At 65.7% G+C, this 110,980-nt stretch carries 110 protein-coding genes and 1 tRNA gene (2 of these 111 running past the window's edge); 56 read left to right on the top strand and 55 right to left on the bottom strand.

What is annotated here, in order from left to right; all coding sequences use genetic code 11:
- Positions 1-288 carry the final stretch of a DarT ssDNA thymidine ADP-ribosyltransferase family protein gene (locus AC1C2M_RS12820; protein WP_495436887.1) on the top strand. It extends 528 nt beyond the left edge of the window, so 288 of the gene's 816 nt are visible here — the last part of the coding sequence; its start codon lies beyond the left edge, outside the window; its stop codon occupies positions 286-288.
- A 57-nt stretch (positions 289-345) separates the two neighbouring features.
- Here the strand turns inward: AC1C2M_RS12820 and AC1C2M_RS12825 are convergent, their stop codons facing one another.
- From AC1C2M_RS12825 to AC1C2M_RS12855, 7 genes are all read right to left on the bottom strand, one after another.
- Complete coding sequence (locus AC1C2M_RS12825) at positions 346-3,213, bottom strand: helix-turn-helix transcriptional regulator (RefSeq protein ID WP_495436889.1); 2,868 nt, start codon at positions 3,211-3,213, stop codon at positions 346-348.
- Between the two features lie 537 nt (positions 3,214-3,750).
- The gene (locus tag AC1C2M_RS12830) at positions 3,751-4,941 is read right to left on the bottom strand and encodes a MarP family serine protease (RefSeq protein ID WP_495436891.1); all 1,191 of its coding nucleotides are present in this window, start codon (positions 4,939-4,941) and stop codon (positions 3,751-3,753) included.
- A gap of 153 nt (positions 4,942-5,094) precedes the next feature.
- Complete coding sequence (locus AC1C2M_RS12835; protein ID WP_495436893.1) at positions 5,095-5,520, bottom strand: hypothetical protein; 426 nt, start codon at positions 5,518-5,520, stop codon at positions 5,095-5,097.
- 81 nt (positions 5,521-5,601) lie between these two features.
- A complete protein-coding gene (locus AC1C2M_RS12840) occupies positions 5,602-6,126 on the bottom strand; it encodes a metallophosphoesterase family protein (protein ID WP_495436895.1) in 525 nt (174 codons plus the stop codon).
- A gap of 177 nt (positions 6,127-6,303) precedes the next feature.
- Positions 6,304-6,495, bottom strand: a complete 192-nt coding sequence (locus AC1C2M_RS12845; protein ID WP_495436897.1) for a hypothetical protein — start codon at positions 6,493-6,495, stop codon at positions 6,304-6,306.
- Between the two features lie 21 nt (positions 6,496-6,516).
- The gene (locus AC1C2M_RS12850; RefSeq protein ID WP_495436899.1) at positions 6,517-7,362 is read right to left on the bottom strand and encodes a PRC-barrel domain-containing protein; all 846 of its coding nucleotides are present in this window, start codon (positions 7,360-7,362) and stop codon (positions 6,517-6,519) included.
- A 15-nt stretch (positions 7,363-7,377) separates the two neighbouring features.
- Positions 7,378-8,034: a hypothetical protein gene (locus AC1C2M_RS12855; protein WP_483406445.1), complete on the bottom strand. Its 657-nt coding sequence runs from the start codon at positions 8,032-8,034 to the stop codon at positions 7,378-7,380.
- Between the two features lie 132 nt (positions 8,035-8,166).
- On the opposite strand from AC1C2M_RS12855, the gene AC1C2M_RS12860 reads away from it, so the two are divergent.
- The 5 genes from AC1C2M_RS12860 (at position 8,167) to AC1C2M_RS12880 (ending at position 12,540) form a co-directional block, all read left to right on the top strand.
- Positions 8,167-8,916 (top strand): hypothetical protein, encoded by a 750-nt coding sequence (locus AC1C2M_RS12860; RefSeq protein WP_495436901.1) that lies wholly within the window; start codon positions 8,167-8,169, stop codon positions 8,914-8,916.
- A gap of 181 nt (positions 8,917-9,097) precedes the next feature.
- Positions 9,098-9,853: an SDR family NAD(P)-dependent oxidoreductase gene (locus AC1C2M_RS12865; RefSeq protein WP_483406717.1), complete on the top strand. Its 756-nt coding sequence runs from the start codon at positions 9,098-9,100 to the stop codon at positions 9,851-9,853.
- A 48-nt stretch (positions 9,854-9,901) separates the two neighbouring features.
- Positions 9,902-11,194 (top strand): M18 family aminopeptidase, encoded by a 1,293-nt coding sequence (locus AC1C2M_RS12870; RefSeq protein ID WP_495436902.1) that lies wholly within the window; start codon positions 9,902-9,904, stop codon positions 11,192-11,194.
- Between the two features lie 336 nt (positions 11,195-11,530).
- Complete coding sequence (locus AC1C2M_RS12875; RefSeq protein WP_495436904.1) at positions 11,531-12,223, top strand: SRPBCC family protein; 693 nt, start codon at positions 11,531-11,533, stop codon at positions 12,221-12,223.
- Positions 12,223-12,540, top strand: a complete 318-nt coding sequence (locus AC1C2M_RS12880) for an ArsR/SmtB family transcription factor (RefSeq protein WP_495436905.1) — start codon at positions 12,223-12,225, stop codon at positions 12,538-12,540. Before AC1C2M_RS12875 ends, AC1C2M_RS12880 begins: the two co-directional genes overlap by 1 nt.
- Before the next feature lie 98 nt (positions 12,541-12,638).
- On the opposite strand, the gene AC1C2M_RS12885 is transcribed toward AC1C2M_RS12880, so the two are convergent.
- From AC1C2M_RS12885 to AC1C2M_RS12895, 3 genes are all read right to left on the bottom strand, one after another.
- Positions 12,639-12,959 (bottom strand): TFIIB-type zinc ribbon-containing protein, encoded by a 321-nt coding sequence (locus AC1C2M_RS12885; protein ID WP_495433293.1) that lies wholly within the window; start codon positions 12,957-12,959, stop codon positions 12,639-12,641.
- A 62-nt stretch (positions 12,960-13,021) separates the two neighbouring features.
- Positions 13,022-13,510, bottom strand: a complete 489-nt coding sequence (locus AC1C2M_RS12890) for a glutathione peroxidase (RefSeq protein WP_495436907.1) — start codon at positions 13,508-13,510, stop codon at positions 13,022-13,024.
- 109 nt (positions 13,511-13,619) lie between these two features.
- Positions 13,620-15,269 carry an ABC1 kinase family protein gene (locus AC1C2M_RS12895; protein WP_495436909.1) on the bottom strand — a complete coding sequence of 550 codons (1,650 nt, stop codon included), beginning with the start codon at positions 15,267-15,269 and terminating at the stop codon, positions 13,620-13,622.
- A gap of 204 nt (positions 15,270-15,473) precedes the next feature.
- Between AC1C2M_RS12895 and AC1C2M_RS12900 the strand changes: the two genes are divergently transcribed.
- The 4 genes from AC1C2M_RS12900 (at position 15,474) to AC1C2M_RS12915 (ending at position 19,237) form a co-directional block, all read left to right on the top strand.
- Positions 15,474-15,764 (top strand): DUF4287 domain-containing protein, encoded by a 291-nt coding sequence (locus AC1C2M_RS12900; RefSeq protein WP_495436911.1) that lies wholly within the window; start codon positions 15,474-15,476, stop codon positions 15,762-15,764.
- Between the two features lie 319 nt (positions 15,765-16,083).
- On the top strand, positions 16,084-17,235 hold the full coding sequence (locus AC1C2M_RS12905; RefSeq protein WP_495437556.1) for a Gfo/Idh/MocA family protein: 1,152 nt from the start codon (positions 16,084-16,086) through the stop codon (positions 17,233-17,235).
- 47 nt (positions 17,236-17,282) lie between these two features.
- A complete protein-coding gene (locus AC1C2M_RS12910; protein ID WP_483406430.1) occupies positions 17,283-18,287 on the top strand; it encodes a sugar phosphate isomerase/epimerase family protein in 1,005 nt (334 codons plus the stop codon).
- A gap of 53 nt (positions 18,288-18,340) precedes the next feature.
- On the top strand, positions 18,341-19,237 hold the full coding sequence (locus AC1C2M_RS12915; protein WP_495436912.1) for a 3-methyladenine DNA glycosylase: 897 nt from the start codon (positions 18,341-18,343) through the stop codon (positions 19,235-19,237).
- Positions 19,238-19,612: 375 nt separating this feature from the next.
- On the opposite strand, the gene AC1C2M_RS12920 is transcribed toward AC1C2M_RS12915, so the two are convergent.
- A complete protein-coding gene (locus AC1C2M_RS12920) occupies positions 19,613-20,410 on the bottom strand; it encodes a TspO-related membrane protein (RefSeq protein ID WP_495436914.1) in 798 nt (265 codons plus the stop codon).
- 181 nt (positions 20,411-20,591) lie between these two features.
- Positions 20,592-21,017: a DapH/DapD/GlmU-related protein gene (locus AC1C2M_RS12925; RefSeq protein ID WP_483406427.1), complete on the bottom strand. Its 426-nt coding sequence runs from the start codon at positions 21,015-21,017 to the stop codon at positions 20,592-20,594.
- 253 nt (positions 21,018-21,270) lie between these two features.
- Between AC1C2M_RS12925 and AC1C2M_RS12930 the strand changes: the two genes are divergently transcribed.
- A complete protein-coding gene (locus AC1C2M_RS12930; RefSeq protein ID WP_495436916.1) occupies positions 21,271-22,467 on the top strand; it encodes an MFS transporter in 1,197 nt (398 codons plus the stop codon).
- 65 nt (positions 22,468-22,532) lie between these two features.
- On the opposite strand, the gene AC1C2M_RS12935 is transcribed toward AC1C2M_RS12930, so the two are convergent.
- The 4 genes from AC1C2M_RS12935 to AC1C2M_RS12950 form a co-directional block, all read right to left on the bottom strand.
- Positions 22,533-23,531: an SDR family oxidoreductase gene (locus AC1C2M_RS12935; RefSeq protein WP_495436918.1), complete on the bottom strand. Its 999-nt coding sequence runs from the start codon at positions 23,529-23,531 to the stop codon at positions 22,533-22,535.
- Between the two features lie 130 nt (positions 23,532-23,661).
- A complete protein-coding gene (locus AC1C2M_RS12940; protein WP_495436920.1) occupies positions 23,662-24,699 on the bottom strand; it encodes a PHP domain-containing protein in 1,038 nt (345 codons plus the stop codon).
- Positions 24,700-24,708: 9 nt separating this feature from the next.
- A complete protein-coding gene (locus AC1C2M_RS12945) occupies positions 24,709-25,056 on the bottom strand; it encodes a hypothetical protein (RefSeq protein ID WP_495436922.1) in 348 nt (115 codons plus the stop codon).
- A gap of 115 nt (positions 25,057-25,171) precedes the next feature.
- Entirely contained in the window at positions 25,172-25,651 is a 480-nt protein-coding gene (locus tag AC1C2M_RS12950) for a nucleoside deaminase (RefSeq protein ID WP_495436924.1), read from the bottom strand.
- A gap of 119 nt (positions 25,652-25,770) precedes the next feature.
- Here AC1C2M_RS12950 and AC1C2M_RS12955 point away from each other — a divergent pair, with 119 nt between their 5' ends.
- Both AC1C2M_RS12955 and AC1C2M_RS12960 read left to right on the top strand, forming a co-directional pair.
- The gene (locus AC1C2M_RS12955) at positions 25,771-26,190 is read left to right on the top strand and encodes an ArsR/SmtB family transcription factor (protein WP_495436926.1); all 420 of its coding nucleotides are present in this window, start codon (positions 25,771-25,773) and stop codon (positions 26,188-26,190) included.
- Positions 26,187-26,669 carry an SRPBCC family protein gene (locus AC1C2M_RS12960; RefSeq protein ID WP_495436928.1) on the top strand — a complete coding sequence of 161 codons (483 nt, stop codon included), beginning with the start codon at positions 26,187-26,189 and terminating at the stop codon, positions 26,667-26,669. The genes AC1C2M_RS12955 and AC1C2M_RS12960 overlap by 4 nt, the downstream gene beginning before the upstream one ends.
- Before the next feature lie 26 nt (positions 26,670-26,695).
- On the opposite strand, the gene AC1C2M_RS12965 is transcribed toward AC1C2M_RS12960, so the two are convergent.
- Positions 26,696-26,944, bottom strand: a complete 249-nt coding sequence (locus tag AC1C2M_RS12965; RefSeq protein WP_108963473.1) for a hypothetical protein — start codon at positions 26,942-26,944, stop codon at positions 26,696-26,698.
- Between the two features lie 230 nt (positions 26,945-27,174).
- On the opposite strand from AC1C2M_RS12965, the gene AC1C2M_RS12970 reads away from it, so the two are divergent.
- A complete protein-coding gene (locus tag AC1C2M_RS12970) occupies positions 27,175-27,948 on the top strand; it encodes a VOC family protein (protein ID WP_483406419.1) in 774 nt (257 codons plus the stop codon).
- Between the two features lie 191 nt (positions 27,949-28,139).
- Here the strand turns inward: AC1C2M_RS12970 and AC1C2M_RS12975 are convergent, their stop codons facing one another.
- The 3 genes from AC1C2M_RS12975 to AC1C2M_RS12985 form a co-directional block, all read right to left on the bottom strand.
- Entirely contained in the window at positions 28,140-29,084 is a 945-nt protein-coding gene (locus AC1C2M_RS12975) for an LLM class flavin-dependent oxidoreductase (RefSeq protein ID WP_495436930.1), read from the bottom strand.
- Between the two features lie 94 nt (positions 29,085-29,178).
- Complete coding sequence (locus AC1C2M_RS12980) at positions 29,179-30,969, bottom strand: hypothetical protein (RefSeq protein WP_495436932.1); 1,791 nt, start codon at positions 30,967-30,969, stop codon at positions 29,179-29,181.
- 739 nt (positions 30,970-31,708) lie between these two features.
- On the bottom strand, positions 31,709-32,713 hold the full coding sequence (locus AC1C2M_RS12985; RefSeq protein ID WP_495436934.1) for a diacylglycerol/lipid kinase family protein: 1,005 nt from the start codon (positions 32,711-32,713) through the stop codon (positions 31,709-31,711).
- A 446-nt stretch (positions 32,714-33,159) separates the two neighbouring features.
- On the opposite strand from AC1C2M_RS12985, the gene AC1C2M_RS12990 reads away from it, so the two are divergent.
- On the top strand, positions 33,160-33,609 hold the full coding sequence (locus AC1C2M_RS12990) for a hypothetical protein (protein ID WP_495436935.1): 450 nt from the start codon (positions 33,160-33,162) through the stop codon (positions 33,607-33,609).
- Positions 33,610-34,049: 440 nt separating this feature from the next.
- Here the strand turns inward: AC1C2M_RS12990 and AC1C2M_RS12995 are convergent, their stop codons facing one another.
- The 6 genes from AC1C2M_RS12995 to AC1C2M_RS13020 form a co-directional block, all read right to left on the bottom strand.
- Positions 34,050-35,651 carry a M20/M25/M40 family metallo-hydrolase gene (locus AC1C2M_RS12995; protein WP_495436936.1) on the bottom strand — a complete coding sequence of 534 codons (1,602 nt, stop codon included), beginning with the start codon at positions 35,649-35,651 and terminating at the stop codon, positions 34,050-34,052.
- Positions 35,652-35,916: 265 nt separating this feature from the next.
- Positions 35,917-37,353 carry a M14 family zinc carboxypeptidase gene (locus tag AC1C2M_RS13000; RefSeq protein WP_495436938.1) on the bottom strand — a complete coding sequence of 479 codons (1,437 nt, stop codon included), beginning with the start codon at positions 37,351-37,353 and terminating at the stop codon, positions 35,917-35,919.
- 120 nt (positions 37,354-37,473) lie between these two features.
- The gene (locus AC1C2M_RS13005; RefSeq protein WP_495436939.1) at positions 37,474-38,955 is read right to left on the bottom strand and encodes an amidohydrolase; all 1,482 of its coding nucleotides are present in this window, start codon (positions 38,953-38,955) and stop codon (positions 37,474-37,476) included.
- A complete protein-coding gene (locus AC1C2M_RS13010; RefSeq protein ID WP_495436940.1) occupies positions 38,952-39,722 on the bottom strand; it encodes an FMN-binding negative transcriptional regulator in 771 nt (256 codons plus the stop codon). Before AC1C2M_RS13010 ends, AC1C2M_RS13005 begins: the two co-directional genes overlap by 4 nt.
- 298 nt (positions 39,723-40,020) lie before the next feature.
- Complete coding sequence (locus AC1C2M_RS13015) at positions 40,021-40,905, bottom strand: PIG-L deacetylase family protein (protein ID WP_495436941.1); 885 nt, start codon at positions 40,903-40,905, stop codon at positions 40,021-40,023.
- Positions 40,902-42,095, bottom strand: a complete 1,194-nt coding sequence (locus AC1C2M_RS13020; RefSeq protein WP_495436943.1) for a glycosyltransferase — start codon at positions 42,093-42,095, stop codon at positions 40,902-40,904. The genes AC1C2M_RS13015 and AC1C2M_RS13020 overlap by 4 nt, the downstream gene beginning before the upstream one ends.
- A gap of 240 nt (positions 42,096-42,335) precedes the next feature.
- Between AC1C2M_RS13020 and AC1C2M_RS13025 the strand changes: the two genes are divergently transcribed.
- From AC1C2M_RS13025 to AC1C2M_RS13080, 12 genes are all read left to right on the top strand, one after another.
- Entirely contained in the window at positions 42,336-42,629 is a 294-nt protein-coding gene (locus tag AC1C2M_RS13025) for a DUF1905 domain-containing protein (RefSeq protein WP_495436945.1), read from the top strand.
- A gap of 45 nt (positions 42,630-42,674) precedes the next feature.
- Complete coding sequence (locus AC1C2M_RS13030) at positions 42,675-43,010, top strand: DUF2283 domain-containing protein (protein WP_495436946.1); 336 nt, start codon at positions 42,675-42,677, stop codon at positions 43,008-43,010.
- 121 nt (positions 43,011-43,131) lie between these two features.
- Positions 43,132-44,109, top strand: a complete 978-nt coding sequence (locus AC1C2M_RS13035) for an NAD(P)/FAD-dependent oxidoreductase (protein ID WP_495436947.1) — start codon at positions 43,132-43,134, stop codon at positions 44,107-44,109.
- A gap of 421 nt (positions 44,110-44,530) precedes the next feature.
- Positions 44,531-45,853 carry an ABC transporter substrate-binding protein gene (locus tag AC1C2M_RS13040; protein WP_495436949.1) on the top strand — a complete coding sequence of 441 codons (1,323 nt, stop codon included), beginning with the start codon at positions 44,531-44,533 and terminating at the stop codon, positions 45,851-45,853.
- An 81-nt stretch (positions 45,854-45,934) separates the two neighbouring features.
- A complete protein-coding gene (locus AC1C2M_RS13045) occupies positions 45,935-46,867 on the top strand; it encodes a carbohydrate ABC transporter permease (protein WP_495436951.1) in 933 nt (310 codons plus the stop codon).
- Entirely contained in the window at positions 46,864-47,697 is an 834-nt protein-coding gene (locus tag AC1C2M_RS13050; RefSeq protein ID WP_108963458.1) for a carbohydrate ABC transporter permease, read from the top strand. The genes AC1C2M_RS13045 and AC1C2M_RS13050 overlap by 4 nt, the downstream gene beginning before the upstream one ends.
- Positions 47,698-47,725: 28 nt before the next feature.
- Entirely contained in the window at positions 47,726-48,736 is a 1,011-nt protein-coding gene (locus AC1C2M_RS13055; protein WP_483406398.1) for an aldo/keto reductase family protein, read from the top strand.
- Between the two features lie 10 nt (positions 48,737-48,746).
- Positions 48,747-49,571: an aldo/keto reductase gene (locus AC1C2M_RS13060; protein WP_495436952.1), complete on the top strand. Its 825-nt coding sequence runs from the start codon at positions 48,747-48,749 to the stop codon at positions 49,569-49,571.
- A 59-nt stretch (positions 49,572-49,630) separates the two neighbouring features.
- Positions 49,631-50,212: a TetR family transcriptional regulator gene (locus AC1C2M_RS13065; protein ID WP_483406396.1), complete on the top strand. Its 582-nt coding sequence runs from the start codon at positions 49,631-49,633 to the stop codon at positions 50,210-50,212.
- Between the two features lie 161 nt (positions 50,213-50,373).
- A complete protein-coding gene (locus tag AC1C2M_RS13070) occupies positions 50,374-51,585 on the top strand; it encodes a serine hydrolase domain-containing protein (RefSeq protein ID WP_495436954.1) in 1,212 nt (403 codons plus the stop codon).
- On the top strand, positions 51,582-53,858 hold the full coding sequence (locus tag AC1C2M_RS13075; protein WP_495436956.1) for an alpha-L-rhamnosidase: 2,277 nt from the start codon (positions 51,582-51,584) through the stop codon (positions 53,856-53,858). The genes AC1C2M_RS13070 and AC1C2M_RS13075 overlap by 4 nt, the downstream gene beginning before the upstream one ends.
- 20 nt (positions 53,859-53,878) lie before the next feature.
- Positions 53,879-56,110 carry a glycoside hydrolase family 3 C-terminal domain-containing protein gene (locus tag AC1C2M_RS13080; protein ID WP_495436957.1) on the top strand — a complete coding sequence of 744 codons (2,232 nt, stop codon included), beginning with the start codon at positions 53,879-53,881 and terminating at the stop codon, positions 56,108-56,110.
- A gap of 43 nt (positions 56,111-56,153) precedes the next feature.
- Here the strand turns inward: AC1C2M_RS13080 and AC1C2M_RS13085 are convergent, their stop codons facing one another.
- On the bottom strand, positions 56,154-56,678 hold the full coding sequence (locus AC1C2M_RS13085; RefSeq protein ID WP_495436958.1) for a VOC family protein: 525 nt from the start codon (positions 56,676-56,678) through the stop codon (positions 56,154-56,156).
- On the opposite strand from AC1C2M_RS13085, the gene AC1C2M_RS13090 reads away from it, so the two are divergent.
- Complete coding sequence (locus AC1C2M_RS13090; protein ID WP_495436959.1) at positions 56,677-57,546, top strand: helix-turn-helix transcriptional regulator; 870 nt, start codon at positions 56,677-56,679, stop codon at positions 57,544-57,546. The two genes, AC1C2M_RS13085 and AC1C2M_RS13090, sit on opposite strands and share 2 nt — an antisense overlap.
- A gap of 181 nt (positions 57,547-57,727) precedes the next feature.
- Here AC1C2M_RS13090 and AC1C2M_RS13095 read toward each other — a convergent pair whose 3' ends face one another.
- Together AC1C2M_RS13095 and AC1C2M_RS13100 are read right to left on the bottom strand one after the other, a co-directional pair.
- Positions 57,728-58,513: an SDR family oxidoreductase gene (locus AC1C2M_RS13095; RefSeq protein ID WP_483406390.1), complete on the bottom strand. Its 786-nt coding sequence runs from the start codon at positions 58,511-58,513 to the stop codon at positions 57,728-57,730.
- The gene (locus AC1C2M_RS13100) at positions 58,510-59,031 is read right to left on the bottom strand and encodes a MarR family winged helix-turn-helix transcriptional regulator (protein WP_495436961.1); all 522 of its coding nucleotides are present in this window, start codon (positions 59,029-59,031) and stop codon (positions 58,510-58,512) included. Before AC1C2M_RS13100 ends, AC1C2M_RS13095 begins: the two co-directional genes overlap by 4 nt.
- A gap of 125 nt (positions 59,032-59,156) precedes the next feature.
- Here AC1C2M_RS13100 and AC1C2M_RS13105 point away from each other — a divergent pair, with 125 nt between their 5' ends.
- Together AC1C2M_RS13105 and AC1C2M_RS13110 are read left to right on the top strand one after the other, a co-directional pair.
- Positions 59,157-59,447, top strand: a complete 291-nt coding sequence (locus AC1C2M_RS13105) for a hypothetical protein (protein ID WP_495436963.1) — start codon at positions 59,157-59,159, stop codon at positions 59,445-59,447.
- A 148-nt stretch (positions 59,448-59,595) separates the two neighbouring features.
- Positions 59,596-59,748, top strand: coding sequence for a hypothetical protein (locus AC1C2M_RS13110; protein ID WP_495436964.1), 153 nt, complete (start codon positions 59,596-59,598; stop codon positions 59,746-59,748).
- 1,147 nt (positions 59,749-60,895) lie between these two features.
- On the opposite strand, the gene AC1C2M_RS13115 is transcribed toward AC1C2M_RS13110, so the two are convergent.
- On the bottom strand, positions 60,896-61,927 hold the full coding sequence (locus tag AC1C2M_RS13115) for an LLM class flavin-dependent oxidoreductase (protein WP_495436966.1): 1,032 nt from the start codon (positions 61,925-61,927) through the stop codon (positions 60,896-60,898).
- 151 nt (positions 61,928-62,078) lie between these two features.
- Between AC1C2M_RS13115 and AC1C2M_RS13120 the strand changes: the two genes are divergently transcribed.
- Positions 62,079-62,339: a hypothetical protein gene (locus AC1C2M_RS13120; protein WP_495436968.1), complete on the top strand. Its 261-nt coding sequence runs from the start codon at positions 62,079-62,081 to the stop codon at positions 62,337-62,339.
- A gap of 334 nt (positions 62,340-62,673) precedes the next feature.
- On the opposite strand, the gene AC1C2M_RS13125 is transcribed toward AC1C2M_RS13120, so the two are convergent.
- The gene (locus AC1C2M_RS13125) at positions 62,674-63,231 is read right to left on the bottom strand and encodes a hypothetical protein (protein ID WP_495436969.1); all 558 of its coding nucleotides are present in this window, start codon (positions 63,229-63,231) and stop codon (positions 62,674-62,676) included.
- A gap of 80 nt (positions 63,232-63,311) precedes the next feature.
- On the opposite strand from AC1C2M_RS13125, the gene AC1C2M_RS13130 reads away from it, so the two are divergent.
- Positions 63,312-64,316 carry a glycosyltransferase family 2 protein gene (locus AC1C2M_RS13130; protein WP_495436971.1) on the top strand — a complete coding sequence of 335 codons (1,005 nt, stop codon included), beginning with the start codon at positions 63,312-63,314 and terminating at the stop codon, positions 64,314-64,316.
- 89 nt (positions 64,317-64,405) lie between these two features.
- On the opposite strand, the gene AC1C2M_RS13135 is transcribed toward AC1C2M_RS13130, so the two are convergent.
- Genes AC1C2M_RS13135 through AC1C2M_RS13150 form a run of 4 tightly spaced genes read right to left on the bottom strand, consistent with a single transcriptional unit; the run spans position 64,406 to position 68,640 of the window.
- Positions 64,406-65,617 carry a mandelate racemase/muconate lactonizing enzyme family protein gene (locus tag AC1C2M_RS13135; protein ID WP_495436973.1) on the bottom strand — a complete coding sequence of 404 codons (1,212 nt, stop codon included), beginning with the start codon at positions 65,615-65,617 and terminating at the stop codon, positions 64,406-64,408.
- A gap of 8 nt (positions 65,618-65,625) precedes the next feature.
- On the bottom strand, positions 65,626-66,456 hold the full coding sequence (locus AC1C2M_RS13140; protein WP_483406382.1) for a carbohydrate ABC transporter permease: 831 nt from the start codon (positions 66,454-66,456) through the stop codon (positions 65,626-65,628).
- Complete coding sequence (locus AC1C2M_RS13145; protein WP_483406381.1) at positions 66,456-67,388, bottom strand: carbohydrate ABC transporter permease; 933 nt, start codon at positions 67,386-67,388, stop codon at positions 66,456-66,458. Before AC1C2M_RS13145 ends, AC1C2M_RS13140 begins: the two co-directional genes overlap by 1 nt.
- Positions 67,378-68,640: an ABC transporter substrate-binding protein gene (locus AC1C2M_RS13150; protein ID WP_495436975.1), complete on the bottom strand. Its 1,263-nt coding sequence runs from the start codon at positions 68,638-68,640 to the stop codon at positions 67,378-67,380. The genes AC1C2M_RS13145 and AC1C2M_RS13150 overlap by 11 nt, the downstream gene beginning before the upstream one ends.
- Before the next feature lie 126 nt (positions 68,641-68,766).
- On the opposite strand from AC1C2M_RS13150, the gene AC1C2M_RS13155 reads away from it, so the two are divergent.
- Complete coding sequence (locus AC1C2M_RS13155; RefSeq protein ID WP_495436977.1) at positions 68,767-69,486, top strand: FadR/GntR family transcriptional regulator; 720 nt, start codon at positions 68,767-68,769, stop codon at positions 69,484-69,486.
- 24 nt (positions 69,487-69,510) lie between these two features.
- On the opposite strand, the gene AC1C2M_RS13160 is transcribed toward AC1C2M_RS13155, so the two are convergent.
- Positions 69,511-71,016 (bottom strand): aldehyde dehydrogenase (NADP(+)), encoded by a 1,506-nt coding sequence (locus AC1C2M_RS13160; RefSeq protein WP_495436979.1) that lies wholly within the window; start codon positions 71,014-71,016, stop codon positions 69,511-69,513.
- On the bottom strand, positions 71,013-72,080 hold the full coding sequence (locus AC1C2M_RS13165) for a fumarylacetoacetate hydrolase family protein (protein WP_495436981.1): 1,068 nt from the start codon (positions 72,078-72,080) through the stop codon (positions 71,013-71,015). Before AC1C2M_RS13165 ends, AC1C2M_RS13160 begins: the two co-directional genes overlap by 4 nt.
- A gap of 262 nt (positions 72,081-72,342) precedes the next feature.
- Between AC1C2M_RS13165 and AC1C2M_RS13170 the strand changes: the two genes are divergently transcribed.
- Entirely contained in the window at positions 72,343-72,711 is a 369-nt protein-coding gene (locus AC1C2M_RS13170) for an NIPSNAP family protein (protein ID WP_495436982.1), read from the top strand.
- A 48-nt stretch (positions 72,712-72,759) separates the two neighbouring features.
- On the opposite strand, the gene AC1C2M_RS13175 is transcribed toward AC1C2M_RS13170, so the two are convergent.
- A complete protein-coding gene (locus AC1C2M_RS13175) occupies positions 72,760-75,465 on the bottom strand; it encodes a cation-translocating P-type ATPase (protein WP_495436984.1) in 2,706 nt (901 codons plus the stop codon).
- 136 nt (positions 75,466-75,601) lie between these two features.
- Positions 75,602-77,281: a beta-N-acetylhexosaminidase family protein gene (locus AC1C2M_RS13180; RefSeq protein WP_495436986.1), complete on the bottom strand. Its 1,680-nt coding sequence runs from the start codon at positions 77,279-77,281 to the stop codon at positions 75,602-75,604.
- Between the two features lie 79 nt (positions 77,282-77,360).
- Between AC1C2M_RS13180 and AC1C2M_RS13185 the strand changes: the two genes are divergently transcribed.
- The 11 genes from AC1C2M_RS13185 (at position 77,361) to AC1C2M_RS13235 (ending at position 87,176) form a co-directional block, all read left to right on the top strand.
- Positions 77,361-77,930, top strand: coding sequence for a helix-turn-helix domain-containing protein (locus tag AC1C2M_RS13185; RefSeq protein ID WP_495433340.1), 570 nt, complete (start codon positions 77,361-77,363; stop codon positions 77,928-77,930).
- 143 nt (positions 77,931-78,073) lie between these two features.
- Complete coding sequence (locus AC1C2M_RS13190) at positions 78,074-78,862, top strand: ATP-binding cassette domain-containing protein (RefSeq protein ID WP_495433341.1); 789 nt, start codon at positions 78,074-78,076, stop codon at positions 78,860-78,862.
- On the top strand, positions 78,859-79,920 hold the full coding sequence (locus tag AC1C2M_RS13195; RefSeq protein ID WP_495433342.1) for an ABC transporter permease: 1,062 nt from the start codon (positions 78,859-78,861) through the stop codon (positions 79,918-79,920). The genes AC1C2M_RS13190 and AC1C2M_RS13195 overlap by 4 nt, the downstream gene beginning before the upstream one ends.
- Positions 79,921-79,993: 73 nt before the next feature.
- Entirely contained in the window at positions 79,994-81,007 is a 1,014-nt protein-coding gene (locus AC1C2M_RS13200; RefSeq protein WP_495433343.1) for an ABC transporter substrate-binding protein, read from the top strand.
- Between the two features lie 39 nt (positions 81,008-81,046).
- Positions 81,047-82,060, top strand: coding sequence for a Gfo/Idh/MocA family protein (locus AC1C2M_RS13205; RefSeq protein WP_495433344.1), 1,014 nt, complete (start codon positions 81,047-81,049; stop codon positions 82,058-82,060).
- On the top strand, positions 82,057-82,881 hold the full coding sequence (locus AC1C2M_RS13210) for an amidohydrolase family protein (RefSeq protein ID WP_495433346.1): 825 nt from the start codon (positions 82,057-82,059) through the stop codon (positions 82,879-82,881). Before AC1C2M_RS13205 ends, AC1C2M_RS13210 begins: the two co-directional genes overlap by 4 nt.
- 2 nt (positions 82,882-82,883) lie before the next feature.
- Entirely contained in the window at positions 82,884-83,198 is a 315-nt protein-coding gene (locus tag AC1C2M_RS13215; protein ID WP_495433347.1) for an L-rhamnose mutarotase, read from the top strand.
- A gap of 71 nt (positions 83,199-83,269) precedes the next feature.
- Positions 83,270-84,430: an aminotransferase class V-fold PLP-dependent enzyme gene (locus tag AC1C2M_RS13220; RefSeq protein WP_495433348.1), complete on the top strand. Its 1,161-nt coding sequence runs from the start codon at positions 83,270-83,272 to the stop codon at positions 84,428-84,430.
- Position 84,431: 1 nt separating this feature from the next.
- Positions 84,432-85,682 (top strand): M20 family metallopeptidase, encoded by a 1,251-nt coding sequence (locus tag AC1C2M_RS13225; RefSeq protein WP_495433349.1) that lies wholly within the window; start codon positions 84,432-84,434, stop codon positions 85,680-85,682.
- 23 nt (positions 85,683-85,705) lie between these two features.
- A complete protein-coding gene (locus AC1C2M_RS13230) occupies positions 85,706-86,086 on the top strand; it encodes a RidA family protein (protein WP_495433350.1) in 381 nt (126 codons plus the stop codon).
- A 112-nt stretch (positions 86,087-86,198) separates the two neighbouring features.
- Positions 86,199-87,176, top strand: a complete 978-nt coding sequence (locus AC1C2M_RS13235) for an NAD(P)H-quinone oxidoreductase (protein ID WP_495437558.1) — start codon at positions 86,199-86,201, stop codon at positions 87,174-87,176.
- A gap of 340 nt (positions 87,177-87,516) precedes the next feature.
- Here AC1C2M_RS13235 and AC1C2M_RS13240 read toward each other — a convergent pair whose 3' ends face one another.
- Complete coding sequence (locus AC1C2M_RS13240; RefSeq protein WP_495436988.1) at positions 87,517-88,086, bottom strand: TetR/AcrR family transcriptional regulator; 570 nt, start codon at positions 88,084-88,086, stop codon at positions 87,517-87,519.
- Complete coding sequence (locus AC1C2M_RS13245) at positions 88,079-88,897, bottom strand: alpha/beta fold hydrolase (RefSeq protein ID WP_495436989.1); 819 nt, start codon at positions 88,895-88,897, stop codon at positions 88,079-88,081. Before AC1C2M_RS13245 ends, AC1C2M_RS13240 begins: the two co-directional genes overlap by 8 nt.
- A 122-nt stretch (positions 88,898-89,019) precedes the next feature.
- Here AC1C2M_RS13245 and AC1C2M_RS13250 point away from each other — a divergent pair, with 122 nt between their 5' ends.
- From AC1C2M_RS13250 to AC1C2M_RS13260, 3 genes are all read left to right on the top strand, one after another.
- A complete protein-coding gene (locus tag AC1C2M_RS13250; protein WP_495436991.1) occupies positions 89,020-89,721 on the top strand; it encodes an SDR family NAD(P)-dependent oxidoreductase in 702 nt (233 codons plus the stop codon).
- A gap of 159 nt (positions 89,722-89,880) precedes the next feature.
- A complete protein-coding gene (locus AC1C2M_RS13255; RefSeq protein WP_495436992.1) occupies positions 89,881-90,378 on the top strand; it encodes an alpha/beta fold hydrolase in 498 nt (165 codons plus the stop codon).
- A 438-nt stretch (positions 90,379-90,816) separates the two neighbouring features.
- Positions 90,817-91,713 (top strand): DMT family transporter, encoded by an 897-nt coding sequence (locus AC1C2M_RS13260; protein ID WP_495436994.1) that lies wholly within the window; start codon positions 90,817-90,819, stop codon positions 91,711-91,713.
- Positions 91,714-91,871: 158 nt separating this feature from the next.
- Here the strand turns inward: AC1C2M_RS13260 and AC1C2M_RS13265 are convergent, their stop codons facing one another.
- From AC1C2M_RS13265 to AC1C2M_RS13300, 8 genes are all read right to left on the bottom strand, one after another.
- The gene (locus AC1C2M_RS13265) at positions 91,872-92,795 is read right to left on the bottom strand and encodes a DUF4190 domain-containing protein (RefSeq protein WP_495436996.1); all 924 of its coding nucleotides are present in this window, start codon (positions 92,793-92,795) and stop codon (positions 91,872-91,874) included.
- Between the two features lie 114 nt (positions 92,796-92,909).
- Positions 92,910-93,653, bottom strand: a complete 744-nt coding sequence (locus AC1C2M_RS13270) for an SDR family NAD(P)-dependent oxidoreductase (protein WP_495433358.1) — start codon at positions 93,651-93,653, stop codon at positions 92,910-92,912.
- Positions 93,654-93,662: 9 nt separating this feature from the next.
- Positions 93,663-94,514: a fumarylacetoacetate hydrolase family protein gene (locus AC1C2M_RS13275; protein WP_495436998.1), complete on the bottom strand. Its 852-nt coding sequence runs from the start codon at positions 94,512-94,514 to the stop codon at positions 93,663-93,665.
- 49 nt (positions 94,515-94,563) lie between these two features.
- The gene (locus AC1C2M_RS13280; protein ID WP_495436999.1) at positions 94,564-95,592 is read right to left on the bottom strand and encodes a bile acid:sodium symporter family protein; all 1,029 of its coding nucleotides are present in this window, start codon (positions 95,590-95,592) and stop codon (positions 94,564-94,566) included.
- Positions 95,593-95,762: 170 nt separating this feature from the next.
- Positions 95,763-96,434: a FadR/GntR family transcriptional regulator gene (locus AC1C2M_RS13285; RefSeq protein WP_483406365.1), complete on the bottom strand. Its 672-nt coding sequence runs from the start codon at positions 96,432-96,434 to the stop codon at positions 95,763-95,765.
- A gap of 77 nt (positions 96,435-96,511) precedes the next feature.
- Positions 96,512-97,162 (bottom strand): DUF4190 domain-containing protein, encoded by a 651-nt coding sequence (locus AC1C2M_RS13290; protein WP_495437001.1) that lies wholly within the window; start codon positions 97,160-97,162, stop codon positions 96,512-96,514.
- Between the two features lie 44 nt (positions 97,163-97,206).
- A complete protein-coding gene (locus AC1C2M_RS13295; RefSeq protein ID WP_495437003.1) occupies positions 97,207-97,728 on the bottom strand; it encodes a hypothetical protein in 522 nt (173 codons plus the stop codon).
- Positions 97,729-97,796: 68 nt separating this feature from the next.
- Positions 97,797-98,372, bottom strand: a complete 576-nt coding sequence (locus AC1C2M_RS13300) for an LURP-one-related family protein (RefSeq protein ID WP_495433364.1) — start codon at positions 98,370-98,372, stop codon at positions 97,797-97,799.
- Positions 98,373-98,578: 206 nt separating this feature from the next.
- Here AC1C2M_RS13300 and AC1C2M_RS13305 point away from each other — a divergent pair, with 206 nt between their 5' ends.
- On the top strand, positions 98,579-99,007 hold the full coding sequence (locus AC1C2M_RS13305) for an organic hydroperoxide resistance protein (protein ID WP_495437004.1): 429 nt from the start codon (positions 98,579-98,581) through the stop codon (positions 99,005-99,007).
- Between the two features lie 33 nt (positions 99,008-99,040).
- Entirely contained in the window at positions 99,041-100,273 is a 1,233-nt protein-coding gene (locus tag AC1C2M_RS13310) for an MFS transporter (RefSeq protein ID WP_495437006.1), read from the top strand.
- Between the two features lie 45 nt (positions 100,274-100,318).
- On the opposite strand, the gene AC1C2M_RS13315 is transcribed toward AC1C2M_RS13310, so the two are convergent.
- The 3 genes from AC1C2M_RS13315 to AC1C2M_RS13325 form a co-directional block, all read right to left on the bottom strand.
- On the bottom strand, positions 100,319-100,684 hold the full coding sequence (locus AC1C2M_RS13315; RefSeq protein ID WP_495437007.1) for a hypothetical protein: 366 nt from the start codon (positions 100,682-100,684) through the stop codon (positions 100,319-100,321).
- A gap of 6 nt (positions 100,685-100,690) precedes the next feature.
- Positions 100,691-101,479, bottom strand: a complete 789-nt coding sequence (locus AC1C2M_RS13320) for a GNAT family N-acetyltransferase (protein ID WP_495437008.1) — start codon at positions 101,477-101,479, stop codon at positions 100,691-100,693.
- A gap of 93 nt (positions 101,480-101,572) precedes the next feature.
- Entirely contained in the window at positions 101,573-102,478 is a 906-nt protein-coding gene (locus tag AC1C2M_RS13325) for a DUF4190 domain-containing protein (RefSeq protein ID WP_495437009.1), read from the bottom strand.
- A 129-nt stretch (positions 102,479-102,607) separates the two neighbouring features.
- On the opposite strand from AC1C2M_RS13325, the gene AC1C2M_RS13330 reads away from it, so the two are divergent.
- On the top strand, positions 102,608-102,886 hold the full coding sequence (locus AC1C2M_RS13330; protein WP_495437011.1) for a hypothetical protein: 279 nt from the start codon (positions 102,608-102,610) through the stop codon (positions 102,884-102,886).
- Between the two features lie 24 nt (positions 102,887-102,910).
- On the opposite strand, the gene bla is transcribed toward AC1C2M_RS13330, so the two are convergent.
- The 3 genes from bla to AC1C2M_RS13345 form a co-directional block, all read right to left on the bottom strand.
- Positions 102,911-103,831: a class A beta-lactamase gene (gene bla / locus AC1C2M_RS13335; RefSeq protein ID WP_495437560.1), complete on the bottom strand. Its 921-nt coding sequence runs from the start codon at positions 103,829-103,831 to the stop codon at positions 102,911-102,913.
- A gap of 108 nt (positions 103,832-103,939) precedes the next feature.
- Positions 103,940-104,014: transfer RNA gene (locus AC1C2M_RS13340), tRNA-Met, on the bottom strand.
- Positions 104,015-104,088: 74 nt separating this feature from the next.
- Entirely contained in the window at positions 104,089-104,958 is an 870-nt protein-coding gene (locus AC1C2M_RS13345; protein ID WP_495437013.1) for a helix-turn-helix domain-containing protein, read from the bottom strand.
- 91 nt (positions 104,959-105,049) lie between these two features.
- On the opposite strand from AC1C2M_RS13345, the gene melA reads away from it, so the two are divergent.
- From melA to AC1C2M_RS13370, 5 genes are all read left to right on the top strand, one after another.
- On the top strand, positions 105,050-106,432 hold the full coding sequence (gene melA, locus AC1C2M_RS13350) for an alpha-galactosidase (protein ID WP_495437015.1): 1,383 nt from the start codon (positions 105,050-105,052) through the stop codon (positions 106,430-106,432).
- A 79-nt stretch (positions 106,433-106,511) separates the two neighbouring features.
- Positions 106,512-107,459, top strand: coding sequence for a carbohydrate ABC transporter permease (locus AC1C2M_RS13355; RefSeq protein WP_495437016.1), 948 nt, complete (start codon positions 106,512-106,514; stop codon positions 107,457-107,459).
- Between the two features lie 11 nt (positions 107,460-107,470).
- Positions 107,471-108,439 carry a carbohydrate ABC transporter permease gene (locus AC1C2M_RS13360; protein ID WP_495437018.1) on the top strand — a complete coding sequence of 323 codons (969 nt, stop codon included), beginning with the start codon at positions 107,471-107,473 and terminating at the stop codon, positions 108,437-108,439.
- Between the two features lie 11 nt (positions 108,440-108,450).
- Entirely contained in the window at positions 108,451-109,833 is a 1,383-nt protein-coding gene (locus tag AC1C2M_RS13365) for an ABC transporter substrate-binding protein (RefSeq protein ID WP_495437020.1), read from the top strand.
- A gap of 91 nt (positions 109,834-109,924) precedes the next feature.
- Positions 109,925-110,980, top strand: the 5' portion of a protein-coding gene (locus tag AC1C2M_RS13370; RefSeq protein WP_495437021.1) for a Gfo/Idh/MocA family protein. 192 nt of this gene lie beyond the right edge of the window; 1,056 of the gene's 1,248 nt are visible here — the first part of the coding sequence; its start codon is at positions 109,925-109,927; its stop codon lies off the right edge, out of view.

The raw sequence follows: 110,980 nt of genomic DNA on the forward strand, positions 1-110,980 counted from the left end.
AACATCGTCGTCACTGACGGCGACGCCGCCGGCGCCGTCACCCGCCTGGAATCGACCAAGGACAGCGCCGAACGGATGCTGCGCAAGCTGCGGACAGAGGAAGAGTCCGGAGCGATCCTCGAGGCAGAAGTCCTCGTCGAAACCAGTGTTCCGTTCGATGCCATTTCCGTCATCGGTGTCGCCACGGTGTCCGTGCGCGAAGCCGTCAAGGGCATGCTCGAGTCCACCGACTATAAGGCCAAGGTCGCTGCGCACCCGCCGTGGTTCGAGTCGGCAGGCGCCCTCTAGGCCTCCAGGCAGCTAAGCCTCGCGACCCGCAAAGCTCGCGACCCGCACCGGGGCGGATCACTCCCTGGTGCGGGTGGCCAGCCGCGCCAGGTCGATGCGGTTGAGGGTCCCGGTCTTGCGCAGCAGGTTCGAGATGTGTGAGCTCACCGTCTTCTCGCTGATGATGAGCGCTCTCGCGATCTCGGCGTAGGTTCGCCCAGCGACGACGTGATCGAGAATCTCCCTCTCCCGCCTGGTCAGGCCGGAGAGCGGTGATCCGGCATCCGCGACCGCCGACGACTCCTCGACGGCGGCCGTCGGAATCCGCGCTGTGTCCGCCAGCGACTGCAGCAGCGAGTGCAGTGGCCGCGCGCCGAGCCGTTGACTGAGCTGAAGCCCCCGTCGAATAACGGATGCTGCTCGCTCACGATGGTGGACTCCCCGCGTCAGCAGGGCCTCACCGGCACGCCATAAACAGTAGGTCTCCTCCCACGGCAAAAGGGCATCCCGGAACTGATCGGCGACAGCGAGCCATTGAATGCCAATATCGGAATGTGCTCGCGCCCTCGCGATTTCTACGGCATATAGTGCGCCGAGTGCCGTGCACTGCAGGTCATAGAGGGGTGTCGGTCCGCCGACGTCGCGAATGATTCCTGGGAATTCCTCGACGAGCGCGGCGACCCGATCCAGTAGTTCGTCGGTGCCCTGGGCCGTGTCCCTTCGCACGTCGATTTCATTGGCGAGGCCACGCGCGGCGAGCGGTACCAACCACTCACACATTGTCGGAGGGAGCCCGATCGACCGCGCTCCCGCGATGGCGACCGCAAATGCAGCGAGATTATCGCCGTGAGCAAGGGCAACCTCCGCCCTGACCGCGTCGAACGCAAACGCCAGAAACCGGTGCGTCTGGAGAAACAGTTCGTCTGCGCGACTCATATGCGACACTGCTTCCGCGGTGTTTCCCTGCCACGCGGCCAGGCGGGCGGCCGTCAGCCTCGCGCTGGCATCCGTGACCGGTCCTGGATCAGAGCCCAGGACGTGCCGCAGCCGGTCGAGGCTCGCAGTCCAGTCACCGAACGCAAGCCTGGATGAGGATTCTGCCGCAGCGAGGAACGCAACGTAGGTGTGTGGCGCGCCCAGCCGCGCGAGTTGTTCCCGTCGGGAGCCCACCTGATCCGCGAACCGGGGCGCCGTCCAGATCTCGACGGCGTTCGCCTCCCAGAGGGCCGCGTGGGCGTACGCCCACCAGTCCCCCGCGTCGATGGCTGCCTCGAGTCCTCGCGTCGCGTGAACGAATGCGTCGTCGTTGCGCTGGTCGACCAGGGCCGCCATGGACATCGCTGTCCGTGCATACGACGTGGCGCGCGGGTGCCCGAGCTGTATCGCTCGCTGCAGCGCGTCTGCGGCCTTCGCGCCAGCGCCGGCGACGCCCGCCCACAGCTCGGCGTGCGCGAGTTCGGCGAGAGCGAGCGCGTACTGCCAACTCGACCTGTCGACGCTCGCCAGGTCGACGGCGGCTTGCGCTTCAGTGACCGGCAGGAAGCCGCGCCCGGTGGAGAACCGCAGGTGCATGCGGCGGACCATCAACTCAGCGATGTCCAGTGGAGCGAGTCCCGGTTCATCGAGCAGTTGCTCGATGGCCGCGAGTTCCGCCTCATGTGCCCCGGCAGCTTCGGCCGCGCCTCGGAGACGCTCGAGGAGGTCACGGGCGGTGCCAGGGGCATCCGGAACCAGCGGACGAAGTGCTACCGCCCGCGTCAGCAGCCGCATCATCTCCGGACGGCCACCAGCCCCGCCAGCCTCGGTCGCCGCACTGAGCATCCAGTCGAAGGCCTCGGCGAGGTGCCCGGCACGGTCGTGATGATCGGCAACCGCGACGAGGGTTTCGATCGGGCGCGGGCCGTTCGCGAGCTGACGCTCGTAGTAGTCGGCGAAGAGGGCGTGCCATCGGCGGCGGGAATCGGGGGTCAGGGAGCGCTCCAGGACCTCCGCGATGAGTGGGTGATGAAACCAGTAGGTGCCGTTCGGCGCCGCGTCGATGGTGTGTGTGTCCACGGCCTCTGCGAGGAGGCTCTGCACTTCAGCGACCCCGGAGACGGCTTGAAGTGCGTCCGCGGTGATCGGACCCCCGTGAACGGCGAGTACCTGCGCCAAGCCGCGCGCATCGGCGGAGAGACGACGCCAGGACTGCAGCACGGCCGAGCGGAGATCGTCCGGAAAGTCGGCACTGATGTGACGGGCATCGACGGGCAGCCCCGCAACGACGAGACGGGTGAGGTAGGCGTTGCCTCGCGTGTGTTCGAAGACCTCCTCGACCAACGACTGGTGAGGCGTCGCGCCCAGGAGCTCCGCCACCTGCTCCCCCGTCGAGACGCGGTCGAGCGGCGGAAGCCTGAGTTCGGTGATCCGGGGCAGCCGCCGTACGTCAGCCAGCCAGCGCTGGAGCCTGAAGTTCGAGTCGTCATCACGAACGGTGCCGAGGATGAGGAGTTGCCGATCGGGGCTTCCGGCGATGAGGTACATGAGGACGTCGAGGGTGCTCTGATCCGCCCACTGCAGATCGTCGACGGTGAGGACGACGGGACGGATCGCACACAGCTCGCTGAGCCACGCGTCGACGAGTTCCGGTACGTTCGGTGTGGCTTCGCTCAATCGCGGCGGCGGGGGCCCGGCTCCGGGATCCAGATCGCGCACGGCGGAGCGCAGGGCGAGGAAGGGGACGCTGAGGGATGTGAGCGGCAGGCAGGTGCCGTAGAGTTCCGTGGCCGCTCCCCCGAGCCCTGTCACCGATCGCACGAGCGCCGTCTTACCCACACCGGGATCACTCGAAATCAGGAGCGTCGCCGCGTGACCAGCCGCTGCGTCGGCGAAAAGCGCGCCGAGGAGGGTCAGTTCCGCGTCGCGACCGACGAGAACGGAGTCTGGCACGCCCTCTCGAGGCTCCATCGCTTCATTTTCGCACCGATCCGGGCGGTAACCGAGTGCGGCTCTGACATTTTCTCACCCAAACCCGTCGAGTTGCACGCGTCGGGGTGAGACCCGCGATCTCAGGGGTTATGGCCGCCTTCTGAGGGTTCTCCACCGATGCGGCTCGGTCGGCCACCGAGGATGCTCGACTCAGGTCAGGTGGTCGAACCATCACGAGGAGAACTGATGTCCAGACAAAGTCGTTCGGCATACGGAAGTTTCACACGGCGGCGTTTTTCTGCGCTCGCCGGCGCAGCGGCAGCTGGAGGGCTCCTCGTCGGGATCGGCTCTGCGGCCCTGTCCGTGGGAGCCGCTGCGCAACCGGGGCCGCTACCGTCATCGCCCGTGGTTTCTGTGTCGCTCACGGCTGCGTGCCCGCTCGAGAGAATTGGCACTCAGTTCGTCAAGTGCGACAACCTCACCGGCGCGGGGGTGCGTGCCCCCTCGTACATTCCGGGTGTCCAGCGCCTCGGCCTGGGCGATCACCGGTAGGTGCCCGATAACGGCTGCGGTGCGCTAGCGCGTGCAGGCCCCGGAACCGACCGCGGTCGTGAGTGACGGTGCCTGCGCGATCACCGGAAGCGCCTCTTCCATCGTGAGGGCATAACCGACGTTCGCCGTGGCGTCCGACTTTGCAAAAATGACCCCGGCCACAGAGCCGTCAGTCGACAGCAATGGGCCGCCCGAATTGCCCTGCTGCACGTTGGCCGCGAGCGTGTACACCTGCCGCGGTGTGGGGTTTGACCCATAAATATCGGGGACCAGGGTGGTGCCCTGCGCGAGAACGCTGGCGGATCCGGCGGTGAACGGGCCGCCGAACGGATACCCCATCACCGCAGCCTCTGCGCCGGCCGGGAGCGTCGGCGACATCGCCAGTGGAGGCGCGTCGAGGCCTGAGACGTCGATCACCGCGAGGTCATCGACCGGGTCGAAGTAGACGATGCGACCCGAGCGGGGCAGTTCGTTGGGTGCCTCAACGACGAGTTCCGTCACGCCAGCGAGTACGTGTGCGTTGGTCACGACCCGATCGTCGGCGACGACAAAGCCGCTGCCGACCCGCCCGGTGCCGCACGACGGCGCGTTTCCGGTGATTCGAACGACGGATGCCGCCGCGGTCGTCAGTGCAGGAGAGTCCAGTGTGACCGCCGGCAGGTCTGGTGCGGTTGACGGCACACCGACGGCCTCGAGCACGCGCGGAAGGCCGTCGTTCATGACCGTGGTGCGCAGCTGAGCCAGGAAGGACTCGACCGGTTTCGGCATGAGCGAGTCGAGCGTCCTCAGCACTGTCGACGATGCCAGCGACTGGCTGAGGATCGGGGCGCCGAGCGTCTGCGCGCTGAACGCAAGCAGCGAGATGACGATGAGCGCCACCGAGGTGTTCGCCAGTGCGCCAGCGAGCTTTTCGATGAGGCGCAGTGGAGTCTTGTGCAGTGGCTGCCCGATGACGTTTCCGAGCGCGATCCCCACCGTGTATCCGAGGCTGATGAGCAGGACCGCAGCGAAGACGGATGCGAGAACACGCCACTCAGGGAGCCAGGTGGCGATGAGTGGGAGGAGGAAAAACGCCGCGACTCCCCCGGCGACCATGCCGGCGATTCCGCCGAGGATGCGGAAAAATCCGCGGCTGTAACCCTGGATCAATGCTCCGAGGAGAACAATGACGAGAACGACGTCGAGCGCTATCGAGCCGAATGAAATGACGTCCAATGGCCCTCCAGCCTTCCCGACTCATTGTAGGTGCGGCATCCGTGAGGACGCCGGGCCGACGCTGGGCCTGACGAAGCATCGCCTGACGCAGTTCGACCCGCCCCCGGTGCGGGAGCGGGTCGAACGAGTACTGCGCGAGTGAGTGTGGCGTCTCTAGCGCTCAGATCCGGTCTCGTCGACGGCGGGTGATTCGCTCGATGCCAACGCGTCGCTGTCGAGAGCATCGGTGACCTGGGAAACCGTGGTGTCTTCGTTGTCCGTGCCCGGTTCGACCTCACCGTGGGTGTTGCTGAACAGGTGCTGGTCGTTTTCGGAGTCATCCTCGCCGCCCGCGACGTCAGAGGTCGAGGTCTCGACGTCTGCTTCGTCAACGTCGAGGAACGCTGCGTCCTGCTCGACCGGCTCTCCGGCGACCGCGTCGTTGGTTACCGTCTGCTTGGCGAGTGCTTCTTCATCTTTGGGGTCGCCAACTCCCCACACGCCACCTTCCGAGGTCACGCCCTCGGTTGCCTGGCTCCCGCCACTGATCTCGGTGTCCTCGTCGCCATGGCCATTGGTGCCCTGGGTTGCGTCGCTCATGATTCTCCAATCGGTCGTCGGGACCTTCCACGCTAGGTCGCTTGTCAGGAGCGACTCAAGGGGTTGCGAATTGCGCCCGAGTTACCCCTGGCCTGGCTGGGCGTCCCGCGCGACGGGAACGAGCTCCACGTTTCTGAGAACTCCGCCATCGGCGACGGCAGTGAGGTAGGTGCAGACCGGCTGGCGACGCCTGTCGGTGGGTGAACCCGGGTTGATCAGTCGGAGTCCGTTTGGACTCGTGGTGTCCCACGGGATGTGGCTGTGTCCGAACACCAGCACGTCGACATCAGGAAACTCCAGATCAGCCCGCTTTTCCCGGCCACTGGCCTGCCCGGTCTCGTGAATCATGGCAAAACGGATGCCGTCGATTTCCGTCCGTGCGACGAGGGGGAGCCGCCGTCGAAGGCCCGCACCGTCGTTGTTGCCGTACACCCCGACCAAACGGTTCGCGCGTTCCTCAAGCTGGTCGAGGAGTGGTTCGGTGATCCAGTCGCCGGCGTGGAACACAACATCCGCATTATCGACCGCGGCCCAGACCTGAGCGGGAAGCTCCTTCGCTCTCGCGGGGACGTGGGTGTCCGCGAGGAACAGGAGGTTTGTGGGCATAGGCCGATTCTGCCATCTTCGCCGCTCCTGCCTTGATACCGGGTGAACCAAAGCCGGGCACGCCAAAGGGCCGCCACCGATCCCGTGGGAATCAGCGCGGCCCTTCAGTGAGTTTGCCGTTCAGGCGGTTGTCGTTCAGCTGGCGTGTTCGGCTAGCGGGTTCAGCGGTTGCTCGCGTCAGCCCTGGCCTGAAACATGGGCCATGAAGTAGTCCAGGTGCTCTGCTTCTACGGCTTCCTCGTCGAGGGCTCGCTTGCGATCACGAGCGAGCGCCTCGGCATCCGTCGTTGCTTGTTCTGTGACACCCTCAGAGGGCTTCTGGTCGGAGTTCTGGTCAAGGGTAGAGTCGTCATATTCTTCTTGATTCATAACATTCCGTTTCCGTTATATCTACCGGGAGCTATCGCGCTGAGCCGCGTGTCGTGGCCCGCTCCGGCGAGTGTCCCCGTCTGCGGCGGCGTCTGCTCCGGGTACTCCGGTGTCGCGCGGCTGACCGCCGTCTGAACTGACGGCATCCGCTCGAAGGTCGGCCCGAACCGGCGTCGTGCCCTGCAGCGGGGTCTGATGCTGCACCGGTTCCTGGTTCGGCGACTCGTGGTTCTGCACGGGAGCCTGGTTCTGGACAGGCTCGCTCTCGCTGTTCTGAACCGGCTCGCGGCCCTGATCCCTGTCCTGAACCCGCTCTCGGTCCTGCACCGGCTCGCGGTTCTGCACCGGTTCGTGGTCTCGAACCGGTTCGTACGTAGTTTCCCGCACGGGTTCATGCGTCGTGCCGTTCGACGAGTCGTGGCTCGCGCCGGTATCGTCACGTCGCTCAGCGCCGACGGCTTCTTCCTCCCGCTTGCGCTGGGCGGCCTGCTCCATCAGCTCGGTTCGCTCGGGGTATTCTTCCGGCGGTCGTGCGGTTCCACCGTCGCTGTCGACATCGCTGAGTCCGAAGTATCGATTGAGCGCTTCCTCGTTGTGCGGGCTCAACCCCTCATCGGCGTTCAGGCGAGGTGCTTCGAGCACGGTCTCCTTGTCGAGTTCCGTCCTGAGTACTTCGCCATCCCAGGTGGCGTTTGCCAGCGGCACGAATGACTCATGACGGCCGAGAAAGCCGGTTTTGATCGTGACCCAGTTGGGGCTGCCCGTTTCCGGGTCGACGAAGACCTGTGCGATGTTGCCGATCTTTTCGTTGTCGGCACCGAACAGGGGAGCGCCCTGGATGCCACCGACGTCTCGTGAATCAAGCATGTGATCTCCCTAGGGTTAGCGGCCGAGTCCGGCCCGGTCGACGCGACGGTGGAAACGCATACCGGCAAGTCCGCCGAGGACAGCACCGGCGAGGGAAACAGCGAGCGCGAGAAGCGCCGTGATGATTCCGCTGGCGGTCAGTTCTTCCGGGCTGGTCGGGATCCGCGGGAATGCGTCGAGGTTGGCGAGAATGTTGAACTCGTTCCCGGCAACGGCGCCGAGAATGGCGACGACAATGGCGATGATGAGCGCCCAGAGCCACACGGCGATTCCCTGCTTCGCGCCCTCGAACCGTGCCATCCGGCCGGCAACGTAGCCACCGCAGTAGTACGCGATGAACAGGATGACGAGCGCGATTATCGCGGAGACGAGAACGCCCCCGAGTTGTGCGCTCATGGCGTCGTCCGCGACGTCGTCGACCCCGCCTGCAATGGCAAGGGCGATCGCTGCGACCAGCGCCGTCAGGATCACGGTGAGTCCGGTCGCGGTCAGCCAACCGAAAAATGCCGAGCCGAATTTCATTCCGCCGAAGCGTTCCTTCTCGCGAGCGACGACGTCTTCGCGGTACGACTTCTGTGACTCAGCGGGTACAGCGGCGAGCGGCTCTGACGAGCTGTTGTCGTTATGCGCCGCGGCTCGCGCCGTTCTGTCCCTGTCTTCTGGAGTGCTCATTGTGCTGTTCCTCTCCTAGCCTGTCCGTCAAGTCAAGGCCTTAGCCAAGTCCGGATGCAAGGGGTTGCGGTTTCGGCACCGGTGCCTCAACCCTTGGTGTCCGAGCGGTGGTGCAGGCCGTAGATTAGGACTGTGACACGGCGACATGGCCCACTTGTGCCCCTGGTGATTGGCCTCGCCGCGCTCGTCGGCTTCGGCTGGATCTGGATCGCCACCGAGTCATCCGACGCCCCAGCCTCAACGGTTCGCTGGTTCATCTCTGAGTCGTCGCTCGCCCTCGCGATTCTGGTGCCGGCCGTGTGCCTCTTCTTCGTCATCCGTGCCATCCATAGCCGGCGCCTCGAGGCGCGCGAAGCGGCGCGACCGCCAGCGACCGGCGCCCAACAGGCCGGTGACCTGCTGTGGTCGCTCTCGAAAGGACTGCTGCCGCAAACCACAAAGGCTGCAGATATACAGACGGATGCCACCGAGCCGGTTTTCATCGCCAGGCCGGCAGTCATCGCGAGCCACCGCCAGCTCACACCGGCGACGCGGACGCTCCTGACGACAGCGAGGGCGCTGGTGCTCTCCCGAGATTCCGACGGTGTTCCGGGGGAGAGGGCCGCGCTCCGGGCGTGGGAGGCTCCGCGAGAGGTGAGCGTTGCGGCAACGGACAGGCGGTTCCTGCTCCGGGACTCGACCGGTCTCGTCGACGTGCAGTACGCGAGCATCACCGCGGTTCACCTCGTCCAGGGTGCGGTCCTGCTGCGCCTGGCGGACCGCCCGCCGATGCTCGTGATCTGTGAGCAGGCCGAATCGATCGCCGTGCTCGCCGTGTGGGGGAGTGCCGGCGAAGCTGCCCTCAAGCGGCATCCGGATTTCGTGGCGCTGCGGAAGTCCTGACCCCGCAGCACCGCACACCCCGCATTACCAGCCACCCGCAGCACCATCCACCCCGGCTCCACCTCGGCTCCGCCCGGCTCGGGCCGGGACCAATGACCGGTGACAAATCCGGGGTCGTGTGGTGGTCTGAACCCTCCATAGAACGGGCTCGCCGTTCGGGTGCCCAGCGGGGTGGAGAAACATCGTGGCCGAGAAATTCACAGGCAAAATTGCCGTCATCACCGGTGGCGGATCCGGAATCGGAAGGGCGATCGCGATGGCACTCGCCGACGAGGGCGCGAGCGTCGTTGTCAACGATCTCCGTCACGAGGTCGCCCAGTCGGTCGTTGAGGAAATCACCCACGCGGGCGGAACGGCGGTGGCCATTGCCGGTGACGTGTCGCATCCCGACGACGTCAGAGCAGCGGTGGAAAAAGCCGTCGATACCTACGGCGCCCTTCACCTGGCCGTCAACAACGCCGGCATCTGGGGACCGACCGAGCCAGTCGCCGAGATCGACATAGCGGCATACCGCAGCCTGATGCGGATCAACCTCGACTCCGTCTTCTACGGCATGCACTTCCAGGTGCCGGCGATGATCGCGGCCGGCGGGGGAGCCATCGTCAATACGTCGTCGATCCTCGGACTGGTGGGCGATCCCCACGCGATCCCGGATGCCGCGGCGAAACTCGGTGTCGTCGGAATGACCAGGGCGGCCGCGCTGGGCTGTGCCGCCCAGGGCATCCGGATCAACTCGATCCATCCCGGCTATATCGACACTCCTCTCCTGGAGGGAATGACGCCCGCCGTGCGCACAGCCCTCGTGGCCAGGCATCCGCTCGGGCGACTGGGTCTCGCCGCGGAAGTCGCCGCCGTCACCCTCTTCCTGCTCTCCGATGACGCCTCGTTCGTCACGGGATCCCAGTACGTGGTCGATGGTGGATTCACCGCGCAGTAGGGCCGCCAGTGGCGGCCCGCCCCGTACGCCCCGTGATTGGATGGGACCATGACTGACGCGCACGCCCATACCGATTCCGTCGCCACCTATATCGAGGACTTCGGTCGGTTCATCGCCGCGAGCCCGTCGTCGTACCACGCGGCCGCCGAGACGGCCCGACGGCTCGAGGTCGCGGGTTTCTCGCGACTGAACGAATCGGAAGAATGGCCGACCGGAGCGGGAAATCGGTACGTCATCCGCGATGGTGCTGTGATCGCGTGGCGCCAGCCGGCGGCATCCGTTGCGACGACACCCTTCCGGATTCTCGGGGCGCACACCGACTCGCCAGGTTTCAAGCTCAAACCGAAGCCAACGATCGGCGCACACGGCTGGCTTCAGGCCGGCGTCGAGATCTACGGCGGGCCGCTGCTCAACTCGTGGCTCGATCGCGAGCTTGAGCTTGCCGGGCGCATCGTCACCCGCGAGGGCCGTGAATACCTGGTGCGAACCGGGCCGTTCCTGCGGATCCCGCAGCTCGCCATCCACCTCGACCGCGACGCCAACTCCGGGCTCACCCTCGACCGCCAGCGGCACACCACCCCCGTCTTCGGCGTCGGCGACGTCAGCACAGCGGATGTCATCGGTTACCTCGCGCACATCGTGGGAGTGGAGAGCTGGGATGTCGCCGGTTACGACATCCTCACCGCCGACACGCAGGAGCCACGCCGGTTCGGCCTCAACGATTCGCTGTTCGCGTCCGGTCGCATGGACAACCTCTCGTCGGTGTACGCCGGACTCGTCGCGCTGCTCGGTGCCCCTGCGGAGGCGGAGCACATCAGCGTTCTCGCGGCGTTCGACCACGAGGAGCTCGGTTCCGAGACGCGGTCCGGGGCGGCTGGACCGTTTCTCGACGACGTTCTATCGCGGATCGGGGCGGGCCTCGGGGCATCCGTTTCTGACAGGCTGCGTGCCTACGCGGAGTCATGGTGCCTCTCTGCCGACGCCGGCCACTCGGTGCACCCGAACTACGCCGAGAAGCACGACCCGGTCAACCACCCGGTCGCGGGCTCGGGGCCGCTGCTCAAGATCAACGCCAACCAGCGATACGCGACGGATGCCGCCGGTGCGGCGCTGTGGACGCGCGCGTGTGCCGCAGCCCGGGTGCCGCACCAGGAGTTCGTGTCGAACAACACTGTGCCGTGCGGATCGACGATCGGGCCGCTGACGGCGACCCGGCTCGGGATTCGGGTCGTGGACGTTGGCGTGCCGCTGCTGTCGATGCACTCGGCCCGCGAACTCGCCCATGTGGACGACCTCTTCGGGCTGTCGGCCGCCGCTGGCGCGTTCTTCGCGGGGGCGTAGGGCGGCACCTGGGCCTCGGCGGTTTCCGCCTCGGGCCCGGCCCCGGGAGTTTCGGGAGGAAAATCGCGGGGTCTGTCGCGAATGGGCGGCCGGCCCCGGCACGTTTCCGCCCGAAGTTGCGGCGCACCCTCTGCGGGGTGGCACCGCTCGTCGGCTGTCTCCGCCTCGGCGCCCGGCCCGGCCCCGGTGTTTCGGGAGGAGAATCGTGGGGTCTGTCGCGAATGGGCGGCCGGGGCCTGTGTATTTCCGCCCGAAGTTGCGGCATACCCCTGCGGCTACCCTCGGCGGGGTGACTCGCCCTTGTATATATAAGTCCCGCTTGATATGTTGGGCCGCATGGACATCAACTCTTCGGAACTCACAGAGACGACGGCCGCCCAGATCGGCGCCGTCACACGACGCTTGAGCCGCCGCGAGGTCGACGGTGAGAGTGGACGGGTCGTGACCATCTCACAGACCTACCCGACGAGCCTGGCCGACCTGTGGAACGCCGTCACGACGGGCGACCGCATCAACCGCTGGCTCATGCCGATCACGGGGGACCTGAAAGTCGGCGGCCACTACCAGCTCGAGGGCAATGCGGGCGGCGAGGTTCTCGAGTGCGCCGAGCCGCACACCCTCGAAGTGACCTGGGAGTACGGCGGCGACGTGAGCTGGGTCACCGCCCGGCTGACCGGCGACGAGACCTCCGCGACCCTCGAGGTCGAGCACACCGCCCTCGTCGACGACGCCGACTGGAAGCAGTTCGGGCCCGGCGCCGTCGGCATCGGCTGGGACTCGATGCTCCTCGGCCTGGCCCTCCACCTCACGAGTGGCGCGAGCATGGACCCCGCCGAGGCCATGGCGTGGATGGAATCGCCCGATGGCATCCGCTTTATGACGCGAAGCAATGACGCCTGGCGTGAGGCGAACATCGCTGCGGGGGAGAAGAAAGCGGATGCCGATGCCGCGGCGGCACGCTGCCTCGCTGCCTACACCGGGGTCGGCCCGGATCCCGCGGAGGGCGTCGCGGGGGACGTCACCGGGTAGTGCACGCCTTCGATATCCTCGGCGACCCGGTGAGGCGGCGACTGCTCGAGCTGCTGGCCGAGAGTGAACGCCCGGCGGGCGAACTCGTCGACATCATCAGCGCCGAGTTCGGCATCAGCCAGCCCGCCGTGTCGCAACACCTCAAGGTGCTGCGGGAGAACGGCTTCACCACCGTGCGAGCCGACGGTCGGCGGCGCATTTACGCCGTCGACGCCGAGCCGCTCCAGGCCGTCGACGAGTGGCTCGCGCACTTCCGCGGCTTCTGGACCCAGCACCTCGACGCCCTGGGCACCGAGATCGCCCGCGGAAAGCGCTGACCAGTACTCATGACGCAAACGGATGCCGTCCTCAGGTCGTGAGGGCGGCATCCGTTGTCAGGCGGTCACGTCAAGCGGCGTGACAACCGCGAGTTTTTCTAGCCGAACAGGTCGGCGATCCAGCTTTCCTTCCTGGACTTCCGGTAGCCGTTGCGGTCGTCGTCGTAGCGGCGGTCACGGTCACGATCGTTGTCGCGCTCACCGAAGAACGGCACCTGCTGGCGCTGCTCCTGGTACTGCGGGCGGGGCGCTGCGGCCGGCGCCGGCGCGCTCTTCGTCATCTCGGCTTCGGCGCGATCGATGATCTTGTCGAGCTCGCCCCGGTCGAGCCACACGCCGCGGCACTCGGGGCAGTAGTCGATCTCGACGCCGCTTCGCTCGCTCATGACGAGGGTTGTTGAGTCAGTTGGGCACTTCATGATGTCCTCCAAGACGAACGTTTCCTTCATCATATGGAGGGCGATGCGGCCCAACCTGAGCGTCAGGCGGCTGGGGCGAGTGCGCCCTCGATGACCGAGACGATCTCGGGGGAGTCGGGCGCTGTCGTCGGCCGGAACCGGTACACGGTGTCATCGGGCGTGATGACGAATTTCTCAAAGTTCCACTTGACCTTGCCAGCCTTGCCATTGGCATCCGGCGTCTTGGTCAGCTCTTTGTACAGCGGAGCGGCGTCCTTGCCGTTGACCCTGATCTTCTGCATGATCGGGAAGGTCACGCCGTGGTTGATGCGGCAGGCCTCCTCGATGGCCTCGCCCTCGCCCGGCTCCTGGAAGAACTGGTTGCTCGGAAAGCCGAGAACGACGAAGCCGCGATCGCGATACTTCTCGTACATGGCCTCGAGAACGTCGTACTGCGGCGCGAGGCCACACTTCGACGCAACGTTGACGACAACAACCACCTTGTCCTTGTGCTCAGCCAGGGTGGTGGTGCCGCCGGAGATCGTGGTCAGGGGGATATCGCGGATGCTCATGGCCAGAGAGTATGCCCGGATGCTTGGGGTTGGCTGCGAATCGTGCAGTTCCTGCATCTTTGTGCGGGATCGCGGCACTGCGGCGGTGCGCCGGGGGAGCGGATGGCCACTAGCGCAGTTTGCGGCGGTGCCGTGCCGACACGGCCAGGTAGGCGCTGAGCGCGCCGAGGGATCCGATCCCGACGCGCATGAGCGGTTCGCTCCAGGCGCGCCAGCGGGAATCGCCCGAGACGGTGAACTCGCCGATGCCCCGAATCAGCGCTGAGGCGATCATCGCGACGACGAGCCGGTTGCCGATCTTCTCGACCCGGCCCATGATCGGGTCGAGTCCCTCAGCGCGCACCTGGATCTCGATGCCGTCCGGCCCGATCGAATCCGACAGCATCCGGAGCTTCTCCGGCAGTTCCACGCCGAGCGCCGCGAGCTGACGGCCGATCTCCGAGGCTCGACTCACCAGCGCTCGTGGCGAGAACCGCTCGGCGGCAAAGCGCGTCGCATAGGGCTGCAGGGCGACGCTGAGCCGGAAGGTGGGATCGAGGCGCACGCCGATGCCCTCGATCATCGAGAGCATCCGCAGCAGCAGAACGAGCTGGGGGTCGAGTTGCAGCCGGTGGCGGCGCAGCACGCCCAGGAGTTCGGCGACCATGGCACCGATTTCGAGCTCGGCGAGTTGCTTGCCCGAGTAGAGGGTCATGAAGTGGGCAAAGTCCCGGCGCAGGTGCGGGCGGTTCACGTGGGCCGATGTCGACGTGACGGTGAGGACCGCCGAGGCGATGTGGTCGGGATCGCCCTGGAGGAGCGCTGAGAACAGGGAGACGAGGTGGTCGCGCATCTTCTCGTCGATGGAGCCGACCATGCCGAAGTCGATCAGCCCGATCCGGCCGTCCGTCTCGATGAAGAGGTTACCCGGGTGGGGATCCGCGTGGAAGAAACCGTCGACGAACACCATCTGGCAGACGGCGTCGACGGCGAGGGTAATGACCTCAGAGCGGTCAACGCCGGCCTCGTCGAGCGCGGGCAGGTCGTCGACCCGAACTCCCGTGATTCGCTCGAGCGTCAGCACCCTCGATGTCGTGGTCTCCCAGAAGACCCGGGGGATGTGAATCCTGCTGTCCCGGAAATTCTCGGCGAACCGTTCGGCGTTCCTGGCCTCGGTCAGATAGTCGAGCTCGGCACGGATCGTCACGGAGAACTGGTCAATGAGTCCGACCAGGTCGTAATCGGCGGCGAGTTCCCAGCGCGCCTCGGCCTGGCTGGCCAGGTTGGTCAAAACCTCGAGGTCCTCGTGAACCTGGGCCACGGCTCCAGGGCGCCGCACTTTGACGACGACGCGTGTGCCGTCTTTCAGCACTGCGGCGTGAGCCTGGCCGATAGACGCGCTGGCCAGGGGTTCTTCGGTGAACTCCGCGAACAGTTCCGAGGTCGGGGCACCGAGCTCGGACTCGATCACGTTCATCACGACGGCACTCGCCACGGGGGGCGCGCTCGACTGCAGCTTGGACAGCTCGGCGATGTAGTCCGGCGGCAGGAGGTCGGCGCGGGTCGACAGCAGCTGGCCCACCTTGATGAAGGTCGGCCCGAGTTCCTCGAGAGCCATGCGCAGGCGCTCGGCGCTTGGGTTGCGCTTCTCGGCCCTCGCCGAATCCGCATTGCTGATCCACCGCCCGAGTCCGAGCCCACCGGCAAGGGCGCCGAAGCCGTTTCGGCTCAGCACCTTGGCGATCTCCGCGTATCGATCCAGTCGGCTCGATGGCGTCATGATTGGCTCCTCGGGTCCGGGCGGTGATGGGTCATTCAGGACCTTCCGACGGTCACAGTGGGCCTATGCAGCGCGGGGCGGTGTGGCTAGGATCCCTGTCATCGGCGGCGAACCCCGCACTCCCGCACTTTTTGCTGAGGCAACCGTATCGGTCGAGTCGGCGCGGGAACAGGGCCGAGTTGTCGCGTCACCGAAGGGAACCGGATGTCATTTCAGGCTTACCTCGATGCGATCGAGGAGAAGACCGGGCTCACGCCGCGTCAGCTCGTCGAGATCGCGCGGGAGAGAGGGTTCGACGGCGAGTCCGCGAAGGCAGGCGAGGTGCTCGAGTGGCTGAAGGGCGACTACGGCCTCGGTCGCGGGCATGGAATGGCACTCGTGCACGTGATTAAAAAGGGCCCGCAGATCGACGCGAAATTTGTCGGGACAGCGGGTGCCCACAGCGACGAGTCCGACACGCTGTGGCTCGATGGCAAGGCGACGAAGCCCGCGTGACCCGCGAGAGCATCAGTTCCGGTCGAGAACACCCGGCGCAACGGATGTTTTCGACCGCAACGGATGCTTTCGGCCTCCGCGATCTTGATTGGGACGTCGCGCAGGTCGCCCCGGCCCCGGGCTTCCGGCCCAGAACTCGCGTCCGTGAGGACTGGGGATATGTCGTGCAGCGCAACGAAACCCGTTTCACGTCGGTGGATTCTGTTATCGTGGCAGCGTCGACGAGGACCGCCCCGGCCAGCACAGCCCCGTCGATCCTCGATCGGAATACTCAGACGGAGACACTGTGACCACTGCCAAGCGACCACTTCGAATCGCCATGATCGGATACGGCTTCATGGGAGCCGCCCACTCACAGGGCTGGAGGGTCGCACCGCGGTTCTTCGACCTGCCGGCCGAGCCGGAGATGACGTTACTCGTTGGTCGCAACGCGGAAGCGACGAAGGCCGCCGCGGAGAAGTTCGGCTGGGCCGAAACGGCGACGGACTGGCGGGATGCTGTCGCGCGCGACGATATCGACGTGATCGACATCGTCACCCCTGGCGACTCGCACGTCGACATTGCGATCGCGGCGCTCGAGGCGGGCAAGCACGTCCTCTGCGAGAAGCCTCTCGCGAACACCGTCGAGGAGGCCAGGGCCATGGCCGACGCCGCTGAGAAAGCCGCAGCCAAGGGTGTCTACGCCATGGTGGGCTTCACCTACCGACGCGTTCCCGCAGCGACGTTCGCCCGCGACCTCGTGGCATCCGGTGCGATCGGCGACGTCCGTCAGGTTCGCGCGAACTACCTGCAGGACTGGCTGGTTGACCCCGAGGTTCCGCTCGCGTGGCGCCTGCAGAAGCACCTCGCCGGTTCCGGCGCCCTCGGCGACATCGGAGCTCACGCCATCGACCTGGCTCAGTTCATCACCGGGCAAAAGCTCACAAGCGTGAGCGGCATGCTCGAGACGTTCGTCAAGCAGCGGCCCATTCTCGCCGAGGCGTCCGGGTTGTCCGGAACGGCATCCGATGAACTCGGTGATGTCACCGTGGACGACCTCGCGCTGTTCACCGGCAAGTTCGATGGGGGAGCCGTCGGCTCGTTCGAGGCGACACGGATGTCGACCGGGCGGAAGAACGCCTTCAGGATCGAGGTCTCCGGATCGAAGGGTGCAATCTCGTTCGACCTCGAGAGCCTCAACGAACTCGGCTTCTATGACGCAACAGCGCCCGCCGACCGCCAGGGCTTCACGAGGATTCTCGTCACGGAACCGCAGCACCCCTACATGGAAGCGTGGTGGCCCACCGGCCACATGCTCGGTTACGAGCACGGTTTCAGCCACCAGGCCCGCGACTTCGTGGTGAGCGTCGTTGAGGGCAGCCAGCCGACACCGTCGTTCGCCGACGGGCTCCAGGTGCAGCAGGTGCTCGAGGCTGTCGAGCAGAGCGCCGAGTCCGGAAGCTCGTGGGTCGCGACGTCCGGCAACGACTGAGCCCCGAGCATCCGTTCTCTCGATCGCATTGACCAAGGAGTAAATTCATGACCCGTCCTGTCACGTTGTTCACCGGCCAGTGGGCCGACCTGCCGTTTGAAGAGGTCGTGCGCCTCGCCTCAGAGTGGGGTTATGACGGGCTCGAGATCGCCTGTTGGGGCGACCACCTCGACCCGTCGCGCTGGGATGACGAGGAGTATGTCGCTGGCAAGCTCGCGCTGCTGGAGAAGCACAACCTCAAGGTCTGGACGATCTCGAACCACCTCAAGGGGCAGGTCGTGTGCGACGACCCCATCGACCAGCGGCACCGCGACATCGTTTCGGATGCCGTCTGGGGCGACGGTGACCCCGAGGGCGTGCGGCAGCGTGCTGCCGAGGAGCTCAAGAACACCGCGAGGCTCGCGGCGAAGCTCGGCGTGAAGACGGTAACGGGCTTCACGGGCTCGGCGATCTGGAAGTACGTCGCGATGTTCCCGCCGGCGTCGGAGGAGATGATCGAGGCCGGGTATAAGGACTTCGCCGACCGCTGGAACCCGATTCTCGACGTGTTCGACGAGGTCGGCGTGCGGTTCGCGCACGAAGTGCACCCGTCGGAGATCGCGTACGACTACTGGACGACGGTGCGGGCGCTGGATGCCATCGGTCACCGTGAAGCGTTCGGCCTCAACTGGGACCCGTCGCACATGGTCTGGCAGGACATCGACCCCGTCGCGTTCCTCTGGGACTTCCAGGACCGGATCTACCACGTGCACTGCAAAGACACGAAGAAGCGCCTCGGCAACGGTCGCAACGGGCGGCTCTCGTCGCACCTGCCGTGGGCGGATCCGCGCCGTGGCTGGGACTTCATCTCGGTCGGACACGGCGATGTGCCTTGGGAAGACGCCTTCCGCATGATGAACGCGATCGGCTACGACGGCCCGCTCTCGGTTGAGTGGGAAGACGCGGGGATGGATCGCCTGGTCGGCGCTCCCGAGGCGCTCGAGTTCGTGCGGAAGTTCGCCTTCCCCGCGCCGGACGCCGCTTTCGACGCCGCGTTCAGCACGGGTAACTAGGTTCCTGCTCCGGCAGCGGCGTGGTGAGGGGTCGGGCGAGTTACCCTCGGAGGGTGCCCGATACTCTCACCGCCCCCGCCGCGCTGCTCGGACGCGCCGAGTGGCAGGCGCGCGAGCTGGCGCACGTCGAGCGTGCTGATGCTCTCACCGCCGACTGGCGGGCGCGGGTGCAACGTGGCGAGAAGCATCCGATCGACGACTTCCTCTTCACCTACTACCCGGTGAAACCCGCCCACCTGCGGCGGTGGCACCCGGGCGCTGGCGTGACGCTCGCCGAGGCGGGGGAGTTCGAGCGAGCCGGCTGGCGCTGGTATCGAACGGATGCCGCCGGCGCGGTCGACGTCGACGCGGCGGCTTTTCTAGCGGCGAAGTCCGCCACTGTCGACTTCATCGAACGGCTTCTCTCCCGAACCGCGGCCAGGGTGAGCCAGTTCGGCTGCTTCGGACTGCACGAGTGGGCGATGGTCTACCGGCAGGGGGCGCACAGGCGCGACGTGCCGCTGCGGCTCGGGCAGAACGGCACCGACGAGGTCGTCGAATCGCATCGCATCGGGTGTTCGCACTTCGACGCGTTCCGCTTCTTCACACCGGATGCCGTGCCGCTCAACCGCCTCAGCCCGACCCGCGACAATCAGCCGGAGCTCGAACAGCCCGGCTGCCTGCACGCCGGCATGGACGTCTACAAGTGGGCGGCCAAGCTCGGGCCACTCGTGCCCGGCGACGTGCTGCTCGACGCGTTCGACCTGGCCCGCGACATCCGCTGGCTCGATATGCGCGCGTCGCCGTACGACGTGTCGCCGTGGGCCGGGGATCCGGTTGCGATCGAGACGCCCGAGGGCAAGGCCGAGTACGTGCGCGAGCAGCGGGCGTTCGCTGACCGCTCGAACGCGCTGAGGCACCGGGTGGTCGCGGCGATCCGGGTAGCTCGGGCTGTCGCCCTGCCCGTGTAGCCGTGTGCCGGGGGCTGGGTTGCTCGGGCGGTGCGGCGGCGCAGTTTCGGGAGGAAAATCGTGGGGTCCGCGCTCGTATTGGCGATGCGCCGCGCGAATTACCGCCCGAAACCGTGGTGGCGGGCGGAACGGGCCGATGAACGGCAGGTGACGGGCGGAAGGGACCGGCGAACCGCGGGTGATCAGGTGACCGGGGACCGGGTGGCTCGCCGGGTTGGCGGCGGAGTTTCGGGAGGACGATCGTGGGGTCCGCGGTCGTATTGGCGATGCGCCGGGCAAGTCACCGCCCGAAACCGCGGTGACGGACGGAACGGACCGAGCGCCGCGGGTGACTTCGCTGCGGATGCCGCGGCAGATGGCGCGGTCAGGCAGCCGTCAGCGAGTTCGCTCGGGCAGCGGCCGCGGCGCACGCACCCGCGCGACGACGGTGACCACAACGAGTACCACAACCACAACAATCGCGGCGATGCCCGTCGGCTGCGAGATAAAGTCGCCAGCGAGGCGCCCGACGGCCACCCAGGCGATTCCCCAGCCGAGCGCTGCGGTCGGCGCGAGGCGGCCCTTGCTGCACAGGGCAAGCGCGCTACCGATGATCCCGGCGACGACAATGAGAATGACCCCCCACACATCGGGGGAGAGGCCGAACCCGTCGAATCCGGCGGCGGCGAGCACCGCCGCCGTGTTGGCGACCGTCGCGATGGTCACCCAGCCGAGGTACAGCCCGACGGTGCCGTCGGTCACAATGGCATCGACGATATTGGCCGGTCGACTCGCGAGGGTGATACGGAACGCCACAATCAGCACGATCAGCAGCAGCACAATCACCGGAACGCTCGCCCAGAGCACGTCGAACTGCACGCTGAGGATCCACGCCGCGTTGAGGATGAGCGACAACGCGATCGGATAACCGAGGCGGCGATGACGTTCCGCGGTTTTCTGCGCGGGGAGCAGTTGCCAGATCGCGTACGCCAGGAGCCCGGCGTAGATCACCGACCAGATGCCGAAAGCCGGTCCGTCGGGTGCGACCGGTGTCGCATCCGCCGACAGTGCGCCGCCAGACGCTTCGGCGATAGGCGTACCGCCAGCGGCTCCCGATCCGATGAAGCCCCCGATCAGCGCAATGATCGCGCTGACGAGAACGATGATCTGTCGAAGTCGGTCATTGTGCTTCATGGCTTTCCCCCCGGTCGCGGCGCCCGCGTGCGTCGGGCGCATTTCCGACGATAACAACGAAGCATCCGGAGCGAATCAAACTTTTGGAGGTGCGTGACTTTCTCCTGATGGCACGAAAAAACGGATGCCGGCTCGCGGCATCCGTTTCGGGAATGGGTGGTGGGGGTCTGGGGGGGGGGGGCTACGCGGCGCGCGTGATGTGGTCGGGCACACGCGTTGCGCCACGACCGCTGGGGACGACGGCGTTTGCTGCAATTGTGCTGTCTCGGGTGATGTGCGCCCCGGCGCCGATCTTCGCGTTGGCTCCGATGCGGCAGTGGCTGCCGACCTCGGCGCCCACTCCGATCATCGCACCAGCGCCGACGTGCACGTTGGCGCCAACAAAGACACCGGGTGACAGTACCGCGTCACGGTCGATCCAGCTGCCCGCACCGATCCAGCAGCGACCGGCGATTTGGGCACCGGGCTCGACGTACGCGGTTGCATCAAGGAATGTGGTCGGGTCTACTTTGGCCGTTGATGCGACGAACCCGCGACCGTTGCTGTGGCGACGGTACTTCGCGATTTCGCCCTCTCGGGACTCAATCTCTTCAAATACTTTGCTCATGATCTCCTTCGGCGCGCTTGCCCGCAGAATGAGGCGGACTTTGTGCGCTACCTCAAACAACACGCGGTAGCACCTGTGGATTCCTCCTACTCAGCGACCTGCCAGTTTCGGGATTCACGGCCCTGCCGCAGCCGCTCTCGCCGCGGCATCCCGGCGTTCCCTGAACTTCGTCCTCAGGATTGAGCGCTAAAATCGTCCTTTGGCTCGTCATCTCCAGTGGTGCGTAGTCCCTGGACATGAAAGTGATTTACCTGTGATCGACACCAACTCAAAATTGTGGACGCCCCGATTCCTTCTCGCGGTGCTCGTGAACTTCTTCGTCTCGATGGTGTTCTACCTGTTGATGACGACGATGGCGCTGTACGCCGTCGAGCGCTTCTCCGCATCAGACACCGCGTCGGGGCTCGCATCGAGCACCTTCATCATCGGTGCACTCATCGCCCGGATCTTCGCCGGTAAGTTCCTCGACTTCGTCGGTCGGCGACGGATGCTGGTTATCGCGCTGGTCGTCTACGTGATCGCCGGCATCCTGTACATTCCCGCTGACAGCCTCGTTTTGCTGCTGATCATCCGGACCATTCACGGTATGGCTTTCGGCGCGGCGAGCACCGCGGTCTCGGCGTCGGTCATGGGCTTGATCCCCGCTCATCGACGCAGTGAGGGCACCGGCTACTTCGGCATTTCGATGACACTCGCGACCGCCATCGGCCCGTTCCTCGCCGTGGTTCTGGTCGAGTACGCCACCTACGAAGCGCTGTTCGCCGTCTGCGCCGCGTGTGCGGCTATCGGACTCGTGCTTGCCCTGTTCCTCAAGCTGCCGGAGCAACCGCCGACGCCGGAACACGCCGCAACGCGGTGGAGCATGCGCCCGCGCGACCTCTTCGAGCCTGCCGCGATGTCGATCGGTGCTGTCATGTTCGTGGCCGCCGTCGGTTACTCGGGCATCATCGCGTTCCTCAACTCCTTTGCCCGGGCAGAGAACATGGTCGCCGCCGCCAGCGCCTTCTTCCTGATCTACGCGGCCGTCGTCCTGATTTCGAGGCTCTTCATGGGCCGGATCCAGGACCGCTACGGAGACAACGCCGTCGTCTATCCAACCCTGCTGTCGTTTGCCATCGGACTCGCGCTGCTGGCCTATTCGCCCAACGGCGTGGTCCTCGCGTTCTCCGCGGTGTTCATCGGTTTCGGGTTCGGCGCCCTCATGCCGTGCGCCCAGGCGATTGCGGTGACGATGTCTCCGCGACACCGCATCGGTGTGACGACCTCGACCTTCTTCCTCATGCTCGACGCCGGTATCGGGTTCGGTCCGCTCGTGCTCGGTTCACTGCTCCCGTTGACGGGCTTCCACGGCATGTACGGCCTTCTCGCCGTGATTGTGCTGCTCGCGGGCGTGCTCTACCACTTCCTGCACGGGTACCGGAAGTTCCGTCCGATGCCGATCGCGGTCTGATCCGTCGATCGCTGGTTCGCGCGGCGCCTGAGCTCGCGCCGCGCGTTCGCGCGGTATAGCGCGGCTCAGTCGCCGCGTTCCTCCGCCCGGCTCTCGACGAAGCGACGAGCGAGCCACACACCGAGGGCCGCTGCGAGCAGAGTGCCGATCGTCTTCCGCCGGTCTTCGCGCTCGCTCCCGCCCCAACCGCCGGTGATTGCGGCATCCGTTGCCGGTGGCGGTGAGTAGAGGGTTCCCCGCGTCGGCCGGGCATCTTTGGTGCGGGACAGGTGCGTCTTGTCGGTCTGCAGGGCCATCTGTGTCTCGACAGCCGCGGGCGTCTTGCGGTGTTGAGCGACCATCGCCTTGGCGATCGCGCCACCGACGACGAGCTCGCGACGCGGTTTCTTCGATACCTTGACGATCGCCCTGGCCACGAGATCGGGGCTGTACACAGGGGGCATGGCCACCACTTCACGGCCCGTGTAGTTCGCGGCGTGGCGGAAGAACGGGGTATCCATGGTCGCGGGCATGATCGTCGACACCGAGATGCCTTTGTGCTTCGATAGCGCGAGCTCGGACCTGAGGCTCACCCCGAGGGCCCGCACCGCAGCCTTCGACATGCCGTATGGCGCTGTGTACGGCTGCGGGACTTCGCCCACGATCGACGCCACGTTGATCAGGGAGCCGCTTCCCTGCTTCGCCATCACGGCCAGGGCTGCCCTGGCGCCGTAGACGCAGCCCAGGATGTCCACGTCGAGCACGCGACGGAAGTCGTCGAGCGGCATCTCGAGGAACGGTGCGAAGGCAGAAACCCCCGCGTTGTTGACCCACACGTCGATCCCGCCGCATCGGGCGACCGCGGTTCGGGCCAGAAGCTCGACCTGTCCGGCATCCGTGACATCCGTGGGCACCGCGAGTGCCTCACCTCCGGCGTCCCGGCACTCGCCAGCCAGGGCGGCAAGTGCCTCCGCGCTGCGGCTCGCGAGCACGACTGTTGCACCCCGGGCGGCGAAGCGCAGGGCTGTCGCCCGGCCGATGCCGCTCGACGCGCCTGTGATCACGACTACGGTCTTTGACGACATCTGCGTTCTCCTTCACATCCGGCACCGGACTGGTTCGACTTGTGCTGGCTCAACGGTGCGCTTCCGGCGCTTTGCGGTCAACGGGTGGCCAAAACACCGTCGGTGGGTTAAAAGCTCCCGGTCCGTGGGTTTAGGCGCCACTCCACTCGAGCAGCCGGTCGAGCGGCCAGGTCGTGACGATCCGCTCAGCCGGAACACCCACCGCGTCGGCGCGCGCCGCTCCGAGATCGAGCAGCCCGAGCTGGCCGGGAGCGTGAGCGTCGCTGTCGATGCTGAACAGGCACCCGGCGTCCAGCGCGAGCTGGATCAGGTCATCCGGCGGATCCCGTCGCTCCGGGCGCGAGTTGATCTCTACGGCGACGTCGTTCTCGGCGCACGCAGCGAACACAGCCGCGGCGTCGAACGTCGACTGTGGGCGCGTTCCCCTCCCGCCCTGCACAAGCCTGCCGGTGCAATGCCCGAGCACGTTGACGTGCGGGTGACGGATGGCGGCGAGCATCCGCTTCGTCATCTCGCCCGACGGCATCCGCAATTTGGAATGCACGCTCGCCACGACGACGTCCAGCCGGTCGAGCACTTCGTCTGACTGGTCGATGGCTCCGTCTTCGAGGATGTCTACTTCGATGCCGGACAGCATCCGGAAGTCCTTGAAGCCCTCATTGAGCGCGTCGAGCTCGGTCAGTTGTTCCTCGAGTCGCTCGGTGCTCAGCCCGTTGGCCACCCGCAGCGACGGCGAGTGGTCCGACGCCACGAGGTAATCGTGGCCGAGCCGCTGGGCGGTGCGCGCCATGGATGCGAGGTCGGTCGTGCCATCCGACCACAGGGTGTGGCTGTGCAGGTCGCCCTTGAGCTTCGCGCGCAATTCGGTGCCGTCCTCGGTCACCGGGCCGCCGATCCGCTCGCGAAGGTCGGCCAGGTAGTCGGGAACCTGGCCCGAAACCGCCTGCTCGATCACGGTCCAGGTGGTCGAACCGATGCCCTTGCGGCGCTTGAGGCTTCCGTCGGCCACCCCGGCCGCAACTTTGTCATCACCGAGCGGTTCGATCGTCGCGAGGGCCGTGCGGAATGCCTTCGTCTTGTATGGCGACGCGAGGTCGCGCTCGAGGAGGAAGGCGATCTCGTCGAGCGCCTCGGCCGGAGTGAGAGCGGGAGTCGTGGCGGATGTCATGGCGCGCGATCAGTCCTCGTCGATTTTCTTCAGGAGCGTGCCGAGGGCATCCCGGATGTCGTCATAGTCATACTGGCCGGCGCGGCTCTCGCCCGAGATCACCGCACAGCGGTGGACCTTCTTAAAGTCGCCGATCGGGAACTTGTAGTGCCCCTTGGTGTCGTCGGGGTGTTCGTCGTCGACGCCGAGGTGCCACTTCGAGTACTCCGCCCAGCTCTCCTTCTTGATGAACTTGTTCTCGTCGTCGGCTGTCGGCGCATGCTCGCTCCAGTCGTCTCGCTCATCGCGGACCACTGTGCCCTTCGTGACGAGGCTCTTCGCGTGACGAAATGCTTTGTCGTTGAGTTTCACAGCCATCTCGGCTCCTTCCCGCGGGGCATCCCCGGTTCGTTGGCGGTCTGTCGGCCGCGCAGCACGGCTCATCAAGCAAACGCGACAGCGTCGACGTGGCACAACCCCCTTGTCGTGGCGGTCAGTATTCCGTTCTGTCGGCCTTGGTTGCCCAGGCTTCGAACGGTGCGAGTGGCCGCTCGGCCGCGCCGGGCATGACGGCGATCGCGGGCGCTACCTTGTCGAAGTGGTCGTCGAACCGCTTGTCGGCGAAGCCCGCCCGTTCGGCGTCAAACCGATCGGCGGCAAAGACCACAGCGTCCACGTGGGCCCAGAGAGATGCCGCGACGCAGAGCGGGCACGGTTCGCAGCTCGCGTAGAGCGTCGCCCCGGTGAGGTCGAAGGTGCCGAGATCGGCGCATGCACGCCTGATGGCCATCACCTCGGCGTGGGCCGTTGGATCGTTCAGGGCCGTCACCTGGTTCGTGCCTGTGTACACGCCGCCGTCCGCCGTCACGACGACCGCACCGAACGGCCCACCACCCGCCGTCACGTTCTCGACGGCGAGTGCGACGGCCTCGTTGAGGTAAGCGGATGCTGCACGGTCACCGGATTCGAACATAATCCAGAGGTACCACAGTGAGAGTTCCTGCGGAGGATTCCGGGCGTGACTCTTGACGGGCGGAGAGGGCAGTCCTACCTTGTTAACAACCATCCGGTTGATAAAGGAAAAGGTTGACGATGCTTTCAGTCCCCGCCGTTGATCCGGACGCCGCCGTGGACGCTGACGCGCGGCTCGACCGGGCCTTCATGGCGCTCGCCGACCCGGTGCGCCGGGCGATCATCGCGCGATTAAGCCGGGGACCGGCATCCGTCAACGAACTCGCCGAGCCATTCGCGATCACCAAGCAGGCGGTATCGAAGCACATCGCCGTCCTCGAACAGGCCGGACTGGTCAGTCGCTCGCGCGACGCGCAACGCCGCCCCGCCGCGCTGGTCCCCGAGGCGCTCGAAGAACTCACCGCCTGGATCGACGCCTACCGACTCACCGCCGAATCACGCTTCCGCCGGCTCGACGGGGTCCTCGCCGGCACACACATCACCCACCCACAGAAAGAGAAAGAGAAAGAGAAAGAGGAAGAAGGAGAGGAAGAGAGATGACGAATCCAACCACGATCACCGTCCCGGACGGAGTGCCGTTCATCGAGATCGTCCGCGAATTCGATGCGCCCCTCGAGGCCGTCTACCGGGCACACACCGAACCCGAGCTCGTCCTGCAGTGGCTCGGCCCGCGCGGCTATGTCATGGACATCGAGCGCTGGGACATCACGACCGGTGGCGGCTACCGCTATGCACACCGCGTCGACGGCGAGGAGTACTGGTTCAACGGTGTCGTGCACTCCGCGTTACCGGAGAAGGGCATCGTGCAGACCTTCGAGTTTGAGGGGTTTCCCGGCGCGATCAGCCTCGAGTTCCTCAGCCTCGAGGACCTGGGCAACGGTCGCACCCGCGTAACCGGGCACAGCGTGTACCCGAGTCTGGAGAACCGTGACGGCATGGTGCAGTCCGGCATGGAGAAGGGCGTCAATGAGGGCTACGAGCAGCTCGATGAGTTGCTCGCGACGCCGGTCTCCGCGTAAGGAATGCCGCCCGCCAGTGTCTCGCTTCAGTAGCCGTCTCTCCGCCGGGGTGAGCGAGGCGCTGGCGGTGGCGGCACTTCCTTCGCCGCGATGACCCGGTCGAACCGGACGGTCTCCATGCCGCGCTTGCCCGCGATGACGCAGGCGGTGTCGTCTCCGCGCATGAACCAGCCGAGGGCATCCGTCGCCTGACCGTCATCGAGTGAATATCGAATGACCACCCGGGTGCCCTCCGTGGTGCCGCGGAGGAACTCGACCGCCTCGTCGTTCAGCATGCGGATGTGGGGCTCAAGGGAAGCATTCCTCCAGCTTGCCACGTGCCGTTTGGGCCGATGCGCGATTTTCGGGAGGAGAACCGAGGGGTCCGTCGTCCATAGGTGGATGGGCACCCGGATTGACCGCCCGAAACATCGGGACCGAGCGTGTGAGCACCGCCGATCCGCCCTAGCCGCACCGAATCTGCCGGAGTACCCTGACCGACAACACACGGACGAAGGGACTTCGCATGCCTGACATCACGGTGAACACGCCGGGGGCGCCCTGCTGGCTCGAACTCACCACCTCGGACCCCACCCGCTCGCAGGAGTTCTACGGTGAACTCTTCGGCTGGGACGCCGAGATCGGCGATGACGTGCTCTACGGCGGGTACGTGAGTTTCAACTTGAGCGGCAGGCGCGTCGCCGGCGCCATGAAAAAGCAGGAGGACGCCCACTACCCGGATTCCTGGTCGGTGTACCTCCTGACAACGGATGCCTCGGCAACAGCCGCGGCCGTCGCCGAGGCCGGCGGGGAGAATATGTTCGAGCCGATGGACGTTCCGCACATGGGCGTGATGGGTTTCGCGACGGATGCCACCGGCGCGACGGTCGGCTACTGGAAACCCGGTGAGCACACGGGGTTCCAGGTCGAGCGGGAGCACGGAGCGCCCGTGTGGTGCGAGTTGCTCGCGTCAGACTTCGAGAAGGCCGTCACGTTCTACGAGAAGGCGTTCGGCTGGACCCTCAGGGACGAGGGCGACAGTGACGACTTCCGCTACAAGACCTTCGAGCGTGACGGCCAGGCGTTCGCGGGGATTTACGACGCGAAGGGCGACCTCGCCGAGGGAGAGCCGGCTTCATGGGCGGTGTACTTCGGCGCCGACGACGTCGACGCCACGGTGGCGAAGGCGCTCGAGCTCGGTGCCACCCCGAAGGATGCCGCGACGGACACCCCGTACGGCCGCATCGCCTCGGTCACTGACCCGACCGGTGCGGCACTGCGGCTCATGTCGTTCTCGTAGCGGCGCATCGCTTGGGTTTGCGTTCGGATGCCCCAAAACCGCGGTTTGCGGATGCTATTCCGCGCATTTGCGGCGCGCGAACGGCCCGCGTGAGGGCGAGTTTCCATTCCAGTCGCGCGATTACGTCGAATGCGGGCCCATTCGACGTAATCGCGCGACTGGAACGGCGCGCGGGAGCGGATGCCTGGACCTCACCGCCCGATCAGCGGGAACACGTCGTCGGCAAAGCGGCGGTAGCTGGCGATCGGATCGTCGGCGCCCGCGACGAGGATGATGCGGTCGGCACCGGCCTCAACCCAGGCGGCGACAGTGCGCTCCGCGTCGGCCGGCGTGCCACCGATGGCGAGCGACTGCAGGATGTCGTCGGTGAGCTCGCCACTGCCGTCGGCGCCGAGACCCGCTATCTCGGTCAGGCGGCCGAACACGCCGAAGTCGATGAGCCGCTGTACCCGCGAACGCACCTCAGCGATGGCCTGGTCGCGATCGTCGCCGATGCTCGTCATCGCGAGGAGGAGGGTTTCTCCGTGACCGCCTGCCGCCGCCATCTGTTCGCGTGCCCAGCGGACGGCATCCGGCGCGGCAAGTTCAGGGAGCAGGAGCCCGTCGGAACTGCGCGCGGTGACCCGGAGCCCGATCGGGCCCGTCGTGCCGAGGAAGACCTTCGGTGGTTCGGCGGGCGGGAAGCCGAGTGTGACGTTCTCGAGGTGGACGTGGGTGCCGTCAACGGTGACGGTCTCACCGGCGAGGAGGCGGCGCAGCGCCACAGTTGTCTCCTCGAGCGCCGCGAGCGGCTTGGGCACGCTCGCGCCGATCTCTTCCATCCAGGACGGGATGCCGTGGCCAAGCGCGATGATCACCCGGCCGGGTGCGAGACGCGCGAGCGCGCCGATCTCCATGGCAGCGGTCGCGACGTTGCGGGTGACGGCGGGGAGCAGCCCGATGCCGACCGAGATGCGTGAGGTGACCGCGAGGGCCGTCGCGGCCATGGTGATCCCGCCGGCCCAGGGCAGGTCCTCGCTGAACCAGAGTTCGTCGAACCCGGCATCCTCCGCCCACTGGGCGAACTCAGGCAGGCGCTCCGGCGCCCAGTCGGGTTCGAACCGCACTCCGATACGTGGCGTCGTCGTTGTCGTCATGACTCGAGCGTATGGCAGCGGGTCGGGTCGAGGGCGGCAGTGTGCGGCGCGGTGTTGCGGATTGCGGCGCCGGTTGCCGGCCGATCACAGGTACCTACTGGTAGGTGATGAGCTCCGGGGTCGGGTGCACCTGTGACATGGTCTGCTCGGGAGTGAGCATGGGAGCGTCTTCGTCGTAGAAGTTCTTCCAGCCCCACGCGACGCCAGCGGGGGCATCCCTCTTGACGTTCGCCCAGGTCGCCTGCTTGTCGGGCTGGCCGCCCTGGCCGTCGACGTGGAGGAGCATCCCGATCTCGGGTCGGCTCAGGTCGAGCGTCTCCCGGTCGGTCAGCATGCTCGGGCGGAACTGGTGCACCACGAGCATCTTCTGGGGCAGGCCCTTCTCGTTGGTGAGGTCGGCGAGCCAGTGCGTGACGGAGTTCACCTCTGCCGCTGACACCGAGCCGATGTCGTGGAGGTGACGCTGGTCGGGGGCGAGGCGCCACTCCGGGTCGAGCGCGAGCCCGACGTTGGGCAGTTCGAGCAGTGACTGGTACTGCTTCGCCTGGGTGAGGAAGTCCGTCCTGCCCGGCTGCAGGTCGATCACGACGTAGATGCCCGCGTTGGCGGCGGCGTCGATCCACGGCCTCAGTGACTCCGGCGAGAGCTCGTTCGAGAAGTTGCCGTCATCACCGGGGCCTCCGGCGGCAACCGACGCGATGATCTCGAACATGGGCACAACAGTCTTCGGCGTGAACGCCTGGAATGGCGCCGCAACCTGCCTGGCGCGCTCGACCGAGCCAGCGGCATCCTGCTCACCCAGAACGCCGAGGACCGAGGTGGTCGGTGTTCCGTAGATGGCGACGAACTGGTGGTTCTCGAAGAGGAGCTGGCCTCCGCCGGGAAGCTGGGTGCCGCTGCGTGCGGTGCGCACCTTCCAGTCGAGTGCCGGTTCTGCGCCGAATGCGGCACCGATCGCGAGGGTTTTCTCGGTCTTCGAGGCGTGAAGGGCGTCGATGACGGATGCGTTCGCCTGCGGATTCGCGGAACCCCCGGTGAGCAGGTGCACCGGGATGCCGGCGGAGCGGGCGGTCGCGATGGACGCGAGCTGGGCGGCGCCGTCGATGGCGATGGCGGCCGTGTCGTCGATGGGGGCAGGGCGCTCAAGGTCGGGGATGTCGGCGCTCGGAGTGCTGGTGCCGCCGGTGTTGGTTGTTTTGGTCGTCGTGGTTGCTTCGGTCGCTTCGAGGGCCGCGATCTCGGCGGCGAACGTCGCGGGGTCTGCGGAGGCGGGTTCGGCGAGCGTGTGGCCGATGGTTGCGCTCGCGGCCTTGATGGTCGCCTCGACCTGGACGACGGTGAGCGACTCGTCGAGGGATGCTCCGTCCGTGTCGCCGACCACGACCGCGGTGGTCGTGTCGAGTCGGGTGAGTTCGTCGTCGAGCGGGCTTGGGGCGGCAGTGGAGCCGGCCGGGGGGTCGGCCGGGGTGGCGGCGGGGGGCGTTGCCGGGGAGCCGGCCGGGGGCTCAGTCGTAGGTGTGGCTGGGGAGTCTGCCGGGGGCGTCGTTTCGGTTTCGTCATCGCCAGCGACCGGCACGGCCGCCGGGACGTCGATGAGGAGCGGCACGCCGAGCGCGACTGCTGCCCGAGCGGCAACGTTCTGTGCCTCAGCGGCTCCGGCCGACGCGACGACCACGAGTGGTGCGGTCTCGAACAGTGCGCGGCTGGTGGCAATCGACGCCGCACTTTCGTCGGTGTCCGCGAGAACCGTGAGCGCGGCATCCGGACTCGTCGTTACCGTCGCGGTCCCCGACTTTTCGGACGCCCCCGACGGCGTGCACGCGGTGAGAGCGAGGACTCCGACGACGAGCGCCGCCGCGGTGCGGAAGCGGCTCGGGCGGGTCATTCCTCCACGGTATGTCACGCGGGCGGAGGTCACCAATCCGCTCGCGGGTGTCGGCGGAGCTGGTGCCCTGGGGTCGCCGGGTGGCTGCCTCGTCGAGCGCTGCACTTCCATGCTTGCGCTGCAGTTACTTCTGCAGCTTGAGCATGGATCTGTAGCGCTCGGTGGCACGCTCCGTCGAGCGGATGCCGCGGGTCGGCAGAGCGCGCTGGCCTCTGTTCGAGGCGCGCCGGGTCTGGCAGGTGCGAGGGGTGGCGCGCCTGGCATGTGGGGGCGGGCAGCCGCGCCGTCGAGCGCTGCACTTGCATGCTTGCGCTGCAGTTGCTTCTGCAGCTTGAACATGGATCTGTAGCGCTCGACGGCGGAGCTGGTGCCCTGGGGTCGCCGGGTGGCTGCCTCGTCGAGCGCTGCACTTCCATGCTTGCGCTGCAGTTACTTCTGCAGCTTGAGCATGGATCTGTAGCGCTCGGTGGCACGCTCCGTCGAGCGGATGCCGCGGGTCGGCAGAGCGCGCTGGCCTCTGTTCGAGGCGCGCCGGGTCTGGCAGGTGCGAGGGGTGGCGCGCCTGGCATGTGGGGGCGGGCAGCCGCGCCGTCGAGCGCTGCACTTGCATGCTTGCGCTGCAGTTACTTCTGCAGCTTGAACATGGATCTGTAGCGCTCGGTGGGCGAGCTGCCTAGAGCGGGTGCCGCGGGTCGGTAGACCTAGGCGAGTATCACCGCGCGCTGGGCGTGGCCAGCGGTCAGGAGTCGGCGGGAACCCGCACCAGCAGTCCGCCCGGCTCGACCCAGGTCTTCAGCGCTGTTGCCTCGCCGAATTCGTCGCCGTCGAGCTCGATCGGCTCCGCCCGGCTCAGTCTCACGGTGAGCTTCTCGCCGCGGAAATAGTTGAGCGCCTTGACGTCGGGCGACACGAGCTTCTCACCGAGCTTGGTGCGCCGGAGCACCCCGTTCTCCCAGATCACCTTGACGAAAATCTGCACCCAGCCGACGAAACCCTCTGGCCGCAGCACGATGATGTCGAGCTCACCGTCATCCACGGCGGCATCGGGCAGCAGCACGACGTTCGCCATCAGCGAGCCGCAGTTACCGATGATGATGGTGTGGGCGCGCACGGCCCGTGGCTTCTCTCTGCCGACCTGGTACCGCATCCGCAGGTAGTTCTTGTCGGTCAGGGCCTTGCCGATCGCACCGACGTACGCGAGCCAGCCGACCTTGGCCTTGAGCTCCTCATCGGTGTTCGCGAGCATCTTCGCATCGAGGCCGAGACCCGCCATCACGAGGTAGGCGTGGTGGTCGATGGCGCCGCCGGAGCGTTCGATGTCGATCTTCGCGAGGTCGATCGGGCGGTTCTTGCCGCTGAACGCCGAGTGCAGCGAGTGATCGAGGTCGTCGAGCGTGAGGTTCAGGTTGCGCGCGAGCAGGTTGCCCGTGCCGGACGGCAGCAGTGCGATCGGCACCTTCGCGCCGGACATGGCTTCGGCAACCGCGCGCACAGTTCCGTCGCCGCCGGCCGCGATGATCATGCCGGCACCGTCGTTGAGAGCCTGCGTCGTGACCTCGCCACCCGGATCCTCGACGGAAGTCTCGTAGTAGCGGGTCTCGGCCCACCCCGCTTCCGCCGCCTCGCGGCCCGCGGCCTCCTTGATCGCGTCGATGTCGACCTTGATCGGGTTGTAGACGACAGCGGCGAATTGCTGCCCTGAGGTGTCTGAAGTGTCTGCGCTGCCTGCGGTTTCTGTGCTCACGATCTCACCGTGGCTGGTTCAACCCCGGTTGCGCAAGTCCCCCGGTCAAGAAGGGACGGATGCCGCCGCGTCTGCTATGGGACGGCGCTCGGATGTCGCATCGGGGCGGTGCGGATGTGCCGTGGCGGCTGGGGCGGATGTCGTATTCGGCGGGTCGGATGCCGCGTGGGCGGAGTGGATGAGTGGGGATGGGGCGGATGCCGGGTGGGGATGGGGCGGATGCCGGGTGGGGCCGGGCGGGGGAGGGGGCGGATGCCGCGTGGGCGGGGGCTGCGGTTGCTGGGTGGGGAAGGGGCTGGGGCTGTGGCGGTGTCGCCGGCGCGCTCACCCCAGGTTCCGCGTGCAGCGTCGCGTCGGGCTGCTCACCCCAGGTTCATCCTCCCGGTGGACCCCGGATCAACCCCGGGACCGATCCGCGGTGCGCGCGCAGCCGCTGGACTGGAGTCATGCTCACACACCGCTCTCTCCTCACCGTCGCGGCCGCCACCCTCGTCGCCCTCACGCTCAGTGGGTGTTCCGTGAAGGACGTGCTCAGCAATTCCCGCGAGGCGCTCTTCGCGACCTATGACGCCGCCGTCGAGCACTGGACCTCCGGCGATATGCCCGGGTGGATTCCGACGGATGCCACTGACATCCGTTCGCTCGAAACAAAAGATGGGCGACTGTCGGTGATCCGCGTCACGACGTCGAGCCCGCCCGAGGGGGACTGCGTCGAGCGGGCACGGGAGGGCGCTCCCGTCCTGACCGCGACGTGGACGGCCGCTGCGGAGCGTCCCGCAGTGGTTACCGTGTGTGACGAGTACGAGATCATGCCCGTCGAGGGCGGCTGGCTGGGCTGGTTCGAGGGGGAGGAACCGCCGAGCCGGCTCGCGCCGTCCTCGGAAGCGGGGATGTAGCCCGCGAAGCAGCGAGCGCCATTCATCCGTCGTGAATGTCGGGTTTGCGGTGGGCTTGTCGGCATATGGGTCGGATGAACGGATGGAGCAGGGGTCGGCAGGGCGTCATCCGTCGTGGATGTCGGGTTTGCGGTGGGTTTGTCGGCGTTTGGTTCGGATGAACGGATGGAGCGGGGGTCGGCAGGGCGTCATCCGTCGTGGATGCCGGGTTTGCGGTGGGTTTGTCGGCGTTTGGTTCGGATGAACGGATGGAGTGGGGGTCGGCCGGGCGTCATCCGTTGCGAATGTCGGGTTTGCGGTGGGTTTGTCGGCATGTGGTTCGGATGAACGGATGCCGTGGGACCGGCATGCATGCGGCATCCGCCCCGCCCAAATCCACCCACACAAAACCGGGGCCCGCCGCACTAATGCGACGGGCCCCGGCTCAGCGAGAGGTGCAGCTAGCGGTTTCCGCGCGGACCCTTGTAGTCCCAACGGTCGGTGTAGTGGTGTCCCTTGCCGTGACCCTTACCGCCGTGCTTCTTGGTCTTGGTCTCAGCGAAGGTCGCCGTGGCGTGCGCGAGAGCGTCCGCCATTTGCTCCAGCACAACGGGATCGATGTTGTTGATGTCGTCGCACGCCGCGTGGTAGCACGGGTCGTACGGCTCACCGGCAGCGCCGCCGAAGATGGCCGCCTGCTCAGCAGTCTTGATGTTCTCGGCCCCGGTGAACAGTCCGCCGGCAGGAATGTTGTTCGCGATGAACGGGCCGTAGTCGCTGCGCCCGTCGAACGCGGTAGGCGCCGTCGCGAGTCCCTGGGAGGCAAAGTACTCGTTGAACGTGTCCTCGATGACGTCAGAGCCAGGAGGAGGGCCGGGCTCGACCGCGAACGTGTCCCCATCGCCGTCGTAGACGAAGCGCACCGCATTGGTCGATCCGAGCATGTCGAAGTTGAGGTTGAGTGCGTGCTGCTGGATCTCAGCATCGGTCAGCTGCGCGACGTAGTGCTCTGAGCCGAGCAGTCCGTCTTCCTCCCCGCTCCAGAACGCGAAACGCACCTTGTTCTTCGGTGTGAGGTTCTTCTTCGACATCTGCAGTGCTGTCTCGAGGATCGCCGCGGTTCCCGACCCGTTGTCATTGATGCCCGGGCCTTCGAGAACGCTGTCGAGGTGTCCGCCGACGACGACGGTCTCGTTGGCGTTACCCCTGCTGTCGGCGAGGAGGTTGAACGTGTTGATGGTCTCCTCGTGCGCGTCAAACGCGAGTCGCACTTCGGCGCCAGCGGTCGTCGCGAGCTGCTCACCGAGCGCGAACGTTGTCGTCGCGACCGGCAGTGAGAAGATCGTGTCGCCCAGCGTTCCCGCGAAGAGACCGGTACGGTCGTCACTCCCCGTGACGGTGCCCTGATTAAAGATGATCACTCCGACCGCTCCCGCCGCGAGGGCGTTGTCGGCCTTGACCCGGAACTCGCAGGTTCCGCGCTGCACGAGGGCGATGTTGCCCGCGGTGAATCCTGCGAAATCGGATGCCTCACATCCGCTTGTCGAGGCACGGTCACCGACGAGGTTCACGTCGACAGCCTGCACCGGAGCGGTGACATCACCCTCTGAGGCATTGCTGGCCTCGAGGAAGTCGACCTGGTAGCCGTAGGTCAGGGGGTTGGGTGAGACCTGCTCGAGGGCAGCGGTGTCGACCACGCTCTTGACGTAGCTGAACGGTTGCCGCCAGGTGGTGTAGCCGGCCTTCTTGAGCTTGGCCTCCATGTAGTCCGCCGAGGCGACGTGGCCGGGTGTGCCCGCGGCGCGGTTGCCGCCGTTGGCATCGGCGATGTCCTGCAGCGCCTGGAGGTGCTTCGTGATGCCGTCGGCTGTAACAGCCTTCCTCAGTATTTCGGAGGCCGACTTCGCCGCCGGGTTGCCGTGACCGTGACCGTGGCCGCCACCGCCGTGCCCGGGCCCTTTGCCCCCGCCGGCGTATGCGGGCCCCGCGAAGCTGACGGCGACGAGAGCGCCGGTCGCGAGGGCCGCCGTGAACACGGATCCCACCTTGCGTTTCTGAAACATGTATTGCCCCTTCATTGGAGAGTGACAGTTACACCGGGACTCGTGACCCCGGCACAGTGTTCCAGAGACTAGACCCCTGAACGGGGGCAGGGGAAGAGTGAGCTGAGCATCCCTCTCGTCCGGTCCCCTGCCTGGGGGACCGCGGAATCATGCGGAAGTAGGGCGGTTTCAACCCGGACCCGGGGCATGCGCGATGGCGTCATGGCACCCGCGCGACTGCGCTCCGTTCAGCGCGTTCGTCCGGTTGCGATTGTGCCTGCGGCGCTCAAACCTGCGGTGCGGCGGTCTCGTGTGGGAGCGACAGCGTTCCGGCGAAGTGGGCCGCCCCGGCGAGAATAGCCCCGTACTGGACACCGACGAGCGAGGAGATCGGGATGACTTCCGCGTTGTCTGCATCTGCGGCCTCCCGCTGCCATCCGGTATAGAGCGACAGCATCCGTTCGGTGATTCGGCGGAGTTCCGCCGGTGCGGTGCCGGCGTTCACCTCCGCTTCGAACGCGCGCAGCAGCATCCCACCGAAACGCAGCCGGAACATGTGGACGAGGTCTTCGCAGCCGAACCGCTCGGCGACCGTCGCCGGTCGCTGGGCCTCCGGCTGTCGCGACCTCGCGATGTTGGACTCGCCGGTGGCCTTCATCATCGGCACGAAGGCGCGCGAGCCACGGAGGAAGGGCGTGTCGATCGTGAGCATGGGCTCGGCCTCCGCGAGCAGCTCGATGAGCGCGGTGCCGAAATCGACGAACTGTTCTCCGGTGCGGGCGAGCAGTGCCGAGTAGGTCTCGTCGGTGGGCTCGGTGTTGTCGGCATCCGGGTGTTTCCAGTACGGAAGCTCGGCGATCAGCGACAGGGTGCCGTACCTGAGGGCGTAGTCGCTCGATGCGTTGCCGCCAGAGCCGGGCGGGAAGGGATCGCCACCGAGGGATTCGACCCAGTCGTAGACCTCCTCGAGGCTGCCGGTGATGAAGACCGCCGGGGCCAGTTCTTTGAGGTGGCCGCCCTCGGGCTCACCCTTGTCGAGGGGAAGGCCGAGGCTCTCGGGCACCGCGGCGAGCACGTCGTACAGCTCGGGAACATCGCGCGTGAGGTAGTAGTAGACGCCGCCCATTTCCGCGTTGTGCAGGGCGACATAGAGGTCGGGTTTCGTGAGGTCGATTGCCCGGGCGAGAGCCTGGGTCTCGGGCAGCATGGCGTCGAAGTACGCCTTCTTGTAGCTGAACGGGAAGGTCCACTCGACCTGCTCGTTCGGGGCTGGACGGTAGAACGCGCGTGCGTAACTGCCGCGGTCGCCGGGGTTGGCGAACCACCCCTCGTTGAGACGGGCGCCGTCGGGGTCGATGCAGGGAACGATGTTCCAGCGCGCGCCGAGTCCGATGCGGAGGTCGTCGTCGGTGGCGAGCTGCTCGAGCAGGTGCAGAGCGGTCCACGCCCCCACCGGTTCGTTCGGATGCACACCGCCAACGACGAGGTGCGACAGGGGCCCATCGCCGATCGAGTACATCTCGAGGGCGTCGCCGAGCCGGCTGGTGCCGATTCGTTGCACAGAGATCAGCTGCGGGTGTTCGCCGCGGAGCTTCTCGAATCGAGCGGTGAGCTCGTCCATGGGAGGAAAGGTGGTGTACTCGGGGACCCAGCCGGCCCGCCGAAGGATGTTCTCCGGCGAGCCGACCTGGTTCTCGCGACCGAGGGTCGCAGATGTTTCCACTGTTCTTGGTGTTCCTTTGGTGCTGGTGCTGGTGCTGGTGCTGGTGCTGGTGCAGCGCGCAGCGCGCAGCGTTTCTAACGATACGGCTCCCCAGCGTCGTGAACCTGCGAGCGTGTGCGCCTACAGGGCGTTGTGGGTCCAGCGTCCGCCGAGGAGGGTGCCGGCGACCCTCTGGCTGCGCAGCTGCTCGGGCGGCGACGTGAACGGATCGGCCTCGACGATCGCGAGGTCCGCGATCGCGCCCACCGCGACATCCGTTCGCGCGCTCGCCGCCAGGGCCTGCTCAGCCGTCAGCGCCTGCTCGACGTGCCACGGGTCGCGACCGTCACGCGCGCGGCCGACGGCTGCCGCGATCGTGATCCACGGGTCGAGGGGAGCGACGGGGGCGTCCGAGCCCATCACGAGCCGAACGCCGGCGTCGGCGAACGAGCGCAGCATGAAGGCGTTGGCGGTGCGGTCGGGCCAGAACCGGTCGGCGATGTCGCGGTCGTCCATGGCGTGTTCCGGCTGCACGCTGGCGTCGACGCCGAGGGCGGCGAACCGAGCGACGTCCGCGTCGGTGACGAGCTGGGCGTGCTCGATCCTGCCGTGGGTGACGCCGAGCGCCTCGAAGGCGTCGAGCACGTGGGAGTTGGCGCGGTCGCCGATCGCGTGCACGGTCGCCTGCAGTCGGGCTTCTGCCGAGCGGGCTAGCAGTGCGGCGAGCTCGGTGGGCGGGACCACGAGGATGCCGTGCGCGTCCGGCTGCCCGGCCATGCCGGGATACTCGTCGAAGCAGAACGCCGTGCGTGTACCCAGCGACCCGTCGGTGATGATCTTGTGCCTGCCGACACTGAGGAGTTCGTTGATCCGCTGCCCGGTGTATAGCCCCTCCGCGATCGCGCGGTCGATGTGCTGGGTGTAGATGCCGAACTCGACGCGGAGTGAGTTGGCGCCGGCGGCCATGCGGCGCTCCCAGCTTTCGAGGTTCCAGGCCATCTCGAGATCGACGATTCCGACGATGCCGCGGGAGGCGGCATCCGTTGCTGCATCGTTCACCATCGGATCGAGGATCGAGTCCGGAACCGCGTTGACGAGGTTCTCGATCTCGAACGCGGGCGTTTCGCGGAGCAGCCCGGTCGGGTGGCCGGCGTGGCCGAAGATCTCAAGGGCGACGGTGTTGAGCCAGACCGAGTGCAGGTCGAAGCTGATCAGCACGATCGGGACGCCGTTGCCAGCGGCGTCGAGGTCGGCGAGGTTCGGGGCGTCGGGCCAGACGCCGTCGCGGAATCCATTCGCGACGAAGGTGAGCGGGCGGCCCGTGGCGTCGACCGGCTGCGGGCCGGCCGCGATGAGGGCGTCGTGGGTCATCCGGGCGGCCTCGCGAGCGCTTGCCGCGGTCGACACGTCGAGTCGCCGGGTCTTGAGCGCCCACTGGTTGAAGTGCACGTGCTCGTCCCACAGCCCGGGGATCAGCCAGCGGCCGTCGAGCGCCACCTCTTCAGCGCTCGAGCGGATGCCGTCGGCAATCTTCGCGATACGGCCGTCGGTGATCAGAACGTCGGTGACGCGCTCGCCGATGCGGGCCTCGCGGAGGACGAGGCTGTCGGGTTCTGCGCTCACGACTCGGGGATTCGGGGGGTGGCGTTGCTGGTGTGGGTGGCGGCGGTGCGGCTGGAGTCGGGCGCGGTGTCCGCGGCGTCGGCCGTGTCGGTCTTCTCGGCGTGGGCGGTGCTGGCCTGCCGGCCGTCGCCGCTGTTGTCGTTGCCGAGGGCCGCGCCGTCGTGGACCCGGTGCATCTCCGCAGCGAGGTCGGGATGGGCGTAGTTTGCGCCGTGCTCGAGTTCGGTCATGACGTTGTCGACGACATCCGCTGGCTTGTCCTGGCTGAGCTTCGAGCGTGCTTCGAACCGTGTCACCAGCATCCGGAACCCGACGGTACCCGAGACGATGCGCCGCCCGTATTCCTCGTTGTCTTCGAGCAGCTTGGGCTCGGGCAGTTTGTGCTCGAAGTGGCTCACCAGCTCGCTGAGAACGCGCCAGTTCTCCTCGTCGCTGAGGATTTCGGGTACGCCGTAGAGGTGCGCGGTGACGTGGTTCCAGGTGGGCACGGCGGGCTGGTCGCCGTACCAGCTCGGCGATACGTAGCCGTGCGGGCCCTGGATGATGACCATCACCTCGTGCTGGCCGAGTTCGAGTGCGCGGTCGTCGGGGCGTCCGACGTGGCTGACGATGCTGATGCCCTCGCGATCCTCCTCGAGGATCACCGGGTAGTGCGAGGCGACGAGGCCTTTCGCGGTGTTGGAGACGATGGTCGCCCACGCGTTTCCGCGGATGAGCCGCTTTACTTCTTCGGGATCGGTGACGACGTATGAGGGCGTGTGGCGCATGGGGAAATCATTGCAGATGATGCGCGGGGCTTCCCGCATGTGTCGGGCCGGCCCGCGGCGGTCGGGTGTGTTTCGGGAGGTAAAACGTGGGGTGTAGCGGCTATGGGTCGTCGGGTGCTGCGTATCTCCTCCCGAAACCGGGGTGCCCGGGCTTTCTTCCCGCGAACACCGCAGCTCTCCGATGTGTTTCGGGAGGTAAATCGTAGGGTCTGTGGGCAATGCGTCGCCGCGGCCCGCGATTCTCCGCCCGAAGGCTCGGGCACCGTACGAGCGGCAGCGGCGCTCGGCGTCCTCGGCTCTAGTTTGAAGCGGGCGGGTCGACGATCCGGAGGCCCACACTCGGGTGGATCGGCTCCCTCTGCCCGCCCGAGTGCACGACCTCATCGCCGAACACGGTGAGCTGGCTCGCATGGTGACGCAGGGCATCCGTCATCGTGTTGCGACAGTGTTCGAGCTCGAACCACTCCACACCCGGCGCTGGCTGCTCGCGAATCTCCGCGAACGGAATGTTGAGGGCGACGGATGCCTGCAGCGCGGCATCGCGGATGCGCACGTGGTCGGGGTGCCCGTAGCCGCCGTGAGCGTCATAGCTGATCACGAGGTCGGGTTGCACCGTCGCGATCAGGGCGGCGACATCGGTGCTGACGTCGGCGAGGTCGGCGAGGGCGAGTGCATCGGTGGGCGCGTCGTCGGCAGGACCGGCGACGCCCTCGGTGATCCAGGCCATGCCCGAGTCACGGTAGGTGTGTTGCGGCAGCCCGGCAGCCCGCGCGGGTGGCGTGCCGAGCCAGTAGTGGTCGGTGATGCCGAGCACGGCGATCGCGCCGGCGAGTTCGCGTTCGCGTTCGACCGTGAGTTCGGGGGTGCCGGCGAGCGGCGACAGTGGCCCGGCCACGACTTCACCCTGTTCGCCGCGGGTGGCGGTCAGCAGAGTGACCCGAATGCCGCGCGCGACGAGTTCGGCGATGAGGGCGCCGGTGGCGAGGGTCTCGTCGTCGGGGTGGGCGTGCGCGAGCAGCACTGAGTGCATGCCGGTGAGGATGCTCGCGGTTGCGTCGGCGGGCTCCGGCTCGGTCGCTATTGCCCCTCGGTCGCTGGCGTCCGTTCTATATGCCGGTGCCGTTATGCCCTCGCTCGGGTTGATGCCGGGCGCGGAATCTTCCCTGTCAAATGCTCCGGTCACGACGCCGCCCCGCTCGACGCCGCGATCAACCGGGCGTACACGTCGGCGGTCTCGACCGCACTGCGCCGCCAGGTGAAGGTGAGGGCTCGTTCGCGTCCGGCGTTGCCGAGCTGGTGCGCCAAGGCGTCGTCCGCGAGGAGGTGGCCGACGGCATCCGTCCACGCTGCAGGATCGCGGGAGTTCACGAGCAACCCGGTGACACCGTGCTCGACCGCCTCGACGAGACCGCCCGATCGCATCGCGACGACCGGGATGCCGCTCGCCGCGGCCTCGAGCGCCACGAGGCCGAAGGTCTCGGAGTGTGACGGCACGAGCAGCATGCGCGCCCCGCGGAGCAGCGCTGCAAGCTTCGGGCGTGACTGCGGGCCGACGAAGCGCACCGAGATGCCCATCTCATCACCCAGCGTCCGGAGTTCGGCGGCGTATGCCTCGTGTCCGGTGGTCGGTCCGCCCGCGACGACGAGGTCGGGTCGCCCGGTCGCTGGCAGGGCGGCGAGGGTTTTCATCGCGAGGTCGAGCCCCTTGAGGGGTTCGATCCGTGCGGCGACGACGACGTAGCCGGGGCGCTCGCTCGACGGCTTCACGAGCGGCGAGAACAGTTCACTGTCGACGCCGGGTGCCACGACCACCACGCGCGACTCGGGCGCGCCCAGCCGGTTCACGACGGTGTCGCGCTCGGCGGCGCTAATGGCGATGACGGCATCCGATTCACGAGCAAGGCGTTCCTCGCCCCGCATGCGACCCGGCGATTCCGGGCGCTCGCCCTCCGAGAGCGGGGTCGCCGGGTCGGCGGCGATGCTGTGGAAGCTCTGCACATGCGGGATGCCGCGGCGGCGCGCGACGTCGAGGGCGGCCATGCCCGAGAACCAGTGGTGCGAGTGGATGATGTCGACCTCGCCGAACCCGTCGAGCGCCCGCGCAAACTCGTCGATGTAGCCCTCGTTGTCGCCCTTTACCCGCCGCTCGGGCGGGCCCGCGGCGACGTGGTGCAGCATCACGTTGGGTGCGATGGGGTGAGCGGATGCCATATCCGGCGAGGTGCGTCGCGTCACGATGTCGACAGTGTGGCCGAGCGCGCCGAGCTCGAGGGCCGTTGCCCGGACGGCGACGTTCATGCCGCCGACGTCGCCGGTGCCCGGATCGTCGTCGGGGGACGTGTGGAGGCTGACCAGGAGGATACGGAGTGGCACTTACCGAGTCTAGATCGCGGGGGCCGGGTGTGCCGGTGGGGTGGCGGCGGCGCTCGGCGGCGCAGGGCGGCTCGGCTCGGCGCTCGAGCGCTGCAGATGCATGCCCGCGCTACAGAAGTATGTGCAGCGCGGGCATGGAAGTGCAGCGGTGGGTGGGGCGGCGGAGGCGCGAAGGGCGAGGGCGGACGGCGAGCGGCACGCAGCGCCGGGCACGGACCCGACCCCGGGTTAGCATCAAGCATGCACTTCACCTTCACCGCCCCGCTCTGGGAATGGAGCGCGAGGGCCTCGTGGTACTTCGTCTCGGTTCCCGAGGAGGAGAGCGCCGACATTCGCAAAATCCCGCGGATGCCATCGGGTTTCGGTGCGGTCAAAGTCCGGGCCACGGTAGGCAACTCGACCTGGGACACCTCGGTGTTTCCCGGCGCCGCAGAAGGCGTTTACGTCTTGCTGATGAAGAAGTCAGTGCGCGTTGCCGAGGGGATCGACGAGGGCGACCCCGTCACCGTGCACCTGGAGCTGCTTGAGCTGTAGTCGCCCGGTCAGAGGTTTGGTGCTGGGCGTGAGGAGCGCGCGTGCGTGCATCCGTTCGCTCTGGATCTGGCAAAGTTCGCCGGGCAGCCCGGCAGCCCGGCAGCCCGGCAGCGCGGCAGCCCGGCCAACGGGCCGCCGCCGCCGCGGACGGTCTATCCTCGATCCATGCTGACCTATGACCCCGAGGTGGATGCCGCCTACCTGACGCTTGGCAGCCCGATCCGGCCGGGCGAGGTCGCCCGCACCGTCGAGATCGAAACGCCCAGCCAGGCCGGCACGATCAATGCCGACTTCGACGCGAACGGCAGGCTCCTCGGGTTCGAATTCCTGAACGCATCGACGCTGCTCCGCCCCGAGGTGATTGCCGAGGCTGAGCTCTAGCCGCCGGCGCAAAAGTCGCGGGGAGCGCGGCAGTAAGAGTTTGAGTGTCGTCCGGTGGAACTTCCGTCGCTAATTTGACACCGCTCTTGATCCGAGCGTGCTCCTCACTCAGCATTGCTTCATGACTATTTCCTCACCTTTGCGTTTCGACGTTGTCATCATCGGTGGCGGTGCCGCCGGGCTCAGTGCCGCCGTCGCCCTCGGGCGCGCTCGCCGTTCCGTCGTCGTGCTCGATGGTGGTGAACCACGCAACGCACCGGCATCCGGTGTGCATAACTACCTGAGCCAGGACGGGATCCGACCGAGTGAGATGCTCAGGCTCGGCCGGGCTGAAGCGGAGCGGTATGGCGCGCGGCTCCGGGACAGTGTTGCGGTGTCGGCCTCGAAGGGTGAGAACGGGTTTACGGTGACGACGGCCGCCGGCGATACCTTCACCGGGCGTCGCATCCTCATCGCCACCGGGCTGGTCGACGAACTGCCCGATGTGCCCGGCCTGCGGGAGCGCTGGGGGAAGAGCGTGCTGCACTGCCCGTATTGCCACGGCTGGGAAGTGCGCGACCGTGCAATCGGAGTGCTCGCGACGAGCCCCAAAGCAGTGCACCAGGCGCTGATGTTCCGCCAGTGGAGCGAGAACATCACCCTGTTCCTGCACACCGCGCCGCGGCCGAGCGAGGAGGAGACCGAGCAGCTGCTGGCCCGCGGGATCACTCTCGTCGATGGGCGGGTGGAGTCGCTCGACGGCCCGGGCGACCAGCTCACCGCGGTGAGGCTCGAGGATGGTTCCGCCCACCAGGTCGACGCCCTCGTGGTTGCGCCGGTGTTCACGGCGCGCACCGACCTCCCAGCGCAGCTGGGCGTACGGCTCGTGCCGCACCCCATGGGCATGGGAATGCAGATCGAAACGGATGCCATGGGCGCCACATCGGTCCCCGGCGTGTGGGCGGCGGGAAATGTCGCCGACCTGGCCGGGCAGGTGGTGACCAGCGCTGACGAGGGCTTGCGTGCGGTCGTGTCGCTCAACGTCGACCTCGTCGCCGAAGACACGCGCGACGCGGTGCTCGCGTACCGGGCCGCCCGGGTGGACGCCCCGGTGCAGTAACGCGCGGGACGGGTGGCTGCGCCCGAGCGCCGCCGGCCCGCGCCCCTTTACCAAAAATGGCTCCCTGCGACCAATAACAGGTCGAACAGGGAGCCATTTTTGGCGAATGGACCGCGGTCGAAGGGGGCAAGGGGGGATGGCCGCGGGCGGCAGGGCCGGGCTGAGCGGGATGGGGCGGGGACGGATAGGCCGCGCCGAAGCGGTGACTATCTCGTGGGCCCTCCGTCCTCCGCTCTGAGCGCGTTCTTCGAGGGGTGCGCACCGCCTGTGTACCCGTGCGGACACCGAAATGCAACGTTTCATTGACGTCCGGGCAGCGAGGCCATACGATAATGAAACCCCGTCATCGAATAGTTTTCGATAGCACCTGAGGCGGATCACACGGCACCGTCGCTGGCGACGGCTTTACGAGGAGGTAAGGATGTCCCAAGTATCGAGATCCCGCAAGTCGGTGAGAGCGGTTGGCCTCATGGCGGCCGCAGCCATCGCGCTGACCGGCTGTTCCGGCGGCGGCGGAGGCGGCGAAGATGGAACTGTCGAGCTGACCTGGCTGCAGGGCAGCGGCGTGCAGACGAACATCGACATCGCCCAGTCACTGGTCGACGCCTTCGAGGCGGAGAACCCGGATATCAAGATCAAGGTTGATTCGAGCGGCGGATCCGGCTCGGAATACGACAACCTGCTCAAGACCCGTCTCGCGACCGGCGAGGTGGGCGACATGTTCTGGTACAACAGCGGGTCACAGCTGCAGGGCTTGAACCCCGACCAGACGCTGCTGAACGTGGCGGACGAGCCATGGGTCGGGGACCTCGACGAAACATTCCGCTCGGTCGTCTCCGGGTCGGACGGCGCGGTCTTCGGTGCTCCTGCGGGTTCCGCAGGCACGGGTGGAATCCTGTACAACATCCCTGTATACGAGGAGCTCGGCCTGGAAGTGCCGACCACCTGGGATGAGTTCGTGTCCAACTCCGACGCGATCAAGGCGGCAGGCAAGACGGCCGTCCAAATGACCTTCGCCGACACCTGGACGGCGCAGATCCTCACGCTTTCGGACTTCTACAACGTATACAAGTCCGATCCGGAATGGGCTGACAAGTACACGGCGAATGAGGCCAAGTTTGCTACGGACGAGGTGGCTATCGGGGGCTTCACGAAGCTGCAGGAGCTGGCTGACGGCGGTTACTTCAATGCGGACTTTGCCTCGGCGACCCTCGACGAGGGGCTCATGGCAGTGGCTTCGGGCGAAGCCGGTCACTACCCCATGTTCACCGCGCTGTACTCATCACTGAAGACGCTCGCACCAGACAACCTCGACGACATCGGCTACTTCTCGGTTCCCGGTGACGATGCGGCCGACAACGGCGGCACCGTGTGGTACCCCGCAGCCGTGTACGCGCCGAAGGACACCGAGCACCCCGAGGAAGTCAAGAAGTTCATGGCGTTCGTGGCGAGCCCGGCGGGCTGCGACGCCGTGATCGAGGCGTCCGGTGTCACCGGCCCCATGCTGGTCGACGGATGCGAGTTGCCCGAAGACGCACCCCGGATGGTGACGGACATGTACCCGTACTTCGACGAGGAGCGCGTGGCTCCGGCCCTGGAGTTCCTGTCGCCCATCAAGGGCCCGGCGCTTGAGCAACTTCTTGTGGAGGTCGGCTCCGGTATCCGTAGCGCAGAGGATGCCGCGGCGCTGTATGACCAGGACGTTGAGAAGCAGGCGCAGCAGCTCGGACTCGACGGCTGGTGACCTTCTTCCGATGACCGAACGCTCGGTGGGGGGGGCGGCGAAAGCCGTCCCCACCGGCACCCATGACTGGATGGAGATCCCATGAGCACGCTGGCACCCTCCGCGCCGCCGCTCCGTGAGGCAGGAAAGCCTCCGAAGCGCCGCACCGCGGGTCGCCTTTCCCACAGTACTTATCCGTACTGGTTCCTGCTGCCCGCGGGCGTCATCTACGCGGTACTGTTCCTCGCCCCGACGTTCGCATCGTTTTTCTTTGCGTTCACGCGGTGGAACCTTTACGAAATCGAATTTATCGGCTGGGACAATTTCTCCCTCTTCTTCCGCGACCCTCAGTTGACCAAGGGGTTCCAGAACACTCTGATCTATGGCGTTCTGACGTCAGGCCTCAAGGTGGTCCTCGGGCTGGCGCTGGCGGTCCTGCTGACGTCGCCCATCGTGGCCAGGGGATATCTCCGAGCCGTCATCTTCTTCCCGGTGCTTGTCTCCACGATCGGCGTCGGCATCACGTTCCGCGCCCTGATGGACCCGGAGGAGGGCCTCATCAATCGAGCGCTCGCCGCGGTTGGCATTCAGGGCCCCGGCTGGTTGACGGACCCGAACCTCGCGCTGTATTCGATCATCGGCGTCGACATCTGGAAGGGTGTCGGACTCGCGGCCCTGATCTTCATGGCGGGCATCGTCTCCATTCCGCGCGAGTACTACGAGGCCGCCACCATGGATGGGGCAGGTGGGTGGAAGAACTTCTGGAGCATCACCGTGCCATTGGTGGCACCTGCCACCACCACCGTGATCATTCTGTCCCTCATCGGCGGGCTTCGATCCTTCGACCTCATCTGGTCGATGACACGAGGGGGACCCGGGTTCTCGAGCGACGTCATCGCGTCGGTGATCCTCAAGCAATACCAGGCCGGCTTCTACGGGCTGTCGACCGCCGGGAACGTCATCCTGTTCCTCGTGGTGACCGCGATCGTGTTGCCGCTGTTCCTTTGGTTTAACCGGAAGCAGACCGACCTATGAGAACTCAGAACCGCAGACGCCACCTCGTCGGGATCATCGCGATCATCGTCTCGGCGGTTGTCTTCCTGATCCCGTTCGCGTTCATCCTGATCACCTCCTTCAAAACACAGCAGCAGGCCTCCTTGCTGGACTTCTCGTTGCCGATCGATTTCGTATTCTTCGAGAACGTGGCGGCGGTTTTCGCGACGAATGACTTCATGCTGGTGACGGCGTTCATCAACAGCAGCATCCTGACGGTCGCGTCGGTGGCGATCATGGTCATCCTGTCGGCGATGGTGGGGTGGATCCTCGCTCGGCGGCAGTCGCGCTGGAACGGGGTGTTCAGCTTCCTGATCCTCGCTGGGCTCATCGTCCCGCCCGCCGTTGTCCCCACGATCTGGGTGCTGCAGAGTATCGGGCTGTTCAAGACTCTGCCCGGTCTCGTGCTGATCGAGGTCGCGTACGGCATGGCGTTCTGTGTCCTGCTGTTTCGCTCGTTTGTCTCGACGATCCCGAAGGAACTGGACGAGGCCGCAATTATCGACGGCGCCGGGCCGATCCGGCTCTTTTTCAAAGTCGCCTTCCCCCTGCTCAAGAGCGTCATCGTGACGGCGATCGTCGTCCAGGCCGTCGCGGTCTTCAACGACTTCGCGAACCCGCTGTACTTCCTTCCTGGCGCGGAGAACGCGACGGTTCAGCTAACCCTGTTCAACTTCCAGAGCCAGTACGCAACCTCCTGGAACCTCCTCTTTACGGACATTCTGCTCATCACGATTCCGCCACTTCTCATGTACATCTTCTTCAACCGGCAGATCGTCGAAGGCATGACTGCGGGGGCGATCAAGGGATGATCGCGCTCCACCCGAAAGGACCTCACAAATGAAATTCCGCCACCTCGGGGCATCCGGACTGAAAATCTCGGAGATCACCTACGGCAACTGGCTCACCCACGGCTCTCAGGTGGAGAACGACGCGGCGATCGCGTGCGTACATGCGGCGCTGGATGCTGGAATCACGACTTTCGACACGGCTGACGTCTACGCCAATACCCGCGCTGAGAGCGTCCTGGCCGAAGCGTTGCAAGGCCAGCGGCGCGAGTCGCTCGAGATCTTCACCAAGGTCTACTTCCCGACGGGCCCGATGGGTCCTAACGACGTCGGGCTGTCACGCAAGCACATCATGGAGTCGATCAACGGCTCGCTCAGCCGACTCGGCACGGACTACGTCGATTTGTACCAGGCGCACCGCTGGGATCCGGCGACGCCGCTCGAGGAAACGATGGTGGCCTTCGCCGATATCGTGCGCTCCGGCAAGGCTCTCTACATCGGGGTCAGTGAGTGGACTGCCGACCAAATCCGGGCTGGTGCCGCTATGGCAAAGGAACTGCGGATTCCCTTTGTGTCCAACCAGCCGCAGTATTCAGCGCTCTGGCGGATCATTGAGCCGGAGGTGATCCCGGCATCCGTTGAAGTCGGCGTTTCGCAGATCGTATGGTCGCCGGTCGCGCAGGGCGTGCTGACGGGCAAGTACACCCCAGGGGCTGCCGCTCCGACGGGCAGCCGTGCGACCGATGACAAGGGTGGTTCCGAGATGATCGGCCGCTTCATGCGCGACGATGTACTCGAACGGGTGCAACGCCTGCGTCCGATCGCGGACGAGCTTTCGCTCAGCATGGCGCAACTGGCCGTCGCCTGGGTGCTGCAAAATCCGAACGTCTCCGCAGCGATCATCGGTGCCTCCCGCCCCGAGCAGGTGAGGGAGAACGTCGCGGCGTCCGGTGTCGTGCTCGACGACGAGGTGCTGCGTCGCATTGATGAGGCTCTCGGTGATGTCATCGAGCGGGACCCGGCCAAGACGGCCCTCGAGTCCCCCGACGACCGTCCGGCGTGAGCCGCGGCACATGACCCTGCGGGGCGAACTGCCGCAGTCCTCTCTGGCCCTGGGGACAGCGGGGTTCGCTTTTGGCGGGAGTTCGCTCGAGGACGCGGTCGACACCATCAGGGGAGCTGTGCAGGGCGGCGTGCGGCTCGTCGACACCGCGCGCGCCTATGCCCGGCGCGGCGAGGAATCGACCGCGGAGGTCATCGTCGGTCGGGCGCTGGCGCAGCTCGAGGGAGCCGATGTTCTCGTCGCTACGAAGGGCGGGCATTGGCGTGATGGAGAGGCGTTCCCTGTCGACGGCCGCGCCTCGACGCTGCGAGCGCACTGCGAGGCGAGCCTGCGCGCGCTCGGCGTGCCGCAGATCGATCTCTACTTTCTCCACCACGTCGATCCCGTCGTGCCCATCGAGGAGAGTGTGGAGGCTCTCGACGATCTGCGACGTGACGGTCTCGTGCGACACGTTGGGATCTCGAACGTGTCCCGTGACGAGCTCGATCGCGCGTCGCGTGTCACGGAGATCTCCGCAGTGCAGAACCGGCTGTCACTGAACTGGCCCAGGGATTTGCCGCTAGCGGAGGAGTGTGTCCGGCGCGGCATCCTGTTCCTGGCTTACTCGCCACTGGGCGGGGCGGGCGCCGAACCGCCCTCGACGGCTGTGGAGATCGCGCGCGAGCGAGGCGTCTCTCACGCACAGGTGCAGCTGGCGTGGCTCCGGGCGGTGTCACCGGAGATCGTGCCGATCCTGGGGGCCACTCGTCCGGCCACCGTCGCAGACGGTCTGCGAGCACGGGAGCTGAGGCTGTCGCCGGGCGAGCTCGCACGCCTCAGTGCCGCCCACGCATAACGCAAAACCATTCGACGAACTATTTTCGGACGGCGGCCCGTGTGGCATAGCATGACGACATGTCAACGCGCGGACCATATGCCAAGGGGCTCATCAAACGTGACGAGATCCTCGACGCGGCTCTCGAGCTTTTCGCGCAGAGGGGGTACGACAGGACGAGCGTCCGAGAGGTCGCGCGACAGGCGGGTTTGAGCCAGGCCGGCCTGCTGCACCACTTCAGCACCAAGGAAGAACTCTTCCTCGAGGTGCTCCGTCGTCGGGATGATCGCTCGACCGATGAGGCTGAGCCTGTGCACACGCACTCCGTTGATCGTCTGATCGGCGCCGTCGACCGCAATGCTGGTGAGCCTGGTCTCGTGCGCCTCTTCGTTGCGATGTCGGCAGAGACCGCAGCGGATGCCAGCGAGGCGCGCGCCTTCTTCGCGGAGCGCTACGAGTGGTTGCTGGATCAGATCGCTGCGGACGTGCGCGCACATCAGGCTACTGGTGACATCGACCCGGATGTCAACGCCGAGGATGCCGCGTCGCTTCTCGTCGCGGCGGCCGATGGTCTGCAAATCCAGTGGTTGCTGAATCCGGATGGTGTGGACATGCCGGGGCGTATCCGGAGCCTGTGGAACGCCCTCAAGAACTCGCGATGAACCAAGGCACTTGCAAAACCAGTCAATGACCGCCATTCTAGTTTCATTGCACCCGGCAGCACCGCTGCTGCCCGAGCCAATGGAGGACGAGTGCCCGTTGTGATGTCAAGCCGCCGGTTACAGACGTGCGATCCGTCCGCGACAGAGTCGCTGGAGACCCCATGACCAGAGCCGCTCCCGACGTCACAGATGTGTTCGCTCCGGTACGCCGACTCTTCGCGGACTACCTCGAGGCGGAGCCGGCATACAGCGCTCAACTCGCCGTGTTCCACCATGGCGAAGCCGTCGTCGACCTCGCTGGCGGCCCCGCGCTCGACACCGAATCCCTGACGGGCGTGTATTCGGTGAGCAAGGGTGCGGCCGCGCTGGTCATCGCGTCACTTTTGGACCGGGGTGCGCTCGATCTCGACCGTCGCGTCGCCACCTACTGGCCGGAGTTCGCCGCCCTCGGCAAAGAGGACATTACTGTCGGCGACCTCCTGTCCCACCGCGCCGGCTTGGCCGCGCTCTCGCCCGGGACCCTTGCGTTTGAGGAGTTCCTCGAACGCTCCGAGCTCGGTGCTGCACGACTCGCCTCCCAGGCTCCGCTCTGGGCGCCGGGATCGGCCTTCGGCTACCACGCGCTGACGATCGGCATCCTCATGGAGGAGCTGGTCCGCCGCACGACGGGTCGCACGCTGCAGGAGGAGTACGAAGAGACCATCCGCGGGCCTCGCGACGCGGACTTCTATCTCGGGATGCCGGAAGACCTCGATGGCCGTTACGTGCCGCTCGCGCCCCCGGTTCTCACCGCTGAGCAAGAGCGCGAGGTCGCAGGGCGTCCCCCGCAGGATGCGCTGGCCGAGACTGTCTTCTCCAACGTCGATGCGCCGGACGACCTGACCGACCGCGGCATCAGTTCGAACAATCCTCGTGTGCGCCGCGCGGGACCGGCAGCGATCGGTGGCGTCGGCTCTGCGCGCGGCCTGGCGCGGCTGTATGCAGATGCGCTCCCCGGTGCTGCCCGCCCCATCGCCTCGCCCGGGGTCTTTCGCGCCATGGCGATCCAGCGCTCCTGGGGCCATGATCGTGTCCTGGACGTGACGAACAGCTTCGGGGCGGTCTTCCTGCTCCCGCAGCCGCGTATGCCGTACGCCAGCCTCGGCGCCTTTGGGCACGATGGTGCCGCCGGCGCGCTGGCCTTCGCAGACCCCGCGACCGAAATCTCGTTCGGGTACATCCCGTGGCCGCGTCAGCACCCTGGCGGAGCGGATCACCGTTCGGTCGCGCTTGCGCGGCTGGTGCGCACGTGCGCGATCGAGGCAGCGCGCGGCGTGATCGCCGCAGCCAGCAACATCCGACAGGCGAAGAGAAAGCAGAAGGACGAATCATGACGACAGCACTCAGCCCTCTCCGCGATGCGGCGTTCCTCACGGCGACCGCTCCGGAGGGAATCGCCCCCCGCTTCCGCTTTGAGGCTGCTCTCGACAAACCCCGCGACGAGGTGACCACTGCCGCGCTCGTCGCAACCGCACACGGGGTGTACGAGGCAAAAATCGATGGCGTAGCGGTCACCGAGTCGGTCCTGAACCCCGGATGGACGTCATACGAGTGGCGTCTCGCGTACCAGGAATACGACGTGACGGATGTCGTCTCGCGGGCTGTCGGCCCTCTCAGTATCGAACTCCTGCTCGGCAACGGCTGGTATCGCGGGCGTCTGGGCTTCGCGGGTGCGAACGCGAACTACGGTGATGAGATCAGTGTCGCGGCGGCCCTCGAAGTCACGTATCGCGACGGGTCGAGCCAGCGAATCGTGACATCGAACGCATGGACGGCCGAGGAGTCGGACATCACGCGCAACTCCTTGTACAACGGACAGACCATCGATGCGAATCTTCGCGGCGGCGGAGCGCCCCTTGAGGTGCGCGCTGTCGACATCGACCGTGCGACCCTGCTCCCGCAGACGTCGCCGCCGATCGTGCGCAACGAAGTTCTGTCCCCGGTGGAGATTTCCACCTCGCCCTCTGGGCGCACCATCGTTGACTTCGGCCAGAACCTGGTGGGCTGGGTGCGATTCTCCGTCCGCGGCGGGCGGGGCGACACTATCCGCATTCGCCATGCCGAGGTCCTCGAGGACGGCGAACTCGGCATGCGCCCGCTGCGCGGTGCGGAGGCCACCGACGAGTTCGTTCTCTCGGGCGAGCTCGACAGCTTCGAGCCGACGTTCACCTTCCACGGCTTCCGGTACATCGACGTTGACGGGTGGCCCGGTGAGCTCGGGCCGAACAGCCTCGAGGCGGTTGTCGTGCACTCCGAGATGGAACGCACCGGGTATTTCACCTGCTCCGAGCCGCTCGTCAACCAGCTCGTGCACAACTCGGTCTGGGGCCAGAAAGGAAACTTCCTGAGCGTCCCGACCGATTGTCCGCAACGCGACGAGCGCCTGGGCTGGACGGGCGACCTGGCAGCGTACGCGGCATCCGCGAACTTCCAGTTCGATACCTCGGACTTCCTGGACGGCTGGCTCAGGGACCTGCTTGAGGAGACCCGTCACACCGAAGATCACGTCGTTCCGCTGATCGTCCCGGAGGTGCTGAAGTACGCGCACTTCCCGGACGGGTTCTCCCTGCCGTGGCACCGCGCCACCGCGGTCTGGGGCGACGCCGCTGTCTGGGTGCCACAGGCGCTCTGGTGGTCGTATGGGGATGCGACCCGGCTGGCGGATTACTATCCGACTATCGTCATGCACCTTGATTCGATCGAGCCTGATGTTTCGGACACCGGACTCTGGGACGGCGGCAATCAGCTGGGGGACTGGCTGGACCCTGACGCGCCGCCGGAGGATCCGGCGGCCGCGAAGGCGGACGCTTCCGTGGTCGCGACCGCGTGCCTCTACCGCTCCGCCTCCTTCGCGGCGGAAGCGGCGGATGTGCTGGGAAAGCGGGAGGATGCGGAACGCTGGCGGGCGGTGGCATCTCGCACGCGGAAGGCCTTCGTCGAGCACTACGTCGACAGCCGCGGAGTCGTGCGTTCGGATTGCGCGACGGTTTACGCCCTTGCGATCGCGTTCGGCGTGCTCGAGGGGGAACTCCGTGCACTCGCGGGCAACCGGCTGGCCGACCTTGTTCGTGAGTCGGGCTATCGGGTGACGACAGGTTTCGCCGGCACTCCGTACGTGACGTGGGCGCTGTCGGAGACGGGTCACCTGCAGGACGCTTACCGCCTGCTGCTCGAGCGGGAGAGCCCGTCGTGGATGTACCCGGTGACGATGGGCGCTACCACCATCTGGGAGCGGTGGGATTCGATGCTGCCGGACGGCACGATCAACAGCGGTGAGATGACGAGCTTCAACCACTACGCGCTTGGAGCTGTTGTCGACTGGGTGTACCAGGTGGTTGGCGGCATCCGCCCCGCGTCTCCTGGTTACGCATCCGTGCGCATCCAGCCGCAGCCTGGACCGGGAATTGACTGGGCCGAAACGCGGTACCGCACCTCGAATGGTCCGGTGTCCTGTGCATGGCGGGTCACCGACGGTGAGTTGCGGGTGGAGATCGCGCTGCCCGACGACGTGCCGGCCGAGGTCATCCTGCCCGACGGGAGTCGGTTCGCCGTCACGGGTGGAGCACACGAGTTCGTTGGAGCCGCAGAAGCGAGCATGACCGCGTGACCCCCGGAAAGGACCCCGTAATGACCAGTGATCGCACGACCCCCGAGGTTCTGGCCGGCCTGTCGGTGGAAGAGAAGGCCGCGCTCACCAGCGGGCTCGACTTCTGGCGCACAAAAGGTGTCGGCGATGTGCCATCCGTCCTCCTGACAGATGGCCCCCACGGTGTGCGCAAGCAGCGCGCCGGTTCGGATCATCTGGGACTCGTCGACAGCATCCCCGCCACGTGCTTCCCGCCCGCCGTCGGGCTGGGTGCTTCCTTCGACACGGAACTCGCCGAACGCGTTGGGGCTGCTCTCGGGGTCGAGTCGTCGATCCAGAACGTAGCCGTCCTCCTCGGCCCCGGGGTGAACATCAAGCGCTCGCCGCTGTGCGGTCGTAACTTCGAGTATTTCTCTGAAGACCCCATCGTGGCCGGCGAGATCGGCGCGGCCTGGGTGAGGGGCGTGCAGTCGAAGGGCGTCGGCACATCGCTCAAACACTTCGCCGCGAACAACCAGGAAACCGATCGGCTGCGCAGTTCCAGCGATGTCGACATCCGGCCGCTTCGCGAGATCTACCTGCGGGCTTTCCAGCGCGTGGTCGAAGACGCTCAGCCGTGGACGGTGATGTGCTCGTACAACCGCATCAACGGCAGGTACGCCTCCGAGGACCCGTGGCTGTTGACGACGGTTCTCCGTGAGGAGTGGGGTTTCGAGGGTCTGGTGATGTCGGACTGGGGTGCGGTCAATGACAGGGTGTCCGCGCTCATCGCCGGGCTCGACCTCGAAATGCCCTCGAGCGGCGGGCGCACCGACGCCGAGATCGTTGCCGCTGTGGGTGACGGGCACCTCGATGAGAGTGTTCTCGATGCGTCTGCTGCGCGTGTGGCGTCGCTCGCCCACCGTGCGACCGAGGCCGAGCGCACGGCTGGTCCGCTTGATGTCGATGCCCACCACGCGCTCGCGCGAGAGGCCGCCGGTCGCTCGATCGTGTTGCTCACCAACGATGGGATACTGCCTCTCGAGCGGACCACCCGGTTGGCGATCATCGGTGACTTCGCTGCGAACCCGCGCTTCCAGGGTGCTGGCTCCTCGCTGATCAACCCGACGCGGCTCGACACCGCCCTCGACGAGATCCGGGACCTGTCGACCGGCGATGTCTCTTATGCCAAGGGCTTCAGCCTCGACTCTGACGCCTCTGTCGACGTTCAGGCGAACCTTCGCGCAGAGGCCGTTGGCGCAGCATCCGCCGCCGACGTGGCTGTGCTCTTCCTCGGCCTGCCTGCGCGGCTGGAGTCGGAGGGCTTCGACCGCACCGGTATCGACCTCCCCGCCGAGCAGCTCGCTCTGTTCGACGCGATCGTCGACGCCAATCCCCGCACCGTCGTCGTGCTCTCCCATGGCGGCGTCGTGGCGCTGCCGTTCGCCGACCGTGCTGCCGCGATTCTCGATGGATCGCTCCTGGGGCAAGCGGGCGGTGGCGGGACCGCCGACGTGCTCTTCGGAGTGGTTAACCCCTCGGCCAAGCTCACGGAAACCATTCCCCTCCGTCTTCAGGACAACCCCACCTTCGGCAATTTCCCGGGCGAGTTCGGGCACGTCCGCTACGGCGAGGGCGTGCTTGTCGGCTACCGCTGGTACGACGCCCGTGAGCTGCCGGTGGCGTTCCCCTTCGGTCACGGCTTGTCGTACACGACCTTCTCGTACGGGGATGCTGTCGCCACAGTGACGCCGGACGGCGACCTCGACATCCGCGTCGCCGTCACGAACTCCGGTGGGCGCGCGGGCCGTGAAGTCGTGCAGGTCTACACCGGCCTTGCCCCGTCGATCATCGAGCGGGCACCTCGTGAGCTGAAGGCGTTCGTGGGAGTGGTGCTCGAACCCGGTGAGACTCAGGAAGTCGCGTTGCGCGTGCGCCGTGCCGACCTGGCGTACTGGGACAGCCGTGTCGAGAAGTGGATAGTGGAACCGGGCGTTTACCGAATCGACGTCGCCTCCTCCAGCCGCGACATCCGCGTCTCTGTCGACGTCTCGGTCGACGGTGACGAGCCTGGGCTGCCGATCACGCGCGACAGTACGATCGGCGAGGTCCTTGCCCACCCGGCTGCTGCGGCTGCCCTCAAGCGGGTGGTGCAGCGTTCGAGCGGAGGCCTCGCGGAATCCGCTGACGAAGATACTCAGATGATGATGGCCTCGTTCCCCGTTGGTCGGGCCGGCATGTTGGGCATCACGACCGCCGAGCTCGAGGAGTTCCTCTCCGAAGCAAACGCCTGACGCGGGGCGGCCGCGGGCGGGCAAACGGGCGAGCGAACGCGACCTACGCACCCGACTGCGCGGCCGCCCACTCCGCGACCCGGCGCGCACTCTCCTCCTCGGACAGGTCCTCGACCCGGGACATGACCGACCACCGTACGCCGAACGGGTCGCGGATCGACGCGAACCGGTCGCCCGAGACGAAATCGGTCGTCGCCTCGCGGACCGTCGCGCCCGCCTGAACCGCCCGCTCGACCGTCGCGTCGACATCCGCGCAATAGAGCCCGATCGAGTAGCAGTCTGCGTCGCCGGACGGCGGGGCGATGAGCCCGAAACCGTCGCTGGGCTCGCCGAGCTGCAGGTGGCCGTTACCGAAATCGAGATCGGCGTGAGCAACGACTCCGCCCATTTCCGTGACGTCGACCACGCGGGCGCCAAACACGGTTCGATAGAACTCGATGGCGTCAGCCGCGCTCTTCACCGCGATGAAGGGCGTGAGGCTCGTCATGCCGTGCGGGATGCCGTTGGTGGTGTGGTCGCCCGAAACTCCGGGCCGGGATGCATCGATTTTCGTGGTTGATTCGTTCATGATGAGACCGTATGTCGCCGTCATCCGGGCTGGCTTGAAGATTCGCGACAGCCTCGAACGGGAGGAGGGCAACGTGGCCGAACTAGCCGACGGGTGGGGAATTCTCTACCCCGCGCGGCTTCCAACGTTTGACCGCCACCCCGCCCCTGAGGACCTCGCCGATCGCATCCGCTGGTTCTGGATCCCGCAGTGGCAGCTCGCCCCCGGCCGCACCTCGAGGCAGAGTATCCTGCCGTTCCCCGCGTCCAACCTCGTGGCCGAGCCGACCGGCGTTGCGCTCTCCGGACCGACCACGGGCGCCTCGCACCGCGACCTGCGGGGGAGCGGCTGGGCGGTCGGCGCGCTCCTTCGCCCCGCCGGGCTGGCGTCGCTGTGCACCGAGCCCGCGAGCATCCGCAATTCGGAAGTTCCTTTCGATGCTCCCGATCTGCATCGGACCGTCGCTGCGACGATGACGGATGCCGGTGCCCCGGCCGATCTTGACGGCGCGCGTCGTGCCTTCAGCGCGTGGGCACGCGCGCACCTGGCCCCGCCGGATGAGATCGGTTTGGTCGCCAACGCGATGGAGGAGCTCATCGCGACGGACCCGACGATCGTGCGGGTGGACCAGGTCGCGAGCCGGCTCAGCCTGTCGACGAGGCAGGTGCAGCGGCTGGCGCAGCGGTATGTCGGGTTGCCGCCGCTCGCGATCATCCGCCGCTATCGGCTGCAGGAGGCGGCGCGGATGCTGCGCGACGACCCCTCGCTGACGATCGCGCGGGTGGCGGCCGACCTCGGTTACGCCGACCACGCGCACCTGAGTACCGACTTCAAGAGCGTGCTCGGCTTCACGCCGACGAGCTATCGGTCGGGCTCGGCCGACTCGTAGGGCCGGGCGGGCACGGGTGCTTGCGCCCGTTTACCGAAAATGGCTCCCTGCGACCGGATTCGGGTCGAACAGGGAGCCATTTTTGGCGAATGGATCGCGGTCGGGGCGGGCGCGATCCACGAGTGAGCTCGGTCGGTGCCGGGGCTAGGGCCAGCCAACACCGACCGGGTCTGGGGAAGCGTTAGCTCCAGATGTTGTCGCCGCGGAGCGTGGCATCCGCTCCACCATCGATGTAGATGGTCTGGCCGGTGACGTGCGTGTTCTGTTCGCTCGTCAGCCAGGCGAGCAGCTCGGCGATGACGATCGCGTCGGAGTGACCGTTGAGCGGCATCGGTACGGAGCCGTCAGCCAGCGCGCGGCCTTCTTCGGTGGCGAGGAGGTCGCGGGTCATGTTGGTCACAACGGTTCCGGGAGCGACGGCGTTGACCGGGATGCCGGCACCGGCGTAGCGCGGCGCGATGCTCTCGCGGCGAACCCAGCGCGACAGCGCACGCTTGCTCGACGGGTAGTTGAGGTAGCCGACGCGCGGCCCCTCAGCCTCGAGTGCGCCGCCGATTTCCAGCGCGCGAGCCTCGTCGCCGGCGAGGAGTGCGTCGACGAGTTCGGGCGAGTTCTGCTGCAGCGATGCCATCGAGCTCACGACGGCGATGCGCGGTGCGTCACTCTTCGCGAGCGTCTCGGCGAGGCCGTCGAGGAGGGCGGTGACGCCGAAGAAGTTGACGGCGACGGTGAGTGCCTTCGGTGCGGAGATGCCGGCGGCCGCGATGATGCCGTCGATTTTTCCGTCGGATGCCTCCAGCACGCCGGCGATCGCAGAGTCACGTCCGAGCGTGGTCGAGAGGTCGGCCTCGACATCGGCGTTGCGGAGGTCGACGCCGATCACGCGGTGCCCCTGCTCGCGGAGGAGGTTGGCTGTGGCTTCGCCGATGCCTGAGGCGGAACCGGTGACGACGTAGGTGCGGGTCATTCTGAGACCGTTCTTTCTTCTGGGCCTTGTGGGCCTGGTGGGGTGGTGTTGATGCGAGCCGCAAACGCCCGGGTGGACGCGTCGAGTCGCTGGGTCAGTTGGGTGAGCAGGTGGCGCTCTTTTTCGGTCCAGCCGTCGAGGAGTTCCTCGAGCATGCCGTCGCCGGCGCGCACGAAGGCCGCTGCCACGTCTTCGCCCGCTGGGGTGAGCTGGACCAGCGAGGCACGGGCATCCGCGTCATCCTTGCGACGTTCGACGAGTCCGGATGCCTCGAGGCGGCCAAGCACCTTGCTCACGTTTGAAGCACCGGTTGCGAGGTGATCAGCGAGAGCTGAGGGGCGCAGTGGGCCCCGTCGGCCGAGGATACTGATGGCCGTGATCGACGTCGAATCGAGGTCGATCCCCTCGCGAGCGGTGACCGCGACGAGGAAGCTCGGCGCTGTCCACTGGGCGATGATCCCGGTGAGTGAGGCGAGAAAATCCGATGAGTACGGATGTGGGTCGTTCTGCTCTGCCATCGCCGCTCCCTATTTACTGTCTTTGGGACAGTATATCTGTGCAGAGTGAAAGTCGACTGAAAATTCCGCCCAAAATCCCCCGAGGGGCGGATGCCGTCACTTGCGTCGGCACGTAACGTTGCGGCATGGCTACGGAGAGTTCAAACCCAGCGGGCGACGAGGAGCACGGGCAGGGTTACTACCTGTCGCTCGGAATCTCTTTCGGGCTCCTGTTCGGGGTGGCCCTCAGCGTCGCGCAGGACAACTGGGCTTTCCTGGGGATGGGCCTCGCTTTCGGCGTCGCCATCGGGGTCGCGCTCGACGCGGGCAAGGACAAGAAACCGAAGCCGCAGGACCCAGGCGATGCAACGCCCGACGATGGGATGCCGGGCGGCACGCCACCTGTCGGCGGGCCCAAGCCAGACTCCGACAGCTGACCTGCGACCCGCCCGCCCGCCCTCGTCGAGCGCTGCAGTTTCATGCCCGCGCTGCAGAAGTATCTGTAGCTCGAGCATGAAACTGTAGCGGTCGGCGAAGCGGGGGTGCGGGCGGGTTCGACCTGCCTGGGAAAGCTAGGCTCTTTCCATGCTGCAGTTCCTGGTCGACATCGTCCTGAATGTTGCCGCGTGGATCGCGGATCCCAAGCGGAAGAAGCGCAAACGGGAGCGCCGCGCGCAACGCGAGCGGGCGCGCCGCCGTCGCACCCAGCAGAAAGCCCGGTCAGCGGCCGGCGTCTGAGCGTTACGGGCGTAGTCGCCCCCGCCCCGCCGTCGAGCGCTGCAGTTCCATGTCCGCGCTGCAGAAGTATCTGTAGCTCGAGCATGGATGTACAGCGGTCGGTGATGCGGCGGACGGATGGGGGCGGGCGGATGCCGGCATCCGCTGATTAATCTGAACGGGGACGCGGCCCGCAGGCATCCGTGCGGGCCCCGACCTGACCCTTGTGGGGAACGACCCGGGCCGCGTCGCCAAAATCCCCGCCCCGCCCCGCCATCGAGCGCTGCAGTCCCGTGCCCGCGCTGCAGAAGTATCTGTAGCTCCAGCATGGATGTGTAGCGGTCGGTGATGCGGCGGACGGATGAGGGCGGGCGGATGCCGGCATCCGCTGGTTCATCGTGAACGTGGCGCCCGGCCGCGGGCAATCCGTGCGCGCCCGGGGCTGACCCTTGTGGGGAACGCTGAGTTTCTGCAGACTCCCGGTATGTGGGCGTTGCTGATCGAGGTGGGTGTGACCGTTTTCAGTTGGGTCGCGGACCCGAGGCTCTTCTCGCGCCGCCGCAACCGCCGTCAGTCCTAGGTACCCCCACTCAACCGTCGAATGCCGCCCGGCGCGCGACCCCACCCGGCTGCTGCTCACCACCGAGCGCTGCAGTTCCATGCCCGCGCTGCAGAAGTATCTGTAGCGCGAGCATGGATGTGGAGCGGCCGGTGATGCGGCGGACGGATGAGGGCGGGCGGATGCCGGCATCCGCTGGTTCATCGTGAACGTGGCGCCCGGCCGCGGGCAATCCGTGCGTGCCCCGACCTGACCCTTGTGGGGAACGCTGAGTTTCTGCAGACTCACCGTATGTGGGCCTTGCTGATCGAAGTGGGTGTGACCGTTTTCAGTTGGGTCGCGGACCCGAGGCTGTTTTCGCGCCGCCGCAACCGCCGTCAGTCCTAGGTACCCCCCCCAACCGTCGAATGCCGCCCGGCGCGCGACCCCACCCGGCCGCTGCTCACCACCGAGCGCTGCAGTTCCATGCTCGCGCTGCAGAAGTATCTGTAGCGCAAGCATGGATGTGTAGCGGCGGGTGAGGTGGGACGCGGGCGGCGGGCGCAGGCATCCGTCGGGTCATCGTGAACGAAGCGCGGCGCCCACGAGCATGGCCGCCCGAAGCGCTCCCTACGCGAGCAACTCGCGCACCCGCGGGATCACCTGCGTGCCGTAGAGCTCGATACTCCGCATGAGCTGGTCGTGCGGCATCGGCCCGTTCGCGTACTTGAGGTCGAACCGGTTGAGTCCCAGGGTGCGCGCCGTCGCCGCAATTCGCTGCGCGACGGTCTCCGGCGATCCGGCGTAGAGCGAACCGTGCTCGATCTCCTGCACGTACTCGGCCTCGGTCACGGGCGGCCAGCCACGTTCGGCACCGATGCGGTTGCGGTTAACACTGAAGTGCGGCCAGAGCTGCTCGCGCGCGAGCTCATCCGTCTCGGCGATGTGGCCGGGGGAGTGCGCGCCGAGCGGCATCCGTGGCAGGCCGAGCTGGTCGGACGCCCGCCCGTACAGCTCGACATACGGCAGGAACCGGCCCGGGTCGCCGCCGATGATGGCGAGCATCATCGGGATGCCGGTGCGCACGGACCGCACGACGGACTCCGGTGATCCGCCAACCCCGATCCAGGCGGTGAGGCGACCTGACTCGGTCTTCGGGTGCACGTCGGCGTCGACGAGCGGCGCGCGGTAGCTCCCGGACCAGGTGACGGGCTTCTCCTTGAGCAGCTGCACGAACAGGTCGAGTTTCTCGTTGAAGAGGGTTTCGTAGTCGGCCAGGTCGAAGCCGAACAGTGGGAAGGATTCGGTAAATGAGCCGCGACCGAGGATGACTTCCGCGCGGCCGTTGCTGGCGGCATCCAGTGTGGAGAAACGCTCGAACACGCGGATCGGGTCGTCGCTCGAGAGCACGGTGACGGCGGTGCCGAGGCGGATGCGTTCGGTCTGGCCGGCGATTGCGGCAAGGACCATATCGGGTGCGGAGATCGAGAAGTCGTCGCGGTGGTGCTCGCCGATGCCGATGAAGTCGATGCCGACGGAGTCCGCGAGAACGGCCTGGGCAATCACGTTGCGGATTACCTGCGCGTCGCTTTCGCGCTCGCCGGTGCTGTCGACGGTCACGTCCCCGAATGTGTCGAGGCCGAGTTCGAGGTGTTGTGCCATGGAGATATCCGTCCGAGGTTCGGTGAGAGACGATGCGTACGCATCGATGAGAGCCAACTGTGCCCGGGTGAATCGTATTCCTGCGAGGCGGCGGCGGCCAGCGGTCGCGCGGATCGCTGCTGTCTGAGGCGCGATAGGCGAGGATGAACTCATGAGTTCGGAGATGCCCGTCGCGATCCGTGCCACGAGAACGTGGAAGACCCGTCGCTGGTTGAAGACTCGATACCGCAGTATTCAGTACGACGCACGATTTGCTGGCGGTCGCGAGGAGCACGACGTGGATCTGGATGCCATTCTTCAGGGTGCGCGTTACCCCGCGGACTATCGGTCCACGTTGGAAGGTGCCCGTAGTGCCTGTCCGGAGGAGGGTGCCGGGCTCTGGGTCGACTACCCCTACGGTCGGCCGCTCTAGATAGGTCGTATGCCCTGGGTCGTCGGCCATAGTGTCGGCCAGGACTCGGATACCTGGCCCTGGTGAGTCCGATCCGGTGCGCGCGCCGAGGGAAGCACCGGTTGTGGCGACAGGGCGGAGCCGCTTTGTGTCGGTCCTGCCGAACTGGGTTCTCGTCGTCGCCGCGCTGTTCTTCGTCGCGGTGGATGCGTTGCTATTGCGGGGCGCTGCTCAGCCAGAAACGCCTTCGTCGCGTTGCTGCTCGGCCAGATTCGGGTCCACTTTCGCGAAATAAGCGACCGTATTCGTCCGAGCAAGGTGGGCGCCGGCATCCGGTACAGACGGGGTGCCGGGGTCATGGCGATGGTGGCTGTCCCCAGGGGGGACGGCCCACTCCAAGCACTCCCGGATACTGTTCGTCACTCGCGCGCAGCTCGGCGTCGCGCTGCGCCCGTCTGCGGGCGCGGGCTGCCTCACGGCGATCGCGATTGAGCTCCCACTTCGCGCGGCGGAGCGCACCGCGGAGATCCCACTGCACACAGGTTGTGTCGTACTCGGCGAGCTCGATCCTCACCAGTCGCGCGATGAGCCGCTCGACGCAGCGCAACTGCACGCGCTGAACGAGTGGATCCGGGTCGAGATGGGGCGGCTCGATGAACCGCTGCAACGCAAACAGCAGAGTGTCGGCCCGCATGATCCGGCACACCGCACCTTTGGGCGCGAACTCGCGCTCGGCGTCGAGAATGGCCCGGCCGTACGGGCCGAGGAAGGTCTCCGGTTCAGACTCGAGATACCGGCGAAGGAGCTTGTCGACGCGAACGATCCGTTTGCGCTGCACTCCTGTGCTGTTGTCGTACTCCGTGCCGAAGTACGCCAGCAGAACGTCATCCATGGTGGGAAGCGGCTTCTCCATGCGCACAGTGTCACGCGCGCCACCGACATTCATACTGACAAGGGGTTGACCCCGGCAGGGCCCCCGCCGAGAGTGGGCGGATGAGTTCGAGCGCCGCCACAACCTCGACTGCCTCCCCGCAGCCGACCCGCCTCGCCGCCGAATACGTGCTGCCGCTCCGCTGGGCCAGCCGCCGTGCCGCCGATGCCAGCGAACTCGCCCAATACCTGCGCACCCTGAGCGCGCACCTCGACATCACTGTCGTCGACGGGTCGCCCGCCGCCGTCTTCGCTGCGCACCACGCGCTGTGGGGAGGCACTGTTCGTCACGTCGCGCCCGACGATCCGCCAACGGGCAACGGGAAGGTTGCCGGCGTGCTCACCGGCATCCGCCTGGCGCGCCACCGCGCCGTAATCATCGCTGACGACGACGTCCGATACGAGCGCAGCAGCCTCGAACGGATGGTCGCCGAGCTGGAGAGCGCAGACATCGTTCGCCCGCAGAACTACTTCACGGCACTGCCATGGCACGCGCGCTGGGACACGGCCCGCACCCTGATCAACCGCGCCGTGGCATCCGATTACCCGGGCACGCTCGGCGTGAACCGCGACCTCCTCCAAGAACTCGGCGGGTACGACGGCGATGTGCTGTTCGAGAACCTCGAACTCATCCGCACGATCGCGGCGGGCGGCGGGCGGGAGCGCCGCGTCGGCGATCTCTTCGTCGGACGCATCCCGCCGACCGCCGCTCACTTCGCCGGACAGCGGCTGCGCCAGGCGTACGACAGCCTCGCGCAGCCGGTCAGGCTTGTGCTCGAACTGGGCCTTCTCCCCCTGCTGGTGTGGAGCATCCGTCGCCCGTTGCGCCTCGCCGTCACCTCCGCGGCCGCGATCGGGCTCGCGGAATTCGGCCGACGCCGACACGGCGGCACGCGCGTCTTTCCGCCGACGAGCGCGCTGTGGGCGCCGGCCTGGCTGGTCGAACGAGCGGTCTGCGCCTGGCTCGCTGTCGGGGCACGGATGCTCGGAGGCGCGAAATACGGAAGCTCACGTCTGAAGAAAGCGGCGAACTCACCAGCGGTGCTGAGGCAGAAGCTCGGCGTGTGACGCCGTGACGCCGTGACACTGCGGTACCCGGCCCGCAGCCACCGCGGGGCGAGGGAGACAGCGACCGCTGTCCCCTCGCGCCCTCGGTATTACGGCGAAACCGCGACCGGGGTTCCCACCGGGCTGGCCGTTGGCTGGTTGAAGTACGACCGAGCGTCCGGGGGTCGGATGTCCGCCACAGCGTCCTCGAAGATACGCATCGGGTGTGGTGTGTAGGGATGCTCAGCGATGGCGTCCAGATTCAGCTCGATTCCGAGTCCAATGCCCTCGGGGATGAGCACATCGCCTTCGGGCGTCAACTGGAGTCGCTCATTGGAGATCTCGGTTCGCCACGGAACATCGATGGCCATGATCTCGAGGTAGCGGAAGTTAGGAAGTGCTGCGCCGAGCTGGAGCGTTGCCGCCGTGCTGAGTGGGCCGCTGGGGTTGTGCGGCGCAAACGGGACATAGTGGTGAGCCGCGAGTGTCGAAATGAACGACAGTTCGAGGAAACCGCCCGCGTGTGTGATGTCGGGCTGAACGAAGTCAACGGCGCCGCGCTCGAGCGCGGAGACAAAGCCCTGGCGCCCGTACCACCGTTCCCCCGCGGCGATGGCGACCGGCGAATGGCGACGAATCTCGATCATTGCATCGACGCCCTCAGGGGGGCATGGCTCCTCGAAGAACACAGGGTTGAAGCGCTCGAGTCGGCGCGCGACCCGGATCGCGGTAGGCACGTCGAACCGGCCGTGGCCCTCGATGAACAGTTCGACGTCGCTCCCAACCGCGTCCCGAACGGCATCGACCGCCTCCAGCATGCGGTCGATGTCGCGATCGGTCAGGTGGCGGTCGGCCGCTTCGAACGGGTCCCACTTCAGCCCCCGGAAACCCGATGCCACGGTTGCAACCGCCGCTTCGGCGAAATGCTCCGGCTTGGAAGCGCCGGAGAACCATCCGTTGGCGTACGCGCGGACCCGGTCGCGAACCGCTCCGCCGAGCATGCGGTGAACCGGCACGCCGAGCGCACGGGATGAAATGTCCCACAACGCCATTTCGAACGCGCTGAACGCTGTGCCAGTGACGGGCCCGCCGCGCCAGTAGCCGTTGCGGGCGGTTTCGTAGATGAGCTGAGAGATCCGTGTCGGGTCTTTGCCGATCACGGCTTGCTCGAGGACACGCACGGCACCGTGCACCGCGAACTCCTGCCCCTCAAGTGTCGCTTCGGCGACGCCCGTGAGCCCTTCGTCGGTCTCGACGATCAGGAAGATGAGGTTCGTGCGATAGAAGTCGACAGTGACCGTTTTCAGCTTGGTGATTTTCATGTGGTTCCTTAACCCTTGACGGCGCCGGCCGTCATTCCGGAGACAACGTATTTCTGAGCGAAGAGATAAAAAGCCACAGCGGGCAGCGTAAACATGAACGCGACCGCCATGATTGTTTGGATGGCGGTGCCTTGTTCGCCCACAAAGCCCGCGAGTCCAACGGATGCCGGCTGCAGCGCCTTGTTGAAGATGAACGTCACCGCGAAGACGTACTCGTTCCACGCGTGGAAGAAGGCGATGACGGCCGCCGCTGCGATCGCCGGTGCGATGATCGGCACGTTGATCCTCAACAGCACGGTGAGCGGTCGGCTGCCGTCGACCCTGGCCGCCTCTTCGAGCTCGCGCGGGATTCCATCGATTGCCCCCTTCAAAACAAGGGCGACGATGGGCAGGACAAACGCCGTGTTGGCGAGGATCAAACCACTCAGCGAGTCGAGCAGCTCGAACCGCCGATAGAGCGAAAACAGGGGCACAACCATCAGGGCTTCGGGAAGCATCTGGGTCATGAGCAGCAAAAGGCCAACGGCAACCTTGCCCTTGAATGAGAACCGCGAGAGCGCGTAAGCGAGTGGAATTCCGAGAACAATCGAAAATGCCGTGGTGCCGATAGCGACGATCGTGCTGTTGGCGAGCCAGGTCAGGGTCGGCCCATCCTTCAGGGCATCGACGAAGACACCGAACTGACTGAAGTCCGGTACCAGGCGGGGTTCAGCAGCGAAAAGATCCGCATCGCTTGTGAGCGCTGTCGTGAACATCCAGTAGATGGGGAAGACAGCGATTCCAAGCACAAACAGCACGGCGATCATCCGGCCGGCGACGCCCAATTTCATGCGAGCCATTAGTTACTTCTTTCTGCCGCTTGGGCCACAAAGCGGCTGCCAACCACGACGATGAGGGCGATCACGATGCCCACCATCCCGATAGCGGCGGCTGCTCCGAGCTGCTTGGAATCGAAAGCCTGTGAGTAGAGGTCGATAACGAGCGTCCGCGTGGTGCCGAGCGGACCGCCTCGGGTCATCAGCCAGATCAGCTCGAATCGCCTGAGCGACCAGATCGTCATGAGCAACGCGATCAGTCCGACGGTCGGCTTGATCACTGGCCAGGTAACGACACGGAATGACCACCACTTATTAGCCCCGTCCATCTGGGCTGCTTCCGTGAGTTCCGCGGGAACCGACTGAAGCGCCGAAAGCAGGACAACGGCGACGAACGGGAACAACTGCCAGATGGTGGTCGCCAGAATGGCGGTCAGGGCGAGGTCGGGGTTATCGAGGATGCCGCTTTCGCCGACGTCGATGCCCAGCGCCCGGAGAGCGCGAGTGATGATGCCGTACTGCGCGTTGAGCATCCATGTTGCGATCAGTGCCGTCGCGATACCCGGTGCTGCCCACGGCACAGTGACCAGTGCGCGGGCAATTCCACGTCCAGGGAACCGTCCGTTGAGGAGCAGCGCCACACCGAGCCCGAAGCCAACGGATCCGATGACGCAGGCGAGTACGTAGACAAACGTTGTTGTGAGTGTCTGCTGGAAATCGGCACTGCTGAATACTTTGACGTAGTTGTCGAGCCCCACCCAGTCGCTTCGCGTGGGGTTGAGCAGGTTCGTCCGCGTGAAGCTGAGGTAGATCTCCTGGAGAAGGGGGACGGCCTGGAAAATGACGATGTACAGGGCGGCTGGCAGCAGGAACAGGTATGGCGTCCACTTGCTACCGAGCGGACTACGCCGCCGCCGGCTGGTGCCGACGGCGGCGTTCGCAGTTTTAGCCGACAAGCTGCTCTGCCTCATCCTGCGCCTTGTCCATGGCCTCTTCCATCGTCTGCTGCCCCTGAAGTGCGGCGATGACCTGCGTCACGACGATCTTCCGGATGTCAGCGGTCTGCGGACCGAAGCCGACGACGATCTGGGGAGCACTGGAGTTCGTGAGCTCGTCGAAGACGGTCAGGAACGGGGTTTCCGCGAGCTGCTCCTCACTGCGTTCGGTCTTCGTGGCAACGCTCGACGCACCGAGCGCTTCCTGCAAGCCGACCTGGTTCTCCTCCTCGAGGACCCAGTTGATGAAGTCCATCGCCGCGTCCTTGTGTTCGCTGTTCGCGTTGATCACGATGGGAGCCATGATCGCGCCCTGAGCTCGTTCCGGGAACGGGATCGGAGCAACGCTGAAGTTCAGGTCGGGGTTGGTGCCGCGCGTGGCGACGAGGTAGCCACCGTTGTTCAACTCCATGCCGACTTTGTTCTGAGCAAACATCTTGCGGAAGGTCGCAGCGTCAGCACCCTTCGGGATGACGTTGGCGTCGTAGAGCGACTTGTAGGCCTCGAGTCCCTCGACGTTCTTCGGGTTGTTCAGCGTCAGTTCCTCGCCGTCGGACCACTCGCCGCCGAATCCGTAGACGTAGTTGAAGATGTCCTGCCAGACGCCGTTTTCTTCGGCCTGTGTCTGGCGGAACGCCAGTCCGTACACGTCGCCCTGAGTCGTGGCCTTAGCCGTTTCCATGAACTCGTCGAACGTGGTCGGCGGCTCGGGGATGAGGTCGGTGTTGTAGTACATGACGTAGTTGGAGGAGTCGAAGATCACTCCGTACCGCTCGTCGTTAACGCTCATGTACTTGTCTGGTCCGGGCTGGAGGCCCAGTTCTTCAGCGTCGATCTTGTCGCCGAGCGGCTCCAGAAGACCGGCGTCCGCCGCTGACGTGAACTCCGGCATGTCGAAGCGAACGAGGTCGGGTCCTTCACCGCCACCCATCTGAGTCAGGACGGTCTGCCCGAACGTGGGGAAGGGGACCGCCGCCGGTTCGATGGTTACGACATCCTGGCTCTCGTTGTACTCATCGATCAGGGCCTGGAGGCGGGGGCCAAGCCCCGGGTCGCCGAAGGTGGAAGCGGCGAAGGTGATGGTTGCCGGTTCGATGCTTCCATCGGCGGAGTCTGATTCGCCCGATGAGGAGCAGGCTGAGAGTGCCAGTCCGGATGCGAGAACCAGAGCGATCGCGGCACGGCGCGGACGCCGGGAGGTTGGGGGTGCCATCTTTACTCCTTTGTAAGTGGGGGTAGAGCCTAAGGGTGCTGTAGAACGTAAATATATAATAATAAAAAATGCAAAGTAGGCAATATTTCGGCGAAATATTAAAAACGCTGCGCTAGTGTCGGTTCTATGGCGGTGTATCCAGGCCGCGGCCTCCACGGTGAAGTAGTTGCTGCCCTTGGCCTGCGGATCATCAGAGGCGACTACCCGCCCGGTTTGACCATCGACATCGACAGCCTCGAGCCCGAGTTCGGCGTCAGTAAGACCGTCATTCGCGAGGCGCTGCGTGTCCTCGGTGCGAAGGGGCTCGTTGACTCCCGCCCGAAGCGCGGCACTTTCGTTCGGAGCCGTGACGCATGGAGTCTCCTGGACAGCGACGTGATGCGATGGCGGCGCGAAGCTCAGCGGGACGACGATCGTCTCCTCGCTGATCTCTCGGAGTTGCGCGACGCGATCGAGCCAGCGGCTGCGCGGCTCGCAGCTGCGCGACGTACAGACGAGGATCTCGCCAAACTCGAGTCCGCATTCGAAGCATTCGCCGCCGCCGGCCAGGACATCGGGCGCCTCGTTGCTGCGGACCTCGAGTTTCACCTTCTCCTGCTCGCCGCCACCCACAACGAGCTTTACGCCCGCCTCGATGTCGTGATTGCTCACGCGCTCGAAGCCAGGAACCGGATCCAACATCACCCGGAAGCTGGGTGGATGGACCCGGTCCCTGATCACCGTGCGGTGCTCGACGCGGTCAAGGCCGGGGACCCGGACGCGGCCGAAAGTGCGATGCGCTTCGCCCTTCGGGACTCGGACGAAGACCTTCGATCAGGTGAGCCGCCTTTCACGCCGGAAGGCTGAGGCAGCTTCGCTGCCCGCCACCGCTCAGGCGGCGGGCGCCAATACGCCGTCGATCCGACGCGGGATCAACGTGTACTGGTCGGTCAGCTCCTCGGGGAGCAGGGAATCGGGCAGGTTCTGGAACGCCACAGGCCGGAGGAACCGGCGAATCGCTGTCGCACCGACGGAAGTGTGCAGTGAATTCGTCGACGGCCACGGTCCGCCGTGGTGTTGGGCCCACGACACCCGGACTCCGGTTGGGAACTCGTTGATGATGATTCTGCCCGCATGCTCGGTCAGTGAGGGAAGGAGGCCTGCGGCAATTGGTTCGTCTCCTTCGTCGGTGTGGAGGCTGAAGGTGAGCGCGGCTGGCAGGGTCCGGATCGCGCCGCGCAGCTCCGAGGGGCTACCGTAGCGGGCTACCAGCAGTACGGGTCCAAAGCACTCTTCGACGAGCCGACCGCGCAGGTCTGAGTGGTCCACCGTGAGCAGTGCAGGACGCGTTGTGAATCCCTGCGCGTCGTGCGCTGGTGCCTGAGCGGCGAGTGTCGCGCCCGCCGACGCCAGCTCATCGACACCGGCGTTGAAGGAATCCCGCATGCCCTCGGTCAGCATCGTTGCGGCAGGTGCCTGCTCGACGAGTTCACGGAGGCGGGCTTCGATACGGTCTCCTGCGGCCCCAGTCGGCACATATGCGACCCCGGGTTTCGTGCACAGCTGCCCCCCGGAACCGGTGAAGGATGCGAATAACCCGTCGGCGATGGCATCCCCTCTGGCCTCCGCGGCCCCGGGAAGGATCATGAGCGGGTTGATGCTTCCCAGCTCGCCGTAGAAAGGGATTGGGTTGTCGCGTTCGTCGACGAGGGCCTGGATCGCCCTCGCGGCGTTGATGGAGCCGGTGAGGGTGACGGCGGAGATGTTCTCGTGTTGAACGAGGTCTTTCCCCGCCTCCATGCCGAAGACGATCTGAACCGGCAATGCACCGGTGATGAACTCACTGGTTCCCTCGCGCAGCAGTTGGATCGAGCGGAGCGAGGTCAGCGGGTGTGCCGGGTGTGCTTTCGCAACGACCGGGCAGCCGGCGGCCAGAGCGGATGCCGTGTCTCCACCCAAAATGGAGAACGCGAAGGGGAAGTTGCTTGCCCCAAACACGGCCACGGGCCCCACCGGAACCAGCATGCGGCGAATGTCCGGGCCTGTCCCGTCCTGGGTCGCATGATCGATCGCCGCTTCGAGGTACTGCCCATCTAGGATGACGCTGGCGAAGAGTCGGAACTGGTTGGACGAGCGAGTTATTTCGGTGCGCAACCGGGCCTCGGGGAGACCAGTCTCCTCGCCGGCCGTCGCCGCGAGTTCGTCCGCTGCAGCGTCGATCAGGTCCGCAATGCGGTTGAGCATCCGCGCCCGGCCCTCCCGCGACAGGTCGCGGAGCGGAGCGGAGGATTCCTTTGCGGTTCGAACGACCAGATCCACCTCTTCCGGAGTTGAGTCGGTGATGTCCGTTTCGATTGTCCGGCCGGTTCGGGGGTCGGTGGTTGTCACGGTGCTCATAGCAGTCCTCTCTGTGCGAGATTAGTCATCAGCGCACGTGCGCCAAAGGTCCATGGTTCGCAGCGCTCGGATTCACGCACGCGGTTAGTCAGAGCGCCGAGCCCTGGCGAGGAAATCCGGACGATGTCGTCGGGTTTGTGGGTGAAGCCGCCTCCCGGGGTGTCCCGGTCGTCGATCGGGGCGAACATCGTGCCGAGCATGAGAAGCGCTCCGTCCGGGTAAGAGTGGTGGTCGCCGATCAGCTGGTCCACGATGAGGCGCGGGTCGCGGGAAATTTTGGACATGTCGGATACGGCCCGCAACTGAAACCCGTCGACGCCATCGACCGCGAGTTCAACCTTCAGTTCACGCACGTGGTCGAGGTTAAAGGTGTCGTCAAACAACCGGATGAACGGGCCGACGGCGGCGGAAGCGTTGTTGTCCTTTGCGCGCCCGAGCAGAAGTGCAGATCGGCCCTCAACGTCCCGCAGGTTGACGTCGTTGGCAAGCGTCGCGCCAACAATCCGGCCGGTCGATTGCACGAGCAACGCAACCTCTGGTTCGGGGTTGTTCCAGAGGGAGGAGGCGAGGACGCCGACATCCGATGCTGTTCCGACGCTGGACAGGACCTGCGCTTTCGTAAACACCTCGGCATCCGGCCCGATCCCGACTTCGAGGTACTGGCTCCAGGTGCCCTGCTGGACCATGACCTCTTTGATCCGCGCCGCTTCCTCGGATCCGGGGACGATGCCGGCAATGTCTGCCCCGACGACCTCGACGAGTTCGTCACGGATGGCCGCTGCTGCTGCCGCGTCGCCTCCTGCGCGTTCTTCAATCACCCGCTCGATGAGAGAGGCCGCGAACGTGACTCCGGCGGCTTTCACCGCCTGGAGGTCGATGGGGGAGAGCAGCCACGGCCGGTCGCTTGCGCGGCGTTCCAGCGGAGTGTTCGCGAGTATCTCTTCGAGGGTTCCGATGCGTTCAGCCGGCGCTTGCCTGACCGCTCCAGCGGGATCGTCCGCCTCACAAAGGTCGCTCACCGTGGCGAACGAGGTGCTGATGTCCCAGAGCACTCCGTCCCGCACCAGAACAGGAGAGGGCCCGCCAACGCGAGGATCCCAGACTCGGCCAACAAGCGTCGCTTGTCCGGCATCATCAGGCAGCGCATGTTCGGCGGACCCCGCCCAAGGTTCCGGGAGGCCATCATCGGCAGCGATATGACGGTGGGGTATCACGAGTTTCGTCCTTCCAGTCGGAGGGGGCATTCGCGGAAGACACGTGGCGGCAGCCGCCCTTGGCCGCGTTCTTTATAATAATCATAATTTATGAGATAAAAAAAGGAGCCCCATGCTGGTTGAAGAGCGAACCTACGTCCTGCATTCCGAGGTCCGCCTTGCCGAGTACCTGTCGACGTACGAGCGGATGGGGCTGCCGCGTCAGAAGGAAATCCTCGGCGGATTCCTCGGGTATTTCGTCACGGAGATAGGAGTGCAAAACCAGGTCACCCACTTCTGGGCCTACGAAGACCTTGAACAGCGTCGGGAACGTCGTGCGGTTCTCGCGGTCGATCCCGACTGGATCGAGTGCATGGCGGCCATCCGCCCGATGATCCGCACGATGGAGAACAAAATCATGTATCCAACGAGCTTTTCGCCCATTCGCACGCTTCCGGTCGAGAGCTCAGACGAGCGGACCGCCTTCACCTGGCCAGCCTGAGCCGCAACCCTGCCCGCGAAGCCGCGATCTCTCAACCCACGGCATCCGTCACGCGCTCCGCCGCCGTTCCACGGCCCCGACGATCGCCTTTTCGACCTCGACGATGAGGAAAATGGCGACCCCGAACCCGAGCGCGATGCCCCACTCCCTGAAGCCGAGCGGCACGGTGTCGAACCAGGCCTGCATGAACGGCGCGTACGTGAAGATCAGTTGAATCGTGAAGAGAATCACGACCGAGTACCAGACCACGGGATTTCCGACCAGCACGCGCGGCGTCACGCTGGTGCTCCGCAGGAAGCGACAGTTGAACAGATAGGTGGCCTGGCCCAGAACGAGCATGGTGACCGCGCTCGTCTGTGCAACGGCGAAGTCGCTCCCGGTGTTCAGCACGAAGAAGAAGATGCCGATCGTTGCGGCGGTAATCAGTATCGACACGAGGATGATGCGGGGCAGCAGGATTCGGTCGATGACCGGTGCATTCCTGTCTCGCGGCGGCCGATTCATTACGCCCGGCTCCTCTCGCTCGTAGGAGAGGGCAATCGACAGCGTGACGCCGGTCACGAGGTTGACCCACAGCACCTGCGTCGGCTGCAGCGGTGGCACAAACCCGCCGAGCACGGCCGTCAGCACGACGAGCGCCTGTGCAAACGTGGTCGGCAGGAGGAACATCAGTGATTTCTGGATGTTGTCGAAGATCCGCCGCCCCTCGGCGACAGCTCGTTCAATGGTGGCGAAGTGGTCATCGGCGAGCACAATATCGGCAGCTTCCTTGGTCACCTCAGTGCCGTTGATGCCCATGGCGATGCCGATGTCGGCCCGCCGGAGCGCCGGTGCATCGTTGACGCCGTCGCCGGTCATCGCCACGACCTGCCCACGCGACTGAAGCGCCCGCACGATCCGGATCTTGTGTTCCGGACTCGTGCGCGCGAACACCGTAACCTCCGGCGCGATGGCCGACAGTTCGCCGTCCGACATCCGCTGCAGCTCCGCACCGGTCACCACCCGGGTGGCGTCGTCTTCGGCGAGGCCCAGCTCCGAGCTGATCGCGGCGGCCGTGGCGGCATGATCGCCGGTGATCATCGCGACCCGGATGCCGGCGCTATGGCACAGCCGGACCGCCTCGATGGCCTCGGGGCGGGGTGGGTCAGCGATACCGACGAGTCCCAGGAAGGTGAGGTCGCGCACCGTGTCGGTGTCGACATCCGTGAGTCTGTCCCTCCGAGTCCAGGCCGCCGCGAGGACGCGGAGCCCGGTCGCACCGAGTTCGTGGACGGCGGCGTGCCAGCGCGCGCTATCGAGCGGTTGCGTCGACCCGTCGGGGGCGAGTTGGGTGGTGCACCGCTCGAGGAGGCGGTCGGGCGCGCCCTTCGCCATCAAACGGATGACATCCGCCGGATCACGGTCGAGCACCGCCATGAACTTCGTCACCGAATCGAACGGCAGCTCAGCGAGGCGCGTGTGCCCGGCGGGATCGAAGCCCAGCTTCCGGGCGAGCACGACCAGGCTGCCCTCGGTCGGCGCTCCGACGATCGACCAGTCGTCGCCATCCTGCGCCAGTGCTGCGTCGTTGCACCGGGCCACGGTCGCAACCAGCGCGGCGAGGCTGAAGTCCGACAGCGCTGCGGCCGACCCGTCCGATGCGCGATGAATCTCACCCACCGGCCGGTAACCCTCTCCGGTCACGGCGAAACGCTCAGCCGGTGTGACGATCTCGCGAACCGTCATCTCATTGAGCGTCAGAGTGCCCGTCTTGTCCGAGCAGATCGTGGTGACGGAGCCGAGTGTCTCGACCGCGGTGAGCTTGCGGGTGATCGCCTGCTCTTTCGCCATCTGCTGCACCCCGAGCGCGAGGGTGATGGTCACAATCGCTGGGAGGCCCTCGGGCACAGCGGCGACGGCGAAGGTGATGGCAGACGTCAGCAGGTCACGCGCCGAGTCGTCGTGCAGGAGCCGCCCCGCCACCGTCATCACGGCCGCGGCCACGAGGATCAGCAGTGCCATCCGCTTGCTCAGGGCATCCAGTTGCAGCGTCAGGGGTGTCGCGAGCGGTTGCGCCTCGGAAATCAGGCTTTGAATGTGACCGATCTCGGTGTTCGGACCGGTCGCCGTGACCACCCCGACCCCCGCGCCGCCCGTGACAGCCGTGCCGGAGAACGCCATGCCCTCTCGATCGCCGACGCCGGCGTCGTGGGGAGAGGCATCCGTCGACTTCGCCGCGGCGACGGATTCGCCCGTCAGCGCGGATTCGTCGACCTCGAGCTGGTTCGCAGAGATCAGGCGGAGGTCGGCGGGGATCTTGTCGCCCGCACGAATCCGCACAATGTCACCGGGCACCAGAGTGTCGGCGCTGACCTCGATCCAACTCCCGTCGCGGCGGACGTGTGCCGAGAGCGAGAGCAGGTTCCGGATGCCGGCGAGCGCGCGTTCCGCCTGCCCCTCCTGGATGAATCCGATCAGGGCTGTGACAACGGCGACCGTGGCGATGACCCAGAAGTCGAGCCAGTCCCGGTACACCGCCTTGATGACGGCCGCGCCGAGGAGGATGTAGATGAGGATGTTGCGGAAGTGCCCGAGCAGCCGAAGAAGTGCTGGTCGCGGTTTGCCCTCGGCCAGACGGTTGGGTCCGTACTGGTTCAGCCGCGCGGCGGCCTCTGTGGTCGACAGTCCGTTCGGTGTGGATCCGAGCTGCGCCAGGACGGCGTCTGGCTCCTGGGCATGCGCCGCTGGTGCCCAAGCGTATGTCGATGAGCTCATGGGCAGCTTTCACATAGCGGATGCCCGCTTCGGCTGAAGCTGGCCCGCCAACTCTGCGTTGAGCCAGTGTCGGGCGACAGAGTCCGTTGCCCCTGTGCCGGCCCACCATGAGGGTCGGCACAGGGGCAGGCGGCCCTTAGTAACCCATGGAGATTCGCTGGTTCGCCCTCTCGGCAAGCCAGAGCCACCGGCCGACGGCGTCGCCCGTCGTGCTCTTGGCGCCGTCGAGCGCATCGTCGCGCAGCGTCCGCAGCCGGACGGGGTCGATCCGGGGACTGCCGTCCAGCTCCTCCATGACGCTGACGAAGGCATCCGCTTCAGCCCGCCCGCCGAGCCGAGTAGCGACGTCCTGTGCCATAAAGTCATCCCACGTGAGTTCGGGATCGTAACTGAATCGGCCGAACGCCAGGTAGCTCAGTTCGCTTGAGACGTGGTGCGGTGATGGTTCTCCCCAGACAGTGAGCCCCTGCATATTGAGCGCCGCTGATTTCTTGGCTAGTTCCGCGAAGTCCGGGGCATTGAATTTGTAACGTTCCGTTCGTTCATCACCATTCCACTGGCACGCGAACTGGCTGCGGATCACGTTTGTCCGCGTGGGAAGTGATGCGATATCTGCCGCTGTCAGATCCGTTCGAGCTTTGTTCCAGTAGGACCGGTTGAACGTGTGTTGATAGATTCCGCCGTCGGGAAGGGTGTGTAGCGGATCGTGCGCCGCGGGGTCGAGCAAGTTGTCCCATTGCAGCTCGCAGTACAGCCACAGGTCATCTCGCCCAGACTTTGCGGCATCGAAGAGCACTGGGAAATTGTCCGCCATGTCGGCGTGCGACCAGAACTCGGCATCATTGTCACGTCGGGTCGCCGTCTCTCGTTCACCTCGTCTGGCGTTGCAACGCGCGCAGCCACAGACCCCGTAGTCTCCTGCCTCAATGTTCACCCCGCCGACGTCGACCGTCTCGACGAGCCACGAGATTGCATCGCGCATCCACTCGATGTTCGCGGGTTCTGATGGGCACGCTGTACGCGTGTAGTCACTCTTGGGAAAGTTCAGCGGGAACGAGAGATCCTGCAACTGGAAGCCGACCCCGCGCTCCATCTCTGCCTCGTACGTCGGATTCTTGTCGAGCCAGGTGGCGAGGTTGTAAGGGTGATTGCCCTCCCAATACACCCCGCCGTATGCCCCGATGGCGATACCAGGGAGAATTCGAACTCCACGTTCATTGGCGTAACGACACAGTTCCTGCGCCGCTGGGACGCCCCCGTGGCTGTCTCGAAAGAACCCGTAAATGACGATCGCAGCGATTTGATTCATGCTGCAGAAATCGACCATGCGCCGATAGTCGGCGAGGAAGCCGCTTGGCGGTTTTCCGTAAGAGTTGAATACACCGATTTCCTGGTGGCCCACCTGGTTAAGCTCCCAGTTGGTCGAGTGGTCCCACGTCCAGAACGTGCGGTACGCGAGCTTCGGGGTGCGCTCTACGACACGGTCCATGACGCGAATGCCTGTTGGCGTGGCCTCTGAGAGGCGCTGCACCAATTCCTCCACTCCATAGATGACACCGGAGAACGGCCCGCCCGTGAGGGTGATAACGGGAGCGGCTGCCGAGTCAACATCAATCCGGAAGGCGCCTTCGGGCAACGCCGGTGACTCCCGCAATCGCACTGTCGGAAGTGAGTCGGGCAGCTCTGATTGTGTTTGAGCGGCGAGCCAGGTGAGATCGTGCCAGGACTCTCTCAAACGGCGAGCAGCGTGCGGATGGGCATCAGCGCCAAGAATGGCGACGCGACCGGAAATATGAACGTGTGAACCCTGTGACATCGATCGTCTCCTGAAGAAATCTGAACTGGAAGCGATCGGTAGAGCGAACGACAGGTGGTTATGTAACATAGCCCACACCATGGATCAAAGCCAGCCTCTCTCACCGCTCGCCAGCAACCTCCGTATGTGGCGCGAGCGCAGGGGCATGAGTGCCTCCGCCCTGGCGCGCGACGCCGGTATCTCAAAGTCGACAGTTTCCGAACTCGAACGGGGTAACGGGAATCCTTCGCTCGACACCCTGTGGGCGCTTGCCAAAACGCTCCACGTGTCGCTTGGCGCACTCTTCATGGGGCAAACCGGTCGCGGAGAGGCAGAGCTGAAACGCATCATCGACGCTCCGGTCATCGCCCACGATGGCGAGAAATTTGTTGCCCAGCTGATGGCATCTTGGCGAAACTCGGGAGAAGTTGAGGTCTCCGTCGTCACCCTCGCTCCGAATGCGAAGCGTCATTCTCGCGGTAACGCACCGGGAGTCGTTGAGCGCGCGGTTTGTATGAGCGGGCTCATCGAAGTTGGGCCGGACGACGCTATGACCCTCCTCGAGCCGGGGGACATGATCACGTTCCGCGCAGACCAGCCGCATATCTACCGGTCACGGTCCGAAGGTGGCCGGTTGCTCGTGGTTCAGCAATACCCGACATCAAGCTGATCCGGTTTACCGAAACGTAACAATTCGAGAACCACGGGTATTGATTCCGTAACAAAGCTTTGGTTGACTAAGCTCGTTCGGTAGAGCGAACGATATCCCATTAGGGCGAACGCCCTTTATGTTTACGTCAACGGAGATTTTTCATGGAAACCGACCTCACGGGACTCGACCCGTCTGACCAGCCGGTCATCGAAACTCGCGGTATCACCAAGAGCTTCGGTCACGTCCAGGCGCTGCGCGGCGCTTCGCTTCGCGCATACCCGGGCGAGGTGCTCGCCTTGATTGGTGATAACGGTGCCGGGAAGTCCACGCTCGCCAATGTGATCGCCGGCGTCCACTCCAGCGACGGAGGCGAACTGTTGCTCAGGGGCAACCGGGTAGAGGTCGCATCAGTGCGTCAGGCGCGCGAACTCGGCATCGAGATCGTGTATCAGGACCTGGCACAGGCCCCCGACCTGACGGTCTCGCAGAACTTCTTCTTTGGCCGCGAGCTTCTCGTCAAAGGGCCAGGCCGGTTCATCGGGAAAGTGGATGAACCAGCGATGCGGAAGCGGACGAAGGAGGCGATGAGTCTTCTCGGCGCGCAGGTGCCGTCGTTGACCGTTCCGGTTAGCGCGCTGTCCGGCGGGCAGCGGCAGGCCATCGCCGTTGCGCGCGCAGTGATGTGGGCGAAAGCGGCGATCATCATGGACGAGCCCACGGCAGCGCTCGGTGCCAAACAGACCGCCATGGTCTACGACGCTGTCCGCGCTGCGGCCGACCGGGGTCTCGCGGTCATTCTCGTGAGCCATGACATCCCGAAAATGATCGAGTTCGCCGACCGCATGGCCATCATGCGACACGGTTCAGTCGTCGCCCAGATGCCAACGTCCGGCCTTGAACTCGTCGACGTTCTCACCACGATGCTCACCGCCCAGAAGGATGCCGCATGACCGCCACGAAAACGTCCCCAGAGGCATCCGCACCGACGTTCTCCAGCACGGAACCGCACGCGGTCAAGCGAATTGTCACGTCGACGGCCTTCATGATCGCCGTTGTTGTTCTCGCGCTCATTCTTCTCTTTGGTGTTCTTTCGCCAAACGGCGTATTTCTCGGGCCCGCGAACTTCCGCAACCTCGCCCTCGACTCGGCCCAACTGATTTTGCTCGCGGTCGGGATGACGTTCCTCGTCGGTGCGGGAGAGCTGGACCTGTCGATTGGTGCCAACGTAATCCTCTCCTCGGTTGTGGCGGCCAAAGTGATCACCGTCATGGGAGGTACTCCCGAAGAGGTTCTCGCGGGAAACTACAGCAACGTCGCGGTAGCCGTGCTCCTTGGGCTTCTGGCGGCTGTCGCGACCGGCACGCTATTCGGGGTTGTGAACGCGACCCTCGTCAATCTGCTGCGCGTGAACTCGTTCATCGTGACGCTGGCAATGATGAGTGTCGGCAGTGGCGTTGCCTACATCGTTACCGGTGGCGTTAACGTCAGTGCGCTGCCGAGAGATCTTCAGAAGAACTTCGGCTCGGCAGACCTCTTCGGTGTCATCCCGGTTCCCGCGCTCATTGCCGTTGCGTTCGGAATTGTGGGGTGGTTCGTCATGACGAAGCTCCGATTCGGAACCCACACCCTCGGCATGGGATCGTCAATCCGCGCGGCCCAACGGGCGGGCATCAACGTGAAACTGCAGCGGGTCAAACTTTTCGCGATCATGGGGTTCATCGCTGGTCTCGTCGGATTCATCGACATTTCTCGCTTCCTGACAACAAACATCCAGGGGCACCAAGGCGATGCCCTCGCGGCGATCGCCGCGGTCGTGATCGGTGGGACCAGCCTCTTCGGAGGAAGAGCGTCGGTTCTCGGATCGATGATCGCAGCGATCATTCCCGCGATCCTTATCAACGGACTCGTGATTATGCGGGTTGGCTCCTTCTATCAGCTGGTCGTGACCGGACTGATCCTCCTGATCGCGGTCGGTATCGATCAGCGCCGCCGCGCTCAGCCCAGTTGATCTCTTTCGAACACGCCTCTCGAGATTTCATCCCACTGCACCAGATCCACTCTCACCCCTAAAGGAGAACACTGTGTCAACTCGATCACACGTGCTGAAGCGCGGAAGCGTCATCGGCGCTGCTTCCGTCCTCGCACTCGCCCTCAGTTCGTGCAGCAGCGCTTCGGCACCTGCGGACGGATCAGGCGGGTCCGGTTCAGAGAGCCGCACCGTTTCATTCGTCGCGGCACAAATGACCGCAACATATTTCCAGGTCATGCAGTGCGGCGCCCAAGAGGCCGCAGACAAGTACGGCGTCGACCTCGACTGGCAGGGCGACGCCAACTGGGACCTCGCCACGCAGACGCCGCTGATCAATGCGGCAGTGCAATCGAAACCGGGCGGAATGGTTCTTGTCCCAACCGATCCGGCCGGTTTGATCGAGACCGTTGAGAACATTGCCTCCGACGGCACCCCGGTGATCACCGTCGACGGCAGCCTCGACGAACCCGTCGAAGCACAGAACATCCGCACGGACAACATCAGCGCCGGCGCACTGGCGGCTGACGCGCTCGCGAAGTCGATCGGCGAGAAGGGAACAGTGCTCGTCATCGCATCGTTCCCCGGCGTCGCGGCGAACGCCGAACGCGTTGATGGATTTGCCGAGCGCATGGCTGAGGCTTACCCCGACATCACGGTTCTGCCGACCGAGTACTCGGAAGCCGACCAGGCGACGGCCTCACAGATCGCAGCCGCAGCTATTACCGATCCGGACCTCAAAGGCATTTACACCACCCTCGCCCCGGCATCGTCCGGAGCTGCAGCCGCTATCCAAGCGGCAAACAGAACCGGAGAGGTCAAACTGGTGGCCTACGACGCAGACCCGTCGCAGGTCGAAGACCTCAAGAACGGGGTTTACGAAGCTCTCGTGGCACAGGACCCATACGGCCTCGGGTATGACTCCGTAGAGCGCATCGCCCAGATCATCGATGGTGACCTCGACCCGGCTGACCTCGAATACCAGGAGTATGTCACCGCTTACATCATCGACAAGTCCAACGTCGACAGCGATGAAACCAAGCGATACATCTACAACCCGACCTGCTAACCCGCACGCACGTCACTCCCAACCCAAAGGAACGCCCCCATGAGCCCCGACAACGGTCACGCGCGACACTCGGTCCCCCTATCGAGGGTGCGAGTGGCCGTTGTCGGCTCTGGGCCATTCGCTGAGCTGCACGCTCAGGCCTTCCTCGAGAATCCCGACTGCGAACTGGTCGGCGTGGTCAGCCGCGACCGCAACCGTGCAGCTGCGTTCGCACAGCGCTATTCCGCGCCGGATGCCGCCAGCTCGCTGCAAGAGTTGCGCGCCTCGACAGCGATCGACGCGGTTTCCGTCGTGACATCCGGCGATTTCCATCTCGAGCCCACGCTTGAAGCGCTTCAGATGGGCGCCAGCGTGCTGCTTGAAAAACCTGTAGTGCTCTCCAGCGAGGAGGGGCGAGTTCTCCGGGACGCTGCCGCCTCGGCATCAGGTTTCGTTATGCCGGCCCACATTCTCCGGTTTGCGGCGCCATACCAGGAGCTTCGCGCTCGTGTCGAGGAGGGAGCGGTTGGTTCGCCCCGTGCACTGTCGTTCCGGAGGCATCGTACGTCCGATCACGACAGGTTCTTCGCACGCCTCCATCCCGTGCTGATGACAATGATTCACGACATCGATCTTGCACTCTGGCTTACTGGCGCGCGCCCCCGGCGGGTGACCGCACGCCAGATCGTCGCGTCGTCTCGCTCACAACCGCTTGCCGTGTGGGCAGAGGTGGAAATGACGAACGGCTCTGCGCTTTCATTTCAGGTGTCCTGGGGGCTCGCGAACGGCTCCCTTCCCGACGCACTCGAGGTCATCGGAACCGAGGGAGCCCTGTCGCTGAGCCTTGGCCCTCGAGTCACCGACTTCGGCTCCGAACCGAGGCCCGTCGACGACTGCCTGACGCCACACGTGGGACACGGTGCCCTGCGGGAGGAAGTCCGCGCGTTCGTTGATGCCGTTCGGTTTGGTAGAACGCCAACCGCGGTCACGCTCGAGGAGGCCCTCGCCGGTATCGATCTTGCCGAGCAGATCATCGCTGCCGCTGAAGCGAACCGGATCGAGGTCAGCCCGTGAGGCGGCGTATCGATTCGCACATTCACATCTTCGAAAACGGGTGGGCGGGCGAACGGGCACCCGGCGAAGAGCTTGCCGATTATGACGCGCTTCGTCGCCAGTATGGGATCGACCGTGCCCTCGTGGTCGGCTTCGAGGCCGATCCGGTCTTCGCGGGCAACACCGACTACATTCTCGGCCTCGCCACTGCCCACGACTGGGTCGTTCCACTGGCCTATCTTGATATCGTCACTGCTCGGTCGCGTTTCGTCGACGAGTGCGTCGACGCCGGTGCCGCTGGATTCAGCCTCTATCTCGGTGTGGATTCCACCGCCGCACACCGCGTGCATCCCAGCGTGTGGGATGCCATCGAGCGACACGGTTCGCTGCTCAGCGTCAACGCAACGCCGGTTGCCCTGGAGAGTTTCGCACCCATCCTCGACCGCATCCCCAGTGCGACGGTATTGATCAGCCACCTCGGACTCCCCGGCACGTCGTCTGCCTCCGCAGACGAAGGCATTTCTCCGGCGCCGGTGCGGTCTCGTCGGATCTCGGCCCTCACCGAACTGAAGCGGTACCCGCAGGTATCCGTGAAGCTCTCCGGTCTCTATGCCATCGACCCGGCGTTTCCGCATGCTGGGGCGGAATCAGACCTGCTGGCCGCCCTCGATGCGTTTGGGGCGGGACGGTTGGTGTGGGGTTCGGACTTCGCGCCAGGACTCGACGTCGTGAGCACCGAAGAACTCTTCGCGATCCCGGAATGGGTCGCCACACATCTGAGCGCCAGTGAGCTCGAAGACGTTGAGGGTCGGACCCTGCGACGCATTCTGAAGGCGGTCTGACGATGCCCCGATTCTGCTACACGTTCGAGTTGCTGCCCGGCATGATCGATCGCTATGAACGCGAGCACGCGGAGATCTGGCCCGGCGTGGTCGACGCCATGACGCGTGCGTGCATCACCGACTACTCGCTTTTCCGTCGGGATCACTCGGTCATCGCCTGGGGTGAGTGTACCGGGCCCGTTGACGAGACGTTCCGACTTCTCGATGCTGACCCAGCGAACCGTCGGTGGAGCGCGCACATCCGCGCGCTGATGTCTGACCCGCTCGATGGTGACGGTCGGCTCAGATTCAGTGAAGAGATTTGGCGGATGACCTGAGACCCCAGAGACCCAACCGTGGCGCTGCAGCCAGCCCAGCCGAACAGAAACGATCAGCGGAGTACACACACATGGTGACAACCGGGGACTATCCCCTGCTCGATTCGAGCAACTTTCTCAATCTCACGTCAGCCGCCTATCTCTATTGGGGAGCACACTCGCCCGCGCTGCGGCGGGTGGAGGACGCAATCGTTGCCTCATACCGGGCCAAGAGTTTGGGGGAGGGCGGGCGTGACTTTCTCTACGCGGCTGAAAGCCACACCAGGGAAAGCATCGCTCGACTAACCGGGCGACGCGCGACCGAGGTCGGAATGCTCGGCGACGCGTCGACAGCGTGGAGCGCGATTGCGAACGGGTGGAAATGGTCTCCCGGCGACAATATCGTCATCAACGAGTATGAGCATCCCGCGGTGTTCGCGCCGTTCCTTCGGCTTCGCCAATATGGGCTGGAGGTCCGCGTGGTCCCGAGAAACGAGGACTGGGAAATGCCCGCCTCCTCGATTGAGGCGTACTGCGACGAACGCACGACGGCGATTGCGGTGAGTCATGTCGGTTATGTGACGGGACTACGTCACGACCTCGCTGAACTCGGTCGTGTGGCCGATCGCGTCGGCGTTCCCCTGCTCGTCGACGTGTCACACTCGCTCGGCGTTGTCGACGTTGACCTGTCGGCAGCCGCCCTCACCGTGACGGCGTCGTACAAATGGACGCTCGGCCCGTACGGCGTCGGAGCGGTGATCTGGAACCAGGACCGGCTGCCCGACTTCGAGCCAGGCGCCGTAGGCTGGCGATCGCTGGAGAACATGTTCACCGATAAGCGCTTCGACGAGATCAACTGGAATCGCGACGGAACCCGATTCCAGATGGGGGCGCCAGCGCTGGCAGATATCGCCGGCCTTGGTGCGGGCATCGATACCATTCTTGAGCTGGGCATCGCCAATGTCGAGGCGCACTCGCTTGCCCTCGTCGACGCCGCTATTTCCGGTCTTACCGACCTGGGACTCGAGGTCATCACGCCGTCCGACCGGGCTCGACATGCCGGGAACGTGGCCTTTTTGCACCCGGAGGGTGAGGCCTTCGCTCGTCGTCTCGCCGATCATGGAGTACTCGTCTGGGGTGGTGACGGAAGGGTGCGCGCGTCATTCCACGTCTTGAACTCCCGGAACGACGTCGGCCGATTGTTTGCAGGGGTGAGCGCAGTGCTCGCCGAAATGCCGATGGAAAGGGTTTGACGTGATCAACGAAACTACCGAAGTGGTTAGCGAAGCAATCGATGCGTTCCTCGCGGAGCGCTCGGATGACCTCCTGACCCTTGTTCGTGACCTCGTGGCTATCAACAGCCAGATACCGCCGCACGGTGACGAACGCGAGATTGTCGCCTTTCTCACGAACACGCTCGCCCGGATGGGGCTCGACGAGGACCTCACGGTGATTGGTCCGTCACCGGAACGGCCAAGCCTCATCGCGCGCATCGCGGGCACTGGCGGCGGCAAGAACTTGATGTTCAACGGGCACACAGATACCAAACCGATCGGCGAGGCCCGAAGCCAGTGGAAGACGGATCCCCTGACGGCAACCGTGGTCGATGGCGCTTTGGTCGGCCTCGGCACAACGGATATGAAGGCGGCTGTCGCGGCGATGATTTACGCCGCATTCGCGTTGAAGGAAACCGGTGTTCGGCTCCGCGGTGATCTCCTGATCGGCATGATCGCGGATGAAGAAGCTGGCGCTCAACTCGGTGCGAAGTTCGTGGCACCCCACATCACGGGCGTGGACGCCATCCTCATCGGTGAGCCGAGCGGCTGGGACCACGATTGGCAGGGCATTCACCTGGTATCGCGGGGCGTCTGTGGGTTCCGGATCGTCGTCACGGGAACCCAAATGCACTCGAGTCTTTCCGACAGAATGCCGTCGGTCAACGCGTCGCTCAAGCTCGCGGACCTGATGACACGCATCGGTGCGGAGCTCGATCTTCCCTTCACCCCGCATCCACTCGGTCAGGTCGGTCCGACCCTCAATACCGGGGTGATGATCAGCGGCGGTACTTTTTTTGGCGTAGTGCCCGGACATGCTGAATTCGCCTGCGACCTCCGAACAGTCCCTGGCCAGACCCGCGAAGAGGTCGCCGAGGGAATTGAAACCTGGCTCGCTGCGTGCAGGGCAGCCGATCCGGAGCTTGAGGTCGAGTACGCGTTCGAGCCCGGACTCGACTGGATCCCGTGGAGCGAGCTCGAAGCGGAGCACCCTCTTGTCGCCGCTACACAGCAGGCGGCTGCGGATGTGCTCGGTGAAGCACCGCCTCTCGGCGTCTTTCCCGGGGGCACGGACGCGCCCTGGTATTCGCAGCTCGGTATCCCCACCCTGCCGTCGTTCGGTCCTGGCGTACTCACCTGCGCGCACGGCCCCAATGAATTCGTCAGTATCGAGAGCATCCTCGAGGCTGCACGAATGTACGCACGCATCGCGGCAGATTTCTGCCGTTGAATTCGAAAAACAAGGAGCACCCAATGGAACTTTTGCACACCACGAGCGCGCCAACACCGGGCGGCCACTACTCACAAGCGGCCGTCGCGGGCGATTACCTCTTCACCGCTGGCCAGGTCGGACTGGACCCCAAGACTGGGGAAACTCCCACAGATTTCCGCGAACAGGTACGGCAGTCTCTGCGAAACCTGCAAGCAGTGCTCGCCGAGGGCGGAGCAGACATCACCGATGTGGTGCGCACGATGTGCCTGCTCACCGACATTGACCAGTTCGCTGTCTTCAATGAGGAGTACGCGGCGTTCTTCGGTGAGCACAAGCCAGCGCGGAGCACATTCGGAATTGCCCTGGCCGGCGGATTCGCCGTCGAAGTGGAGGCCATCGCGTACGTCGGAGGGAAGAAGTAGGCCGGTCCAGAATGGTGCCCGGCGCTGCTCATCAGGGAGCATGCAACCATGGAGAACGTCGCGTTTGATCCGTTGCGTATCGAAGTGAAATGGAGCACGAATGGTGAGCACGATGAGGGCCGTCGAGTACCACGGCGCAGGCGGACCCGAAGCAATTCGGGTGGTCGAACGCCCGCGCCCGGTTGCTGGCCCGGGCGAGGTTCTCATCCACGTCGCCGCCGCAGGGCTCAACCGCGCCGACGTGCAGCAACGACGCGGCGTCTATCCGCCGCCGCCCGGGGCATCCGACATCCCGGGCCTCGAGGTCAGCGGGACGATCGTCGAACTCGGTGATGGCGTTGACGCGTTTGAGGTCGGCGCCGAGGTCTGTGCACTGCTCGCCGGGGGCGGTTACGCGGAGTATGTGGCGGTGCCCGCCGGGCAGGTGCTGCCGGTGCCCGCCGCGATACCGCTCGTCGATGCCGCCGCACTGCCCGAGGTGGCGTGCACCGTCTGGTCGAACCTCTTCATGACCGCGCATGTCACGGCGGGCGACTGGGTGCTGATCCACGGCGGCGCCGGCGGCATCGGAACGATGGCGACCCAGCTCGTCGCCGCGTTCGGCGCCCACCCGGTGGTCACCGCAGGCAGCTCCGAAAAGCTCGCCTATTGCCGGACCTTCGGCGCCGAAGCGGGCATCAACTATCGCGAGGAGGACTTCGTCGAGCGGATGCTGGACATCTCCGGCGGGCACGGAGCCGACGTCATTCTCGACGTCGTTGGCGCGAAATACCTCGACCGCAACGTGCGTGCGCTCGCGCTCGGCGGACGCCTGGTCGTGATCGGGCTGCAGGGTGGCGCGAAGGCCGAACTCGACCTCGGCCTGCTGATGTCCCGGCGCGCGAGCGTCGCCGGCACGACTCTCCGTTCCCGGCCGATCGCGGAGAAGGCGCGGGTCGTCGCCGAGGTCGCCGCGCACGTCTGGCCGCTCGTCGAGGCGGGCACCGTGCGCACCGCCGTCGAGGCGCGCTACCCGCTCGACCGGGTCGCGGCGGCCCACGAGCACTTCGATTCGGGCCAGCACACCGGCAAGATCCTGCTCACGATGTGACGAGCGGATGCCGTCGGTTGGGGTGCGCGCGGAGCCGGGCGGTGCAGCACCGTCGCTTCGGGAGGTAAATCGTGGGGTGCGTCGACGTATGGGCGGCGGACCCGCGGTTTTCCCGCCCGAAGTTGCGGTGTCGGGCGGCTCCAGTCCCGAGGGCGGCAGCCGCGTCCAGTGGCGAATTGGTGGGGGTTGCCGCGGTCGTGGGGTGTCGCCCGTGCGCAGCACCGTCGCTTCGGGAGGTAAATCGCGGGGTGCGTCGACGTATGGGCGGCGGACCCGCGGTTTTCCCGCCCGAAATTGCGGTGCCGGGCGGCGCCCACCGGTTCCAGCACCGCGCGGGCGGTTACGAGTCCGACCAGGCTCCCAGCGCCGTCGCGACGCTCTCAATGAGCCGGGCAAAACTCCGCTCCCTGTCCACCGGAAGCTGGAACCCGCCGCGGGTCTCCAGGTCGACGAAACCGTGGAGCGCCGACCGAAGGAACCGGGTGGCATCCACAGCGTCATCGCCCCGGAGGTCGTAGCCAGCGAGGACGTCGTAGATCACCTGAACGAGAACCGACGACACCCGCGAGTCTTCCGGATCTTCGGATGCCGCCGCGCGCACGGTCAGCGGGTACTGGCCGGGATGCTCAACCGCCCATTTCCGGTAGGCGAGGGAGAGCGCACGGATGGCGTCGTCCCGGGAGCGTCCGATGGCCGCCCGCCCGAGAGCGCGCGCGAGATCCGTCTTCGCGCGCAACGTGATGCCCCGGTAGAGACCGGCCATGCCGTCGACGTGTTTGTAGAGGGAGGGAGCCCGCACGCCCAGGCCCTCGGCCAGGACGGCGAGATTCAAGCCATCGGCTGCGGGGTCATCGAGGATCTGGGCGGCGCGCTCGATGACCGTGGCTTCATCCAGTCCAGCCCTAGGCACGCGTCGTCACTGTCCGGAGGAAGTCCAGGATGCTGGCCGAAACCAGGTCGGGCTGCTGCGAGTGCGGGTAGTGACCGGCTTCGGGAACCATGACAGATGTTCCCTTCAGCGTGTGCGCGATCCACTCCGCTTCGACCCGTGGGTCCTTAAAGTCCGGGTCCTTCTCGCCCATGATGACGAGGGTCGGCGTCGTGACCGACTCGAGGCTCTCGCCGGCGCGCACGTGGTCGGTGCGGGTGGTGAGGCTGAACGCGCGCGCGTAGCCGGGCCGCTTGATACTTGCGATTGCCGTGCGCTGGTACTCGGCGAAGTCCGACGGCTTGGTGCCGGCGTAGAGGGTGGGCATATATGCCTTCCATGCCGCTGCTGCCCACGGTCGGGCCATCAGGACCCGGAAGAGGAGAGTCTGCAGCGGGTTGGCGGCCGGTTGCCGCACGAACGGGCCAATCAGCACGAGGCCGTTGACGAGCTCAGGATGCTCCGCCGCCACGATGACCGCGGCACCCGCCGCCATCGAGCTGCCGACAACGATCGCCGGGCCGAGTTCGCGAAGAAGGGCGGCGATGTCACCGGCCGTGTCGACGTCACCGTAACTCGAGAAGGACGCATCGCTGTCGCCGTGACCACGCAGGTCTGTGGTGACAACCGTGTAGCCCGCTTCGGCGAGTGCTGGAGCAAGGAACCGGTAGGTGGATCGAAGCTCACCCATGCCGGGTACGAGTACGATCCGCGGCCCGTTGCCTCGAGCGTCGTAGGCAATCCTCCCCTGAGTGCCGCGCTGGAGGAAGCGCGTTGTGAGTTGATTTGTCATGTGGCTAATCTACTTAGCTTTTAAGCTAAGCGCAATAGGCAACGCGCCTTAATCACTGAAACCGGAGAGCTGGGGTGTACGCGGGCCTTCCGCACGCACCGCCGACGGCGAAGAATCGAGCCATGCGCACATCGAACGAACCAACCGATGGCGGTGTCCTGATTGTCGGGGCCGGACCGGGTATCGGCCTGGCCGTGGCCCGCCGATTCTCCCGTGGCGGCCGGCCGGTCGGGCTCATTGCCAGGTCAGCGGAGCGTCTGACGCAACTCTCGGATGCTCTCGGGGCCGAGGGCATCCGGACAGCGTGGCAGGCCGCCGACGCGACGGATGCCGACGACCTTGCCCGCGGCATCCGTTTGCTTACCCAGCAGCTCGGACCGATCGAGACTCTCTGCTTCAGCCCGCTGCCCTCGCTCGCGCTCATCCGCCCGGTTCTCGAGACAGCGCCACGGGAGTTCATCGAGTCGTTCAGTCTGAACGTGGCTGGCGCTGCGGCGGCGGTCGCCGAAGTCACGCCGGGCATGATCGAGCGGGGGCACGGGACTCTGCTGTTTACAACGGGCAGCGCGGCGCTCAACCCCACCCCGGAGCGGGCCGCGAGTGTCGTGACGACGGCAGCAGAGACCGCTTATGTCGACCTTCTGCATCGTGCCCTCACGCCGCATGGCATCCGCGTCGCTCAACTCGCCATCGTTGGAGCCGTCGGCCCCGGCGCGGCCCACGAACCGGACGCCGTTGCCGAAGCGCTCTGGGCGGCATCCGTGTCAGCGGACGGACCGCTCACCGTGCTCCGTCAGCCTGCCGTCGAGGGTGTGGGATCCTGACCGCGGGACTGATCGCCGCCCGCCTTGTCAGGTGGCGCGGAGCATCGCCGAGAGATCAGCGAGGATCGGACACGCGACGTTCGCTCTCGCCGGGCACGACCGGGGAGCGCTCGTGGCGATCCGCACGGGCCTCGACCACCCCGGAGTCGTGACCGCCTCATGACACTCGACGTGCTGCCGCCCCTCGATATGTGGGACATCCTGCACGGCGCCGACGCAAAGGTGGCCTGGCACCTCTACCTCATGGCGCAGCCGGTGGGCCTGGCCGAACCGATGATCTCGGCGGTTGCCGACACCTTCTTCGCGTCGTTCATCGACGACTGGGTCTCCACACCCGAGGCAATTCCGGCCGAGTACCGCGCCGAGTACCTTCGTGCCTCCCGTGAGGCCGTGCCGTCCATCGTCGCCGACTACCGGGCCTCCGCCGGCATCGACGTGCTGCACGATCAAGCGGACCGGGCATCCGGGAACACACTCGTCATGCCGGTGATCGCCATCCAGCAGGACAGGGGCACTGCCCTCGGCTATGACGCCGCCGGACTCTGGCAGGCATGGGCGCCGGACCTCGACCACCGCACCCTGTCGGCTGGCCACTTCATGCCGGAAGAGGCGCCGGCCGAAATCATCGCGGCGTTGCGCGAGTTGCTCGCGCGCTGACCGCGGCTACTGGCGCCTGCCGGGTGCGCCGCCGTTTCGGGAGGTAGATCGCGGGGTGCGTCGACGTATGGGTGGCGGACCCGCGGTTTTTACGCCCGAAGTGACGGTGCCCGGGCGGTACCGACCGGTTCCGGCGCGTCGGTGTCAGCCCGTCCATCAGTAGCGCGGTAGGCGCGTCGTGTGCGTGAACGGGTGGGCCACTCCGGCCATCGGGAGTCGTCCGTGCGCAGCGCCGTCGTTTCGGGAGGTGAATCGCGGGGTTTGTCGATGTATGGGCGGCAGACACGCGGTTTTCCCGCCCGAAGTGCCGGTGCCCGTCGTGTCGTTCCCGTTGCACGTGTCGCGTCGCGCGCCCCGTCTCGGCCAACCTCCGGCGGGTCTCTGCCAGATGTTGCAGTGACGGCTGCGCGGCCCGCACCCCGCACCTACGCTGGGGGCGTGACCACGCCTCCCATAGTCATCCGCCCGACGCGATTGAGCCCACTCGTGCTCGTCGCCATTTCAGTGACACTTGTTGCCTGGGCGAGCGCGTTCATCGTCATCCGGGGCGTCGGACCGGACTTCACCCCGGGCGGAATGTCGCTGCTGCGACTGGTGGTCGGCACAGTTCTGCTCGGCTTCCTGCTGATCGGACGCCGATGGGTGGCACCCACCCGCCGGGAGTGGCTGCTCATCCTCGGCTTCGGCGTTGCCTGGTTCGGTGCGTACAACATCGCGCTCAACACGGCCGAGGAGACGCTCGACGCCGGCACGACGGCGATGATCGTCAACCTCGCGCCGATCCTCGTCGCCCTGGGCGCCGGCCTTTTTCTCCGCGAAGGGTTACAGAAGTGGCTCGCCATTGGCGCGGGCGTTGCCTTCATCGGCGTGATCCTGATCGGGGTCGGCGCGGGCAACGCCAACGGCGGAATCGACGGCATCGCGGTGCTCTGGGCGCTTCTCGCCGCCGTCACCTATGCGGCGGGTGTGCTGTTCCAGAAGCCCGCGCTCAAGCGACTGCCCGCCGGCCAGGTGACCTGGCTCGGCTGCGCAATCGGCACCATCGCATGTCTGCCGTTCAGCGGCCAGCTCCTCGCCGACCTGCAGCGGGCGCCGACCAGTTCGATCCTCGGTGTTGTCTACCTCGGCGCCGTGCCCACCGCCATCGCGTTCAGCACCTGGGCGTACGCGCTGTCGCGGGTGCCGGCTGGGCAGCTCACGATCTCGACGTACATCGTGCCGCCGCTCGCCATCCTGATGGGGGTCGTCTTCCTCGGCGAACTCCCGGTGCCGCTCGCAATCGTCGGCGGCATCCTGTGTCTCGTCGGAGTGGCGCTGACCCGCCGCGGCCGGTGATCGCCGCCGAGGCCGGCTCGCCATGGTGACCGGCCATCGAGTCGCCCACGCGCCGTCGCCGTTATTTTCGGGCGGTAATCGTGACGTCTGTCGCGCTGTCGCGCTATTGCGCATGAAGCCACGGTTCTTCCTCCGGAAGCGCACTGCGTCAGCCGCAGCTAGTCGACCTCGAAGTAGTACGGACCGTCAGTGCCCTCCGCGCCGGAATAACTGAGTGCGATCAGCCCCTCGCCGGGATCGTCGCTGGGAATCGGAATAACGATATTGCCGACGACGGTCTCATTGAGGTCGACGTCGGTGAAGCCCGAAAAGTCGGGATCGGGTGCGGCGCTGAGTTCATCCGTGGCACTGTAGACCTCGTTGCCATTGCCTGTAACGTACTCGACGGTGATCTCCGTGCCGGGGTCGGCACCAGCCTGGGCGCGCGGTGCCGCAGCGACGGAAACCATGGCCCAGTTCATGCCCTCTGGCGGTGCCGGGTTACCTTCGACGGCGAGCACGAGATCGGTGGCGTCGAGGTCGTATGCCGTGACGGTCGCCAGATACACGGTCTCGCCGTCGGTGTCCACGAATTCGACGGGGGAGCCGAGGGTGAGCGACTCCAGGGTGGCTCGCGGTTCGGGTGTTGCGGTGATCCCGGGGCGGGCGCGCGGGGTTTCGTCGACGGCCTCGCCGATGGCAAAGATGAAGCCGAAGGTGTACGCGACGATCATCACCGCAGCGAGGACCAGCGACACGAACGAGAGCACCGTTCCCCAGATCGCCTGCCCGCGTGGCCGGTCGGCGAGCACCAGGCCAATGATGCCAAGCACGATCCCGGTCACACCGAGCAGGAACGACAGGAAGTTCGCGAACGGGATGAACGCCACTCCGATCGACACGATGCCGATGATCAGCGAGGCAAGCCCCGGGCCGTTTCCTGGTTTCGGTGGACCCTGACCCACCGGGGCATACCCATAGTGGGGCTGCTCCTGCGGGTAGAACTGCGACGCGTTGTACGGCGGTTGCTGCGCGGGGTGCGGCGGTTGCTGGTTGGTTCCTTCGCCCGCGGAACCGTACGGACTCGGCGGTGGATTTGTCATACCGCGAGTGTGACCCTCGCGGCCCGGCGTGGTGAGGGTACTAAGACCTACACCGCTTCGGGCGCCGGTTGAGGCAGAGCCCGAGAACTGCCTCGTCACCAGTTTGCGGAAGCTCTAGCGTGGGAGGCGTAGCCCCTGCATCCCACCGTCCACGGCGAGGGAGACCCCGGTCGTCGAACCTGCGAGAGGGCTCGCAAGGTAAGCGATTGCGGCTGCGATTTCTTCCGGAGCGACGAGGCGACCGTGGGGCTGGCGCGCCTCGAGCGCAGAGCGCGCTGCGTCGGGATCGGCAGCCGATGCGAGGAGTCGTCCGATCCACGGGGTGTCCGCTGTGCCCGGATTCACGCAGTTAACACGGATGCCCTCGGCCAGGTGGTCCGCAGCCATACTCAGGGTGAGAGAGAGCACCGCGCCCTTGGTTGCACCGTAGAGTGCGCGGGCGGGCAGTCCCGCAGTGGCCGCGATGGAACAGGTGTTCACGATGGCGGCATGGTTGGAGCGCCGCAGGTGTGGCAGTGCGGCGCGGGAAACTCGCACCAACCCAACGACGTTGACATCAAACACTCGGTGCCATTCGTCATCGTCGTTCGACTCGATCGTGCCTTGCGCCCCGATGCCGGCGTTGTTGATGACGATATCGATGCCGCCGAGTCGCTCGGCGGCTTCGGCGACGGCCGATCGTACGGACTCGTCATCGGACACGTCGCACCTGAGCGCGACGACGCCGGGGCCCGCCGCCTCGGGCGTCAGATCCAGCACGGCCACTCGTGCGCCACGCTCGACAAGCAGTGCCGCAGTGGCGGCACCGATCCCGGAGGCCCCACCTGTAACGATGGCTGTCAGTCCGTCAAATTCCATGGTTTGTCCTTACTGATGTGCCGGCGTGAACTGCTGGCGTTGGCGGCCGAGGCCGTCGATCTCGATTTCGACGACGTCTCCGGCGGAGAGGTAGGGGAAGCGTCCCGAGAGCGCGACCCCTTCCGGCGTCCCGGTGCAGATGAGGTCACCGGGTTCGAGCACGAGGTACTGGCTGAGATTGAAGATGATCTCGTTGACGCTGAAGATCAGGTCGGCTGTCGACGAATCCTGCCGTGGCTCGCCGTTCACCCAGCTGCGCAGCCTGGCATCGCTCGGGTCGAACTCGTCGGGCGTGACGACGACGGGTCCGGTCGGGCAGAACCCGGCGCAGCTCTTACCTTTCGACCACTGACCGCCCGATACCTCCAGCTGGAACGACCGTTCCGAGAGGTCGTTGACGGTGACGAAGCCCGCGATCGAGTCACGCGCCTGTTCCGGTGAATCCAGGTATGAGGTGCGCTTGCCGATAACGACGCCGAGTTCGACCTCCCAGTCCGTCTTGGTCGACCCGCGCGGAATCGCGACCGCGTCGTTCGGGCCGACGACGGTGTTGGGTGCCTTGTGGAAGAGAATCGGAACAGTTGGCGGCTCTGAACCCGACTCTGCCGCGTGCGCGGCGTAGTTCATCCCAATGCAGAACACGGAGGACGGCCGAGCGATGGCTGCGCCAACCCGGACGCCGGACGACGGCAGTTCTAGAAGCGCGGAGGCGGCAAGTGCCTGCGCTGCCCGAGCTGGTCCGTCAGACGTCCAAAAGGCGGCGTCGATGTCGGCGGTGATGGAGGCGAGGGAGTAGTACGTCCCGTCCTCGACGACGCAGGGGACCTCTGCCCCCAAGGGGCCAATTCGCGCGAACTTCATGTCATATCCTTCTCAGAGTCGGGGGTGCAGTGTCAACGGGCTGTGCCGGTCACCGGCCTGTCGGCGAAGCGACAGGTGTCGTCTCGGCGCTGGCCGTCCCCGTTTCGGCGATACGGCGCTTCTCTGCGCGGGTGTCTGCCAGATTGAAGAGGGCGGCGAGGATGGCGCCGGCAACGTTGTGCCAGATCGTTGCGACAGCAGCTGGCAGGGCGGCGAGCGGGGAGAAGTTCGCGTTGGCGAGGGCGGCAGCCAGTCCGGCGTTCTGCATTCCGACCTCGATGGCGACGGCGCGACGTTCGCGGGCGCCGAGGCGACCGGCCTTCGCAGCGAGGTAGCCGAGCCCGAAGCCAGCTGCGTTGTGGAGCACGACGGCAAGGATGACGATGAGCGCAGAGCCCATGACAACCTCGGCGCTTCCGGCCATGATGCCCGCGATCACCAGTGAGAGGACCGCCACCGAGATCCACGGAACGGCCGGCGCAATTTGTGCGACCAGCTTCTTGGCCAGGAGCCGCACAACGAGACCGAGCGCAACGGGGATGATGACCATCTGGAGGATCTGCAGCGCCATGGACCAGAAGTCGATGGGCAGGTAGCTGCCGGCCAGCCACAGCACGAGCAATGGAGTCAGTACCGGCGCCACCAAGGTCGAGATGGTGGTCATCGAGATGGACAACGCGACGTTTCCCTTGGCGAGATAGGCAACGATGTTGGACGATGCTCCACCGGGTGCGGACCCGAGAAGCACCATTCCGACGATGAGCAGCGGGTCAAGCTGAAGCAGCACCGCGATACCGAAGCCGGTGAGCGGCATGATCAGGAATTGGGCGACGCATCCGATCAACACCGCATGGGGCATTTTGGCAACGATCCTGAGGTCGGGAATCGTGAGGGTGAGACCCATGGTGAACATGACGATGCCGAGCAGCGTTGGAACCAGGGGGTTCAAAGGGAGCGCCACATCCGGTGCCAGAGTGCCGAAGATGCCGGCAATGACGATGATTACCGGAAACGCCATGACCGCGATCTTGGCCGATCGACGCTCGCGAGAAGCGAGAAGGTCGGATGTATTGCTCAAAATTTTCCTCCTTGAAAACAATTCGACAGCCAGCTGATCGGCCCGAGAGTACGCTAGCACGCCGCAAGTCCGCCATGCGACGGGATTCATGGCTGCGGTGCCAGCAGCGCAATGATCGGATCAATCTTCCGAAGCCGTCGACCTGGGACGCTCCGGCCTTCATGGAGCGTCTAGAGGGCGCCTTTAAGCCAAGCTTCGATCCCGCCGACATGCAGGGTCAGGGCTGCGCGCGCCAGGTCCGGGTCTCGGCTGCGGAGGGCGGCGAGGATGGCGCCATGCTCGGAGAGCGTGCGGGCCGTTGACGCGTCTTCGGTGATGCCTCGCCAGACGCGGGCGCGGATGGTCGAACTCGAGAGGCTTTCGAGCAGGCCCGACAGATAGGCGTTTCCACTGGCAGCAGTGATCTGCCGGTGGAATTCGATGTCGTGACTGACGAGATCGTCGAGACTCGTCGACTCATCGACGGAGGACAGAAGCTGCGAGAGATCATCGAGCTGCGCGTCACTTATGCGCACCGCGGCCAGGCCGGCGGCGTGAGCCTCGAGGACGCGCCGCACTTCGAATATCTCGATCACCGAAGCATCCTGATGGAGGTCAACGACGAATGCCATCGCCTCGAGCAGGAGGTGCGGCTCGAGGCTGGTGACGTATGTCCCGTCGCCGCGACGCACATCGAGTACCCGAATCACTTCCAGTGACTTCACTGCCTCGCGGAGCGAATTCCGAGACAGCCCCAGTCGCTCGCTCAGTTCCTTTTCCGGTGGAAGGCGCTGGCCGGGTTTGAGTTCGCCTGACACGATCATTGCTTTGATCGTCGAGATCGCCTCATCCGTGACTGCCATGCGGCCAGCCTAACGGCTTGGTAAATACCTCACTCGAGGCATCCGTTCGTATCTGAAGGTCACACGGACGGCGCGACCTAGAAGGAGGAGCCGGAGAACGTGAGAACGGAACCGAACGTGTACACGAAGGCCATGATCATGCCGAGGACGATCGACGTGCCCGAGAGCACAAGGCCCCACAGCGCCTGCCGTCGCGGGCGCCCCGGCAACACCAGCCCGATGATTCCGAAGACGACGCCGATGATGCCGGGCAGGGACGCGCCGAAGTTCGACCCGGGCAGGATCGCGATGAGCATCGCGGCGATGCCGATGATGAACGAGGTGAGGCCGGGTCCGTTGCTGTTGAACGGCGCGGTCTGGGCCGGGCCGTACGGATTCGGGTGCTGCTGGGGGTAGCTGTACTGCGCCTGGTTGTACGGCTGCGGCTGGGGGTACTGGCTGAACTGCGGATGCTGTGGCTGGAATGCCTGAGGGTACGGCGGCTGTTGCGGGGACGGGCGATATACGGGTGACGGCGGTGCCTGGGTGTACGGGGGCTGCGGCTGGGAGTACGGGGGCAGCTGTGCGGACTGGCTTGGAGCCGCTGGCGAGTACGGCTGGTAACCGGCCGGCTCCGCGGGCACGGCCTCGGGCGCGTGCGGGTCGACCGGCGCAGAATCTGCGGCGCGATAGGGGCTGGGCGGACCGGAAGCGGCGGGTCCGTCAGGGCTCGGCGTTGGGTTCGTCATGCGCCGAGTATGCCCTATGTGGCGTCGTCAGGGCGAGGAGAAATCTACCCACCCGTGCTGAGCGACACCGCATTGACGGGGAGAAGTGCGCCCGGTGCAGCGGATGAATCGATCGTGTACGGCGCGCTCCGCGTGGTCTCGTCGATCACGCCGAACATCGCGGCAATGAAGCCGAACGTGTAGAGGAAGAACGTCACAAACGCGATACCCATCGAGACCACGGAGAGCACGGTGCCCCAGATCGCCTGGCCGCGCGGCCGGTCAACGAGCACCAGCCCAACGATGCCGACGACGAGCCCCGCGGGTCCGAGCAGGAAGGAAAAGACGTTGACGAGCGGAATGAACGCCGCGACGACCGAGGCGATGCCGATGATCAGCGCCGCGAGTCCTGGCCCGTTGCCGCTCTTCGGTGCCGCCGGGCCGACCGCTGTGTAACCGTACGGCAGCTGCTCCTGCGGGTAATACTGCACCGCGTCGTACGGCGGCTGCGGCGCCGGGTACTGCGGTTGCGTGCTGGGCGGACCGGAGTCCGCTGGACCGGAAGAACTCGGCGGGAGGCTCGTCATGCGTCGAGTCTGCCGCATCATCCGGATTCTGTGGAGAAAACGGATGCTGCGGCAGAGCGGCAAGAAAGCTAGCGCTGCATCAGAGCGTCAAGACCAACAGCCATCGCCGCGGCCAGACGGAAGTCGACCCGCTGGTCGGGAACGGTGACCGTGTATTTGTCGCGCATGCTGAACTGGCGCTCACTCGTCATGACCGGTGCGCCGGTGGCGCGGTCGATGAAGTCGAAGTGCAGTGCCAGCGGAAGGTTGATGAACCGGCGGAGGATCGCGAGGGTCTGGTTGCGTTCCTGGCCGTATGCTTCAAGGCCCGCTCCGCGCAGGTGGAACGACGTCCGCAAGAGGCTCTGGGCGAAGTCCTTCTGGAACGATCCGATGATCGTGCCGTCAGCGGCGGTGACGTCGTACGACGCGGCAACGTCGATCGCCTGGCGTGCCTTGAAGCCGAACAGCGGCATCGTCTTCGCCTCATCGGCGTAGAACGTGACCTGCTCCTTCATCGCCATCCGCTTCTGCTGCGCGATCGCGAAGATCCGGCCCTCGGACCCGTCGGGGTTGGCCTCCACGATCTCGTAGCGGTTCACCATCATGGTGAGGCGCTGCTTGACGAAAAAGCGGGGCGCGTACTGGAACGTGGAGGTGGTCATCGTTGTCCTTCGGGGCAGTAAGGCAGTGGGGCTGCTCGGAAATAAGGGCACCGAGCAGGTGCAGACGCTGAAGATCCTATCGATGGCCGCAGCTCTGTGACCGCAGCGGCGCGGATCGTCCCTGCCAGCCGCCTCAGCGCATCAGTCGTGGGGGTGGATACGGAATACTGGTCAGACTCTTCAACGACCAGAAGGAGAACATCTCTATGGCAGACCCCATCTACACCGCCGTCGCTACCTCGACCGGAGACGGCCGCGCCGGCGGGCACACCGTCTCGAGCGACGGACTCCTCGACGTGACCCTCGCCATCCCGACCGAAATGGGTGGACCTGGTGGGGCAACGAACCCCGAGCAGCTCTTCGCTGCCGGATGGGCGTCGTGCTTCCACTCCGCGCTGAAGTCCGCGGCGGCGAGCCGGAAGATCACGTTCACCGACTCGGCCGTTATCGCCGAAGTGGGACTACAGCCCACGGACGGCGGCGGATTCAGCCTCTCAGCCGCGCTTCACATTGAGCTCGGCGGTGTCGACCAGGCCACAGCAGACTCTCTCGTCGAGGCCGCTCACGCCATCTGCCCCTACTCCAACGCGACCCGCGGCAACATCCCCGTCACCCTCGACGCGACTGTTGGCTGAACGGGCCTGCCCGGCGCGGCTGCGACCGTGCCGATGACATCAACGACCGACGCTCGCCTCGAACCGGGCATCGCCGCACGCCGTGCGCGCTGGGCCGTCTCGGCGCTCTTCCTCACCAATGGCGCGCTCTTCGCCAACATCCTGCCGCGGTATCCCGAAATTAAGTCAGAGCTGGGGCTCGATAACGCCGCCTATGGTCTCGCGGTTGCGGCGTACCCCGCCGGAGCGATCGTCGCCGGGCTGGCAGCGGCGGTGCTCATCCGCCGACTCGGCTCCGCCCGGGTCGCCGTGGCGGGCACGGTTCTCACCGGCATCAGCCTGCTTTTTGCCGGTCTTTCGCCGACGGTCATTCTGTTTGGCCTTGCGCTGTTCGTCGGTGGAGCATCGGATGCCATCACCGACGTCGCGCAGAACGCTCACGGACTCCGCGTCCAGCGTCGGTACGGCCGCTCGATCATCAATGCGTTCCACGCGATCTGGTCGATCGGCGCGGTGCTCGGTGGCGTGATGGCCGCGGTCGCCATCGCGCTCGGCATCCCGGTGGGCGTTCACCTCACCGTCTCCACGGCACTCTTCGCGGCGGTCGCGCTCACCGCACGCCGATTCTGCCTCCCCGGTCGTGACGACGAGCTCGACGAGCTTGACGAGTCAGGGTCGGCCGAAAGGTTGGGAGCCCCGGCCGCCGGGCGTCAACGCGTCTCCGGCCGCACCGTCGCCGTGCTCGCCATGCTGACCCTGGTCGCCATGGCGGGAGCCGTCGCCGAGGATGCGGGCAACACCTGGGCGACCCTGTACCTCGCCGACTCGCTCGGTGCCGCCGCTGCGGTTGCTCCGCTCGGCTTCATTGCACTCGTCGGTGCGCAGTTCATCGGGCGGATCATCGGCGACGGGATGGTGGACAGGTTCGGTCAGCGGGCCGTCGCCCGTGTCGGCGGGCTCATCACCGCGGTCGGCATGGGCCTGGCTCTCGCGTTTCCGAGTGTGCCCGGCACCATCCTCGGCTTCGCCGCCGCCGGATTCGGCACCGCCACGTTGATCCCCGCTGCGATGCACGCCGCCGACGAACTCCCCGGCATCCGCGCGGGCATGGCTCTCACGATCGTGTCGTGGCTGCTCCGCGTCGGCTTCCTGCTGTCGCCGCCGTTCGTCGGTTTCATCGCCGAGAATGAAAGCCTTCGCGCCGGGCTGCTCGTTGCGCCGGCCGCCGGTATCGTCGCGATCCTGTTCGCGGGTGTGCTGGAAAAGCGCCGCGCGAGGGATCGCTGACGGGGCCGGCGCGGAAGGTCCCAGCGCTGAACTTCGCGGTGTAAGTCAGCCGCCGACGCCGAGGGTCTGTGCCCACTCCACGGCGGAAGCGATGAATACGACGAGCGAGCCAACGACGAGGAATGCCCAGCCCAGCGCCTGGCGGTCGAACGACTGCAAGGTCCACTGCTCGGCCGGAGAGAGCGGGTCACCCGATTCGCGGATCAACTGCTTCAGGAGCGTTCGGCGCTTACGGATTCGCCAGCGCGGAACCGCGTAATACGTGCGGCTGCGGCCATCCGAGGAGACCCGGCTGAGGTCCGACTGGGAGTTCTCAAGCGAGCGGATGCCGTTCTGAAGCGAGTTGACCATCTGGATCACCGTGCCGATGAGCAGCAGCACCGACCCGAGTGCCAGGGCGAAGAGAACCATTCTCGGTCACACCCTGAACGAACGCAGGTGGCTGATCACCGTGAAGCCCATGCGTTCGTAGACGGGTTGCCCGAGGGTGCTCGCCTGAAGGGTAGCGACGCGGAGTCCCTTCTCTTGAGCGGCTCGCAGTGCCCATCCGGTGAGGGCCGTGGCGATTCCGCGGCCGCGGAAGGCGGCATCCGTTGCCACGAGGTAGATGCCGGCGACGCCGTCGCTGACCAAAAGCTCGGCGGTGCCGACGATGCGTCCGTCGATGATGCCGACGAAGCGCTCAAGCGAACCGTCGGACGGTCTCAGCGCCTCTGCGCGGATCGCGCCCTCGCGTGCGGCGGCGGTGACACCCATGGAAGCGGCGTACCCGTCGACCCATGGGGCCAGGTCGGCGTTCGGGCTGACCGGTTCGATGGTGAGGTCGGTGGGGATGTTGCCGAGGGCGAAGCTGTCGAGCTCCAGGGCCATCACCGGGGTCGTTCCGACCTGTCGGAGGCCACGCTCCTGCAGGTGCTGCTCGATCGCCGGGTCGGTGTCGTCGCCGATCTCCCACAACCAGGGCACGCCGGCGAAGTGTTCCGCGGCCGCGGCGAGAGTGGACTCGGTGTCGCTGTCCTGCGCCCGAAGGACGGCGTTGAGTCGCGGGTGCGCGATGCCACTGCGGGTCCAGGTGACGGAGTCGTCGCGGGTGCTTTCGGCACCCCAGCCGAGCCAGTACGAGCGGTAGTTGGCGAGCTGCGGGGCGAGGTTGCCGATGTCCTGTTCGGTCACCGGAGTGGTCGATGGCACTTGAGGATTATTCATCCGGTCGATCATAGGCAGGGGGTGACGGCATCCGCCATCGTTTTATTCGGAGGGCTGTAACCGGCGCACCGTGCAGGCGAACGCCCGGGCGGGCTACTCGACCGCGAAGTAGAACGGGTCGGTGACGGCGTCGTCGTAGGTGTACGACAGCGTCCAGTATCCGCCCAGAGAATTGTCGTCCGGGACGGCGATCACGACGTTCCCGGTTCCGCTCTCGCCCTCGGCGAGGTCAGTGAGCAGCTCGATCCTCGGCTCGGGGGCGAGCGCATACAGGTCAAGCGGGCTGAATTCGTAACCGTTCGACGTGACGTACCCGACAGCGATATCCATCGCGGGGGAGACGTGCACGCTCGACAGCGCTGTCACATCGACGGTCACCATCGCCCATTTCATCCCCGCGGGCGGTTCGGTGTTGCTCGCGACCGCGAGCACCTGGTCGTTCGCGTTGAGAACGGATGCCGACAGCGTCGCCTCGTAGGCCGGCTGACCCGCGAGGTCGATGAGTGTGATCGGGGTGCCGAGCGCGAGTGAATCGACCGGCGGCGGTGTTGCCACCTCGCTTGAACTCGAATCGTTGTTGTACGACTTGTCCAGTTCGCTGCCGACATACGAGATGAACCCGAACGTGTACACAACGATCATGAGAACCGCGAGGGCGATCGACACCGCCGAGAGCGCCGTCCCCCACACGGCCTGGCGCCGTTCGGGTTGGGCGCGCCGGAGTCCGACGATTCCGCAGATGATGCCGGTGATGCCGAGCAGGAAGGACAGGAAGTTGACGATCGGGATGAACGCGGTCACCACTGACGCGATTCCGATCACCAGGGCGGCGAGTCCTGGTTTGCCCCGATTCGGTGCTGGCGTTCCGGGTGCTGTGAAGGCGGCGGGGTACCCGTACGGGCTTTGCTGCTGCCCGGCATCCGGTGCGGGGGCGTAGATCGGTGGGTTCTGCGGCGCGGAATCCGCGGGACGATAGGGACTCGGCGGGAGGTTCGTCATACCGAGAGTCTGCCCCACCGCGGTTGTGATCGGCGAGGGGAGAGGTGCCCAGTGCCGTACCTGGGTCGTTGAGGCGAGCATTGCTCCCCTAGGATTTCTGACGAAAGCGACCGACCAAGGGTGGAGCGAATGGCTGAACAAACTGGCGCTCTGCTGGGGGCGCTCGCGGAGGAGCTCACCCTCCCGTCGCCACAGCGCGATACCGGTGCGGCCGATGGGTCGCTTCGATCCGTGATCCGTCTGCTGCAGGAGGCCGAGAGACTTCAGGCGGATGGGCACGCCGATGCCGCGCTGCGTGCGCTCGATGGTGCTGCGCGTCACGTGTCCGACTCGTGGTCGTTCCGGTCGGTCCTGGGGGTCGAAGTGCTTCGGGTGGCGCAAGGCAGGCGTGCGGCGAGCTCCCGCTGAGCGTCACCTTCTGACGAACGAACTTCAGCGCTGCAGCGCCTCGATCGCAACCGCGGTCGCCTCGGCGATCAGCGTGTCGTCGTAGTCGGCGTCGGCTTCTGAGCGGCTCGACAGAACCGTGAGCACGATCGGATCGCCCTCGGTTGGCCAGATCACCGCGGCGTCGTTTCGGGTTCCGTAGCCCGCCGAGCCGGTCTTGTCGCCGACCGTCCACTCCGTCGGCACGCCCGCCCGGATCAGCTTGTCGCCGGTGGTGTTGCCCACGAGCCATTCGGTCAGGATCTCTCGATCGGATGCTTCGAGGGCGTCACCGAGGACGAGCGCGTCGAGCGTGGTCGCAAATGCTTCAGGGGTGGTCGTATCGCGCGGGTCACCGGGGATCGCTTCGTTGAGCTCCGGCTCGGTGCGGTCCACCTGGGTGACGTCGTCGCCCATCGCTGCGAGTGCGGTCGCGAGCCCGGCCGGACCGCCGATCTGCTCGAAGATGAGGTTCGCTGCCGTGTTGTCGCTGTATCGAACGGCGGCGTCGCCCAGTTCGCGGAGCGTCATCCCGGTGTCGACGTGTTGCTCGGTGATGGGTGCGTAGTCGAGCAGGTCGGACTCGTCGTAGGTCACGAGAGTGTCGAGTTCGTCATCGCTGGTCTGGTCGAGCAGTACGGCCGACGCGAACACCTTGATGGTGGAGGCGTAGGCGAACCGCTCGTCGCTTCGGTACTCCAATGCCAGGCCGGTTCCCGTGTCGAGGGCGTAGACGCCGAGGCGGGCATCGAACTTCTGCTCGAGTTCGACGAACTCCTCGTCTGCTGACGGCGTCGTGGGGGTGGGGGTTGCCGTTGCCGATGGTGTTTTTGCGGGAGCCGGTTCGGCCGCGCATCCGACGAGGACGCCCATGGCGAGGGTGGTGAATGCGGCGGCGACGAGGCGAATCGTGTGGGGCATCAAAATTCTCTCGGGTGGATCATCGAACGTGGTTGCCCAAGTCATCGTAGTGGGGCTGTGACAGGCTCATCGGTGCGCTGATCACCCGTGCGCTGAGCGCGAGCTTATTCTCAGACGCGACGGCAAGATTCGAACTTGCGAATTGACGGGCTATGAGACCGTTCCCTTTGACCACTTGGGTACGCCGCGGTAGACAGCCACGGTACGGAGATGATCGGCAGCCCGCAATCGATGTGTCGCCGTCTTACGCCGGATGTCGTCCCTCAGCAGTTGCGGGCGCGGTATTCACCCGGCGAAACCTCGCACAATTTCACGAAGTGAGCGTAGAAGCTGCTCTGCGATCCGAAGCCCGCCGCGTGCGCGATCTCGCTCGCGCTCAGCGTTGTGGTGACCAGCAGGCGTTGCGCCTCCGAGACCCGGCAGCGGGTCAGGTATTCGCCGAGCGTTGTTCCGACCGATCGCCGAAACAAGGACATCGCGTAATGGGTGTTGAGGTGCGCAGCTTCTGCCACGTCAGCTGTGCTGATCGGCTCTCGAAAGTGCGCCATGATGAACTGCGTCATCGCGATCACCCGCTGCATCGATTCTGAGGCGCCCGGTCTCGCGAGGGCCATCGTCGAATCCTGTTCAGTGGATCGCCGGTGATAGCCGAGCAGGCGTCGCACCAGTGCGTGTGCCTCGATGAGCGCGGTCGCCGCGCCCTCCTCCTCGTCCAGCTCCCGCAGCCAGCACATGAACATCGACTCGACGTCGTGACCGGCTGCCGCAATGGGGACGATCACCGGTCTGCCCTGGAGCACATTATGGAGATCGCGGGCCGCGAGCCCCCAGTGGAGCACGGTGCTCAACGGAATGTGCAGCCAGCAGCTGTCGACCGGATCGTCCTCGGGAGTCTGGATTGTTTGGTGCGGAACGGCACCCCAGAACAGCGCCACATGCCCGGCGGGGATGCTGATGCGCTCACCTCCGAAGAGGTAGTCGAGCTGCCCGCTGAGTACGAAGTTGAGTTCCAGATCGTCGTGCTGATGGGACCGGTTCATCGGCAGCACTTCACCGCGGCGACTCCAAATCGCTGGGTTGACGACATCGACGGCGGAGGAACGAACGGACGGGGCATGCACAACAATGGACATGCCTACAGGCTAGGACACGACCTGAGGATTCTGGACAAAGTCGACCCCACGGCGGAGGCGCCGGACCACTCGGCCCTTCTAGCGTTGGGGCATGCACTCGCCAACGCGACCTCCCAAGATCGCCATCATCGGCGCGGGAGGCTTTGTCTTCCCGTTTCGCCTCATCGGCGACCTCATCAGCTTTCCAGCGCTGCAGTCGAGCACGCTCTGCCTGATGGATCTCGATGCCGAGCGGGTCGCCCGTACGGCAACGGCGGCGCGCGAGTTGGTCGCCCACCACGGCCTCGACACCACGATCATCGAGACGACCGATCGTCGGGAGGCGCTCCGCGACGCCGACTTCGTCATCATCACCTTCCAGGTTGGCGGAATCGACTCCTACCGCCACGACGTTGCGATTCCGCGCAAGTACGGCGTGGACCAGACGGTCGGCGACACGGTCGGACCTGGCGGGGTGTTTCGTTTCCTCCGCTCGGTTCCGGCATACGAGGTCATCGCTGCCGACGCGCTCGAACTCTGTCCAGACGCGCAGTTCATCAACTACGCGAACCCGATGGCCATGGCCACCGCGTTCCTCAACGCCAAGGGGCTCCGGACGGTCGGCCTCTGCCACAGCGTGCAGGGCACAACACGGATGCTGGCGCGAACGCTCGGTGTTCCGTACGACGAGGTCAATTACGTGTGCGCCGGCATCAACCATCAGGCCTGGATCCTCCGTTTCGAGCACGGCTGCGATGACCTCTACCCGCGATTGCGCGAGACGATGACCGCACTCCACCAGCGCGGGCGCGGTGCGGCGGAGCTCGTCGATGACGACGGTGACCACAGTGAAGCGGCCGTGGCAGCGAGCAACTACGAGGGTGGAAACGAGCAGGTCCGCACGGCCATCATGAACACGTTCGGTTACTTCCAGACCGAATCGAGCCACCACGCATCCGAGTACCTGCCGTACTTCCGGAAGGATCCTGCGACGGTGCTCGAGTACATTCCTGAGCGGTGGGATTACTACGAGATCTGTGTCGCCCACGACCTGTCCGGTGATATCGAGCAGCAGCTCGAGAAGCTCAAGAGCAACCTCGAACCGTCGGTCGAATACGGCGCGAGCATCATCAACTCGATCATCACCGGCGTGCCGAGCGTGATCTACGGCAACGTTCCCAACGACGGCCTCATCTCCAATCTCCCGGCTGATGCCTGCGTCGAGGTGCCCTGCCTCGTCGACAAAAACGGCGTGCAACCGGTCACGATCGGCGCGCTCCCGCCCCAGCTGGCGGCGCTCAACCGCACCAACATCAACCTGCAGACGCTCGCCGTTCTGGCCGCGCTCACCGGCAACAGGGAGCGCGTCTTTCACGCGGTCGCCGTCGACCCGCTCACCAGTGCAATCCTCACGCTTGACGACATCCGTTCAATGACCGAAGAACTCTTCGACGCCCACGACGCCTTGCTGCCCCCGGCACTCACGGCCCGTTAAGGGGGTGAGGTGCGTCGCAGCGCCTCACGTTCTGACCGCACTGCGCACCATCGAATAAACAACTGACAAGGGAGTCACGGTGACAACAGCTGCAACCAGCACGAGAACCACACCGGTGGGGGTACCACCGGGCGCGGTCCGGGGGAGACGGACAAAACGGCGGAAGGATGACACGCGGCTAGCGCTCCTGTTTATCCTGCCCGCGGCGATCGGTCTGGTCGCCTTCTACTTCTGGCCGTTGGTGCGCGGAATTTGGCTGAGCTTCACCTCCTGGGACCTGTTGTCGGCGGCGGAGTTCATCGGCGTCGCCAACTACGTGCGGATGTTTGCTGATCCGGTTTTCTGGAACGCCATCCAGGTGACGCTCACCTACGTGGTTCTCAACATCGGTATTCAGACGATCGTCGCGCTCGTCCTCGCATTGCTGATGCAGAGGCTTACCCAGTCGGTTCTGCTCCGATCGTTGATCCTCACTCCCTTCCTCGTGTCGAACGTCGTTGCGGCCCTGTTGTTCTTGTGGATCCTCGACTTCCAGCTCGGAATCGGCAACCAGATCCTCGAGTGGATCGGGCTCGACCGCATCGGCTTCTTCACCTCAGAATCCTGGGCCATTTTCACCGTTGCACTCGTGAATGTCTGGCGCCACATGGGCTACACCGCGCTGCTGATCTTCGCGGGACTCCAGGCCATCCCGGGCAACTTCTATGAGGCAGCTCGCGTCGACGGGGCGTCAGAAGTACGGATGTTCCGCTCGATCACGATGCCGTTGCTGCGGCCGATCCTCGGGCTGGTGCTCATCATCTCGGTAATCGGATCATTCCAGGTGTTCGACACCATCTCGGTGACCACCGGTGGAGGCCCGGTCAACGCCACCCGGGTGCTTCAGGTCTATATCTACGAGAACGCGTTCGCGCAGTTCGACTTTGGATACGCATCCGCTCTCAGTGTCGCGATGCTCGCGATCCTGATGATCGTCACCTTCGTCCAGTACCGCGTGACGCGGGCCGGCCAGACCGACCTCAACTAGGGAGAAAGACAATGACGCAACTCCCCTCAGCCCTGTCCGTGGCCGACGAGCCGGAATCCGCAACGGCCGCACCGGCATCCACACCGACGCCGGCACGAAAGCGACGCCGCATCAGCATCGGACGGGTCTTCGCCTGGGTTGTGATGGTGATCCTCCTGGCCATCACAATCTTCCCGTTCTACTGGATGCTCCGAACCGCGCTCTCGACGAACGGCGCGCTCGCGGCAAACGCATCATCGCTGTTGCCCGCCGAGTTCAGCTGGAACGGGTTCCGGCGCGTGTTCGGTCTGCAACCCATCGACGAAGCGATCGCCGACGGCGGTTCTGGCGCGCAGATGGACTTCTGGCGCTACCTCCTCAACTCGGTCATTGTCGCGACGGTGGTCACTGTCTGCCAGGTGTTCTTCTCGGCCATGGCCGCTTACGCCTTCTCCCGGCTCAAGTGGAGGGGCCGCAACCTCGTCTTCAGCGTCTTTCTGCTGTCACTGATGGTTCCGGTGATCTTCACGCTGCTGCCCAACTTCCTTCTCATCAAGCAGCTCGGGCTCATCGATACGCTCTTCGGCATCATGCTGCCATCGCTGTTGCTCGCACCGTTCGCGATCTTCTTCCTGAGGCAGTTCTTCCTCAACGTGCCCCTCGAGGTGGAAGAAGCGGCACTGGTCGACGGTGCAAGCAAAATCCGGGTGTTCTTCGGTGTTGTCTTGCCCATGTCGGTCGCCCCGATCGCGACGATTTCGATCCTCACCTACATCAACGCGTGGAACGACTACTTCTGGCCGCTGATGGTTTCGTACAGTGACGAATCGAGGGTGCTGACCGTCGCGCTTGGAGCCTTCAGGGCGCAGAGCCCGTCGGGCGGACCCGACTGGGCAGGACTGATGGCGGCGACGCTCGTCGCGGCCCTCCCGATGATCATCCTCTTCGCGTGCTTCGCCAAGAAGATCGTCAACTCCATCGGCTTCAGCGGAATTAAGTGAGGGTGCGAATCATGACCAGGCTCAAGACGAAATCCCGCCGTACCAGCGGACGACGCACGTTGTGGCGCACCATTGCCGCCTCGACGCTCTCTGTCGGGCTTCTCGGCTCCGCCGGTTGCGCCGCTCCGGGCGTGTCGACCGGTGTCGCCATCGACTATTGGCTGTGGGACGCACTCCAGCTGCCGGCCTACCAGAAGTGTGCGGCCGCGTTCGAAGAGGAGAATCCGGACATCCAGGTGCGGATCACCCAGTACGGCTGGGGTGACTACTGGCAGAAACTGACGGCAGGTCTCGTGGCCGGGGCAGGTCCGGACGTCTTCACCGATCACCTCAGCAAATACCCCGAGTTTGTGACCCGTGGCGTGCTGCTGCCGCTCGACGATCTCGAGGCGACGAGCGACTTCGATGGTGCCGAATTCCAGGAGGGCCTCGCCGATCTCTGGGTCGGCCAGGACGGAAAACAGTACGGCGTTCCGAAGGACTTCGACACTGTTGCACTCTTCTACGACAACGCCATGCTCGACGACGCGGGACTGTCGGCTGCCGACCTCGAAGACCTGCAGTGGAACCCGGAGGATGGCGGAACCTTCGAAGACGTCATCGCTCGACTTACGGTCGACGCGAACGGTGTTCGCGGAGATGAAGAGGGCTTCGACCCGACGAACGTCGAGGTGTACGGCCTCGCGTCGGGAGGGGCCGGTGACGTCAGCGGGCAGACCCAGTGGGCGTGGCTCGCCGCAGCGACCGGTTGGGAGTACACCAACGCGGATGTCTGGGGCGACGAATACCACTACGACGACCCGCGTTTCCAGGCCTCACTGGCGTGGCTCTTCGGCCTGGTCGACAAGGGGTTCATGCCCTCGTTCCAGACCGTCGGGAGTGCACCGGACCCGGTGGAGCAGTTGGGATCGGGTAAGGCAGCGCTCTCGCCGAACGGGTCGTGGAACATCAGCGCCTACGGGCGCCTCGAGGGCATCGACCTGGGAATTGCCAAACTCCCGGCAGGCCCGATCGGCCACCCTGTTTCGATGTACAACGGCCTCGGCGACTCCATCAGCGCACAGACCGACCATCCGGAAGAGGCTGCGAAGTTCGTGGCCTTCCTGGGCTCTGACACGTGTCAGGTCATCGTCGGCAAGGAGGGTGTCGTCTTCCCGGCGCGTCCGGCTGGAACCGAAGCCGCGGTCGACGCGTTCGCGGAGCGGGGTTTCGACGTCTCTGCGTTTACTGAGCTCGTTGACGACAACTACACAGTCCTGTTCCCGGTTACCACGAATGGTGCCGAGATCCTGTCGATCATGCTTCCCGTGATGGAGGGCATCTATATCGGCAGCTCGGACGTCTCCGAACTCACACAGGTCAACGAAAGGATCAACAAGATCCTGCAGGAGTGACCCGTCCATCGCCGGTTCGTTACGGCATCCGCCCTGTGACTTCTCAACATCCACGACATCGCAGCATCCGCACCACGAAAGGTAAAAAATAATGACATTCACCCTCGGAATGGTTGGCGCCGGTCAGTTCGCCGGCCAGTTCGCGACCCTGTTCAAGCTGCACCCGCGAGTTGACCGCGTGGTCATCACCGACGTGCTCCCGGAACGGTCGGCCGACCTCAACGAGCGGCTCGGCCTCGATGGTACCCGGGAGAGCTTCGAGGCGATGCTCGCTGACCCGACGGTTGATGCGGTGGCCATCTTCACCCAGCGCTGGACGCACGGACCGCTCGTGCTCCAGGCGCTCGCCGCGGGCAAGCACGTGTACTCGGCAGTGCCGATGGCGACAACCGAGACCGACATCGAAGCGATCATCGACGCCGTGCAATCCACCGGCCTCACCTACATGATGGGGGAGACGAGCTACTACAACCCGGCCACGATCTACGCCCGCAATCAGGTCGCGGCAGGAAAGTTCGGGCGCGTGTTCTATGCCGAGGGGGACTACGTCCACGACATGGACCTCGGGTTCTACGAGGCCTACCAGTACAGCGGCGGAGCGGAATGGAAGCGGACCGCGTCATACCCGCCGATGCTCTACCCGACGCACTCCATCGGAGGAGTGCTCGGCGCGATCCCCACCTACGCCACCAGTGTGAGCTGCATCGGTGTTCGTGATGACCGCGGCGACGGAGTGTTCGACACCGAGGTGAGCATGTTCGGCAACGACTTCTCGAATGCCACCGCGCTGTTTGAGCTCGCGGGTGGCGGGTCGATGCGCATCAATGAAATGCGCCGGGTGGGGTATCCCTCACACCTGAGGGAGAGCCGGTTCCGGTACTTCGGCACGGAGGGCAGCTTCGAGCAGCTCGCGACCGTGTCGGTGTGGCAGGACAAGGAAGGGGTCACGGATGTCTCGGCTCTTCTGGCCACTGAGGCGACAGCGGATGCCGACGACCCGGCGTTGGCGAACGTCGCGCCCGCGTTGAAAGATGCGTTTGTCTCCGGCCACTCGTCCGTGCACGACATCGGGCGGTTGCCCAGCGAATTCCACGGTGCGCACAACGGCCACGAGGGGAGCCACCACTTCCTCGTCGATGACTTCGTC

Source organism: Mycetocola sp. Y444 (assembly GCF_059445295.1).

Excerpts from the sequence above, each read along its gene's own strand:
- AC1C2M_RS12935 (WP_495436918.1), bottom strand. The coding sequence starts at position 23,531 with ATGTCGTCAAAGACCGTAGTCGTGATCACAGGCGCGTCGAGCGGCATC.
- AC1C2M_RS13125 (WP_495436969.1), bottom strand. The coding sequence starts at position 63,231 with ATGGAGAAGCCGCTTCCCACCATGGATGACGTTCTGCTGGCGTACTTC.
- AC1C2M_RS13180 (WP_495436986.1), bottom strand. The coding sequence starts at position 77,281 with ATGTCACAGGGTTCACACGTTCATATTTCCGGTCGCGTCGCCATTCTT.
- AC1C2M_RS12870 (WP_495436902.1), top strand. The coding sequence starts at position 9,902 with ATGACTGACGCGCACGCCCATACCGATTCCGTCGCCACCTATATCGAG.
- AC1C2M_RS12970 (WP_483406419.1), top strand. The coding sequence starts at position 27,175 with ATGCCTGACATCACGGTGAACACGCCGGGGGCGCCCTGCTGGCTCGAA.
- AC1C2M_RS13360 (WP_495437018.1), top strand. The coding sequence starts at position 107,471 with ATGACGCAACTCCCCTCAGCCCTGTCCGTGGCCGACGAGCCGGAATCC.
- AC1C2M_RS13315 (WP_495437007.1), bottom strand. The coding sequence starts at position 100,684 with ATGGTTCTCTTCGCCCTGGCACTCGGGTCGGTGCTGCTGCTCATCGGC.
- AC1C2M_RS13025 (WP_495436945.1), top strand. The coding sequence starts at position 42,336 with ATGCACTTCACCTTCACCGCCCCGCTCTGGGAATGGAGCGCGAGGGCC.
- AC1C2M_RS13055 (WP_483406398.1), top strand. The coding sequence starts at position 47,726 with ATGAAATTCCGCCACCTCGGGGCATCCGGACTGAAAATCTCGGAGATC.
- AC1C2M_RS13080 (WP_495436957.1), top strand. The coding sequence starts at position 53,879 with ATGACCAGTGATCGCACGACCCCCGAGGTTCTGGCCGGCCTGTCGGTG.
- AC1C2M_RS12875 (WP_495436904.1), top strand. The coding sequence starts at position 11,531 with ATGGACATCAACTCTTCGGAACTCACAGAGACGACGGCCGCCCAGATC.
- AC1C2M_RS13135 (WP_495436973.1), bottom strand. The coding sequence starts at position 65,617 with ATGAAAATCACCAAGCTGAAAACGGTCACTGTCGACTTCTATCGCACG.
- AC1C2M_RS12940 (WP_495436920.1), bottom strand. The coding sequence starts at position 24,699 with ATGACATCCGCCACGACTCCCGCTCTCACTCCGGCCGAGGCGCTCGAC.
- AC1C2M_RS12925 (WP_483406427.1), bottom strand. The coding sequence starts at position 21,017 with ATGAGCAAAGTATTTGAAGAGATTGAGTCCCGAGAGGGCGAAATCGCG.
- AC1C2M_RS13085 (WP_495436958.1), bottom strand. The coding sequence starts at position 56,678 with ATGAACGAATCAACCACGAAAATCGATGCATCCCGGCCCGGAGTTTCG.
- AC1C2M_RS13205 (WP_495433344.1), top strand. The coding sequence starts at position 81,047 with ATGAGCCCCGACAACGGTCACGCGCGACACTCGGTCCCCCTATCGAGG.
- AC1C2M_RS13290 (WP_495437001.1), bottom strand. The coding sequence starts at position 97,162 with ATGACGAACCCAACGCCGAGCCCTGACGGACCCGCCGCTTCCGGTCCG.
- AC1C2M_RS12855 (WP_483406445.1), bottom strand. The coding sequence starts at position 8,034 with ATGAGCACTCCAGAAGACAGGGACAGAACGGCGCGAGCCGCGGCGCAT.
- melA (WP_495437015.1), top strand. The coding sequence starts at position 105,050 with ATGCACTCGCCAACGCGACCTCCCAAGATCGCCATCATCGGCGCGGGA.
- AC1C2M_RS13285 (WP_483406365.1), bottom strand. The coding sequence starts at position 96,434 with ATGGCAGTCACGGATGAGGCGATCTCGACGATCAAAGCAATGATCGTG.
- AC1C2M_RS13255 (WP_495436992.1), top strand. The coding sequence starts at position 89,881 with ATGACACTCGACGTGCTGCCGCCCCTCGATATGTGGGACATCCTGCAC.
- AC1C2M_RS13155 (WP_495436977.1), top strand. The coding sequence starts at position 68,767 with ATGGCGGTGTATCCAGGCCGCGGCCTCCACGGTGAAGTAGTTGCTGCC.
- AC1C2M_RS13010 (WP_495436940.1), bottom strand. The coding sequence starts at position 39,722 with ATGCGCCACACGCCCTCATACGTCGTCACCGATCCCGAAGAAGTAAAG.
- AC1C2M_RS13130 (WP_495436971.1), top strand. The coding sequence starts at position 63,312 with ATGAGTTCGAGCGCCGCCACAACCTCGACTGCCTCCCCGCAGCCGACC.
- AC1C2M_RS13365 (WP_495437020.1), top strand. The coding sequence starts at position 108,451 with ATGACCAGGCTCAAGACGAAATCCCGCCGTACCAGCGGACGACGCACG.
- AC1C2M_RS12885 (WP_495433293.1), bottom strand. The coding sequence starts at position 12,959 with ATGAAGTGCCCAACTGACTCAACAACCCTCGTCATGAGCGAGCGAAGC.
- AC1C2M_RS13100 (WP_495436961.1), bottom strand. The coding sequence starts at position 59,031 with ATGGCAGAGCAGAACGACCCACATCCGTACTCATCGGATTTTCTCGCC.
- AC1C2M_RS13045 (WP_495436951.1), top strand. The coding sequence starts at position 45,935 with ATGAGCACGCTGGCACCCTCCGCGCCGCCGCTCCGTGAGGCAGGAAAG.
- AC1C2M_RS13065 (WP_483406396.1), top strand. The coding sequence starts at position 49,631 with ATGTCAACGCGCGGACCATATGCCAAGGGGCTCATCAAACGTGACGAG.
- AC1C2M_RS12960 (WP_495436928.1), top strand. The coding sequence starts at position 26,187 with ATGACGAATCCAACCACGATCACCGTCCCGGACGGAGTGCCGTTCATC.
- AC1C2M_RS13105 (WP_495436963.1), top strand. The coding sequence starts at position 59,157 with ATGGCTACGGAGAGTTCAAACCCAGCGGGCGACGAGGAGCACGGGCAG.
- AC1C2M_RS13325 (WP_495437009.1), bottom strand. The coding sequence starts at position 102,478 with ATGACGAACCTCCCGCCGAGTCCCTATCGTCCCGCGGATTCCGCGCCG.
- AC1C2M_RS13195 (WP_495433342.1), top strand. The coding sequence starts at position 78,859 with ATGACCGCCACGAAAACGTCCCCAGAGGCATCCGCACCGACGTTCTCC.
- AC1C2M_RS12905 (WP_495437556.1), top strand. The coding sequence starts at position 16,084 with ATGATCGGATACGGCTTCATGGGAGCCGCCCACTCACAGGGCTGGAGG.
- AC1C2M_RS13175 (WP_495436984.1), bottom strand. The coding sequence starts at position 75,465 with ATGAGCTCATCGACATACGCTTGGGCACCAGCGGCGCATGCCCAGGAG.
- AC1C2M_RS12890 (WP_495436907.1), bottom strand. The coding sequence starts at position 13,510 with ATGAGCATCCGCGATATCCCCCTGACCACGATCTCCGGCGGCACCACC.
- AC1C2M_RS13345 (WP_495437013.1), bottom strand. The coding sequence starts at position 104,958 with ATGTCCATTGTTGTGCATGCCCCGTCCGTTCGTTCCTCCGCCGTCGAT.
- AC1C2M_RS12845 (WP_495436897.1), bottom strand. The coding sequence starts at position 6,495 with ATGAATCAAGAAGAATATGACGACTCTACCCTTGACCAGAACTCCGAC.
- AC1C2M_RS13265 (WP_495436996.1), bottom strand. The coding sequence starts at position 92,795 with ATGACAAATCCACCGCCGAGTCCGTACGGTTCCGCGGGCGAAGGAACC.
- AC1C2M_RS12840 (WP_495436895.1), bottom strand. The coding sequence starts at position 6,126 with ATGCCCACAAACCTCCTGTTCCTCGCGGACACCCACGTCCCCGCGAGA.
- AC1C2M_RS13230 (WP_495433350.1), top strand. The coding sequence starts at position 85,706 with ATGGAACTTTTGCACACCACGAGCGCGCCAACACCGGGCGGCCACTAC.
- AC1C2M_RS13270 (WP_495433358.1), bottom strand. The coding sequence starts at position 93,653 with ATGGAATTTGACGGACTGACAGCCATCGTTACAGGTGGGGCCTCCGGG.
- AC1C2M_RS13140 (WP_483406382.1), bottom strand. The coding sequence starts at position 66,456 with ATGGCTCGCATGAAATTGGGCGTCGCCGGCCGGATGATCGCCGTGCTG.
- AC1C2M_RS12910 (WP_483406430.1), top strand. The coding sequence starts at position 17,283 with ATGACCCGTCCTGTCACGTTGTTCACCGGCCAGTGGGCCGACCTGCCG.
- AC1C2M_RS13300 (WP_495433364.1), bottom strand. The coding sequence starts at position 98,372 with ATGACCACCTCCACGTTCCAGTACGCGCCCCGCTTTTTCGTCAAGCAG.
- AC1C2M_RS12975 (WP_495436930.1), bottom strand. The coding sequence starts at position 29,084 with ATGACGACAACGACGACGCCACGTATCGGAGTGCGGTTCGAACCCGAC.
- AC1C2M_RS13035 (WP_495436947.1), top strand. The coding sequence starts at position 43,132 with ATGACTATTTCCTCACCTTTGCGTTTCGACGTTGTCATCATCGGTGGC.
- AC1C2M_RS13185 (WP_495433340.1), top strand. The coding sequence starts at position 77,361 with ATGGATCAAAGCCAGCCTCTCTCACCGCTCGCCAGCAACCTCCGTATG.
- AC1C2M_RS13160 (WP_495436979.1), bottom strand. The coding sequence starts at position 71,016 with ATGAGCACCGTGACAACCACCGACCCCCGAACCGGCCGGACAATCGAA.
- AC1C2M_RS12955 (WP_495436926.1), top strand. The coding sequence starts at position 25,771 with ATGCTTTCAGTCCCCGCCGTTGATCCGGACGCCGCCGTGGACGCTGAC.
- AC1C2M_RS13150 (WP_495436975.1), bottom strand. The coding sequence starts at position 68,640 with ATGGCACCCCCAACCTCCCGGCGTCCGCGCCGTGCCGCGATCGCTCTG.
- AC1C2M_RS13040 (WP_495436949.1), top strand. The coding sequence starts at position 44,531 with ATGTCCCAAGTATCGAGATCCCGCAAGTCGGTGAGAGCGGTTGGCCTC.
- AC1C2M_RS12835 (WP_495436893.1), bottom strand. The coding sequence starts at position 5,520 with ATGAGCGACGCAACCCAGGGCACCAATGGCCATGGCGACGAGGACACC.
- AC1C2M_RS12920 (WP_495436914.1), bottom strand. The coding sequence starts at position 20,410 with ATGAAGCACAATGACCGACTTCGACAGATCATCGTTCTCGTCAGCGCG.
- AC1C2M_RS12965 (WP_108963473.1), bottom strand. The coding sequence starts at position 26,944 with ATGCTGAACGACGAGGCGGTCGAGTTCCTCCGCGGCACCACGGAGGGC.
- AC1C2M_RS13250 (WP_495436991.1), top strand. The coding sequence starts at position 89,020 with ATGCGCACATCGAACGAACCAACCGATGGCGGTGTCCTGATTGTCGGG.
- AC1C2M_RS12945 (WP_495436922.1), bottom strand. The coding sequence starts at position 25,056 with ATGGCTGTGAAACTCAACGACAAAGCATTTCGTCACGCGAAGAGCCTC.
- AC1C2M_RS13120 (WP_495436968.1), top strand. The coding sequence starts at position 62,079 with ATGAGTTCGGAGATGCCCGTCGCGATCCGTGCCACGAGAACGTGGAAG.
- AC1C2M_RS13320 (WP_495437008.1), bottom strand. The coding sequence starts at position 101,479 with ATGAATAATCCTCAAGTGCCATCGACCACTCCGGTGACCGAACAGGAC.
- AC1C2M_RS12980 (WP_495436932.1), bottom strand. The coding sequence starts at position 30,969 with ATGACCCGCCCGAGCCGCTTCCGCACCGCGGCGGCGCTCGTCGTCGGA.
- AC1C2M_RS13235 (WP_495437558.1), top strand. The coding sequence starts at position 86,199 with ATGAGGGCCGTCGAGTACCACGGCGCAGGCGGACCCGAAGCAATTCGG.
- AC1C2M_RS12990 (WP_495436935.1), top strand. The coding sequence starts at position 33,160 with ATGCTCACACACCGCTCTCTCCTCACCGTCGCGGCCGCCACCCTCGTC.
- AC1C2M_RS13310 (WP_495437006.1), top strand. The coding sequence starts at position 99,041 with ATGACATCAACGACCGACGCTCGCCTCGAACCGGGCATCGCCGCACGC.
- AC1C2M_RS13220 (WP_495433348.1), top strand. The coding sequence starts at position 83,270 with ATGGTGACAACCGGGGACTATCCCCTGCTCGATTCGAGCAACTTTCTC.
- AC1C2M_RS12850 (WP_495436899.1), bottom strand. The coding sequence starts at position 7,362 with ATGCTTGATTCACGAGACGTCGGTGGCATCCAGGGCGCTCCCCTGTTC.
- AC1C2M_RS13330 (WP_495437011.1), top strand. The coding sequence starts at position 102,608 with ATGGCTGAACAAACTGGCGCTCTGCTGGGGGCGCTCGCGGAGGAGCTC.
- AC1C2M_RS12825 (WP_495436889.1), bottom strand. The coding sequence starts at position 3,213 with ATGGAGCCTCGAGAGGGCGTGCCAGACTCCGTTCTCGTCGGTCGCGAC.
- AC1C2M_RS12895 (WP_495436909.1), bottom strand. The coding sequence starts at position 15,269 with ATGACGCCATCGAGCCGACTGGATCGATACGCGGAGATCGCCAAGGTG.
- AC1C2M_RS12995 (WP_495436936.1), bottom strand. The coding sequence starts at position 35,651 with ATGTTTCAGAAACGCAAGGTGGGATCCGTGTTCACGGCGGCCCTCGCG.
- AC1C2M_RS13190 (WP_495433341.1), top strand. The coding sequence starts at position 78,074 with ATGGAAACCGACCTCACGGGACTCGACCCGTCTGACCAGCCGGTCATC.
- AC1C2M_RS13245 (WP_495436989.1), bottom strand. The coding sequence starts at position 88,897 with ATGACAAATCAACTCACAACGCGCTTCCTCCAGCGCGGCACTCAGGGG.
- AC1C2M_RS12950 (WP_495436924.1), bottom strand. The coding sequence starts at position 25,651 with ATGTTCGAATCCGGTGACCGTGCAGCATCCGCTTACCTCAACGAGGCC.
- AC1C2M_RS13215 (WP_495433347.1), top strand. The coding sequence starts at position 82,884 with ATGCCCCGATTCTGCTACACGTTCGAGTTGCTGCCCGGCATGATCGAT.
- AC1C2M_RS13050 (WP_108963458.1), top strand. The coding sequence starts at position 46,864 with ATGAGAACTCAGAACCGCAGACGCCACCTCGTCGGGATCATCGCGATC.
- AC1C2M_RS13060 (WP_495436952.1), top strand. The coding sequence starts at position 48,747 with ATGACCCTGCGGGGCGAACTGCCGCAGTCCTCTCTGGCCCTGGGGACA.
- AC1C2M_RS13110 (WP_495436964.1), top strand. The coding sequence starts at position 59,596 with ATGCTGCAGTTCCTGGTCGACATCGTCCTGAATGTTGCCGCGTGGATC.
- AC1C2M_RS13170 (WP_495436982.1), top strand. The coding sequence starts at position 72,343 with ATGCTGGTTGAAGAGCGAACCTACGTCCTGCATTCCGAGGTCCGCCTT.
- AC1C2M_RS13115 (WP_495436966.1), bottom strand. The coding sequence starts at position 61,927 with ATGGCACAACACCTCGAACTCGGCCTCGACACATTCGGGGACGTGACC.
- AC1C2M_RS13295 (WP_495437003.1), bottom strand. The coding sequence starts at position 97,728 with ATGACGAGCCTCCCGCCGAGTTCTTCCGGTCCAGCGGACTCCGGTCCG.
- AC1C2M_RS12900 (WP_495436911.1), top strand. The coding sequence starts at position 15,474 with ATGTCATTTCAGGCTTACCTCGATGCGATCGAGGAGAAGACCGGGCTC.
- AC1C2M_RS13075 (WP_495436956.1), top strand. The coding sequence starts at position 51,582 with ATGACGACAGCACTCAGCCCTCTCCGCGATGCGGCGTTCCTCACGGCG.
- AC1C2M_RS13275 (WP_495436998.1), bottom strand. The coding sequence starts at position 94,514 with ATGAAGTTCGCGCGAATTGGCCCCTTGGGGGCAGAGGTCCCCTGCGTC.
- AC1C2M_RS13095 (WP_483406390.1), bottom strand. The coding sequence starts at position 58,513 with ATGACCCGCACCTACGTCGTCACCGGTTCCGCCTCAGGCATCGGCGAA.
- AC1C2M_RS13090 (WP_495436959.1), top strand. The coding sequence starts at position 56,677 with ATGATGAGACCGTATGTCGCCGTCATCCGGGCTGGCTTGAAGATTCGC.
- AC1C2M_RS13070 (WP_495436954.1), top strand. The coding sequence starts at position 50,374 with ATGACCAGAGCCGCTCCCGACGTCACAGATGTGTTCGCTCCGGTACGC.
- AC1C2M_RS13305 (WP_495437004.1), top strand. The coding sequence starts at position 98,579 with ATGGCAGACCCCATCTACACCGCCGTCGCTACCTCGACCGGAGACGGC.